The sequence below is a fragment of the Acetobacter estunensis genome, from assembly GCF_019083805.1.
Taxonomy (GTDB): Bacteria; Pseudomonadota; Alphaproteobacteria; order Acetobacterales; family Acetobacteraceae; genus Acetobacter; species Acetobacter estunensis_A.
Genome location: NZ_JAHRDV010000010.1, coordinates 1 through 112,714 on the forward strand (window position 1 = coordinate 1; position 112,714 = coordinate 112,714).

Annotated in this window: 90 protein-coding genes and 2 tRNA genes; 34 read left to right on the top strand and 58 right to left on the bottom strand. The window is 60.2% G+C overall.

All coding sequences use genetic code 11. The features are described from left to right. Positions 1-5: 5 nt before the first annotated feature. The 7 genes from KUA11_RS12120 to rfaD form a co-directional block, all read right to left on the bottom strand. Positions 6-2,384, bottom strand: a complete 2,379-nt coding sequence (locus KUA11_RS12120; RefSeq protein WP_217410548.1) for a TonB-dependent receptor — start codon at positions 2,382-2,384, stop codon at positions 6-8. Positions 2,385-2,411: 27 nt separating this feature from the next. Next, complete coding sequence (locus KUA11_RS12125; protein WP_368041012.1) at positions 2,412-3,470, bottom strand: ABC transporter substrate-binding protein; 1,059 nt, start codon at positions 3,468-3,470, stop codon at positions 2,412-2,414. Positions 3,471-3,647: 177 nt separating this feature from the next. Continuing rightward, positions 3,648-4,616, bottom strand: a complete 969-nt coding sequence (locus tag KUA11_RS12130) for a hypothetical protein (RefSeq protein WP_254454904.1) — start codon at positions 4,614-4,616, stop codon at positions 3,648-3,650. After that, on the bottom strand, positions 4,616-5,416 hold the full coding sequence (gene pgeF / locus KUA11_RS12135) for a peptidoglycan editing factor PgeF (RefSeq protein WP_217410549.1): 801 nt from the start codon (positions 5,414-5,416) through the stop codon (positions 4,616-4,618). Before pgeF ends, KUA11_RS12130 begins: the two co-directional genes overlap by 1 nt. Further along, complete coding sequence (locus KUA11_RS12140) at positions 5,413-6,444, bottom strand: class I SAM-dependent methyltransferase (RefSeq protein ID WP_217410550.1); 1,032 nt, start codon at positions 6,442-6,444, stop codon at positions 5,413-5,415. The genes pgeF and KUA11_RS12140 overlap by 4 nt, the downstream gene beginning before the upstream one ends. Continuing rightward, positions 6,441-7,268, bottom strand: a complete 828-nt coding sequence (gene lgt, locus KUA11_RS12145) for a prolipoprotein diacylglyceryl transferase (RefSeq protein WP_166312646.1) — start codon at positions 7,266-7,268, stop codon at positions 6,441-6,443. Before lgt ends, KUA11_RS12140 begins: the two co-directional genes overlap by 4 nt. Before the next feature lie 29 nt (positions 7,269-7,297). Further along, positions 7,298-8,278, bottom strand: a complete 981-nt coding sequence (rfaD, locus tag KUA11_RS12150) for an ADP-glyceromanno-heptose 6-epimerase (RefSeq protein WP_217410551.1) — start codon at positions 8,276-8,278, stop codon at positions 7,298-7,300. A 128-nt stretch (positions 8,279-8,406) separates the two neighbouring features. Here rfaD and KUA11_RS12155 point away from each other — a divergent pair, with 128 nt between their 5' ends. The 4 genes from KUA11_RS12155 (at position 8,407) to hchA (ending at position 14,648) form a co-directional block, all read left to right on the top strand. Continuing rightward, positions 8,407-9,924, top strand: coding sequence for a replicative DNA helicase (locus KUA11_RS12155; RefSeq protein ID WP_217410670.1), 1,518 nt, complete (start codon positions 8,407-8,409; stop codon positions 9,922-9,924). 488 nt (positions 9,925-10,412) lie between these two features. Beyond that, positions 10,413-12,017 (top strand): B12-binding domain-containing radical SAM protein, encoded by a 1,605-nt coding sequence (locus KUA11_RS12160; RefSeq protein WP_217410552.1) that lies wholly within the window; start codon positions 10,413-10,415, stop codon positions 12,015-12,017. A 613-nt stretch (positions 12,018-12,630) separates the two neighbouring features. Continuing rightward, positions 12,631-13,152, top strand: coding sequence for a DUF4142 domain-containing protein (locus KUA11_RS12165; protein WP_217410553.1), 522 nt, complete (start codon positions 12,631-12,633; stop codon positions 13,150-13,152). A gap of 626 nt (positions 13,153-13,778) precedes the next feature. Beyond that, on the top strand, positions 13,779-14,648 hold the full coding sequence (gene hchA, locus KUA11_RS12170; protein WP_217410554.1) for a glyoxalase III HchA: 870 nt from the start codon (positions 13,779-13,781) through the stop codon (positions 14,646-14,648). A gap of 280 nt (positions 14,649-14,928) precedes the next feature. On the opposite strand, the gene KUA11_RS12175 is transcribed toward hchA, so the two are convergent. After that, a complete protein-coding gene (locus KUA11_RS12175) occupies positions 14,929-16,335 on the bottom strand; it encodes a coniferyl aldehyde dehydrogenase (RefSeq protein ID WP_254454906.1) in 1,407 nt (468 codons plus the stop codon). Positions 16,336-16,434: 99 nt separating this feature from the next. On the opposite strand from KUA11_RS12175, the gene KUA11_RS12180 reads away from it, so the two are divergent. After that, positions 16,435-17,043: a TetR/AcrR family transcriptional regulator gene (locus KUA11_RS12180; RefSeq protein ID WP_217410556.1), complete on the top strand. Its 609-nt coding sequence runs from the start codon at positions 16,435-16,437 to the stop codon at positions 17,041-17,043. 203 nt (positions 17,044-17,246) lie between these two features. Here the strand turns inward: KUA11_RS12180 and KUA11_RS12185 are convergent, their stop codons facing one another. Then, positions 17,247-19,163, bottom strand: a complete 1,917-nt coding sequence (locus KUA11_RS12185; protein WP_408744201.1) for a lysylphosphatidylglycerol synthase domain-containing protein — start codon at positions 19,161-19,163, stop codon at positions 17,247-17,249. A gap of 181 nt (positions 19,164-19,344) precedes the next feature. Further along, positions 19,345-21,000, bottom strand: a complete 1,656-nt coding sequence (locus KUA11_RS12190; RefSeq protein ID WP_217410558.1) for a lysine--tRNA ligase — start codon at positions 20,998-21,000, stop codon at positions 19,345-19,347. Positions 21,001-21,144: 144 nt separating this feature from the next. Between KUA11_RS12190 and KUA11_RS12195 the strand changes: the two genes are divergently transcribed. From KUA11_RS12195 to mdoH, 4 genes are read left to right on the top strand one after another with little or no spacing between them, the layout of a single operon-like run. Continuing rightward, positions 21,145-22,707 (top strand): DegQ family serine endoprotease, encoded by a 1,563-nt coding sequence (locus tag KUA11_RS12195; RefSeq protein ID WP_217410559.1) that lies wholly within the window; start codon positions 21,145-21,147, stop codon positions 22,705-22,707. Between the two features lie 60 nt (positions 22,708-22,767). Next, positions 22,768-23,127 carry a winged helix-turn-helix domain-containing protein gene (locus tag KUA11_RS12200; protein WP_217410677.1) on the top strand — a complete coding sequence of 120 codons (360 nt, stop codon included), beginning with the start codon at positions 22,768-22,770 and terminating at the stop codon, positions 23,125-23,127. A gap of 53 nt (positions 23,128-23,180) precedes the next feature. Next, a complete protein-coding gene (locus KUA11_RS12205) occupies positions 23,181-24,737 on the top strand; it encodes an OpgD/OpgG family glucan biosynthesis protein (protein WP_217410560.1) in 1,557 nt (518 codons plus the stop codon). Then, positions 24,713-26,878: a glucans biosynthesis glucosyltransferase MdoH gene (gene mdoH / locus KUA11_RS12210; RefSeq protein ID WP_217410561.1), complete on the top strand. Its 2,166-nt coding sequence runs from the start codon at positions 24,713-24,715 to the stop codon at positions 26,876-26,878. Before KUA11_RS12205 ends, mdoH begins: the two co-directional genes overlap by 25 nt. A 58-nt stretch (positions 26,879-26,936) precedes the next feature. On the opposite strand, the gene KUA11_RS12215 is transcribed toward mdoH, so the two are convergent. Then, the gene (locus KUA11_RS12215) at positions 26,937-28,388 is read right to left on the bottom strand and encodes a pilus assembly protein (protein ID WP_217410562.1); all 1,452 of its coding nucleotides are present in this window, start codon (positions 28,386-28,388) and stop codon (positions 26,937-26,939) included. Between the two features lie 360 nt (positions 28,389-28,748). Between KUA11_RS12215 and bfr the strand changes: the two genes are divergently transcribed. After that, the gene (gene bfr / locus KUA11_RS12220) at positions 28,749-29,234 is read left to right on the top strand and encodes a bacterioferritin (protein WP_217410563.1); all 486 of its coding nucleotides are present in this window, start codon (positions 28,749-28,751) and stop codon (positions 29,232-29,234) included. A 100-nt stretch (positions 29,235-29,334) separates the two neighbouring features. Here the strand turns inward: bfr and KUA11_RS12225 are convergent, their stop codons facing one another. From KUA11_RS12225 to KUA11_RS12235, 3 genes are all read right to left on the bottom strand, one after another. Next, positions 29,335-29,970, bottom strand: a complete 636-nt coding sequence (locus KUA11_RS12225) for a hypothetical protein (RefSeq protein WP_217410564.1) — start codon at positions 29,968-29,970, stop codon at positions 29,335-29,337. A gap of 132 nt (positions 29,971-30,102) precedes the next feature. Beyond that, positions 30,103-32,265, bottom strand: coding sequence for a ComEC/Rec2 family competence protein (locus KUA11_RS12230; protein WP_217410565.1), 2,163 nt, complete (start codon positions 32,263-32,265; stop codon positions 30,103-30,105). A gap of 93 nt (positions 32,266-32,358) precedes the next feature. Next, entirely contained in the window at positions 32,359-32,775 is a 417-nt protein-coding gene (locus KUA11_RS12235; protein WP_217410566.1) for a hypothetical protein, read from the bottom strand. Positions 32,776-32,934: 159 nt separating this feature from the next. Here KUA11_RS12235 and radA point away from each other — a divergent pair, with 159 nt between their 5' ends. Next, positions 32,935-34,332, top strand: a complete 1,398-nt coding sequence (gene radA / locus KUA11_RS12240) for a DNA repair protein RadA (protein ID WP_217410567.1) — start codon at positions 32,935-32,937, stop codon at positions 34,330-34,332. A gap of 10 nt (positions 34,333-34,342) precedes the next feature. Here the strand turns inward: radA and KUA11_RS12245 are convergent, their stop codons facing one another. From KUA11_RS12245 to KUA11_RS12290, 10 genes are all read right to left on the bottom strand, one after another. Next, complete coding sequence (locus tag KUA11_RS12245; RefSeq protein ID WP_217410568.1) at positions 34,343-35,206, bottom strand: OmpA family protein; 864 nt, start codon at positions 35,204-35,206, stop codon at positions 34,343-34,345. A gap of 12 nt (positions 35,207-35,218) precedes the next feature. After that, positions 35,219-36,046, bottom strand: a complete 828-nt coding sequence (locus tag KUA11_RS12250; RefSeq protein ID WP_217410679.1) for an inositol monophosphatase family protein — start codon at positions 36,044-36,046, stop codon at positions 35,219-35,221. A gap of 86 nt (positions 36,047-36,132) precedes the next feature. Further along, positions 36,133-36,699, bottom strand: a complete 567-nt coding sequence (gene efp, locus KUA11_RS12255; RefSeq protein ID WP_166312627.1) for an elongation factor P — start codon at positions 36,697-36,699, stop codon at positions 36,133-36,135. A 190-nt stretch (positions 36,700-36,889) separates the two neighbouring features. After that, positions 36,890-36,963 (bottom strand) — tRNA-Pro (locus tag KUA11_RS12260). Positions 36,964-37,048: 85 nt separating this feature from the next. Beyond that, on the bottom strand, positions 37,049-37,618 hold the full coding sequence (locus KUA11_RS12265; protein WP_408744203.1) for a MerR family transcriptional regulator: 570 nt from the start codon (positions 37,616-37,618) through the stop codon (positions 37,049-37,051). After that, the gene (locus tag KUA11_RS12270; protein ID WP_217410570.1) at positions 37,618-37,911 is read right to left on the bottom strand and encodes an integration host factor subunit alpha; all 294 of its coding nucleotides are present in this window, start codon (positions 37,909-37,911) and stop codon (positions 37,618-37,620) included. Before KUA11_RS12270 ends, KUA11_RS12265 begins: the two co-directional genes overlap by 1 nt. Positions 37,912-37,978: 67 nt before the next feature. Further along, positions 37,979-38,944 carry a beta-ketoacyl-ACP synthase III gene (locus tag KUA11_RS12275; protein ID WP_217410571.1) on the bottom strand — a complete coding sequence of 322 codons (966 nt, stop codon included), beginning with the start codon at positions 38,942-38,944 and terminating at the stop codon, positions 37,979-37,981. A gap of 93 nt (positions 38,945-39,037) precedes the next feature. Continuing rightward, positions 39,038-40,090: a phosphate acyltransferase PlsX gene (gene plsX / locus KUA11_RS12280; protein ID WP_217410688.1), complete on the bottom strand. Its 1,053-nt coding sequence runs from the start codon at positions 40,088-40,090 to the stop codon at positions 39,038-39,040. A gap of 125 nt (positions 40,091-40,215) precedes the next feature. Next, positions 40,216-40,419 (bottom strand): 50S ribosomal protein L32, encoded by a 204-nt coding sequence (gene rpmF, locus KUA11_RS12285; RefSeq protein ID WP_166312624.1) that lies wholly within the window; start codon positions 40,417-40,419, stop codon positions 40,216-40,218. Between the two features lie 163 nt (positions 40,420-40,582). Next, complete coding sequence (locus KUA11_RS12290; protein ID WP_217410572.1) at positions 40,583-41,158, bottom strand: DUF177 domain-containing protein; 576 nt, start codon at positions 41,156-41,158, stop codon at positions 40,583-40,585. A 129-nt stretch (positions 41,159-41,287) separates the two neighbouring features. On the opposite strand from KUA11_RS12290, the gene KUA11_RS12295 reads away from it, so the two are divergent. Beyond that, positions 41,288-41,887, top strand: coding sequence for an outer membrane protein assembly factor BamE (locus KUA11_RS12295; RefSeq protein ID WP_217410573.1), 600 nt, complete (start codon positions 41,288-41,290; stop codon positions 41,885-41,887). A 37-nt stretch (positions 41,888-41,924) separates the two neighbouring features. Here KUA11_RS12295 and KUA11_RS12300 read toward each other — a convergent pair whose 3' ends face one another. The 5 genes from KUA11_RS12300 to def are packed head-to-tail and all read right to left on the bottom strand — an operon-like array spanning position 41,925 to position 45,808. Then, on the bottom strand, positions 41,925-43,289 hold the full coding sequence (locus tag KUA11_RS12300; RefSeq protein ID WP_368041013.1) for an ATP-binding protein: 1,365 nt from the start codon (positions 43,287-43,289) through the stop codon (positions 41,925-41,927). A gap of 6 nt (positions 43,290-43,295) precedes the next feature. Next, a complete protein-coding gene (locus KUA11_RS12305) occupies positions 43,296-44,018 on the bottom strand; it encodes a response regulator (protein ID WP_217410697.1) in 723 nt (240 codons plus the stop codon). A 13-nt stretch (positions 44,019-44,031) separates the two neighbouring features. Continuing rightward, positions 44,032-44,595 (bottom strand): MarR family winged helix-turn-helix transcriptional regulator, encoded by a 564-nt coding sequence (locus tag KUA11_RS12310; RefSeq protein WP_217410574.1) that lies wholly within the window; start codon positions 44,593-44,595, stop codon positions 44,032-44,034. Beyond that, positions 44,592-45,257: a ubiquinone biosynthesis protein COQ9 gene (locus KUA11_RS12315; RefSeq protein ID WP_217410575.1), complete on the bottom strand. Its 666-nt coding sequence runs from the start codon at positions 45,255-45,257 to the stop codon at positions 44,592-44,594. Before KUA11_RS12315 ends, KUA11_RS12310 begins: the two co-directional genes overlap by 4 nt. Beyond that, complete coding sequence (def, locus tag KUA11_RS12320) at positions 45,254-45,808, bottom strand: peptide deformylase (protein ID WP_217410576.1); 555 nt, start codon at positions 45,806-45,808, stop codon at positions 45,254-45,256. Before def ends, KUA11_RS12315 begins: the two co-directional genes overlap by 4 nt. 214 nt (positions 45,809-46,022) lie before the next feature. Here def and rpsU point away from each other — a divergent pair, with 214 nt between their 5' ends. Beyond that, positions 46,023-46,226, top strand: a complete 204-nt coding sequence (gene rpsU / locus KUA11_RS12325; RefSeq protein ID WP_146887076.1) for a 30S ribosomal protein S21 — start codon at positions 46,023-46,025, stop codon at positions 46,224-46,226. Between the two features lie 81 nt (positions 46,227-46,307). Here the strand turns inward: rpsU and KUA11_RS12330 are convergent, their stop codons facing one another. The 4 genes from KUA11_RS12330 to KUA11_RS12345 form a co-directional block, all read right to left on the bottom strand. Then, a complete protein-coding gene (locus tag KUA11_RS12330) occupies positions 46,308-47,447 on the bottom strand; it encodes an asparaginase (protein ID WP_368041014.1) in 1,140 nt (379 codons plus the stop codon). A gap of 92 nt (positions 47,448-47,539) precedes the next feature. Further along, a tRNA-Gly gene (locus KUA11_RS12335) sits at positions 47,540-47,614 on the bottom strand. A 120-nt stretch (positions 47,615-47,734) separates the two neighbouring features. Then, on the bottom strand, positions 47,735-48,433 hold the full coding sequence (locus tag KUA11_RS12340) for a histidine phosphatase family protein (RefSeq protein WP_254454908.1): 699 nt from the start codon (positions 48,431-48,433) through the stop codon (positions 47,735-47,737). Then, on the bottom strand, positions 48,433-50,580 hold the full coding sequence (locus tag KUA11_RS12345) for a hypothetical protein (protein ID WP_217410577.1): 2,148 nt from the start codon (positions 50,578-50,580) through the stop codon (positions 48,433-48,435). Before KUA11_RS12345 ends, KUA11_RS12340 begins: the two co-directional genes overlap by 1 nt. 187 nt (positions 50,581-50,767) lie before the next feature. On the opposite strand from KUA11_RS12345, the gene rfbB reads away from it, so the two are divergent. From rfbB to rho, 6 genes are all read left to right on the top strand, one after another. After that, positions 50,768-51,844 carry a dTDP-glucose 4,6-dehydratase gene (gene rfbB / locus KUA11_RS12350; protein ID WP_217410578.1) on the top strand — a complete coding sequence of 359 codons (1,077 nt, stop codon included), beginning with the start codon at positions 50,768-50,770 and terminating at the stop codon, positions 51,842-51,844. A 33-nt stretch (positions 51,845-51,877) separates the two neighbouring features. Continuing rightward, complete coding sequence (rfbA, locus tag KUA11_RS12355) at positions 51,878-52,756, top strand: glucose-1-phosphate thymidylyltransferase RfbA (RefSeq protein ID WP_217410702.1); 879 nt, start codon at positions 51,878-51,880, stop codon at positions 52,754-52,756. Between the two features lie 124 nt (positions 52,757-52,880). Continuing rightward, positions 52,881-53,441, top strand: a complete 561-nt coding sequence (gene rfbC, locus KUA11_RS12360; RefSeq protein ID WP_166312613.1) for a dTDP-4-dehydrorhamnose 3,5-epimerase — start codon at positions 52,881-52,883, stop codon at positions 53,439-53,441. Further along, positions 53,438-54,340, top strand: a complete 903-nt coding sequence (gene rfbD / locus KUA11_RS12365; RefSeq protein WP_217410579.1) for a dTDP-4-dehydrorhamnose reductase — start codon at positions 53,438-53,440, stop codon at positions 54,338-54,340. Before rfbC ends, rfbD begins: the two co-directional genes overlap by 4 nt. Positions 54,341-54,706: 366 nt before the next feature. Continuing rightward, on the top strand, positions 54,707-55,681 hold the full coding sequence (gene corA / locus KUA11_RS12370) for a magnesium/cobalt transporter CorA (RefSeq protein WP_217410580.1): 975 nt from the start codon (positions 54,707-54,709) through the stop codon (positions 55,679-55,681). A 234-nt stretch (positions 55,682-55,915) separates the two neighbouring features. Beyond that, entirely contained in the window at positions 55,916-57,211 is a 1,296-nt protein-coding gene (gene rho, locus KUA11_RS12375) for a transcription termination factor Rho (RefSeq protein WP_166312610.1), read from the top strand. An 89-nt stretch (positions 57,212-57,300) separates the two neighbouring features. On the opposite strand, the gene KUA11_RS12380 is transcribed toward rho, so the two are convergent. Next, entirely contained in the window at positions 57,301-58,236 is a 936-nt protein-coding gene (locus KUA11_RS12380; RefSeq protein WP_254454909.1) for an SDR family oxidoreductase, read from the bottom strand. 8 nt (positions 58,237-58,244) lie between these two features. Next, on the bottom strand, positions 58,245-58,847 hold the full coding sequence (locus tag KUA11_RS12385; RefSeq protein ID WP_194303151.1) for a DedA family protein: 603 nt from the start codon (positions 58,845-58,847) through the stop codon (positions 58,245-58,247). A 177-nt stretch (positions 58,848-59,024) separates the two neighbouring features. On the opposite strand from KUA11_RS12385, the gene KUA11_RS12390 reads away from it, so the two are divergent. Further along, positions 59,025-60,995, top strand: a complete 1,971-nt coding sequence (locus KUA11_RS12390; RefSeq protein ID WP_217410583.1) for a S9 family peptidase — start codon at positions 59,025-59,027, stop codon at positions 60,993-60,995. 9 nt (positions 60,996-61,004) lie between these two features. Here KUA11_RS12390 and KUA11_RS12395 read toward each other — a convergent pair whose 3' ends face one another. From KUA11_RS12395 to KUA11_RS12415, 5 genes are all read right to left on the bottom strand, one after another. Then, positions 61,005-62,636, bottom strand: a complete 1,632-nt coding sequence (locus KUA11_RS12395) for a VWA domain-containing protein (RefSeq protein WP_217410584.1) — start codon at positions 62,634-62,636, stop codon at positions 61,005-61,007. A gap of 129 nt (positions 62,637-62,765) precedes the next feature. Further along, positions 62,766-62,894, bottom strand: coding sequence for a DUF2474 domain-containing protein (locus tag KUA11_RS12400; protein ID WP_217410585.1), 129 nt, complete (start codon positions 62,892-62,894; stop codon positions 62,766-62,768). A 10-nt stretch (positions 62,895-62,904) separates the two neighbouring features. Then, positions 62,905-63,927 (bottom strand): cytochrome d ubiquinol oxidase subunit II, encoded by a 1,023-nt coding sequence (gene cydB, locus KUA11_RS12405; protein ID WP_217410586.1) that lies wholly within the window; start codon positions 63,925-63,927, stop codon positions 62,905-62,907. A gap of 1 nt (position 63,928) precedes the next feature. Then, positions 63,929-65,347 carry a cytochrome ubiquinol oxidase subunit I gene (locus tag KUA11_RS12410; RefSeq protein WP_217410587.1) on the bottom strand — a complete coding sequence of 473 codons (1,419 nt, stop codon included), beginning with the start codon at positions 65,345-65,347 and terminating at the stop codon, positions 63,929-63,931. A gap of 262 nt (positions 65,348-65,609) precedes the next feature. Further along, positions 65,610-66,800, bottom strand: coding sequence for a cytochrome-c peroxidase (locus KUA11_RS12415; RefSeq protein WP_217410588.1), 1,191 nt, complete (start codon positions 66,798-66,800; stop codon positions 65,610-65,612). Positions 66,801-66,908: 108 nt separating this feature from the next. Here KUA11_RS12415 and acpA point away from each other — a divergent pair, with 108 nt between their 5' ends. Both acpA and KUA11_RS12425 read left to right on the top strand, forming a co-directional pair. Further along, positions 66,909-68,450 carry an acid phosphatase gene (gene acpA / locus KUA11_RS12420; protein WP_254454910.1) on the top strand — a complete coding sequence of 514 codons (1,542 nt, stop codon included), beginning with the start codon at positions 66,909-66,911 and terminating at the stop codon, positions 68,448-68,450. Between the two features lie 47 nt (positions 68,451-68,497). Next, entirely contained in the window at positions 68,498-69,268 is a 771-nt protein-coding gene (locus tag KUA11_RS12425; RefSeq protein WP_217410590.1) for a DsbA family protein, read from the top strand. A 69-nt stretch (positions 69,269-69,337) separates the two neighbouring features. On the opposite strand, the gene KUA11_RS12430 is transcribed toward KUA11_RS12425, so the two are convergent. Beyond that, a complete protein-coding gene (locus tag KUA11_RS12430; protein WP_254454911.1) occupies positions 69,338-71,518 on the bottom strand; it encodes a multicopper oxidase domain-containing protein in 2,181 nt (726 codons plus the stop codon). Positions 71,519-71,693: 175 nt separating this feature from the next. Continuing rightward, positions 71,694-75,209, bottom strand: a complete 3,516-nt coding sequence (metH, locus tag KUA11_RS12435) for a methionine synthase (RefSeq protein ID WP_217410591.1) — start codon at positions 75,207-75,209, stop codon at positions 71,694-71,696. A 170-nt stretch (positions 75,210-75,379) separates the two neighbouring features. On the opposite strand from metH, the gene KUA11_RS12440 reads away from it, so the two are divergent. The 7 genes from KUA11_RS12440 to KUA11_RS12470 all read left to right on the top strand — a co-directional run bounded on the left by KUA11_RS12440 (position 75,380) and on the right by KUA11_RS12470 (position 87,807). Next, complete coding sequence (locus KUA11_RS12440) at positions 75,380-75,814, top strand: hypothetical protein (RefSeq protein ID WP_217410592.1); 435 nt, start codon at positions 75,380-75,382, stop codon at positions 75,812-75,814. A 295-nt stretch (positions 75,815-76,109) separates the two neighbouring features. Then, complete coding sequence (locus KUA11_RS12445) at positions 76,110-78,296, top strand: peptidase domain-containing ABC transporter (protein WP_217410730.1); 2,187 nt, start codon at positions 76,110-76,112, stop codon at positions 78,294-78,296. 3 nt (positions 78,297-78,299) lie between these two features. Continuing rightward, complete coding sequence (locus KUA11_RS12450) at positions 78,300-79,763, top strand: HlyD family type I secretion periplasmic adaptor subunit (protein ID WP_217410593.1); 1,464 nt, start codon at positions 78,300-78,302, stop codon at positions 79,761-79,763. Positions 79,764-79,958: 195 nt separating this feature from the next. Further along, complete coding sequence (locus KUA11_RS12455; RefSeq protein ID WP_217410595.1) at positions 79,959-81,788, top strand: tetratricopeptide repeat protein; 1,830 nt, start codon at positions 79,959-79,961, stop codon at positions 81,786-81,788. Positions 81,789-81,825: 37 nt separating this feature from the next. After that, on the top strand, positions 81,826-85,035 hold the full coding sequence (locus KUA11_RS12460; RefSeq protein ID WP_217410603.1) for a glycosyltransferase: 3,210 nt from the start codon (positions 81,826-81,828) through the stop codon (positions 85,033-85,035). Positions 85,036-85,154: 119 nt separating this feature from the next. After that, the gene (locus KUA11_RS12465; RefSeq protein WP_217410605.1) at positions 85,155-86,303 is read left to right on the top strand and encodes a hypothetical protein; all 1,149 of its coding nucleotides are present in this window, start codon (positions 85,155-85,157) and stop codon (positions 86,301-86,303) included. Between the two features lie 160 nt (positions 86,304-86,463). Further along, positions 86,464-87,807, top strand: a complete 1,344-nt coding sequence (locus KUA11_RS12470) for a glycosyltransferase family 4 protein (RefSeq protein ID WP_217410606.1) — start codon at positions 86,464-86,466, stop codon at positions 87,805-87,807. A gap of 90 nt (positions 87,808-87,897) precedes the next feature. Here KUA11_RS12470 and KUA11_RS12475 read toward each other — a convergent pair whose 3' ends face one another. The 3 genes from KUA11_RS12475 to KUA11_RS12485 all read right to left on the bottom strand — a co-directional run bounded on the left by KUA11_RS12475 (position 87,898) and on the right by KUA11_RS12485 (position 93,454). After that, the gene (locus KUA11_RS12475) at positions 87,898-88,956 is read right to left on the bottom strand and encodes a WD40 repeat domain-containing protein (RefSeq protein ID WP_217410608.1); all 1,059 of its coding nucleotides are present in this window, start codon (positions 88,954-88,956) and stop codon (positions 87,898-87,900) included. A gap of 38 nt (positions 88,957-88,994) precedes the next feature. Next, positions 88,995-89,978 (bottom strand): CobW family GTP-binding protein, encoded by a 984-nt coding sequence (locus KUA11_RS12480; RefSeq protein WP_166312590.1) that lies wholly within the window; start codon positions 89,976-89,978, stop codon positions 88,995-88,997. A 98-nt stretch (positions 89,979-90,076) separates the two neighbouring features. Beyond that, complete coding sequence (locus tag KUA11_RS12485) at positions 90,077-93,454, bottom strand: AsmA-like C-terminal region-containing protein (RefSeq protein WP_217410610.1); 3,378 nt, start codon at positions 93,452-93,454, stop codon at positions 90,077-90,079. 150 nt (positions 93,455-93,604) lie between these two features. On the opposite strand from KUA11_RS12485, the gene KUA11_RS12490 reads away from it, so the two are divergent. From KUA11_RS12490 to KUA11_RS12510, 5 genes are all read left to right on the top strand, one after another. Continuing rightward, positions 93,605-96,679: a bifunctional [glutamine synthetase] adenylyltransferase/[glutamine synthetase]-adenylyl-L-tyrosine phosphorylase gene (locus tag KUA11_RS12490; RefSeq protein WP_217410614.1), complete on the top strand. Its 3,075-nt coding sequence runs from the start codon at positions 93,605-93,607 to the stop codon at positions 96,677-96,679. 37 nt (positions 96,680-96,716) lie between these two features. Then, entirely contained in the window at positions 96,717-97,190 is a 474-nt protein-coding gene (gene bcp / locus KUA11_RS12495; RefSeq protein ID WP_217410616.1) for a thioredoxin-dependent thiol peroxidase, read from the top strand. Positions 97,191-97,339: 149 nt separating this feature from the next. Next, complete coding sequence (locus KUA11_RS12500) at positions 97,340-97,732, top strand: hypothetical protein (protein WP_217410618.1); 393 nt, start codon at positions 97,340-97,342, stop codon at positions 97,730-97,732. A 536-nt stretch (positions 97,733-98,268) separates the two neighbouring features. Beyond that, positions 98,269-99,729 (top strand): sugar porter family MFS transporter, encoded by a 1,461-nt coding sequence (locus KUA11_RS12505; RefSeq protein ID WP_254454912.1) that lies wholly within the window; start codon positions 98,269-98,271, stop codon positions 99,727-99,729. Between the two features lie 212 nt (positions 99,730-99,941). Beyond that, on the top strand, positions 99,942-102,185 hold the full coding sequence (locus tag KUA11_RS12510) for a TonB-dependent receptor (RefSeq protein WP_217410620.1): 2,244 nt from the start codon (positions 99,942-99,944) through the stop codon (positions 102,183-102,185). Positions 102,186-102,229: 44 nt separating this feature from the next. On the opposite strand, the gene KUA11_RS12515 is transcribed toward KUA11_RS12510, so the two are convergent. The 13 genes from KUA11_RS12515 to KUA11_RS12575 all read right to left on the bottom strand — a co-directional run. Beyond that, positions 102,230-102,436: a hypothetical protein gene (locus KUA11_RS12515; RefSeq protein WP_217410622.1), complete on the bottom strand. Its 207-nt coding sequence runs from the start codon at positions 102,434-102,436 to the stop codon at positions 102,230-102,232. Next, complete coding sequence (locus tag KUA11_RS12520; protein ID WP_217410624.1) at positions 102,433-103,350, bottom strand: hypothetical protein; 918 nt, start codon at positions 103,348-103,350, stop codon at positions 102,433-102,435. Before KUA11_RS12520 ends, KUA11_RS12515 begins: the two co-directional genes overlap by 4 nt. After that, positions 103,350-104,366: a hypothetical protein gene (locus tag KUA11_RS12525; RefSeq protein WP_217410632.1), complete on the bottom strand. Its 1,017-nt coding sequence runs from the start codon at positions 104,364-104,366 to the stop codon at positions 103,350-103,352. The genes KUA11_RS12520 and KUA11_RS12525 overlap by 1 nt, the downstream gene beginning before the upstream one ends. Positions 104,367-104,461: 95 nt before the next feature. After that, positions 104,462-104,599, bottom strand: coding sequence for a hypothetical protein (locus tag KUA11_RS12530; protein WP_217410634.1), 138 nt, complete (start codon positions 104,597-104,599; stop codon positions 104,462-104,464). Positions 104,600-104,625: 26 nt separating this feature from the next. Further along, on the bottom strand, positions 104,626-104,940 hold the full coding sequence (locus KUA11_RS12535; protein ID WP_217410636.1) for a hypothetical protein: 315 nt from the start codon (positions 104,938-104,940) through the stop codon (positions 104,626-104,628). Then, a complete protein-coding gene (locus KUA11_RS12540; protein WP_217410646.1) occupies positions 104,940-105,365 on the bottom strand; it encodes a hypothetical protein in 426 nt (141 codons plus the stop codon). The genes KUA11_RS12535 and KUA11_RS12540 overlap by 1 nt, the downstream gene beginning before the upstream one ends. Continuing rightward, the gene (locus KUA11_RS12545; RefSeq protein WP_217410648.1) at positions 105,362-106,927 is read right to left on the bottom strand and encodes a phage tail protein; all 1,566 of its coding nucleotides are present in this window, start codon (positions 106,925-106,927) and stop codon (positions 105,362-105,364) included. The genes KUA11_RS12540 and KUA11_RS12545 overlap by 4 nt, the downstream gene beginning before the upstream one ends. A gap of 23 nt (positions 106,928-106,950) precedes the next feature. Further along, the gene (locus KUA11_RS12550; RefSeq protein ID WP_217410650.1) at positions 106,951-108,852 is read right to left on the bottom strand and encodes a glycoside hydrolase family 71/99 protein; all 1,902 of its coding nucleotides are present in this window, start codon (positions 108,850-108,852) and stop codon (positions 106,951-106,953) included. Further along, positions 108,852-109,529 (bottom strand): hypothetical protein, encoded by a 678-nt coding sequence (locus tag KUA11_RS12555; protein WP_217410652.1) that lies wholly within the window; start codon positions 109,527-109,529, stop codon positions 108,852-108,854. Before KUA11_RS12555 ends, KUA11_RS12550 begins: the two co-directional genes overlap by 1 nt. Continuing rightward, entirely contained in the window at positions 109,529-109,924 is a 396-nt protein-coding gene (locus tag KUA11_RS12560) for a hypothetical protein (protein WP_217410654.1), read from the bottom strand. The genes KUA11_RS12555 and KUA11_RS12560 overlap by 1 nt, the downstream gene beginning before the upstream one ends. 59 nt (positions 109,925-109,983) lie before the next feature. Further along, on the bottom strand, positions 109,984-111,351 hold the full coding sequence (locus KUA11_RS12565) for a major capsid protein (RefSeq protein WP_217410656.1): 1,368 nt from the start codon (positions 111,349-111,351) through the stop codon (positions 109,984-109,986). 12 nt (positions 111,352-111,363) lie between these two features. Continuing rightward, on the bottom strand, positions 111,364-111,750 hold the full coding sequence (locus KUA11_RS12570) for a phage scaffolding protein (protein WP_217410658.1): 387 nt from the start codon (positions 111,748-111,750) through the stop codon (positions 111,364-111,366). Next, positions 111,751-112,714: hypothetical protein (locus tag KUA11_RS12575; protein ID WP_217410660.1), on the bottom strand; the 964-nt coding region annotated here is incomplete at its 5' end.

Here is a 112,714-nt window from a genome sequence, read left to right on the forward strand (position 1 = left end):
ACGCCTCAGAACTCAGCCGACAAAGTGAAATGGTAGACACGGGGCAGACCTGCATACAGGGTCGAAGCCGCGCCGGATGTGCCACTTGGCGCACCGGTATAAACCGACGCCCAGTAGCGCTCGTTCGTAACATTGCTGACCCCAAAACGCGCGACCCATGGGAAACGAGCAACGTGGAAAGCGTAACGGGTTCCCAGTTCCAGCGTCGTGTACGATCCAGTGTGGAGCGTATTGGTCACGTTGGCCGCACGGTTACCCATGTAATGGATGCCAGCATTAAACGCCCAACCTGATGCGAAGGAGCCCAATGTTGCCGGCAAACGGTAATCCAGCAACAGACTGGCCTGCAACGGCGCGGCGCCGACAATCTCCTTGTTATTATAGGAAGCCGTTTTGCTATGAACCAATTCAGCATCTAACCAGGTCATCCCAGCAAGAACCGAAAGATTGGGCAGCACTTCACCCGAGATCTGGGCTTCTACACCATAATTACGTTGCGTGCCGCCATAGGTATAAGTCTGACAGTTCGTGCCGCCAGCGCAAGAACCACTGGCCGCACTCACATACATCGCATACGGCGAAGTCATGCGGAATCCGGCGACGTTAAACTGCATTTTCTTATAACGCAGCTTATAGCCGACTTCATATTCTTCAGAGTGCGCAATCGGCAAGGCAATATTTGTATTGGTATAATATTGGCTGTTCGGTGTAACCGGTCCCGCCTCAACCGAGCGTCCATAGGTGAAATAAATAGTCTGGTTCTCGGTCGGTTTATACATCAGGCTGGTCGTCGGGCTGAAAGCCGCATTGGCCTGAAAGGTTTTCCTCATGGCGGTATTGGCATTCAACGCGCCGGACTGGTCGATCCAGCTCCAGGCGAGCGTTCCCATAATCGACCAATGCTTATTGATCGTCAGCGTATCGCCAACGATAAAAGACTGGCTGGTAATGCTGCTGGATTTATAACGCCCCTCATAATAAGGCTGCCTGCCATCAGTGGGCGCAGCGCCATACATGTTGTACGTTCCGAGACTTTGCGCAGGCGTAACACCTTTGACCGGATTATAATTCCCCATCATGTAGCCATTGGTGCCAATCACCAGATCATGCCGGATCGGTCCGGTAAAAACACGGCCATTAAAATAAGCCATGTTACTGCCAACGCGAAAATCATCTGCGGTCGTGGTCGCTGTCGCTTTCGAGGAATAGAAACCGTTCGTTCCGCCCGCCGCCGTCAATGTATCACTGATACCAAAGGACTGTCGCATGGCGTCCTGGTAAAGACCACCGAGCGTAAAGCTCCAGTTATCGTTGATCTGATGCTTGATCTTGGCCAGAAACGTGTTGGTTTCCATATTATAGCCGCTCCAGCCGGGCGCCATCCGCCTACCCAGATCCGGCGCCTCAGGCAATTTTCCGCTAATACCGGTGGGGTTGGCAGCAGTGCCGGCCGGAATCCCAAAGCCCGGCGCCAGACCACGTGCAGCATAGGTATAATGGCTGGCATCGATTTCGATAACGGTCTTGTCGTCCAGATGGATATCGAAATCAGCGCTGACCATTTCACGCCGGATCGAACTGCCTGAAGCATAGCCCGTGCCGTCGGCGTGTAGCATGTTCAGGCGGTAACCGAACCAGCGATTATTGCCGATACGCCCCGAAATATCGCCATTCACGATGGGGGTGCCGATGGAATCCGCGCCGACCGAAAGCCGCTCGGTCCGCCGATCGGTCGGGCGCTTGAGCGTATATTCGAAGACGCCCGCCGGGTTTTCCGGTCCGTACATCGCCCCGGCCAAGCCGTTGAGCACCTGAAGATTATCAACCCATTCGGCCGGATAAGGAGTCGTGGAGACCACATTCAGCCCGTCCAGACGGGAATTGGCGATCACATCGGCCTCGAACCCACGGGATTGCGGACGCGAGGTATTGGGGTCTCCTCGAATCTCCAACTGTACCGAAGGAAGATACTGCGCCATATCGTTGACATTGCGGAGCTGCTGATTGACCACGACGTCATGCGGAACACCCATGACGGAATAAGGCGTGTTCAACGTATCCCGATTGCCCAACGGTCCGAGATAGACCGTCTTGTTCATATATCTTGCGCTTGTACCGTCCGCGACATGAATGCCATGAACGATTACGGTCTCACCCTTGGACCCATCCAGAGTCCCGGCAATGGGAGCCGTGGTGGCCGTCGTCTTCGCCGCAGTCTGGGCAGCCGTCTTCTGTTTTGCGCCAACCGCCGCTTTGGCCGTCTTTACCGTGCTGTGTGTCGTGGTTTCAGCAGGAGCCTCCGCTGCGTGCACAGCGCTCCCGGCGACGCACCCACACACGAAAACTGCCCAACCCGAAATCGATTTCACGAAAACATTCCTCATATTCCTGCATGCAGACACACTGTCGACTCAGACAGGTCCGCGCCCCGAGAGCATCCGGTCGAGATCGGCATCCGAAAGATCCCGACTGACATAGTCATGATAAAACCGCTTCATCGCGTCTTTCATATCCGATGAAGCGAACAGGTCCGGATGCAGCACTCCCGCCGTCCAACGAACCTGAAGAAGAAATTCCGTGCCGTAGCGATCCCATGGGAACATACCGACAGGATTCGCAACGACATGTCCGGATTTGACAGCCCGGAAGCTATCCCACCCCGTCGGCACATCTCCATTGGCATCGTGTCCCGGCAGAGCGACACCACCCTGCACGATGATGATGTCCGGATCCCACGCCGCAATCTGTTCCGCTGTCACCGGACGCTTCACGCCCGAAACACCGGCCGCAGCATTCCGTCCACCTGCACTGTGGATCCACTGATCGACAATGGTGTGCCCCCCATCGACCTGAAGTGGCGCAATACTGGCCAGATGGAGGACGCGCGGTTTCCGATCCTCGCTTACGTTTCCAAGAATCTTTCCAATACGTGCAAGTTCCGCATCAAGCTCGCGGTGATACCGTGCCGCTCGCTCCCGGGCGATGGGATCATTCAGCGCATCCGCCGTCAGCGTCAGGGAGCGCAACAGCCCGCCAACGTCCTGAAACGTCATATCCAGTACCGACAAACCAGCCTGCCGCAAGCCGGATGCCTGCGTCAGACCGGACGACACGAACGCCAGATCCACGCGATCCGCCAGCAGAGATTCGGGATCGACACCACCGGGACTGACATGGCGTGCCTTGGCCAATTCCGGCACGAGATAAAACAGCCACGGCTGCTGTTGCGGCCGATCCACCGTTACAACAATGCGATCCGCAGCCCCCAACATCGCGAGAACTTCGTTATGAGCAAACCAGAGATCGGCAATCCGCTTGGGAGCGACAGGCACCGCCACAGCAGCGCCCGTCATGTCGTGGACGGTCCGTCGTTCCGTTTCGGCATGCGCCGACGGCATGGCCATAACCGCCACCGTGGCGACCGACAGCACAAGCCGTAACACTTCCGAAAGGACAGATCTGCGATTCACCGCTCACCCATATATGTATATTTATTCATATATAGACTGCGCGATGGAGGGGTTTGCAACCCGTTCGAAACGGAAAATTACAAGCGTGGCTTCCCGGCAACAGACGATGTCAAGGCGGAATATTTCCCGGCAGCCATGCGGCGTTCATGCCTCAACGGCATAGGCGCCGCACAACCGTCAGCCACCCGTGCCGGGCGCCGCCGTCTGCGGGGTTACGGTCTTTTTCCCATTCCCTTTCGACGTATCGGGAATAGGCTTCGCGTCCCGGCTGGAATAGCGGGTGATCATTTCTTCCACAGCGCCGGCCGCTTCACCGGCGGCCGCCATGGCGACATCGCCCCACATGCCGTCCAACTCATGCGCAGAGATGTCATGCAACTGAGTAGCGATCCCGACCTCATGCCCATCCTTGTCGGTCGCGCGCCAGTCGATACGGATATGCTGCAAGGGATGACCGTGCGTGCCTTCCGGCCCATCCGTCAGTTTGACCGTGGTGGCTACAATGAAATCCGCATCCATCCGCGAACTCTGGATCGAATCCTTCATGCCACGGAAGGCCGCGACAAAAGCCTGCGCCAACGACACATCCCCATCCCCGGGTGCGCCCGTCACACCCTGAAACCAGATACGCGCGCCACGATGCTTGAGGCTGTGCGGGTCATCCTCCATGTCCTGCGCCATGATGCCGGTGAGCGTATTCGCCACCTGCCCCGCCCCGAAAATCGAGGCGGTATGGATGGCGTCCGGATTAGCGGCATTCCAGTCCGCCACCGGCACACCCGGTCCTTCCTGCGTGGCGCGGATCGTGCCCTTGGGGGTCATGACGGAATACAGCGGCACAATCACATCGCCACGGCGCTCCGTGTGCAGCCGCAACCACCAGTCTCCCGGGCGCACAGGCTGGGCAATGGCGGGCACCGACTGCTCCAGAAGCGCCTCCGTCACCTGCTGCGCCCACAGTTTCGACACGGCATCTCCGGATGCCTCATCTTTCGGCACCGGCACATCCAACCGCGAGGTGGCCGTGCGATCGGTCAGATTCTGCGTCTCTTTCCCCGGATGGCTGAATGGGTGCGGAACACTGAGGCATCCTGAAAGCAGGCACATCGTCGAAAGGGAAAGGAGGATAGAGAACGACCGTTTCATCAACGCGCAACAGCTCCGGTTCCAGCCGCGATCACCGAGATCTGGTGACCGATCGGACCACCGCCAGCGAGCGTGCGCCGTCGGTGGCTGAAAAAGCGCCGCTCGTCAGGTAGTGTGTCGATACCCATGGCCGCGGCCTGCCCCACTCCTGCGCGACGCAGCCGGTCCACGCAATACCCGGCCAGATCAAACTGCCAGTGTGACTCCCGCTCGCCGGGCAGAAAAAATGCCGCCGCCTGCGCATCCGAGACGAGTGCCGCCGCTCGCATATCCGCCCCCACCTCATAGCTCGCCTGCGCGATACAGGGACCGACAACCGCGATGATCTCTTCGGGTGCCGCACCACAGGCCGCCATCGCGTCCAATGTGGCTTCCAGCACGCCACCAACCGCACCCCGCCAACCCGCATGGGCCGCGCCAACCACACATCCATCACGAGAGGCAAACAGCACCGGACCGCAATCCGCTGTGATGACGCCAAGCGCTACGTCGTCCCGCGTCGTCACCATGGCGTCCGCGGCAGCACCTTCACCCGGCTTCCACGACTGTGTCACGGTCACAACACCATCGCCATGCACCTGCGTCACACCCAGAAGCGCCTCACCACCCAGTCCGAAAAAACCTGCCACACGCCGCCGGTTTTCAGTGATATGAACTGGATCGTCCCCCGACTTAGTAGAACAGTTCAGGCTGGCGTAAGGACCCTCCGACACACCGCCGATCCGGGTGAAGAACCCGTGCCGCACATGGGACAGATATGGGCTTTGCACGACCGATTCAGGCACCAGGTCAGCACTCATGTATCTTCTCCATGTTCTTGCAGGAAACCCGGCAACGGCGAGCCACGCGGCGAACGCACGCCCAGCACCTTGAACAGTCGCCCCATGCGCTCCGGCCCGATCAACCGGTCCAATCCAGTGCGGACGGAACCCGCTTGCGCAGGTGCTACCTTGCATAACGCATCCGCACGCTGGATCGCGCCCAACGCTATGAGGAACGCGCCCTGCTCCACCGGACCGTCGCATACAGCGCCAGCCTTCGCCGCCGCGCGCGCCATACCCGCGAAATCCACATGCGCCGTCAGATCGGCCGTGCCCGGCTCCACCAGAGCGGAAACCGGCTGCCCCTGACGCAGCGCCTGAAGCGATTCGCCCACGCAGGAACGGGACGTGCCGTAATCGATCAGCAGGGCCGCGCCGGGTGCCTCAGACACACGGCGACCAAGCTCACGCATGAACGCCTGTCCTGCCGGGCATGTCTCGATCACCTCACCGGGTGCTGCGCCCCGCTCCGTCACGTCCAGCGGCACATCTGGACACGCCTGCAAAGCCCACTGTCCATCCTGCACATAGCGTTCCAGCCATCCGGTTTCCGTCCGCACGAACTGACGGATCGGCAGGGCATCAAGAAACTCGTTACCTACGAGCAGTATCGGCCCTTCCGGCACATCGCCCAGCGCATCATGCCACTGCACCTGAACAGCGAATTGCGCCAAGGCCTGTTCTTGTGCCCTCCGCAACCGTGGCGATGTTTCCACAAGATGCACCGACAGCCGGGCCAGACGCGAAGGCGCGATCCGCGTCAGCACACGCAGCATGTCCGCCATCAGCGTGCCGCGTCCCGGCCCGACTTCCACCAGCCGCACGTCCGGGCCAAGAGTGTCCATGACCACCGCGCACCACGCGCCGAGCAGTTCCCCAAAAATCTGTGAAACCTCGGGAGCCGTCACAAAGTCCGCGAACGGATCGCGGGTCGCGTAATAGAGAGCATTGGCCCGCCCCATGAAGACGTCCAGCCGCTCTCCACAGTCCGGTCCCGCGCTGCTCATTCCGCGTTCGCAATGCCAGCGTAGGGCTTGTGCTTCATGGCCCATGTCATCAGACCAATACCCGCCAGAATCATGGGAATACTCAAGATCTGGCCCATCGTCACGCCGAAGGGGAAATACCCGAGGAAAGCATCCGGCTCACGAAAGCATTCGCAGAAAATACGCGCGCAGCCATAACCCGCCAGAAACAGACCCGCGAGAAAACCCGGATGCTCACGCAGCGATTTCCGCCGTGCTGCCGTAAACAGCACAAGGAACAGCAGCAGCCCTTCCGTCAGCGCCTCATAAATTTGCGATGGATGGCGTGGGATCCCGTCCGTGCCGGGAAAGATCATCGCCCAAGGCAGCGACGGGTCAGCATAGCGGCCCCACAATTCTCCGTTGATGAAGTTGGCCAGCCGCCCGAACCCCAACCCGATCGGCACGCATACCGTCACCCGATCCGAGAAGGCCAGAAAATTCAGCCCGAAGCGCTGGGTAAATAGGAACAACGCAAGGATCACTCCCAACGCCCCACCATGGAAGGACATGCCGCCCTGCCAGACCTCGAAAATATGCAAGGGATGGGTGAGGAAAAACTCCGGCTGATAGAACAGAACATAGCCGGTGCGGCCGCCCAGCACGACGCCCAGCGTCACCCAGACGAGGAAATCGTCTGCCATCTCGCGGGTCGCGGCCCGCGGTGCCCATGTCACCAGCGTCTTGAGAAGCTGGATACCGAGCACGATGCCCGCAATATAGGCCAGCGCGTACCAGCGGATCGCAAGCGGTCCGAAATGGATCAGCACCGGATCGAACTGCGGAAACATGAGAACAGGCAGCATAAAGGTCCTTCCTGAAACGGAACCGGCCGTCAGATGTAGGGATCGGCCTTGGAGAGATGGTCGCGCACATATTGCGTGACGCCCCCCTCCAAAGACGTGAATGGCGCGTCATACCCCACGGCCCGCAACCGCGTCATGTCGGCCTGCGTGAAGGACTGATACTGCCCCCGCAGACTCTCGGGCATGTCGATGAACTCCACCACACGGGCCACACCCACCGCGTCGCACACCGCATGGGCAAGGTCGAGATAGCTCCGCGCCACCCCCGTGCCGCAGTTGAACAGCCCACTCACATGCGGATGATCGAACAACCAGAGCATGACATCCACCACGTCTCCCACCCAGATGAAGTCCCGCTTCTGCTGACCGTCTGCAATCGCAGGGCAGTCGGAGCGGAACAGACGTGCGGGGCGGCCTGCGCTTACCTCGTCGTATTTCACCTTCACGACGGAGATCATGCTGCCCTTGTGGTATTCGTTCGGGCCATAAACGTTGAAAAACTTCAGACCGCACCACTGCGGCGGACGGTCCTCGCCGCGCACAAGCCGTGCCTTCACATGCAGGTCGAACACCTGTTTGGACCAACCGTAAAGGTTGAGCGGCTCGAGCGTTTCCAGTCGCGCCGGATCATCAGAGAACAGTTCGGGTCGGTCGGCGGCGCCATAGGTCGCGGCGGACGACGCATAGAAAAAACGCACCTGCCGTTCCGTGCACCACACCCACAGCTTTTCCGAGAGGGCCACGTTGGTGTTCCACACCAGATCCCCATCGCGCGCCGTGGTGGCGCTGATCGCGCCAAGATGAAAGACCGCCTCGACCGCGATATCGCTGTCGAACAGAGCGTCGAGATCCTCCGGCGCCACCAGCCGCGCGGGCGCATGACGGCGCAGGTTGCGCCATTTATCCCCATTGCGCAGACGATCGACCACGATCACCTCATGGCCCCGCGCATGAAGGGCCGCGACGAGACACGACCCGATGAATCCGGCCCCGCCGGTGACGATGATCATGTGTCCTGCCTTACAGGCAAGCGCAGGGGGGCGACAAGGAAGGCGAAAGCGATGCGACAAAGGTTCATGGACGCATCAGCACTGTCCCATGCCCCCGCCTCGGTGATACACAGGCTTCCGTGAACATGATGGACTCCTCCCCCACCTCCGCTCCGGACTCTGGCAAGGACGGTCTCGTCGGCGTCTCCTTGCGTCAGCCACCCGCAAATGTGGACGCCGAACAGGCACTGCTTGGCGCGCTACTAACCAATAACCGCGCCTATGACCGCGTCTCGGACTTCCTGACCGGCGCGCATTTCGCCAACCGGATCAACGGGGCGATCTTCGACGCCATCGGCAAGCGCATCGAAGCGGGGATGCTGGCCGACCCGGTGACGCTGCGCGGCACGCTGGAAAACTCCGGTCTCCTCGATGAAGTCGGCGGCATGGCCTATCTGGCGCGGCTGCTGACCTCCACCGTGGGTATCATCAACGCGGGCGACTATGGCCGCGCCATTCATGACGCCTGGATTCGGCGCCAGTTGATCGACATCGGTGAAAACCTCGTCAACAACGCCTTCGGCGCCACAGACCTCGACGGACAGGACCAGATCGCCTCAGGCGAGGAGCAGTTGTTCAAGCTCGCCACCGACAAAGGGCAGGACGGCGGCTTCACCGGTTTCGATCGCGCGCTCACCTCGGCCATCGAGACCGCCGAGAAGGCGTTCCGCAATGAGGGCGATGTCTCCGGCCTGACCTCGGGCCTGCGCGATTTCGACCGCAAGACCGGCGGCCTGCATCCCTCCGATCTGCTGATCCTCGCCGGACGTCCGGCCATGGGCAAGACGGCACTCGCCACCAAGATCGCCTTCTCCGCCGCACGCGCGCTGCTCAACGCCGCCCGCGAAAAGGGTGAAGGTGTGCAGCCCGAAGGCACGGTTGCCATCTTCTCGCTGGAAATGTCCGCCGAGCAGTTGGCCACACGTATTCTCTCCGAGCAGGCCGAAGTTTCGGGCGAACGTATCCGTCGTGGTGACATCGGACAGAAAGAATTCGACCGTTTCGTGCGTGTCAGCCGCGAATTGACCCAGCTTCCGCTGGTGATTGATGACACGCCCGCCATCTCGCTATCCGCCATGCGGACACGCTGCCGCCGTCTCAAGCGCACCAAAGGGCTGAGCCTTGTGGTCGTGGATTATCTCCAGCTCATGCGGCCTGCTGTAGGCACCCGTCCCGATAGCCGTGTGCTGGAAATCTCGATGATCACGCAGGGCCTGAAGGCCATCGCCAAGGAACTGGAAGTGCCCGTCATGGCGCTGTCGCAGCTCTCCCGTCAGGTGGAAAGCCGCGAGGACAAGCGCCCGATGCTCTCCGATTTACGTGAATCCGGCTCGATCGAGCAGGACGCGGACGCCGTGATGTTTGTTTATCGCGACGAATATTATCTCCAGCAGCGCGAACCCAAAGAAGCAAGCTTCGAGTCCTCGGAGAAGTATCAGGCCGCACTGGAAGACTGGCGGCGTAAGATGGAGCTGGTCCACAACAAGGCCGAACTTATTCTTGAAAAACAGCGACATGGCCCGACCGGAATGGTGCCGCTGTATTTCGAAGGCGAATACACGCGGTTTGCGGATCTGGATACGACCCATGAGGAGTATAGGCGGTAACACCCTGCCTTACGGCCTGACTGTTGAGGCCCACCGGCAAAGCCACCGACTGTACCAATCCCTCTCCATGGGGCAGGCAACAGGACGCACGGCTTTGCTTCTTTTTGTTACATGCGGCGATCCGATATTCTGTTACTGTCACCGCTGTTTTACGTCCCGAAACTTGGCCTGTCGCCATCATGGGATGTTGGGTGTATAAACCCTTACCGATCCGGATGGAGCGTCCCTACGACGGTCGTTCGCTGAAACCTCGCTGTTCCACAAGACATGGAACAGTCCATCCGCATGGTCCCCGCCGTCAGCGAGGACGATCGTAAAGGAGACTTGTGCCGTCCCAAGTCTCCCTGCCGACACCGCCCTGAATGGTGTCGGCCTTCTACTCTTTCCCCATTGAACCCGACTTTCCAAAACCCGGCGCGCTTTCGAAGAGCACGAGAGATCGTCCGCTTGGATCGTGATCAGCTGTTAAATCAAAGGATCTCTCCGCGATGACCGACAGCTGCAAGATCTTGATGATCTTTCCGCTTTTCAACGCACATTCCTTCTGGAACTACAAGGAAGCCTGCGATCTGGCGGGAGCCCGCTACCCGGCGGCCCCGCTCGGTCTGATTACCGTTGCCGCCCTGCTCCCCAAGAACTGGGAGATCAGGCTGGTCAATCGCAACACCGAGATTCTGACAGATGCGGATTTCGCGTGGGCCGACATGGTGATGACCGGCGGAATGCTTCCCCAGCGCAATGATACCCTGCATATCATCGAAAGATGTCGCGCCGACGGCAAGCCAGTGGTGGTTGGCGGCCCCGATGTCACGTCGAGCCCCTCTCTCTACAGCGCCGCCAATTTTCAGGTTCTCGGAGAAGCCGAGGAAATCATGGGCGATTTCATCGCGGCTTGGTGCAGGGGCGAAAGACAAGGCACCTTCGAAGCGCCGATGGGAAAGACCGACGTCACCAAAAGTCCTCTTCCCCGCTTCGATCTGCTCAAGCTGGACCAGTATCTGCATGTCGGGGTTCAGTTCTCGCGCGGCTGCCCGTTCAGTTGCGAGTTTTGCGACATCATCGAACTGTACGGCCGGGTGCCTCGCACTAAGACCAATGCACAGGTCATGGCGGAACTCGATGCCCTGTATGCTCTGGGCTATCGCGGGCATGTTGATTTTGTCGATGACAATCTGATTGGCAACAAGAAGGCGCTGAAGAAATTCCTGCCGGATCTGAAACTCTGGCAGAACGAAAAGAATTTTCCCTTCGAGTTTTCAACCGAAGCGTCAATCAACCTCGCCGACGATGCCGATCTGCTCCGCAGTCTGTCGGAGACGAATTTCTTCGCAGTGTTCGTAGGCATCGAGAGTCCGGATACGGACACTCTGGTCATGACGCAGAAAAAGCAGAACACCCGCCGCAGCCTGCAACAGAGTATCACCACAATCCATGAAGCCGGGATTTTCGTAAATGCCGGGTTCATCGTCGGGTTCGATAGCGAAAAAGGCAGTGTTGCCGCGGGTATGATCGAATGTATCGAGGATACGTCGATCCCGGTCTGCATGGTGGGCCTCCTCTACGCCCTGCCCACCACACAACTCACGCGCCGCCTGTTGGCTGAAGGACGTCTTTTCTCCGGTGATGACCAGACGCAATCAGGAGATCAATGCACCGCCGGGCTGAACTTCGAGACGAAGCGACCGCGTCGTGACGTGTTAAACGATTATCGGACTGTGCTGGCAGCAATCTATGATCCGGTCGCGTATTTCGGTCGCGTGCGCCGCTTGGGGCGGATGCTCAAGCGCGAGCGCACCCACCGGATGATCCGGGGCGATCTCCGCAGTTTCCTGCGTCTTCTCTTTCGGATTCATCGCGCCGGGCCCGGAACGAGCAAGCAGTTCTGGCGTATGCTGCTGGACTGCGCCCTGCACAATCCGAAGGCACTGCCTTATGTGGTTATGACCAGCGCGCTTTATCTGCATCTTGGGCCGTTTTCGCGACAGGTCATCTGTGAAATCGATCGGGAAATCGAGAATGTGGATCAGGGGCGCTGGCAAGCACCGCCGCTCGTGAAACAGGCTGCCACGGCAGTGCTTGAGCCGGTGGCGTAAACAAGGATGTGCCGATCTATAGATACCTGCCGCTATAGCTGTGAGGAGCTTGACCTCATTGAGAGCAGTTTCTGGATTGTGGGGTTTGTCGTCAGGTAGCACACGGCCCAATGACGCTTGTATCCTGTTCGATCTGTGATGTTTTCTTCCTTTTTCTAGGGGAGAAGGGCGGCGTCTGGGGAATGAAAACACAGATGCAGAGCGCCCAACATACGTGCCAGCGTGAACGCTACTTCAGTATCCAAGATAGGGAAGAACGCCTTCAATGTTGAGAAAGCGTGTTCCTAGCGTCATAAAATTTGTATCAGAGTTAATTCGAAGTGGGTTACGAAAACCATAACTCTGATTGGACGTGACTTCTTTAGTTCCTCGAAAAAGGCTGTGTCTTATAAAATATCCCACCAAATAGAAAAACGTTCAGAAGCGATGAGAACCGTGCAACTTTCCTCTGAACGTGTCGTTCGGAATTTATGCTCTTTACAGAGCTATCCTCAGCAATCGACATCTATGCTAAACTTTAGAAAATATCAGCATATATTGGCTTTCTATCGCCAATATTTGTCCTGACGCCTTCCCAAGATCATCCCTTTTCCGTCGCATAAGGAAAGCGAAGATGAAAAAATCCTATCTTCTTGTCGCAGGATTGTGTTTCTCAATACCTGCTCTTGCCCAGTCTCTCCCGGAAAAAACAGGAGTGAATTCCATGATGGGAATTGCACCAAAAACGGATGATTTCATCCGGAGCGTTGCCTGGAGCGATCTGTTTGAGATTCAGTCCAGCCAGATAGCCCTGTCAGATCCCTCACTTAAAACATTTGCCTCCAAGATGATCGCGGACCATCAGAAAACCTCATCAGAACTGAAGCAACTTCTCAGCACGAGCAATATGGCAACTACGCCTCCATCTTCCATTGATGATACACATCAAAAGAAGCTGGAGACACTGCAAGGTCTGCATGGTGACAGCTTCGTCAGCCAATATCGAAAGGACCAGATTTCCGCTCATAAAGATGCTCTGTCACTCTTCCGGCGTTATGCGAGGAGCGGTGAAAATGAAGCACTGAAGAAGTGGGCTGGCGATACCATTCCTATTCTTGAGGAACATCTGAAAATGGCTGAGAATCTGCCAAGATAACACGAACAATATTTATTGAAACTGTTTGCGATAAACAAGATTTGCAACTGAAGACGTTTCGTCCCGAACTGCAAATCCTTCGCTATAATCTACCGAGTTCCAGCCTTTTCTTAACTTAGAAGAGGATCGTTTTTAAGAGGCAGCCCGAAGAAAGAAAAATATAGGCGCAGAGATCACGACGCGTTGCGATAAGGTCGTCAACGCCTAAAACTTTCCACACGAGCCTTGATGCCGCATCATACTCTACGCAATTTCCCCTTCTACGTGCGATAATACCCTTTATCGCAACTAGATAAGTACCTGAAAAAATACGTTTGTGCCGAAGTTCCTCAATTAGGTGAAAAACTTTCGCGTTTCGGCCGGGCCTGTTACATTCCGAAGATCCGCTCCATGTCCGTTTTACGGGGGAGCGGACAGTCGGCTATAGGACTGTACTATTAAGCGACCGGACAGTCATACGAACGTTCTTTCACGACAACCTGGTGTTGAAGAATTTCCCTCATTCATCTTTTCTGTGAAGCACCGTATGGTTCGCTACATACTCTGCAGCACTTTCTGATTGAAGATGCCGGGATATCTAGCCGTAAGCCTGTCGCTTGCGACAGACTAACAACAGGAGAATACCAATGAGCGATGAACAACTGAGCCGCGCGCCGATGCCCGATCGGGCAGAAGACAACGCCTTCTTCCCGTCGGAATATTCCCTGACCCAATACACATCTTCAAAGACCGATTTTGACGGCACCACTTATCCTAAGCCCTACACCGGCGGAAAGTGGAAAATCCTGATGATCGGCACTCAGGAGCGTTACCTGATGATGAAAGGCGGCGAGTTTTTTTCGACAGGCAATCATCCGGTCGAAATGCTTCTACCCATGTATCATCTGGATGCGGCGGGATTTGAGATTGATATCGCGACTATCTCCGGCGATCCGGTCAAGTTTGAATGGTGGGCCTTTCCGCATGGAGACGAAGCCGTCAAGGCGATCTATAAGAAATACGAAAAGCAGCTCAAAATACCCAAAAAGCTTGCTGACGTAATAGGAGAAGGTCTCACCGCTGAAACGCCATATCTCGGCGTCTTCATTCCGGGTGGTCATGGCGTTCTCAATGGTGTGCCATTTAGCAAACAGGTAGGTGACGTCCTGCGCTGGGCACAGACCAACGAGCGCTTCATGATCTCGCTCTGTCATGGACCTGCCAGTCTGCTGGCTACAGCGACCGATGGTGGCAGGTTCGCATACGAAGGCTATGAGATGTGTGTATTTCCAGACAGTCTGGATACCGGAGCCAATATCGAAATCGGCTACATCCCGGGCCCAATGACGTGGCTGGTCGGTGAAACTCTTCGGAAATACAACGTAAAAATCATCAACACGGGGATTACCGGTCAGGTACATCGTGATCGTCACCTACTGACGGGCGATAGCCCGTTGGCGTCGAACAATCTCGGCAAGCTGGCGGCTGAAGTTTTGCTTGAGGCTGCCAACAAATAAAACCGATTACGCGTAGGTCGCAGGCAGGTCACATCGCTTGCGGCCGGCAGACTTTCCAGCGCGTTCCCAATGTATCCGCATACCGTGTATCTGGATCTGTTCACTAAACTTCCAGAGTGCCTCTTCCATTCGCAGATTTATCATTAAGTGGACTTCTCAAGTCATCCAAAATAACGCGAGACGTGTCAGCCAGTGGCGGTAATGCTGGTGACGAAGGTATCGGGGCGCGTATCAAGCTCCGCATCAACAAGGCGCTCCCCGATAAGCAAAACGCGCATTGTCATCGCAGAATAAAATTTGTGATGATATCAGTCAGTTTACTGAACGGTGGCTGAAGAAGCGTTGCGGCATTGAGGCGCCCTTGCTTATAAATGCCGCGAGGATGCGTAAGCGCCATGAAGCCTTCCTTTCCATGATACGCTCCGATGCCACTGTCTCCCACACCACCAAACGGCAGATCGTCCTGCACATAATGCATTAATGTGCCATTGATCGTCACGTTTCCTGAAACCGTGCATTTCAGCAGCCTGTTGCGTTCAATGCGGTTGTCGCCAAAATAATACAGGGCCAGAGGCCGGGGACGCGCATTGATGAAAGCGATTGCTTCATCCAGTGTGCGGTACGTCAGTACGGGCAAGACAGGTCCGAAAATTTCCTCCTGCATCACCGCCATCTGTGGTGTCACATCCAGCAGCAGCACCGGCGCCAGCACATGATCAGCAGTTGAGTCGTTCCCCAACCGGACCACCCGGGCGCCCTGTGCTTCGGCATTGTCGATCAGACTGCTCAACCGCTCGTAATGATGCTGGTTGAGGATGGCCGTATAATCGGGTGACCCGGCATAACCGCCCGGATGCAGCTTTTTCACAGCGTCCTGATAGGCCGTGGCAAAACCGTCCTTGTCGCCTTCATGAATCAACACGTAATCCGGCGCGACACAGGTCTGTCCGGCATTGGTCAGCTTGCCGAACGCTACGCGGTCTGCCACCCATTGCATAGAAAAGCCGGGCTCGATCACCACGGGAGATTTGCCGCCCAGTTCGAGCGTAACCGGGGTCAGATTGCGCGCCGCTGCTTCCGCGACCTTCTTTCCGACCGCCGTGCTGCCGGTGAACAGGATATGATCGAAGGGCAGAGCTGAGAACGCCGCTCCCACTTCGCCATTTCCCGTGACGACAGAAATCTGCTCCGGCGGAAAGACGGCCTGAACAATCCCTCCAATCACAGCCGATGTGGCCGGTGTGAATTCAGAGGGTTTGAGCATGGCCCGGTTGCCGGCGGCAATCGCTGTCGCCAGCGGCACAAAGGCAAGGGAGACCGGATAATTCCACGGAGCGATAATGCCCACAACCCCAACGGGCTGACGGACCACCCACGCACGACCAAACTGAAAATATGCGGAAACATGCCGACGTTCCGGCTTCATCCACTGTCCCACATGCCGGATCATGTAATTGATCGACTGCACCAGCGGAATCAGTTCCACAATGGCGCTTTCCCGCTCCGATCTCTGACCAAAATCCATCTTCAGAGCGCGTACGATCTCGGTGCGCCGCTTCAGGATTTCAGCTTTCAGACGACGCAGATCACTCCGACGTTGTTTCAGATCGGGTGATCCGACACGCAGAAATCCGGTGCGCTGGCGATCGAGAATACGGTGCAGGTCAGCGGGAGTAACATCGAACATTGCGCCCTCCATGTTTACACGAGAAACTTATGCAGGCAGGATATGGAGCCTGACGATCTGGCGTCAATGAAAGTTTCTTGTGTAAACATGACCTCACGAATGAGTGAAACGAAAGACCGTCCCTATCATCATGGCGATCTACGTCGCGCACTGATCGACACGGCGCTTACCATGTTGGTCGCAGATCAGAACTGGACCTTCACCCTGCGGGAAGTGGCGCGGCGCACGGGAGTCAGTCACGCAGCGCCTTACAAGCATTTTCGCGACAGGGAAGAACTACTTCGGGAACTGGCTGGGATCGGTTTTGTCAGGCTTGGGAAGGCCATGACCGAGGCCATGTGCCCGGATCTTCCTTCCATACGCGCGCACTTCATGGCGGCGGCGCAGGCCTGTATCGAGTTTGCGTGTCAAAATCCCGGTCTTTATCGTCTGATGTTCAGTTCCGATGCCGACAAGACGATAGATCCGCGTCTGCATGACACGGCCATGAGCACTTTTGGGATTCTTCTGGAGCTTCTGGAAAGGGGACAACGCGACGGAAGCTTCCGGCCGGTTGCCACCAACGCTTTGGCGGCGGCAAGCTGGGCGCAGGTGCACGGCCTAGCTATGCTGGCCATCAATGGTCAACTTCTTGAGGAAAAGGTCGGGCCAGCGCCGGTCCCTGCCGCGCTAGATATATTGCTGGATGGCATGTGCTGCACCGATTGATTGGGCCACCGCACGACGTCCGCTTTTCGGAACTGGTCGAACGACTCTCCGAATGGCGAAAGGTCTTCGAACCCTATCACCTTTACTATCCAGACCGACAACAACACTCATCGCCGCATTACGGACCTCAATACAGAAGTAGTGCCTGCTTTTGAGATACCCAACATTCGCAAGCATTGTCTGACATGAAGGCGAAGCCAGCCCTACTTCCGCCCTACCAACACCGCCCGCACCAACCCGATCTGCTCCGACGGGCAGCATACATAACTCCCCGGTCCGTCCGCCAACGGCCACGCCACCAGCCCGATATCGGCATAAATCGGCAGGAACGTCGCCCCCGTGCGCCAGAACACGGGCTGCAACCCTTCCTGCATCGCCAGATCGCGCAAGCGCCAGATAGCCGAAGCGCAATCCACATCGTCCCCGGCGGGATCACCCAGTCCGACCAGCAACATGCCCCGGCGACGGAACGGAATCACCGCCGTCCCGGCTTCGCCCGCCACCACGCCATCCACAACTGTGCCCGGCAGGCGCGGCAGTGCGTGATCGTGCGCATGATACCAGTTCGCCGTCTTGTCATTCCAAGACCGCACCACCACACGACCGGGCCGCGCCAGACGGGCGATCACCACCACAGACAACAACACCGCCAGCAACATAACCCAGCGCGCGTGGCTGCCCTCGGGCACCAGCAGATCCCACCATCCGTCCGCGCCTTCGCGGTGCGTGGCGATCACCACAGCGCAACCGATCAGCAGCAGCAAGGAAAGCAGCGTGGAGAACGACAGTGGCTCGCTCAACAAACGCGCGTGACGGTAATAACAGCGACGGAATGGCGCGATCAGAAAAGCCGAGAAGGCCAGTACCGCCGGCACCGGCAGCGCATTGCCACGCAGAAAGCTCAGTGCCGCAGACGCCACCAGAAGTGATAGCGTCGCTCCCCACGCCAGCGTCACGCGCTGCGACAGCCCCACGGCCAGTGCGATCAGCACCGCACCCACCAGCGTCAGCACATAATCGCCCACATAATGCGCGGCCAGAACCGTCACGCGGGACGCGCCGTCCGGCACCACGATCGGATTGATGAGCGGCAGAATCATCAGCAGCACGCCGCACATGGACACCGTGCCGGTGGACACACCCACGGAGAAATCCGCCTCGCTCTCGCGCACCGCCAGACTTGGGCGACGCTCACGCACTTCATCGCTTTCGCACGACTTGCCTTTTTTACGCGCCAGCACTGCGTCCCCACGCAGAAACAGCTCGTGCGCCGCGAACATGCCGCCCGCGAGAAAAAGCGGAACGATGTAGTAAAACAGACGGAAAACAAGGATCACGCCGATGATCTGCGCTTTTGGCATGTACGGCCCGAGAGCCAGCAGCATGGCACTGTCGAACACACCCAGCCCGCCCGGCACACTCGCCACCAACCCCGCTGTGTAGGACGCGATGTAGATGGCAAGGAACGACGGATAATCCACCGTATCTGGCGGCAGCAGCACCCACGCGATGGCGGCCGTCGCTGCCATATCGGCCGCCGACACCACGGTCTGCGCGATGGCCATGGGCGCGGAGGGCAGTTCCACCATCTTGCCCCGGAAGGTAAACTCGCGCCATTTCAGGCCCGCCAGAATATAGGCCAGCACACCCAGCCAGAGCGCGATCCCCACGCCCGCCACGACCGGCGCGGGCACATGACCGCCCAGCCCCGGCACGGCTCCCGGCTCGATCAGCAGCACACTGCCAATCAGAACCGCAGCCCCCAGAAGATAGGTGACGGAACAAAACGCGATGATATGCGCGATGGCGAACGGCGGCAGGCCCCAGTTGCGATAGAGCCGAAACCGCACCGCCGCGCCGGAGACAGCGGAAAAGCCGAGATTGTGCGACAGCACATAGGAGCAGAAGGCGGCGAACGCCGTGCGCAACCACGAAATTTGTGGATGCCCCACCTGAATGACCGCAAGCCGGTCATAGAAGGACAGGATGAAGTAGGACAGGAACGTGCAGCCCACGCCCGCCAGCAACGCCGTGTCGGGAATACTGGCAAGAGCAGTACGGATGTCCGCCATGCTGAGCGAGTGCAGTTCGCGCCGCACCACCACGATGGCCGCGATCATCAGCAGCAGACCAAGGAGATGCGGCGCGTGCCGGAGCCAACGCTTCCATCCTCTGGGGCGCTCCTTGAGAGCCGGATCGCCCGACTGATCCGCCCGGGCGGTCAGTTCCGTGTCATCGGGCGGCAGCGCGAGGCGCTCGTCCTCAGGCAGGCGGATCATCGAGCCGTCTCCGCACCGACGCTCAGGCCTCGGCGCTCCGCACCAGCGCGGCCTCGATCAGCGCAATGGTGCCGCGCACGCCATAAAGCGCAATGAACCCACCGAAGCGCGGCCCTTCGCTTTGCCCCAGAAGCACTTCGTACAGACAGGTGAACCAGCTCCGCAGCGGCTCGAACTGGTGACGTTTGCCAATCTCGAAGACAAGATTCTGGAGCGTCTCCGCGTCTGGAGCCTCGTCCTCGTACATCCGCAGCGAATTGGCCAGATCGACGAGGGCCGCATGTTCCTTCTCGTCCGGCAGACGATAGCTTTTCGCCGGGCGCACGAAGTCCGCGTAGAAGGTGATGGCGCGTTCCACCAACGTGGCGAGCATCGGATGCGTCTCAGGTGAGACGTCCGCATCGTAGCGATGGATGAAGCCCCACAACACGTCCGGCGTCTCGGCATTGGCCACGCTGGCGAGATTGAGCAGCATGGCGAACGACAGCGGACTGCCCGCATGATCGGGAATGTGGCCACCATGGATAAACCACGCCGGATTGGCGCACAGGGCGAGACGATCCGCATCCAGTGTCGCGTCTTCCGCGCCCGTGGACACGCGCGCCTGAAGGGCCGCTGCCTTGTCCGCATGCGCGAGATATTCATCCGCCGCTTTCGGGATCACATCAAAGAACAGACGCTTGGCCCGCTGCGGCTGATTGAACATGAACTGCCCAAGGCTTTCAGGCGGGGCGTAACGCAGCCACTCCTCAACGGACAGACCGTTACCTTTGGACTTGGAAATCTTCTGCCCATGCTCATCGAGGAACAGTTCATAGGTCAGGCCGGCTGGCGGAGCAGAACCGAGAATACGGCAGATCTTGCCCGACAAACGCACGCTGTCGATCAGATCCTTGCCCGACATTTCATAATCCACGCCCAGCGCGTACCAGCGCATGGCCCAGTCGGCTTTCCACTGCATCTTGGCCGCGCCACCCGTCACCGGCGTCTCGAAGCGTTTGCCGTTTTCATCGGTCCACGACACCGTGCCCGCCACCGGGTCCACCTTGTCCATCCGCACCTGCATGACATTGCCGGTCTCGGGATGAATGGGCAGCACGGGGGAATAGGTCTCGCGCCGCTCCGCACCGAGCGTGGGCAGGATCACAGCCACGATCTCGTCATGCACCTCCAGCACGCGCTTGAGCGCCGCATCGAAGCGCCCCGAGGTGTAATATTCGGTGGAAGAGGCAAACTCGTAATCGAAGCCAAAACCATCGAGGAAAGAGCGCAGGCGCGCGTTGTTGTGGGCGGCAAAGGAATCATACTTGCCGAACGGATCGGGCACGCGCGTCAGTGGCTTGCCGATGAACTGCTCCAACATCTCGCGGTTCGGCACGTTGTCCGGCACTTTGCGCAGCGCGTCCATGTCATCCGAAAAGGCCAGCAGGCGCGAGGGACGCCCCGTCAGCGCGGTGTAAGCCTGTCGCACCCAGCTCGTGCGCGCCACTTCTCCGAAAGTGCCGATATGCGGCAGACCGGAGGGGCCATATCCCGTCTCCAGCAGCGCCGGGCGCTCGTCGCCCTTTTTCGCAACATGGTCGGCAAGTTTTCGGGCTTCCTCGAACGGCCACGCCTTGGGCGCACTACCGGCCGGAAGGAGGGAACGGACTGCGGAATTGGCACTGTTCTCGGACATGGTGGCGGAAGCTAGGAAGACGCGCGCGTCCGGTCAATGCAAATCACGCGCTGTTACATACACCGCCGGACTGTAACGGCACGAACGGGTGAGCTATGGGTGAGAGAACGACTCGCCGCTCCAGACTGAAAAGCCCCATTGTTCATGCGCGTTTCCGGCCCTTCCCGTCCGCTCTTTCTCTCCCTCGGCCTTGCCTGCGCATTATGCGCCGGCACCATGCTTTCGCCAGCATGCGCCGAACCACAGCCCTCCCCCGCGACGGCTCCCATGCCATCTGTCACCACCAACGCGCAGGGGGTGCCCGACAGCTTTGCCGACCTTGCGGACCGGCTTCTGCCCGCCGTTGTCAACGTCTCCACCCAGCAGACGCTCAAGGGCGACTCCGATGAAGACGAGGATGAGGACGAAGGCGGACAGACCCCGCAGGTGCCGCAGTTTCCGCCCGGCTCCCCGTTCGAGAAGTTCTTCCATGACTTCATGAACCGCAAAACCGCCCCCAACGCGCCGCCCCGCCGGATGCAGGCGCTGGGTTCGGGCTTCATCATCGACCCCGAGGGCTACGTGGTGACCAATAACCACGTCATCCGCCATGCCGACCGCGTCACCGTCACCCTGCAGGACAACACCACCCTGCCGGCAAAAGTCATCGGTCACGATGACCGCACCGATCTCGCCCTGCTCAAGGTCAGCGCGCCCAAGCCGCTTCCCTTCGTTGCATTCGGCGACAGCGACACGGCCCGCGTGGGCAACTGGGTGCTGGCCATCGGCAACCCGTTCGGTCTTTCCGGCACCGTCACGGCGGGCATCGTGTCCTCGCGCGGGCGCAATATCGACCAGGGGCCGTATGACGATTTCATCCAGACGGACGCCCCCATCAACAAGGGCAACTCCGGCGGCCCGCTGTTCGACATGCACGGCGCGGTCATTGGCGTGAACACCGCCATTTACTCGCCCTCGGGCGGCTCGGTCGGCATCGGCTTTGCCATCCCCTCCAACGAGGCCCGGCGCGTTCTTGAGCAGCTTCGCAAGACCGGCCACGTCTCACGCGGATGGATCGGCGTGCGGATTCAGGCTGTCACGGCGGAAATCGCCGATGGGTTGGGCCTCAAACCCGCCAAGGGCGCGCTGGTCGCGGGCGTGGAACCCAAGGGACCAGCAGCGCAGGCGCAGCTCACAACGGGTGATGTCATCCAGCAACTCGACGGCAAGCCGATCGAAGGCCGTGCGTTGCCCCGCCTGATCGCGGATCTCCCGGTTGGATCGCAGGCGCATCTGAGTGTCTGGCGCAAGGGCAAGACCATCGACGTGCCCATCACCATCGGCGCTCTACCTGAGCCAAAGGATGAAGCGCAGACGAGCAAATCCGCGCACCCGGATGCCGGTTCTGCTGAAAAATCCGTCGATCTCGGGCCGTTCGGATTCCGCGCCAGTTCCATCACGGACGCAACACGCCGCAAGTTCCGCCTGTCGGAAGATCAGAAAGGCGTGGTCATCACGGACGTGGCCGAAGGCGGTCCCGCCATGGATCGTGGCCTTAAGCCCGGCGATGTCATCACTGAAGTGCAGCAGACGCCCGTGAGCACGCCCGCTCAATTGCGACAGGGCATTGAGGCCGCACGCAAGGACAAACGCCACTCCGTGCTGCTGCTGGTCCACGACATGGACGGTCTTCGCTGGGTGCCCTTTCCGCTGGATAGCGACCATTGACCTCCCACCTCACGATGTTATGCGCAGAAGGACAGGGCAGCAAAACAATGGGGGATCATGATGTCGGCTGAGATACGTCTCACCCTGCGTATGGATGTGGACGGCCATCCGGCATTGGGGCACGGCAAGATCCGCCTGCTCGAACAGTTGGCGGAAAGCGGCTCCATTTCCGCCGCCGGCCGTGCCATGGGCATGTCCTATCGTCGGGCGTGGCTGCTGATCGATGCGCTGAACAGCCAGTTCCGCACGCCTGTCGTGGAAACCAGGCCCGGCGGCGGCGGCGGCGCGCGTCTGACCGAAATGGGTAAGACCGTGATCCGCTGTTACCGACAGGCGGAGTATGACGCCCGCGCAGGCGCCCGCGCGCCACTGGACGAACTGGCGACCCTGCTCCGCCCTGAAAATGACGCAGCATCCTGACCACGATGCCGCATGACCCTTTTTCCAAGAACAGAGTCGGGAGAACACGAAGCGTGACACCCCCAGTCTTCCGCCGCGACCTCCTGCGTGCGGGCAGTGGCGCCGCCTTTGCCGCTCTTGCAACGGACTTCCTTGCTTCCCCCGCTCGTGCCGCCGAAGGGGCACCTGCAGCACCCGCCTCCGTGCCGTTCGATCACGAAACCGTTACCCGCATGGCGCGCGAACTGGCTGCAAAGCCTTACAGTGCACCCGAGCAGTCGCTGCCCAAGGCGCTCGACAATCTGACATTCGATCAGTTCCGCTCCATCGAATACCGTCCGGATCAGGCCCTGTGGCACGGACAAAATCTCGCCTTTGACGTGGAGTTCTTCCATCGTGGCTTCCTCTACCGTCCACGCATCGCGATTCATGAAGTCGTGGACGGCAAATCGACCGCCGTGCCCTACACTCCCGATCTCTTCAATTTCGGCGATCCGATGCTCCGCGTGACCGATGATCTCGGTTTTGCCGGTTTGCGGCTGCGCTATGCCATCAACACGCCGGGGGTGATGGAGGAATGCGCAGTCTTCCTCGGCGCCTCCTATTTCCGCGCCGTCGCCAAAGGGCAGAATTACGGCCTGTCCGCACGCGGCTTCGCCGATGGCACGGGCGATCCCAAGGGCGAGGAGTTTGCGCTGTTCCGCGCCTTCTGGCTGGAAAAACCGCAGCCGGGCGTGGACTCGATCGTCATTCACGCGCTGCTCGACAGCCCCTCCCTTGCGGGTGCATTCCGCTTCACCATCCGCCCGGGCGACACCACCATCTTCGATGTGCAGTCAGCACTCTTTCCGCGCGTGAAGATCGAGCAGTCCGGCATCGCTCCCCTGACGGGCATGTTCTATTTCGATGCCAACGACCGCAACCACATCGACGACTGGCGACCGGCGGCCCATGACAGCGAGGCGCTCCAGATCTGGACCGGCTCGGACCTCCAGCTTTACCGCCCGTTACGCAATCCGCTGGATCTTCAGTTCTCGGCCTTCACCGACATCTCCCCGCGCGGCTTCGGCCTGATGCAGCGTCGTCGGTCCTTCCACGATTTCGAAGATCTGGCCCTCGACTACGAAAAGCGTCCGTCCCTGTGGATCGAACCGATCGGGGACTGGGGCGCGGGCGCGGTCGATCTGGTGGAAATCCCTACCCCCAACGAGGTGAACGACAACATCGTCTCGTTTTGGCGCCCCAAGGCGCCGCTTCAGGCCGGGCACGAATACACCTACACCTACCGCATGTATTGGGGCTGGGACGTACCGTTCCCGACCGATCTCGCCCGTATCGGCGCAACCCGTGTGGGCGCCGTGACGGACCACAAGGACGGCCGGTTCTTTGCCATCGACTTCACCGGCGGCCCGGTGGCCGACAAGGGACAGGACGCGAAGTTCCACCTCATCCCCAATACGTCTGCAGGAACCATCCGAAATGTGGTGGTGGAACCCAACCCCAATATCAACGGCTGGCGCACGACGTTCGAGTTCTATCCCGGTGACGCCAAGTTGGCCGAAATGAGCGTCGTGCTCGCCGATGAACAGGGACCCGTTTCGGAACAATGGATGTATCGTTGGACACCGTGACCTCCGTTCCCCAGCAGGCGGCCACTGACGTTTTCCGCGCTCTGCCACCGGATGCTCCCCTGCGCATGGACGTGCAGGATCTGCACGCGGCACCCGATCGACATGGGCGTGACGCCACGCCGTCCACCGAGCCGAAGCTGATCGCACTCCGTCGCTTTGCCGTCATCGGCTCGGCTCTGGCGCTCACAGCCTATGGCGCGTGGCAGACGCATCTCGTGCTCGACGCTAACGGCGCATCCGTGCTGGGCGTCATCATGGAAGTGCTGTTCGTCCTGCTCTTCTTCTGGATCGCGCTGTCTTTCACATCCGCGCTGGGCGGATTCTGGTCGCTTCTCACCGGGGGTGGCCTCGGCCTTGGCATCACAAAGGCTGGCCCCCTGCCGTCCCTGAACACCCGCACCGCCCTCCTGATGCCCACCTACAACGAAGACCCGCATCGGGTCATGGCGGGATTACGGGCCATCCACGACAGCCTGCGCGAGACGGGACAGGCGGATCGGTTCGATATCTTCATTCTTTCCGACACCACCAACCCCGATGTCTGGGTGGCGGAAGAAGCCGCGTTCCTCAAACTGCGCCACGACACGAACGATGCGGCGCACATCTTCTATCGCCGCCGTCCCAAGAACACGGAACGCAAGGCCGGCAACATCGGCGAATGGGTCCGTCGCTTCGGCGCGGCCTATCCGCTGATGGTCACGCTGGACGCGGACTCCGTAATGGATGGCCGCACGCTGGTGCGCATTACTGCCGCCATGGAACGCAATCCCGGCGTGGGTCTGATTCAGACATTGCCTGTCATCACGGGCGGCACGACGCTGTTTGCCCGCATGCAGCAGTTCGCAGGACGTGTGTATGGGCCGCTGATCGCCCACGGCATCGCATGGTGGCATGGGGCCAGCAGCAATTACTGGGGTCACAACGCCGTCATACGGACCGCTGCCTTCGCCGAACAAGCGGGACTCCCGGCGCTTCCGGGCCGCAAGCCTTTCGGCGGCCATATCCTCAGCCACGACTTCGTGGAGGCCGCATTGATGCGACGCGGCGGCTGGGCCATTCACATGGTTCCCGCCCTATCGGGTTCATACGAGGAAAGTCCGCCCTCCCTCACCGATGTTGCGATCCGTGACCGCCGCTGGTGTCAGGGCAATCTCCAGCACTACAAGGTGCTGCCCACCAAAGGACTGAGCTGGGTCAGTCGGATGCACATGATCGTGGGCATCTCGGCCTATCTCACATCGCCCCTGTGGCTGATCTTTCTGCTGGTGGGCATCCTGATCTCGCTTCAGGCGCATTTCGTGCGGCCAGAATATTTCGGGGACACCAAGACGCTTTATCCGCACTGGCCGCAGGTCGATCCAGTGCGAGCAAAGTTCGTGTTCATCGCCACGATGGCGATCCTGCTTGCCCCCAAACTGTTCGCCTATATCGCCCTGCTGTTCGATCGCGCCTCCCTCAAGGGTTGCGGCGGCATGATCCGCACTGCGGCCTCCGTGCTGGTGGAAACCCTCATCGGCGGTCTGATCGCGCCGATTGCAATGCTGATTCAGACAAGTGGCGTCATCTCGATCCTCAGCGGACAGGATTCGGGCTGGAATGCCCAGCGACGCGATGACGGCGGCATCCCGCTAAGCACCATCGTGCGCGGATACTGGCGCTACACCCTCTTCGGCGTGATCCTCGGCGCCTGTGCATGGGCCGTGTCGTTTTCGCTGTTTCTGTGGATGACGCCGGTGCTGATCGGGCTGGTGCTGGCCATTCCACTGGCGGCCATTACCGGAAGTCGCGACGTGGGACAGGCTTTCCGTCGCGCAGGGCTGCTGCTGGTGCCCGAAGAAACGCATCCTCCCGAGGTTCTGGTGGAAGCGGCTCAGGCTATCGCCGCACCCGGGTCGGATTTACCGGAAGAAGCCATGGCAGCACTGCGCTCCGATCCCGCGCTGCTGGCCGCCCACCGCGCCATGCTGCCACCGCCTCGCAAACCGGGGGACCCGATTGACCCGGACCAGCTTGTCGGCGTGCTGAAAGTGGACGAAGCGCGCTCGCTCACCGAGGCGGAACGCAAACTGACGCCCAAGGAAAAAGCAGCCGCGTTGGGGACCGTCTCAGCACTTGAGCGTCTGGAAACGCTGCCGCTTTAGCGAGACAGTCCCCAGTCCACGGAGCGTTCGCGCTCCTTCACCTGACCTGTCTGTGCCCTCAATGCGTCAGGTGAAGGGCGCTGTCCGCAATGATCGTGTCGAACACGGACGAGAGGGCCTGCTTGATAGCGGGACCATCATCGGCCTGAATGAAATCGGTGCTGGCAGAAGCACAGGTCTGCATGGTGTACTGCATGCTGCCTTCGCCCGTTCCATCGAATGGTGCCACCAGCGCGTCATAAAGCGTGTTACCGGGAATGGGATAATAGGGAACCAGAACAGAAAAGAGACGCACGCCCTTGTTCTTCAGCGCCGTGCAGGCTGCGCCATAATTCACGTCCACAGCCGTATGCCACTTACCACTGGCCGAATAGAGTTCCTCGGCCCCGTCTGAAATAAAAATGATATAGGTTTTCATGCTGGAGGATGAGGATCCATCCCCAACATTCTGAAGATCGGTGGCTACCTGTTGCAAAGCCGCCTGTGTTTTCGTGTAACCGCCATTGTAATCCGCCCAGTCCGAAGGAGACCGGTTGGGATTGTTATACTGATTGGCAAAAGGCGTAGCATCTTCGATATCCACATTGGCGGCAGCGCTCGTAGCCTGGGAAAGGTCCGTAGTCGGGAGCACCACACGGGAGAATACGGTGCCAAACGTGTCGATCCCAACCGTGATGTGATTACGGTCATCCTGAGCATATTGAACGAGCTGAGAAACGAACGCCTGCAGAGACTGACTGACATAATCGATTTTCAGGCTGATCCCCGATGCCTTTGCGACAGTCCGCATGTCGCAGGGAGGGCGCCAGACACTATACCAGCCGGATCCCTGCCATTGGCCAGCACTCGCCAGAACACAGTTATTACTGATGGCGTCGTATCCATGCGGATCGTGACAGGCAAAGGCGCATTGACCCGGACCGTTCTCCAATTGCTGGATGTCCGAAGGTGTGCCGCCAATTCCCATCGAATTGGAAATATCCACAAGAAACAACACCTGAATATAGGAATTGCCCTGCGCCATGGTGGCCGTTGACTGAACGGATACGGTCTTATTGCCTGCAGGCAACAGTCCAGAAAAGAACAACTTTGGCGTCTGGCTTAGAGCGACGGTAACGCTGCCCGAATAACTTGTCTGGGGTGTGTAGCTGACAGACACCGATGGAACGGAAGAAAGGCCACTGATCTGTGCATTGGCCGTAACCATTGACTGAGCTGTCGTACGAGCGACGGCCAACGCGGCGTCTGTGGTCGTGCTGCTGCCTGATGCCAGACTGTTGTTGGCCTGCTTCGCTGCCTGCAGAGAGGCGGCATCCGCCAGCGACTGCAATTTGCTGCGGGTATTGACCACCGTGCCCAGATCCACCGCCGCCGCGACCCCGAGCATGACGGGAAGCGCAGACAGTGCGGCGACCACCATCACGCTCCCACGACGGCACATCCACCATTTCGTCAGGGCGCGAACAAGAAAACGGGAGAGATACAGAGAAGAAAAGTCAGGGGGGCGCAAACGCACCTCTCTTGAAGAGCCTATAAAAAAAGAAGCGTTTTCCGGCGCATCTGCCCCTTCACAGTGGCAACGCGATCAGCCGGCAGTGGGATTTCCTCTTTCATCAGCAAAAGATTAATTTCCTCTCTACAGCCGGCATTCGATATCTTTTTTCGATAAAACCTCCTGCAATGTCAGCATTCCCAAATATTGCTCCGAACATGTCTCAACACAGCCTCACCAAAGATTTACTGCGACTTGAGAATGCAAGTCATTTCTGCTATTACATTGAGAAATAAAGGATTTTCTTCTTGCGTGCCTCACAGAATCTGACGTAGAGACAGGGCAGGAAACATTCCCCACACGAAGGAAGATGCCCTCATGGCCGTCAAAGATCCCAAGGTGATCGAGCACCTCAACATTCAGCTCACCAACGAACTGACCGCGATCAACCAGTACTTCCTGCACGCGCGCACGCTGAACCACTGGGGCGTGACCCTGCTGGGCAAAAAGGAATATGAGGAATCCATCGAAGAGATGCGTCACGCCGACTGGCTGATCGAGCGCATTCTCTATCTCGGTGGCCTGCCGAACGTGCAGCGCTACAACACCGTTCTGATCGGTCAGAACGTCAAGGAAATCCTTGAATGCGACCTCAAGCTCGAAGAAAAGGCGCTGGCCGATCTTCGTGAAGGCATCGCCTACTGCGAGAGCGTGCGCGACTACGTCTCACGTGACCTGCTGCTCAAGATCCTCGACAACGAGGAAGAGCATGAGGACTACCTCGACCGTCAGTTCGACCTCATCAAGCAGATCGGCATCGAGCGCTACATTCAGCTCAATTCTGCACCCGCCAACGAGGAATAAGCCGTCCACGCCAGCAAGTTTGGCCTGAGACGTCTGCAAAACGCCGGTTTCCATCGTCTGTCATGGCGGAAGGAAACCGGCGTTTTATCGTTTAGAACCTTCATCCAACGGCGCAGGTCTGTGTCGCCCCATGGGGCCAGAGAACCTGAGCCAGCCTCATGTCCTGAGAGCGCCAGCGCGACAGCGTGGCCAGCGATGCAGCCGCTACAAGAACGTCACTTTCCAGCGCCATATCACGCGGCCTTCGGGTGATGGTCACAGATCGCTCAGGAATCGCCTGCGTTTCACCCAGCATATCCGTCCTCGTGCAGGCCCGGCTCAGCAGCCAATAGCCCGCCGAAGCCAGACAGGCGCCGAGCTGCATCATCGCCTCGGCAAAGGATGTGATCACATGCCGCTGGGGAAACAGGCGCCGCAAGGTAGCCCGCAACCCCTTCTCGTCACCTTTCTGAGCGAGCGCCGTCGCGTCCAGGAGCGCCATTTCCGTGGAACTGACAGCCCCACAACCTCTCATCCTGACATCGGGCGGCATCACCCCGGCGCCGGAGCAGCGATCCAACGCATGGCGGAAAGCCGTTCCCAGTGCGTCGATATCCTCGCGGAAGAACATGCCCCCCAAAGAGCCGAATCCCATCCGGCAGAAAGGCCGTCCGGGCCCGACCAGATAGCGCAGCATCCAGACCGCCACGCGCTCATCGGCAGAAAGTTCGTGCAGAATATCGGAAGTCGCGATCATGGCATTCCTCGGACCTGATGGCCCGTCCCTCCTCGTGATGTCTCACCTTAATTGCAAACCATTCTCATTTGCAATTAAAAATCACTCTCATCCGATCACGATCTCAACTGTTTCCGTGAAGAGAGCAGCTCCTCATTCCGCCTGCGCCAATGGAAGATTCGGAACGCCGTGTCGTCCCGGGCGCATCACCCACGGACGCGCACCCGTCCACGCCCGATCCGACACGATCTTGATCTTCCCCGCTTCAAGCCAGATCGCTTCCGCGCCCTCACGCCAGACCGTGAACCGGTCGATCCGCGGAACATCGCGACATGACGCCCGCGCGGGTGAGACGCTCACGAACAGATCCATGCCATCGCACAAGCCGGGCGGCACCAGATGCGTTCCATCCGAATCGTCCATCAGACGCAAGAGAAGGGACTGACCATGCCGGGACAACACGCACAGACCGGGTGCGCCGTCCTCTCCACAGATCAGATCGCCACTGGCGCTTTCACTCGTGGGCAGCAGCATCTCCGTCACAGGTCGTCCGAAAGCCTGCCCCAACTCCCGCCGCTCGAACCATGCATCCCGCGACCGGCCAGCCACCAGAAGCTGCCCGCCGTCCCGCACCACTACGACACCTCCATCGGGCGCCACCACCACATCCGGCAATGTGTGACAGAAGGGTGAAAGAAAACCGACCAGCATGGGCAGCAGCCCCAGTAACCGCCAGCGCCGCGTCCACAGACACAACCAGCACAACCCCAGCAGGAACAGCGTCAGCCCCCAGCCCGGCGTCATTGGAACAGCCAGACGGGCCGCAGGCCAACCGGCCACAGTGCGAGCCAGCCAGATGATGCCCTCGATCCCCCAGCCCATCGGTACAAGCGCCAGCGTTTCCAGATGCAGCGGCATCAGCAGTAACGCGATCAGCCCCGCTGGCATCACCCACAGCGCCGTCATCGGCACTGCCACAAGGTTCGCCACCACGAAAAAAGGCTGGATTTCTCCAAAATGCGCCATGGAAACCGGCAGCGTCGCCCCGCCCGCCAGAAGGCTGGTCAGCGCGAGCGTCGTGACATGCACCCCGAAGCGGCGACTCACCCCGCCCTCGCCATGCAGGCGGCGTAATGGCTGGCGCAACACCTCGTAACCCGCGATCAACGCCATGACAGCGGCAAACGACATCTGAAACGGCACATCCAACAAAACGGACGGTCCCATCAGCAGCAGAACAAGCGCCGCCACCGCCAGCCCACGCATCGACGCAGCATTTCGTCCGGTCAGCAGGGCCAGAACCACCAGACACGCCATCACCAGACTGCGCAGGGCGGGAAGATGCAGCCCCGTCATCGCCACATACAGCACACCGCCCGCCAGCCCGCAGAGAGCGGCTATTTCCTTGCAGGGCCACCGCAACGCCACCCACTCGATAGCCGCCAAACCGTAGCGCGCCACCGTCACCACGAACCCCATCACGATACCCAGATGCAGCCCGGCCACGGCCAGAAGGTGCGCAAGGCCGGATGCGGCGAACGCCTCCCGATCCATCTGAGGAATGGCGCTGGAAAGGCCGACAAGCAACGTCGCAGCAATGGCACCGTTGGTGCCCGGCAACACGGCGTGAATGCGTGCTCCAATCCCTTCGCGCAGGCGCTCCCACAAGGAAGACGCGCGTTTTTCCACACCCGTATCGCCCGTCACCACGGTCGCGGCATTGAGGGCACGTCCGGTTCCAGCCTCCCCTTTGAACCAAGCCTCCCGTTGCAGATCGCGGGCACCGGGCATTACCAGAAAAGGCGGCGCCGTCAGCAAAGCCCGCACCCGCAGATCGTCACCCGCCGCCAGCACCAGCGGGTCGTCGTTGCGCAGACGGATGCGCAGCGTGCGGGCCAACGGCGCCATGCCGTCATCCACCCATGTCTCGAAGCGCACATTCGCAAGCGTCACGCGCCGCCCACCGCTTTCCACGCCTTCACGTGGGGCAAGCTGGTCCACCGCCCGAACGTGCCCGGTCAGCATGACGGCGCGACGTGGCAGTTCCGGCATGGGCGGCAGGCGGTGACACTCCGTCCACGCCGCCAGAAAACCGAGCGACAGGCACAGCACCACACATCCCGCCACACGGGCGCCAATCCGATACCAACCGTATATGAGAATAAAAACGGAAAAACCCGCGCTCAGCAGCGCGGGCCAAAACACCGGCTCATGACGTGGCCGAAAATAAAGCAGCACACCGAAGGCCACGCACACCGGCAACCGATGTCGTTCAGAGAGAAGGCGCTCTTCCAGCCACCCAACGATCTCGGTCATCAAGCGCATGAAACGGTACAGAGCACCATCAGCAAAGATTTACTCTTCGCACAAACGACAGTTCCCTAAGGAACTGCCGCTCAACCGTGAAACTCACGGCGTCAGGGCGCGTCCTTCGGCAGCACCGAAAAACACGTAATGAAGAAACAGATCACCGTCATATCCCTCCAGATCCGGATTGACGGCGAGATAAGCCTTGCTATCGAAGAGCTTGTTGGGCTGACGTCCCTCTCGAAAACCGACCGTCTGATAATGCGTCGCGGCATCGACGCCAGCTTCCGCCACATCCGGATAGGCTGAAAGATACCACTGCGCGTCGAAATAAAGGGCGTCGCGCACGGGCGGTACGCGCACAGGCACCACCTCTTCCACGATTTCCTCGATCACTTCAGCCGGTTTCTTTCGTGCGGAACGGGCTTTTGCGCGAGGAGCGGCTGTCCGTTCTGCCGTTTTTCCGCGGCCCGTAGCGCCCCGTGCCGCCGATGTCGTGCCCCTCGCTGCTCGTGCCACGCCTGCCTCTCCTCATCTCTGACTCTCGATCACGCGATCGTTGGCGCAATGATTAGCAACACATTTCAGAAAGACAATGCGTCAGGATCGTCGATTTGCGTTAAAAAACGCTACACAACACACATCGTTCCTTAAAATCCGACAGGAGAACCATTCTTCTTGGCCAAGCGTCCCACAACCCGTTTCGTCTGCCAGTCCTGTGGCGCCGTCTATCCAAAGTGGTCCGGCAAATGCGAGGCCTGCGGAGAATGGAACACCATCGTTGAGGAAAGCGTGGAACCCACGGTTTCACGTGCCAGCCGTACCAAGAGTCGCCTCACGCTGACGGGGCTGGAGGGAAACGTCGCGCCACCGCCACGTATTCTCACGCGCATTCCCGAACTCGATCGCGTGCTGGGTGGTGGGTTTGTACCCGCATCCGTTGTGCTCGTAGGTGGCGATCCGGGCATCGGCAAATCCACGCTGCTGCTTCAGACCGCGTGTCATCTCGCCACCACCGGTCAGCGCGTCGTCTACATCTCAGGTGAAGAAGCCGTGGATCAGATCCGCATGCGGGCGCGTCGCCTCGAACTGGTCGCACCTACGCTGGAGCTTGCCGCTTCAATCAACGTGTCGGACATCGTGGCCACGCTTGAAACAGACGAGCCACCGGGCCTTGTCATCATCGATTCCATCCAGACCATGTGGCTCGACAGCATCGAGAGCGCACCGGGGTCCGTGGCACAGGTCCGGGCCTGCGCGTTCGAGCTGATCCGTCTTGCCAAGAAGCGCGGCTTCTCGCTCGTGCTGGTGGGACACGTCACCAAAGAGGGAGGCTTGGCCGGTCCGCGCGTCATGGAGCACATGGTCGATGCGGTGATGTATTTCGAAGGAGATCGCGGCCATCAGTTCCGCATCCTGCGCGCGGCCAAGAACCGTTTCGGCGCGACCGATGAGATCGGTGTGTTCGCCATGACCGATCACGGCCTGATCGAAGTGCCCAACCCCTCCGCCCTGTTTCTGGCCGAACGGCAGGGCAATATCGCCGGCTCCGCCGTCTTTGCCGGACTTGAAGGCACGCGTCCCGTGCTGCTGGAAGTGCAGGCCCTGCTCTCCCCAAAAGCCGGGGATGGCAGCCCCCGCCGCGCTGTGGTGGGATGGGATTCAGGCCGCCTGTCCATGCTGCTGGCGGTGCTGGAATCACGCTGCGGCCTCAAACTGTCCGGAATGGATGTCTATCTCAATTTCGCGGGCGGCTTGCGGGTGACAGAACCGGCGGCCGATCTTGCCGCCGCCGCCGCCATCGTCTCTGCCGCGACAGGTCACCCGACGGATGCAGGGTCTGTTTTTTTCGGGGAAATCGGTCTGTCAGGGGAAATCCGTCAGGTCCCGCAGGCCGATCTGCGCCTGCGCGAAGCCAACAAACTCGGGTTCGCGTCCGCCATTCTGCCGCGCCGCATTGCACGCGGGAACGCCAAGCTCGCTGCCCCTCCCGGTCTCGACCTGCACGAGTTGGGGCATCTCTCCAGCCTGGTCAGAACGATGACCGAAAGTTCTGCCGCTGCAAAGGACGACTAAGGAGCAGCGCCTACTGGTCCACGGCGTCGGAACGGCGAATGTCGGCCCGATCCGCCGGAGTCTCGATGCCGGTCTTGTCTGGTAGGCCGATCACCCGGACATAGATCCGGGTGGACGGGATGCCCGCATTCATCAGCACAGCCCGCACGACAAGCCCGCGACTGAGCGCCATTCGGCGCGGCCGTGAAGGATCGTTGGGCACACCACTCGCGGTCGTATCCACCAGCGCACGGGTGTCAGGCCGCTCCTTCAGCGCCTTGGCGAAGGCGAGAATGGCGTTGCGCGTCTCCGTGTTCAGGTGGTCGGAATCCGCCGCAAACGTCACACGCACGCCCCCATCGATCGGACGGCTGTCACCCTTGGCATCGGCCACAGGTTGCGGATCGGGCGGCAGAGGGAACGGATGCAGTTGCACCGGAATTTGCGGCGCCGTGAAGACCGGCGGCGGAGGTGGCGCGGGTGGAATGGTCGCCGCTACGGGTGCGTGGGAAGGCGATGCCGGTTTGGTGCCGCTAGCAGTCGCCGGTGCAGCAGGCGCCTTTTCCGAGACAGGTGCGACTTTCGCAGGTGCGGCATGCTCCACATGTTTCGTGCCGGTCCGGGCGACAGACGAGGCTTTCGGTCTTGTGGGAGAGGCCGTTTGCCGTGCGCCGCTTTTCTTTGCTGGGACGGGACCAAGTGCATCCAGCGCGGACGTGTCGGTGGACACCTGCGCGTGCGCAAGCGGCACCGCGAGAACAAAACACCAGATACAGGCGAGAGGAAAAGCAGAAAGACGGAACGCATGCCGTTCACGCAGCAACATCAGCAACCTCATCTGGGAAACCGGCCCAAGCACAAGAGGGAAGATCGATCTGAAATGATCGTCCTTCACCTCTCCGTCGGTTCAGGCGTCTGTCAGGCTCTCCGCCACAATCTCACGCAGCTTGGCGTGCAGATGACCGTTGCCCGCCACGATCAGCACGTCATCGGGAAGTTCGTTCAAATCCACACCTGCGGGATCGGTGCAGTAGCCCCCGGCTTCGCGCACAAGAAGCGCACCGGCCGCGCAATCCCACGGCTTGATGCCGAACTCCCAGTAGCCCTCATAACGGCCTGCCGCGACCCACGCGAGATCGAGCGCTGCCGCGCCGAAACGACGGATCCCCGCGACCTGCGGCATCAACGCGCCCATGACCCGCGCAAACGGAAGGCGGCGCTTGGGCGACACCTTGGCGAAAGGAATACCTGTGGCGAACAGAGCCGTCAGCATCTCGCGACGCGCCGAGACACGGATGCGCCGGTCGTTGAGATACGCCCCCACACCTTTCTCGGCCCAGAACATCTCACCGGCTGCCGGATTGTACACCACAGCCGCCGTCAGTTCGACGGAACCATCGGGCAGACGCCGCTGCAAACCAATGGAAATGGCCCAATGCGGAATACCGTGCAGGAAGTTGGTCGTTCCATCCAAGGGATCGACCACCCAACGCCACGTCCAGTTCTCACCGCCCGACTCGCCACTTTCCTCCATGAGGAAGGCGTAGCCGGGACGGGCCCGCTCCAGTTCTTCCCGCAGGGTCTGCTCGGCGCGCAGGTCGGCCTGCGACACGAAATCGCCCGGTCCCTTGATGCTCACCTGAAGCTGCTCGACTTCATTGAAGTCACGCAGAAGACGCCGGGCCGCCTTTTCGGCAGCACTCTGCATCACGGTCATTACGGGTGAAAGACGCATCGCCAAGGCGGTCATCCCTGTGGAAAATTCAAGAAACGGAAAGGCCGGACAGACTGCCCGGCCGCGATCAGTCGGCTAGAGGTCCGTCAGGACTTCGCACGCTCGACGTAGCTGGCGTCATCCGTGCGGACCACAATGCGCTCACCCGCCTCGATGAAGGGCGGCACCATCGTCTTCACGCCGTTGGACAGCATGGCCGGCTTGTAGGAGGAACTGGCCGTCTGGCCCTTCACCACAGGATCGGCTTCCACCACTTCCAGCGTGACATGCGGCGGCAGCGTCACGGCCACCGGATCGCCTTCCACCAGATTGAGGTTCAGCACCATATTGTCCTGCAGGAACGGAGCCTGATCGCCCAGAAGGTCCACGGGAATCATGAACTGCTCGAACGTCTCCGGGTCCATCAGAACCAGCGTCTCACCGTCGGTGTAGGAGTAGTTATACTCCTTGTCCTCGGTAATCAGGCGCTCGACCGTATCGGCCGTACGCCAGCGCTCATTGGTCTTGTTGCCGGTCTTGAGATCGCGCATCTCCACCTGGATGAACGCGCCGCCCTTGCCGGGTGTGATGATCTGCTGCTTGAGGACGGTCCAACGACGTCCGTCGTGCTCAATGACCTGGCCCGCACGGATCAGGTTGGCCTGCTGTTTCATGGTCTGTCCCTGGAGAAAAAAGCTTTGGGCTCGAAGGCGGGCTTCTACTCCCCACAGCCGTCAAGAGCAAGATCACACGGCCTCGACACGTGCCTTTCCGACACGCGGAAGCACTCATCGTGCCCACCAGTTTTCCTGAATTTGGAAAGAAAAAACTGTTCTCAAGCGAGAACGGTCCAGTTCCACGATATCGGGCAGGCGGGATTCGAACCCACGACCCCCAGTCCCCCAGACTGATGCGCTACCAGGCTGCGCTACTGCCCGTCATCGTGAACGGGTGGTCTCTAGCAGTCCGACGAAGCCCCTGCAAGAGCCTTTCCACCGATTGCCCTTTCTTGCGACGGGATGATCAGACGCTCGCCTGTTTGAGTTTCGCCCGGATCACCTCAAGCTGACCCAGCACACGCTCAAGACTGCGTCGCAACCGTTCGTTTTCCGCCACCACATGCGGGTCAGGCACCTCGCGCACCTCGACCACTACCTTTGGCTCAGGCGGCTTTTCCTCCGGGGAGGCGACAAGCGGTGGAAGCTCGTCCTCTACGCTGACAGACACCACCTCCTGTCCATCGAGCGCAGGAGTATTTTCGCTTTCCGAATCGCTTTCGCCCCGCAAAACACGCTGCACCCCCTTGATGGTGTAGCCTTTTACGTAAAGCAAATCGGAAATCTGACGCAGAAGCGCAATGTCCTCGGGGCGGTAATAACGCCGCCCGCCTCCACGCTTCAGAGGACGCACCTGCTCGAAGCGGGTCTCCCAGAAACGCAGGACGTGCTGGGGCACCTTCAGTTCATCGGCGACTTCACTGATGGTGCGAAACGCAAGTGGCCCTTTCTGGAGCCGCTCGCCCACCTCTTCTCCCAGAGCAGCATCAACTGGAGACACAATCCCACCCGGATTCGCAACAGACCGCTCTTCCATCATTCAGGCGCGCCATTAGCCCGTGCACGAAGAATCTGGCTGGCGCGAAACGTGATGACCGAACGGGGAAGAATGGGAATCTCCACCCCTGTCTTGGGGTTTCGCCCGCTGCGTTGTCCTTTACGGCGCACCATGAAGGTACCGAACCCGCTGATTTTCACGGATTCTCCACTCTCCAGCTTCGCTGCCATGGTTTCGAGCACCGCCTCCAGCAAGTCGATGGACTCGCTGCGGGACAACCCGACCTGCGTATGGATTTTTTCCGCCAGACTGGCGCGTGTCACAGTGCTCATGCGCGCAGAGTAACATGCTGATACCCGGCGTCAATTTGAATGAAGAGCCCCGCTTGGGGGAGCTCCGTCACACCCGCGCCAGCGCCGATCCCCATGTCAGACCACCGCCCAGTGCTTCCATCAGCACCAGATCGCCACGACGGATGCGTCCGTCCCGCACGGCTTCGTCCAGCGCCAGAGGGATGGAGGCCGCCGAGGTGTTGGCGTGCCGGTCCACCGTCACCACCACCTGCTCCATCGGCAGGTGCAGTTTGCGGGCTACACCCTCGATGATGCGAATATTGGCCTGATGCGGCACCAACCACGCCACATCGGCGTGTGTCAGCCCTTCTGCCTCCAGTGCCTCATCCACGGCAGAGGAAAGACGCCCGACAGCATGACGGAACACCTCACGGCCGTTCATCTTCAGATGTCCGCTGTGACCGGACCGACCGACCGCACCATCGACGTAGAGGATGTCCCCCAGCGCACCATCGGCGTGAAGATGGGTGGAGAGAAGCCCGCGATTCCCCGGATCATCACTGGCTGTCAGGACAACCGCGCCTGCGCCATCCCCGAACAGCACGGCCGTCGTCCGGTCGTCCCAGTCAAGAATGCGTGAGTACACCTCACTGCCGATGACCACCACGCATTTGGCCTTGCCCGACAGGATGAACGCATCCGCCGTCGCCATGCCATAGATGAACCCTGAACACGCCGCCGCGATATCGAATCCGAATCCACCCGTGGCACCCAGTTCGTGCAGCACACGCACAGCCGTCGCGGGAAAGACCTGATCGGGCGTGGAGGTCGCCACGATAACAGCGTCCACAGTCTGCGGATCGATACTACCGAATGCGAGCGCCCGACGCGCGGCCTCTGCGGCCATGGAAACGGCCGTCTCGTCTTCGCCCACAATGTGACGCTGGCGAATGCCGGTACGACCCCGAATCCATTCATCGGATGTGTCGAGACGCTGCGAGAGTTCGTCATTGGTGACGATGCGCTCGGGCAGATAGCTTCCGAAACCGGAGAGGAGCGAACGTGTCACCATTGAGAATACCCCAAGAAGACGCGGTTCCGGCTGCACTCCCGCGTCCCGGCCGCATAAAATACCTGATCCGCCATCAGCCTGCGCCGACGGGGTTTAAAGGGCGGCCTGACGTTCCGCTTCCATCTTCGGGCGGCTGGTCGTCAGCGTCGTCATATGCGCCAGACGTTCGCGGATACTGTCATTGAACTGGTGCGTGACCATATCCATCGCCACATCCACAGCCGACGCAAACCCCTGCGCGTCCGTGCCGCCATGCGATTTCACCACCACACCGTTCAACCCCACGAACACAGCACCGTTATAGCGGCGGGGATCCAGCCAGTCCTTCATGCGCATCAATGCGGGGCGCACGAGAAGATAGGCCAGCCGGCCGGCCATGCTGCTCGTGAACACCTGCCGGAACAGCCCGGACGCCATCTTCATGGCCCCCTCGCCGGTCTTGAGCGCGACATTGCCGGTGAAACCGTCCGTCACCACCACGTCCGTCGTGCCAGCCGTGATGTCATGCCCTTCCACGAAACCGTGGAACTGGGAAGCCAGCGGGCTGTCACGGAGCACTTCAGCGGCCTGACGCAGCCGTTCATCGCCCTTGACCTCTTCCGCACCGACATTGAGCAGACCGATGCTGGGCGCGGGAAGACCAAGAACCGCCTTGGCGAACGCCTCGCCCATCACGGCGAACTCGACCAGATTGCGGGTGTCGCATGCGACATTCGCTCCCAGGTCCAGCATCACGACATCGCCCTTCATGCTCGGGCTGATGGCGGCCATGGCGGGCCGAGCAATGCCCGGCAGCGTTTTCACGACAATCTTGGCCAATGCCAGCATGGCGCCGCTGTTGCCAGCCGACACCACACCCGCCGCCTCACCAGCCGCGACCGCATCCATCACCATCCGAAGGGACGAATCCCGAACCCGAAGGGCTGCGGTGGGTTTCATGTCCATGCTGATGGCTGTCGGCGCGTGACGCACCGTGCATATGGCGGCCGCCTTCGGGTGCCGTGCCAGAATCGGACGCAGACGTTTTTCATCGCCGATGAGCAGCACGCGCGCTCCCCGGTGACGATCTGCCGCAAGCGCCAGTCCGGCCACCACAACATCAGGCCCGCCATCTCCCCCCATGGCGTCAACCGCCAAGGAGAACATGCCGCAGCTTCCGTCTTCCGCCCTCTCAGATGCAAGCGCTTCGCTCACGAAACCGCTCCCACCCGCTCGACCGAAAGACGGGCTGTCATGTCAGTGTCACGCCGTTTCAAGCCACAAACACCCAATCAGGCGCGGACGGCGACCTTCAGGGCCTTGCCGGCCGCAATGACCTCACGGCCATCGTAGTGACCGCAGTGGCTGCACACATGGTGCGGACGCTTCAGTTCACCACAGTTTCCGCACTCGGCATGAGCCTCCGGGCGCAGAGCCTGATGGCTGCGACGCATGCCGCGACGGGACGGTGAAGTTTTTCTCTTGGGTACTGCCATGGGTCCAAGCCCCTCCGAAATGACGACATCCCGGAACCACCCCCTGGCGGAACCTGGACACAACTGCAATTGAGGGCGGCCCTCTATCAGACGCGCCCCACTTCCGCAAGAAGCGCCGCACGACAAACAGCCGCGCCGCGCAGGCAAATAGACGTTTTTCGTATCAGGAATCGCCGCGCCTGAGCTTGGCCAGCGCACCGAAAGGATTACGGCGCGCCTGCGGATCCTCCGCATCGCGTTCCGCCAGCGCCTCAGCCTCTTCCTCGGTAATCACATAATCCGGTCGCGTTGCATCCGGCTTGCGTGGCCACGGATCGAGAGCAAGAGCCAGTTGCTCCACCGTCGCCTCCCCAAGATCTATGGCATCGCCTTCAAACGGAATTTCGTCCGATGCCTCCAGATCGTCAGCGGCCTCAGGGTCGAAACGATGCTCGGGCACGAATCGGAGCGTGAAGCGCTCCCCCACCACATCCTCGAACACATCGAGCGTGAGCACACAGGACTGACTGACGCGTGCGGACAACGCGCCCTCCGCCACAATCGCCCCGCCGACTCCTGCGCACAGCGCATAACGGCATGACAGGCTGGCCACCTGCGGCAGCCCCAGCCGATGGGCGATACGGACACATTCATCGGGCGTGGCCGTCACGACGATCTCACGTGGTGCCTCGGGCCTTGCGTCCCGCAGCGACCGCACGAGGACGGGACGGGAAAACTCCAGCGATTGCTTGGCGGTCACGACATGATCCCTTTCCTGCACCACAGCCACCCGCGAGACGGTGCGAAACACACTATCGGGGGGCTGTTTCCTGTGCTTTAACAGAACCCGCTACATCAGGCCCATATCCGAAAGCACCAGAACAGCGTCATGTTGACACGACCGCTTCCAGCCCCGACCGCATCTTTCGCCCATAATGGGCACGGTGGACGGCGCCTGAGGAAAGCCGCCGGTCTCATTGGTTGCGTGCTGGCGCTGTCGGGCTGCGCGGTGTTCGAAAACCCGCCCATGCCGCGCGGCTCGCTGATCGAGGCCGATGATTACAACCAGCTCCAGCCGGGAAAAAGCAACCGCGCGGATGCCATCGACCTCCTTGGTTCTCCCACGGCCAAGGCGACGTTCGACGACAACACATGGATTTATATTTCCATGATGACGGCGCCGACGCCGGCCAACTTTCCGCATGTAACGAAACAGCAGGTGGTGGTGCTCAATTTCGATGAGGGCGGTACGCTGCGCGCCCTGCGCACGCTCAACCTCAAGGACGCCAAGCATCCCGGCATGGTGGGCGACAGGACACCCGCCCCCGGCACCAAGATCAACATCCTGCAGGAAATCCTCGGCAATGTGGGTCGCTACAACCCGATGCAGGGCATGATGAACAACAACAGCAATTCCTTCAGCGGTGCTGGCGGAATGATGGGCAACAACGGCCCCGGTCATGGTGGCGCGGGCAACAGCCTTCCGTAATCACAGCCTCTGCCTGACCTGATGTCCTTTCGGGGCGTCAGCGCGGCAGCGTGATCCGTACGTTCAGCCCACCGCGCTCGCTCTTGGCCAGCCGCACTTCTCCGCCGTGAGCGCGCACGATATCGCGCACAATGGTCAGGCCCAGCCCGGTCCCACCCTGCGCCCCACTGGCAAAAGCACGGAAAACCTCCTCGCGCTGAATGGCCGGAATACCGGGACCGTCATCGTCAACCTCGATGACCACGTTCCGGCCTTCCGCCCGGCCGCTGATCCAGATGCCCGCACCAAGCCTGCGTGCATTCTCGACCACATTCATCAGCATCCGTCGCATGGCATCGGGACGCGCTTCCAGCATCAGATCGGCATCATGACTGACGCCTCTTATCCGGGCACCGCCCCGACGCGCCGCCATCGCCACGTCATCCAGCAGGGCGCCGATATCGAGTTCCACCGGCGTCTCCGCTCCTTCGCCACGCGCAAACGACAGATACCCCTCGATCATCCGCTCCATTTCCGCCACGTCCGCCACCATATCGACGACGTCCTCACGGAGTGTCGCGGCATCCACGACGCCTGACTGCGGCAGCATGGCCAGCGAGAGACGCAGGCGGGTAAGCGGTGTGCGCAGATCGTGCGACACGCCAGCCAGAACCGCCGTGCGCTGCATGACGAAACGCGAGATCCGGTCACGCATACGGTTGAAGGCCACCGCCGCCCGTCGCACCTCGCGTGCGCCTTCCGGACGGATCGGCTCCACATCCCGTCCTAGTCCAAACTGCTCCGCTGCCTTGCCCAGCCTGCGGATGGCACGAACCTGATTGCGCATGAACAGGGCGGCAATGGCGAACAGCAGCAGCGAACTGCCGATGGCCCACAGCACGAACAACCACAACTGCCCCACGTCCAGCCGTTTGCGGGGCGTGTCTACGCTGAGCACACCATCGGGAAGCTGGATGCGGATGTACACGCGATGTTCGTCCGTCAGCCAGTCCACAAAGAACGGACGGGCAATGGCTGCCTGAAGCGCATGGACCAGATCTTCGTCCATCGGCCCGATCACATGGGTGGAGCCGGTACGTAGCAAGCGTGAGCCCTGCCGCCACTGCATGTCGAGCTGGGTGCGCGCCAGCATCTGCCGCGCCAGCCATGCCCGGTCGCCACCGCCACGATAGCGTTCCATCAGATCGAGCGAGAGAGCGATATCCGCCACGACACTGTCGGACATGCGGCGCGACATCACGCGCAGATAGGTGCCGTAGAACAGTTCGAGCGCAATGCCCTCCGTCACCAGCATCGGGATCAGGACGATCAGCAGCGCGCGCGCAAGAAACGAACGCGGCAGGACGCGCCGGACAGAGCGTTCGAACTGTTCGTCGCTCCAGAACGTGCGGAAACCGCGCACGCTGCCTTACACGCCCGGCTTGAGGACGTAGCCCTTACCACGAATCGTATGCAGATAGCGCGGCTCCTTGGGATCGGTCTCGATCCGGCGGCGCAGGCGCGTCACTTGCACATCCACCGCCCGCTCTCCGATCTCGGTCATATCCAACGCCGCCGCAATATCTTCGCGTGAGAGTACCTCGTTGGGGTGACGCGACAGCACGCTCAGAAGCGCCGATTCGCCGCCCGTCAAGTGCACCGTTCCGTTCTCGCCCGTCAGCATCCCGCGCGCGGGATCGAACTCCAGACTTCCGAGCCTGACGATCCGCAACTCGCCCGTGGGGGCTGGAGGCGCGAAACGCCGCAGATGCGCCTTGAGTCGCAAAAGCAGTTCACGTGGCTCGAATGGCTTGCCCAGATAATCATCGGCTCCTGCCTCCAGCCCCGTGATCCGGTCCTCAGGCTCGCCGCGAGCCGTCAGCAGCAGGATGGGAATATCCAGCCCTTCTGCACGTAGAGAGCGTGTCAGCGTCAGACCGTCCTCGCCGGGCATGGTCACATCCAGCACCACGGCATCGGGCAGCATGAAGCTCAGCGCCTGCCGGGCGTCCGCCGCAGAAGCGGCCACCGTCACGCGGAAGCCGTGCTCCAGCAGATAACGCTGCAAGAGTCTGCGCAAACGGGGATCGTCGTCCACCACCAGCACATGCGCGCTTCCCATGCCCTCATCGGCCGTCGCGGGACGGCCCATACCTTCCACCGTATCACCGGCCATCACGCATTCTCCTTCCCACCTGCTTCTGGCCCACCTGCGCCCGCATCTCCACATTCCGGGCCAGAAGATCACGACTGTGCTCCGACAGCATACCCCGCAAGACCTGACGGAATCCGCGCACAGCCCCACTTCCGGCCTCACGATACGCTCCGACCATCAGTTCACGTTGAGCCGCGAACAGCCGCGCCTCCATGGCCTGTCCTGTCTCGGTCAGACTGAGAAAGCGCTGCCGCCGATCCTGCCGCCCCGGCTCGGACGCCACCAGCCCACGGACATGCAGTTCGTTCAGGGTGCGGGCCAGACTCTGCTTCGCCACGCCCAGCACGGACTGTAATTCCCCCACCGTCAGACCGGGCAAAAGCGCCAGCATCTGCAAGGCGCGGTATTGGGCCGCTCCCAGTTCCATTTCCTCAAGAAGCGGAGCAATGGTGCGACCAAGATCGAGCCACGCCAGCACCATGAGCTGCTGGGCGCCACGAATCTCCTGTTCACGCAGGAAGAGGACATCTGCCCCCGCCCCGATGTCGCTCTGTCCCCTTCCGAAGCCGTTCATGCCGCACGATGAAAGGGTGAAAATTTCTCCACACGCTTGCGCAACATGCCCACGGTCCGCGCCCGCGCCAGACCGGCATCGAGCACCTGTTCCACTACCCGTCGGTCGCTGCCACCGAGCCAGGCGAGAAAAGTCGGCACATACACCGTCGCCAGACTGACACGCTTGGTCACCCATGTGACGCCGCCCGATGTGTCTTCCGCCGCCCGCCATATGGAATCGACCGTCCGCGCCAGCATCCGCCCCGACGCCGTGCCGGAACAGGGTGACAGAGCGATCCCGCAAGCCCGACGTTCCGCCGCCCGAAAAGGCTCCAGAATGTCCAGACGTTCCAGAACGCAATGCCGCACGCGCTCCGACAGCCGCGGATAGGCTCCCATATCGAATGCCTGCTGAGCACGCCGGACCATCTCCCGATCCACCAGATCGGCCCATGCCTCGACCATTTCGGCCGGTCCACCGGGGAAGAGCAGATCCGCATCGCAGCCCGCCACCTCCTTCAGCGCGGCGAGCGTCCACCCTTTCTCACCCGCCTGCGCTGCCAGTTTCCACAAAGCCTCCTCGCGCTCTGGATCATGGTCCAGCACAGGAGGCGTCATCGTCTGCATGAGCGAATACCCCGCCCCCATTGCGAAATGGAGCGCCTTTTCCTTGAGACTCATCGCGCCAGCTTCTCCGTCACGGCTTCGGCTGTCAGGAAACGCCCGGCTTCCTCCTCGAATCCAAACAGGCTTAGATCGGGCATGCGCATCGGGTAGAGGATGCCATCGAGATGATCGGCCTCGTGCTGCATCACGTTTGCGTGGAATCCACCGGCCACCCCACTTACGCGCTGACCTATGCGGTCCATGCCTTCATAGCTGATCTGCACGTAACGAGGCACCCAGCCCCGCAAACCCGGAATGGACAGGCACCCTTCAGGGCGCATGGCGATCGCCTCTCCCACAGGACGAAGGACAGGATTGACCAGAACCTGCACGCCCTCCAACGGTTCCTCCCCTTCATGACGACGGGATTCCGGCACGCGACAGACGAAAACTCTTTTCAAAACGTGAACTTGCGGTGCAGCGAGTCCGACGCCCCCAGCATCCCACATGGTCTCGATCATGTCGTCGATCAGCGTCTGAATGGAGGGATCCGTCACATCCTCCACGTCTTCCGCACGCTGTGTCAGGACCGGCTGGCCCATCCGCGCAATTCCCAGCACCGTCATGCCGCCCTCACTTCCACCATTTGCGAGTAGGATACCCCCCTTCGGACGTCGCCGAAACGGGCACCGATTCGAATTGTCTTTTGCCTCGAGCCTGTGGTAAGCAGCCGACCAGTTCATTCAGACGAGTCCTCACGGGGCTTCGTCCATTCACATCAGCTCACGAACCTGTCACGGCTTACCGAGCCAGTGGGTTCGCTCAGGAGAAGACTAGCCAGTGCAGGTTCTCGTTCGCGACAACAATGTCGATCAGGCTCTCAAAGCACTCAAGAAGAAGATGCAGCGCGAAGGTCTCTTTCGCGAGATGAAGCTGCGCCGCCACTACGAGAAGCCGTCCGAGCGTCGCGCCCGTGAGGCCGCCGAGGCTGTCCGTCGCGCCCGCAAGATGGAACGCAAGCGTCTGGAGCGCGAAGGCTTCTAAGCCCGCCTTCTGCTCGCGCAGAACGAAGAACCGGTCCTCCGCAGGGAAGACCGGTTTTTTTATGCGATCTTGCTGGGGTCTTCAGTCGTTGTCCGAGAATGCGCCTCCAGTGGAGGCGAGGAACATCCGCTGCACATCCCCCGGTGCCGTCACATCATTGGCCAGCAGAAGTTGAAGCAGAATCCGCGCTTTCTGCGGATTCATGTCCAGAGACGCCACCAACCCGTGCCGATCATCCGCGACCTCGACATTGCGGTTGACGAACCCCTCGGCCACCCGACTGGCCCGCACAACCACAACACCGGCCGCTACAGCACGGTCCAGACCGCCCAGTGCCGCCTCAGACACGTTTCCGTCACCCATGCCCGCCACAACGAGACCCCGCACGCCATCCGCCACGACTCTGTCGATCGGACGTGCCTCCATACCCGCATGAGCGAAGACGATCTCGACAGAGGGTAGCACCGGATGGACAGGAAGCGTCAGAAAGGCCGGCTTTCCTTGTTGCGTCACCTGCGACACGAAGCGAACCGTCTCCGCGTCCACAAACCCCACCGGACCACCGTTGAGGGAACGGAATGTCTGCAAAGCCGTCGTATGCGTCTTGCTCACACGGCGTGCGGCATGGATGTCCCCATTCAATACCGCCAGCACACCGCGATTATGCGCTAGCGGACTGGCCGCCACTTTCACTGCTTCATACAGATTGGCGGGCCCATCGGCTCCAAGGGCGGTCGCGGGCCGCATCGCCCCCGTCAGTACGACTGGGCGACCATAGGGCAGAATGGTGTCGAGAAAGAACGCCGTCTCTTCGAGAGTGTCCGTGCCATGGATGATGACCACGGCATCAGCTTCATCCTCTGACCATGCCTGACGGATACGCTCCGCCAGTTGGAACCAGACAGATGCGTTCATATTCTGGGAGGCGATATTGGCGATCTGCTCCACCTGCAGCCGCGCCAGATCATCGAGACCCCGCACCCCCGCCACAAGTTCGACCCCCATGACGCCACCAGCATCGTATCCGATGGCGGAGCGTTCATCCGATGTGCCGGAAATGGTGCCGCCCGTTGCGAGAACGAGCACACGCGGCAGGAGAGTTTCCGCTATCGCCACACTGTTGTCTTTCGCCATTGTTCGCTCCCATCCCCGCACATAGGCCAGACGCCCCATGCGAACAACGCGATGTTTGTGGGAAGCGAATTGGGAAAAGGCGCTCACGGCGCCCGCCACGGTTGGAACACCAGCATGCAGACACAAAAAAAACGGCCCATAGGCCGTTTCCAGTTTCGCTCCATCTTCCTTGAGAAAGATGGAGCGGGCGAAGGGATTCGAACCCTCGACCCCAACCTTGGCAAGGTTGTGCTCTACCCCTGAGCTACGCCCGCATCGTCTGCGACGAGGGGTTATCTAGATCAGGCTCTCGGTGGACACAACCCACAAAATGCCATTTGGAAAAGAAAAATTTCACTCACGCCAAGACAGCCCGCTCATTTGGGAAAAATCGTTCAGATTCCGGGCAACTCGTTCACCGTCACCACACGCCACGAACCATTGAGGCGCTCCAGAATCGTCAGAGACAGGTTCTGGATGGAAAAATGCAGCGCCTTATCCGCATCGATTTTCAGGGCATGGGCAATGGCGGCCCGGATTGCGCCTCCGTGGCTGACGACAATCATGTCCTCCTTGGCATGTGTCTGGGCCAGATGGTCGAGCGTGCGCCCCACGCGACTACAGACAGTCTCCATGCTTTCCCCACCCGGTGGCGTCTCGCTGGCGGAAATTGGCCAGAAACAATGCGGCGCTTCTTCCAGACGATCAGGAAATTCGTCATGGGAAAGCCCCTGCCATTCTCCCAGATCCTGCTCGACAAGTCCGGGTTCCACCGTCAGACCACGCGCGCCATAGCCGGCGTTCTGGATGGTCTGGGCGGTACGCCGCGTGCGTGACAGCGGCGAGATGAACCACCGCGCCTCACGCGGCAGACGACGAGCCAGCGCCTCATACATCGGCTGCTGCGCGACGAGACTGTCGGGACATAACGGAACATCCATGGTGCCGTACATCATCGTGCGGGCGTTCTGCTCCACCAGCGCGTGACGAATCAGCCAGAAACGGGTGATGCCGGGCTCCAGTATGGGCGCATCGAGAAAATGCCCGTGATTACGCTGATCCACTGCCGTCGCGTTCATCGTCCCGTCTGCCATTATCGTTTTCCAGTCCAGCCTGTCATATCGTCTTCATCGCACATCACCGGCGCATAAGTCGGCTGAGGATCGTGACGGGCGATCCGCGCCCAATGCCGACGGATCAGCGCCACCTTGGCGAGAATCCTTCGCGCGTCCGCAATCTCGCGAGCCAGCCGGACATCCGTGTCCATCCCCTCATGCGACGGCTCACCCGAGACGAGCCGTGCACCCGCCGAAATCCGCAGAGCACCCGCCATATCGCCCGCGAGTTCCGCGCTTGGAACCGCGACCGGCTGCCCGACATGGCACAGAAGACCGGCATTCGGGTCATGATAGACCGTCTCATCGGGAGAAAAAGCAGGGCGCAGATCCGCATTCAGCCAGCGATACAGGCGCCGCGCATCTTCCAGATGCATTGGACGGAACGTCGCGCCATCCTCTACGCCATCGACCGCGCGCACGAGAAAACACAGGATGGTGCTTCTGTCGTCCCATTCCTGCGCAAGATGCGGACGAATCGGCGAGGGCGTTGCCAGCAGCCGGATGTCATCCGCCTGTTCCATGGCATCACGCACGGCACCAAGGAAGACATCGAGCCTGCGCCCGATTTCAGGGGTTGGCACCGCTTCAAGCGCTTTCATCTCGGCAATGGCCGCTTGCCAGCGCAGAATCAGCCCGTGATTGGAGACCGCCGACAACTCACGCGTCGCAGCGCAGGCGGGCCACTCCCCTTGCCCTGCATAATCCTTCAGGCCAGCTGGCAGGTCATCGGCGGCCTCCAGCCGCGCCCGCCACGTTTCGGGCAGCAGCAACGCGCCGCAGAACGGTGGACCGGTAACGAATTTCGAGCCCGTCACCATGACCGCACGTCCGGCGCGGACCCATCCCCCCACACGTTCGGGCATGAGACGCGCCTGACAAGCATCGACCACGACATCCAATGTAGCGCCGGATTCTTCGGCCAGTGCCGAAAGTTCTCTCTCATCAGGTGCAAGGAGGCCGGTCTTGGACAGGTCAAGCTGATGCAGCAGCACATGACGACCGTGTCGTGCGGCCGTTTGCACGAGATTTCGACATTGCCGCGCCAATTCGTCGGCAGGCACTTCCTCGCCGTTGGGACATCGGAGAGGCACCACCTCGACCTCAACCGCCCCGGCCTTGCAAAAGCCCGGAATGATCGCCCCCCGCTCCACATGCGGAACACGCGCCGTGTCACTGGCGAAGTGCCGCCCTGCTGCCGCCAGCGGCACACCGCTTCCGGTTTCTTCGGGCGCAATCAGGATATTGGTGACAGGACGATGCGCCGGATTCCGCTCCGAGAGCACCAGCGCCGCCAATTCGCAATCCGTGCCGGACGGTGCGAGGATGACGTGCTCGCCATTCGGCAAACCGAAATGCCGGGCAAGAAACGACCGTATCTCCCGCGCCATCGCGGCCAGTGTTTTCTGCCCCTCATCATGCAGCAGCGCCCTCTGAAGGCGCAGCCGCGCCTGCTCCGCGCCCGCAAAGCCTCTCTCCGAGACGGACGACGCGGTCGAGGACGAAAAGGTGACAGCCCAAGGCCGAGGTCTGTGAGAACAGCCGTAATGATTGAGGCCGGTGTGCGGATCGAGTTCAAGGCGGGCGTCGCCCCCCGCCGCCATCAGGGTTTCGGCTGGACCGATCAGATTCCACGTCCGCGCGAGCCACTCCGAAACAGCCCGAGCGGCCTCCCGATCCAGCGAAACGGACAGAACGCCAGCAGGGAAAGAGAGAAACGGTCTCAGAACCGGCCAGAGAGCAGCCACACGCGAAGCGGAGAGCGGCGTCCGGCCTCCCATTTCCCGCGACCAGTCCGGGATGTCGTCCGTCTCGCCATCCAGCGCCCGGAACAGTGCGGCCGTTCGCGCGGCGGCGAAGCTTGCACGCAGACAGGGCGCAAGGAGCCCGCCGCTTCCCTCCACAAGGGCGGCAAGCTCCAGAGCGTGACGCAGGATGCCCACCTGATTAGTTGTAAGGCGCTTGGCGGTGAAGTTTCCCGACAGGCCTAGCGTGCCGTCCATCATGACTCGAAAAGGCGCTTCTCCGTCAGGGAGAAGGCGGAGCCTGCGCCCTTCGGCCACGACCTGCAGATCGGGGCGTGCGGGAATACACGACCGTGCCATCACGGGAGGGTCTGCCAGCATTTGCGCTTCCGTTTGCCGTCAAAAGGACATCATGTGTGCCACAAGCATCGTCAAAGTGACATGAACATGTCCATGTTACAGTCAAATGACAGGTGATAATCCGTGCACACGCGCTGGTGATGAGACGTTGTGTTGGTTATTAGACAACAGGTAAGCCTTTGCCGGGCACTCGAAACGGGATGTTCTGATGCGTATTCTTTTAACAGGCGGTTGCGGCTTCATTGGCTCCGCCGTGGTGCGCCACATTATCGGCGCAACCGATCATTCGGTCCTCAATGTGGACTGTATGACCTATGCCGCCTCGCCCGAAACCGTGGCAAGCGTCGCGTCTTCGGACCGCTACCAGTTCGCGCAGGTGAACATCACCGACGGTCCCGCGCTGGCGAAACTGTTCGAGAGCTTCCGTCCCGACGCCGTGATGCATCTGGCCGCCGAGAGCCATGTGGACCGTTCCATCGACGGTCCGGGCGTGTTCATCCAGACCAACGTGGTCGGCACCTACACCTTGCTCGAAGCCGCGCGTGGCTATTGGCAGACGCTCGATGAGACCGCCCGCAAGGCGTTCCGTTTCCATCACATTTCCACCGACGAAGTGTTCGGCGCGCTTGGTCTGGACGATCCGCCGTTCACCGAAACCACGCCGTATGACCCACGCAGCCCGTATTCTGCGTCCAAGGCGTCGTCCGACCATCTAGTTCGCGCGTGGTTCCACACCTACGGCCTGCCGACCTTCGTCACCAACACCACCAACAATTACGGCATCTGGCACTTCCCCGAAAAGCTGATCCCGCTGGTCACGATCAATGCGATCGAGGCCAAGGAACTGCCTGTGTATGGAAAGGGCGAGAACATCCGCGACTGGCTGTTCGTAGAAGACCATGCCGAAGCTCTGGTACGCGCCGTTGAGGTGGGTGAGCCGGACGAGACCTACGCCATCGGCGCCCGTCAGCCGCGCACCAATCTTGAAGTCGTCAAGACAATCTGCGCCGTACTCGATGAACTGCGCCCCGATCCCGCCGGTCCGCGCGAGCGCCTGATCCGTTTCGTGACCGACCGTCCCGGGCACGATTTCAAATACGAGATCGATCCTTCGCACGCCGAGAAGGCCCTCGGCTGGAAAGCGAAGCACGATTTCGAATCCGGCATCCGTCGGACCGTCCAGTGGTATCTCGACAACCGCGCGTGGTGGGAGTCCATCCGGGCCCGCCGCTACACGGGGGAGCGTCTGGGACAGGCCACGCAGCAGAACTCGGGAAAACACTGACTCATGACCCAGACTCCCAAAGTCGAAACGAACATGAAGGGCATCCTGCTCGCCGGCGGATCGGGCACGCGCCTGTATCCGATGACGCTGGCCGCGAGCAAGCAGCTCCTGCCCGTCTATGACAAGCCGATGGTCTATTACCCGCTCACCACGCTCATGCTGGCGGGTATCAAGGACATCATGATCATCTCCACCCCTGCCGATCTGCCGCAGTTCAAGCGGCTGCTGGGCGATGGCTCGCAATTCGGCGTGCGTTTCGAATACCGCGAACAGCCCACCCCCGACGGCATCGCGCAGGCCTTCATCATCGCGGGCGACTGGCTCAAGGGCTGCCCCTGCGCACTGGCGCTGGGCGACAACCTGATCTTTGCCGATCATCTGTCGAAATCGCTCCAGAAGGCCGCGATACTCAAGAAGGGCGCGACCGTCTTCGCCTATCAGGTGCGCGACCCCGAGCGTTACGGCGTGGTCAGCTTCGATGAGAACGGCACCGCCCTGACCGTCGAGGAAAAGCCCAACAAGCCGCAGTCCAACTGGGCGATCACCGGGCTCTATTTCTACGATGAGCGCGTCTATGACTTCGCCCGTCAGGTGAAGCCCTCTCCGCGCGGCGAACTGGAGATCACCGATCTCAACCGTTTCTATCTGGAAGAAGGCTCGCTTCAGGTCGATCGTCTGGGCCGCGGCTGCGCGTGGCTGGACGCCGGACTGCCGGAAAGCCTGATGCAGGCGGGCCAGTTCGTCCACACCATTCAGGCGCGTCAGGGCATGCTCGTCGGCTCCCCCGCCGAGGTCGCCTTCCGCATGGGCTATATCGACGCTCAGCAGTTGCGCACTCACGCCGCCAAAATGGGCAAGACCGAACTTGGCCGCATGTTGCGGGAAGTGGCCGATCACGCCGATCAGGTGTGAGGAACAGGGGCGCGGACGATTTTTCGCGCCCCTTCTCATATTTACCCTTAGCCTCGAAAACCGAGGCGCACCGACATCGCCCCACTTCCATCCCGGCGATGTCCTCATTTCGTGGAGCTGAATCATGAAGGTCGAACGTCTGGCGATTCCTGACGTCATCCTCGTCACCCCCCCGAAATTCGCGGATAATCGCGGGTTCTTCTCCGAAACCTACAATATCCAGCGCATGAAGGATGCGGGCATCACGCAGCCTTTCGTGCAGGACAACCAGAGCCTGTCGCGCCAGAAAGGCGTGGTGCGTGGCCTGCACTGCCAGCTCGATCCGCACGCGCAGGGCAAGCTCGTGCGCTGCACCAAGGGCGCGATCTGGGACGTGGCCATCGACGCCCGCACCGGCTCGCCCACCTATGGCAAGTGGGTGGCCGCTGAACTGTCCGAGGACAACTGGTCGCAGCTGTGGATTCCGCCCGGCTTCCTGCATGGCTTCTGCACCCTGACCGAGAATGCCGAAGTGCAGTACAAATGCACGGGCCTTTACGACAAGGCCTCCGAGCGCGCAGTGATCTGGAACAGCAAGGAACTCGCCATCGACTGGCCCATCAAGCCGGAAGAAGCAGTGCTGTCCGAGAAAGATCTGGAAGCCCCTGAGTTCTCCGCCGCCAAGGGATGGTTTCATTACTCATGAGCAGCACAGCCACAGGCCCCATCCTCGTCACCGGCGGTAACGGGCAGCTCGCCACATCACTCGCCAATCTTGGGGGAACGCGCGTCGTGCGCGTCGGTCGTCCCGAGTTCGATTTCGAGCACCCCGAGACCATCGAAGCCACGCTGGCGAAATACAATCCCTCCGCCGTGGTGAACGCCGCCGCGTGGACCGCCGTCGATCTGGCCGAGACCGAAGTCGCCGGTGCTGAAGCCGCCAACTGCACAGGTCCCGCCCTGCTGGCCGCAGCTTGCGCCAAACGGAACATTCCGTTCGTGCATGTTTCCACGGACTATGTGTTCTCGGGCGACAAGGGCGCGCCGTATGTGGAAACGGACCCCGTCTCTCCCGAGACGGTCTATGGCCGCACCAAGGCCGAGGGTGAACAGAAAGTGCTGACGGCCGATCCCAAGGCCATCATTCTGCGCACGTCATGGGTCTATTCCGCCCACGGCAAGAACTTCGTGCGCACCATGATCAACGCGGGTGCGAAGAATCCGGCCCTCAAGGTCGTGGGTGATCAGCGCGGCAACCCGACCTGCTCGGACGATCTGGCGCAGGCCATTCTGGACATCCTTGGCCTCATTGAGCGCAATGGATGGAAAGACGAGTTCGCGGGCATTTACCACGCCTGCGGCACGGGTGAGGCCACATGGCATGAACTGGCCGTTGCGGCGCTGGAAGAAGCGGCTAAGCACGGACAGAAGATGCCCGAGGTCGCGGCCATCCGCACCGAAGACTGGCCGACACCCGCCAAGCGTCCGGCCGATTCGCGCATGGACAACGGCAAGCTGGCACAGGTGTTCGGCGTGAAGATGCCGCAATGGCGCGAGAGCGTGGTCCGCACGGTGACCACGGTGTTCGAGAACAAGACCGCCTGAGCGGCTTAGGACCGGGGCTTCGTGGCTCCGGTCCTTCTTCCCTACTCTAACACCTGTCGCGCATCTGACGTCGCAGGTCTCTGACCAAATCCGCACATACAGACAAAGTGGCCTTATTGCATCAAGGTCGATTGCTTCGGACAAAAGACCCTTATGCCCGCGCGAGCCGTGCACATCATGTTGCACTCGCTCCGCTCCAATCGCATCGAATGCAGCATAAACTCCATTTACAGCACCCCCTAGACCGGGATGCCACCTCTTTGCCCGTCATCCAGCCATCATTTGATACATTTGGCGTATTCTGCGACAACACACCTTCATTAAACACTGGCGCCCCGCGTCTGGCAGCCCTGCAGGAGTGACCGCATGTTTCTGGCTCATCGGACCGGACAGCCCGCCCGCGCCGTGGAGACGGAAACAGACGCGACAGGCGCGGTCTGGCTCGATCTGGTGGATCCGACCGACAATGAGCGGGCGCTGGCGGCACGAATCTGCGGTGAAAGCATCCCGCAGCGCAACGATCTCGAGGAAATCGAAAGTTCGTCCCGTCTTCATACGGAAGAAAACGCGGTCTATGTCTCCACACCTCTTGTGCGGCGCACGGACACGGAACTCGATTCCACCCCGATCGGGTTTGTGCTCACCCGAAACCATCTCGTGACCGTCCGTTTTTCGGACTACACCTCCTTCAATACTGCGGCGCGTCAGGTCTCCGACACCCCCCATGCCATCAGCAGCGATGAAGCTCTGGTGGTCATCCTCGAATGCATCGTGGACCGACTGGCCGATGTGCTGGAACAGGTGGGGCTAAGCCTGAACCAGCTCTCCCGCGATGTCTTTTCGGGCTACAATCCCAAGCGGGACCAGCGCGTCGCATCGTGGCAGCGCACCATCATGCGGCGGGTCGGTCACGCCGAGGATTTCGCCTCCCTCGTGCGCGACAGTCTTCTGGGACTGGACCGCATCGCCATCTACATCAGCGAGAACCGCAAGCGCGAACTGGCCAAGGGGCTGGAAGCACGTCTCGCCACAGTCAATCGTGACGTTTCCTCCCTGACCGATTTTGTCTCCCAGTTGTCCGGAAAAGTCGAATTCTTGCTCGATGCGGCGCTTGGCTTCATCAGCATCGAGCAGAACGACAGCATGAAGGTTCTCACGGTTGTCAGCTTCATTGGCGTGGCGCCCACGCTGATCGCCGGTATTTACGGCATGAACTTTAAGAACATTCCCGAGCTGAACTGGGCATGGGGCTACTGGTATTCGCTGGTGCTGATGGCGCTGTCCGTCATTCTGCCGCTGATCTGGTTCTGGAAGCGTGGCTGGCTGAAATGGGGCGAATGATCGCTTCATCGCCGGAGACGTCTCCACTCGCTTGACAAGACCCTCTCACGGACAGTAATGCGAGACTCACCGCCAGCCGGCCGGGCTTTGTCCGGCGGGTGCGTTCCTCAGATCCAGTCTTTTGCCACGACCCTCGGTCGTTCCCTGCCGGCCTTCCGGCTGGCACGCTCCGGATATGGACCCGCAAGAGACCTGGCCCTCCCCGATAGCCTGAAATCAGGGCATTTCCTCACGATGCATCTTGCAGAACTCAAGGCCAAGTCTCCGGCCGATCTCCTGACCTATGCCGAAAGCCTCGGCATCGAGAACGCCTCCTCCCTGCGCAAGCAGGAGCTGATGTTCACCATCCTCAAGACACTGGCCGACAACGACCAGGCGATCTACGGCGATGGCACCCTTGAGATCCTTCCCGACGGCTTCGGTTACCTCCGCTCTCCAGAAGCCAACTATCTCCCCGGCCCCGACGACATCTACATCTCTCCCGTGCAGGTGCGCCGCTTCGGCCTGCGCACCGGCGACACGGTCGAGGGCCAGATCCGCGCTCCGCGCGACGGCGAGCGTTACTTCTCGCTGCTCAAGATCAACACGATCAATTTCGAGCCACCCGAAGCCGTCCGTCACCGCATCAATTTCGATAATCTGACGCCGCTCTACCCCGAGCGCCGGCTCCAGATGGAAGTCGAGAATCAGGCGGTCGACCTTGAGCCACCCGCCAAAGGTAAGAAGGGGCAAACACGCGATCTGACGTCCCGCGTCATCGATCTCGTCTCTCCCATCGGCATGGGCCAGCGCGCGCTGATCGTCGCCCCGCCACGCACCGGCAAGACCGTGATGCTCCAGAGCATCGCAAGTTCGATCTCGGCCAATCACCCCGAGGTGTTCCTGATCGTTCTGCTAATCGACGAACGCCCCGAGGAGGTGACCGACATGGCCCGCTCCGTGCGCGGTGAAGTCGTGGCCTCCACCTTCGATGAGCCGGCGCAGCGTCACGTGCAGGTCACGGAGATGGTGCTGGAGAAAGCCAAACGTCTGGTCGAGCACAAGCGTGACGTAGTGATCCTGCTCGACTCCATCACCCGTCTGGCCCGCGCCTACAACACCGTCGTCCCTTCATCGGGCAAGGTGCTGACCGGCGGTGTGGACGCCAACGCACTTCAGCGCCCCAAGCGCTTCTTCGGTGCGGCTCGTAACATCGAGGAAGGCGGCTCGCTGACCATCATCGCCACCGCGCTGATCGACACCGGATCGCGCATGGACGAGGTGATCTTCGAAGAGTTCAAGGGCACCGGCAACTCCGAGCTGATCCTTGATCGCAAGCTGGCAGACAAGCGTGTGTTCCCGGCCATCGACATCACCAAGAGCGGCACCCGTAAGGAAGAGCTGCTGGTCGATCGTGCCACCCTGTCGAAGATGTGGGTGCTGCGCCGCATCCTCGCCCCCATGGGCACGATGGACGCGATGGAGTTCCTGTTGGACAAGCTGAAATACAGCAAGACCAACCACGACTTCTTCGAAGCGATGAACAACTGATCGCCCAAAGAAAAAGCCCCGGATTTTCCGGGGCTTTTTTATGTCATCTGACTTTTACGACGTGCCGACACATGGCCAGTCCCGAAAGGTCAAAACGCCACACCCGTCAGACGCTCCGATACTTCCCACAACCGCCGCGCCACGGACGGATCGTGTGCGGATGGCGGAATGATCGCGCAGCCCGGCGGCCCCTTGCGCTCACCCGCGCCATCTGGTCCGTAATAAACGCCGTCCCGTGCCCGACGGGACGCGACCGCATACAGAATCGGCTCAGCGCCCGCCTGCGCCGACTGACCGAACCAGCGGAACGCCTGCGCCGAGCCATGATCGATGATCCATGCCCGCAAGGCACTCACGCCCTTCGCCATACCGTTGCTGACGAGGCTGGTTCGCGCCCAACCCGGATGTGCGATACGTGCGTGCAGGTTCCATCCCTCTTTCTTGGCCCGCCGCGCCAGTTCCAGCCCGAACAGAAGATTGGCCAGCTTGCTCTGCCTGTAGGCTCCGAACGGGCTGTAACGCGCGCGCCACTGGAGATCGTCGAACTGGATATGTGCATGCACGGCGGCAAGACTTGCCACCGGGATGACAATGCCGCGTCCCGCTTCCAGCAGCGGTTTCAACCGTCCGGTCAGGGCGAAATGACCCAGATGATTGACCCCGAACTGCACCTCGAAGCCGTCCACCGTCTCCTGCCGCAGGGGAGGCGCCATCACGCCCGCGTTGTTGACCAGAATGTCGAGGGCTGGAAGACGCGCATGCAGGCCCTCGGCAAAGGCCGCGACCGATTCAAGAGACGCCAGATCCAATCGCGCTGTTTCCGCTTTTGCTCCGGGCACGCGCTTCAGCAGCGCTTTCAGCGCGCTCGCGTTGCGCTCCTCGTTCCGGGCGGCAAGGATCACGTGCGCGCCGAGAGCGGCCAATCCACACGCCGTCTCGAACCCAAGGCCGCTGTTCGCGCCGGTGACAACCGCCACGCGCCCCTCCTGCCGTTCAAGGGATGCAAGAAAATCCGTCGCCGCCATTGCTGCTGTCATCCGTTCGTTACCTCCGATTCGATCCCGCTGATCAGATCCTTGTCGTGCTTCGCCGCTTCCATGGCTTGCGCGATGAGACGACTTTCATTGCTGCGGAGAAAAATCAGCACCCATATGCCGATGATGACCGCCACCGCGCCCACGCCCCATGCGATGGGACCGGAGAGCTTGGTCGCGGCTTGTCCAAGAAAATAGGCTCCCATGCTGTAGCCACCGGCCCAGCAGAGTCCGCCCAGCGCATTGTGCAGGAGAAACGTGTGCCAGGGCATGCGGTTCGCCCCTGCCAGAAGTGCTACGAACACCCGCAGCACCGCAATGAACCGACCGAAAAACACCACCACACCACCATGGCGACGAAAAATGTAGCGCCCCAGAAGAATGCGATCCGCCGTCAGCCCCACATATTTTCCATAGCGATGCAGGAACTTGAATCCGAAAATATGGCCGATCAGATAGCCGAAATTATCGCCCATGATCGCGCCCGTCACACCGGCCACCACCACACCATAGATGCTCAGGTGATGGGTAGTGGCACAGAGAATGGACGCTCCGATCAGCAGGCTTTCCGCTGGCAACGGAAAACCCATGCTCTCGAGCATCACCACGACCCCGATGATGCCGTAACCGTAATGCGAGAGCAGTGTTTCAAGATAATGTAGCAGAAGGATACATCCTGAGAGCGGAGCGGAACTCGTCAGGAACCGTCTGGACACCTCCCTGTCAAGCCTGCACATCCTGTAGACTTCCGCCCGTTTCCCTGTTTTCGCGGAGGTTTCATGACCCGACAGCCCGCCCCATGCGGCACCTGGCATTCGCCCGTCACAGCCAAACTCGCTGCAGGGAAAACCGTCACGCTTTCGGCCGTCGCCACCATGGGAGACGCCGTGCTGTGGCTGGAACGTCGTCCTGCCGAGAAAGGTCGCACAGCCTTTGTGCTGTGGCGCAAAGGGGATGCTCCGCGCGATCTGACGCCGTCCGATATGGATGTCGCCACGAAAGTCCATGAATATGGCGGGGGCGCTTTCACCGCCCGCGACGGGCTGGTGGTGTTCGCGAATCGCCGTGACGAGGACGTGTATGCGCTGGATGTCGCCACAGGCGCGCTGCGTTGCCTGATCCGCGAGCCGGGACTGCGGCACGCGGATTTTGCCCTCTCACCAGACGGCAAACATGTCTTTGCCGTGCGCGAGGATCATCGCGGCAAAGGCGAACCGCTCAACATGCTCGTGGCCCTGCCGCTGCATGGCGACACTCAACACGACAACAGCCGCATCCTCGCATGCGGAGCGGATTTCTACTCCTCCCCCACTCCTTCGCCCGATGGCGCTCATCTGGCGTGGATCGAGTGGGACCATCCCGCCATGCCATGGACGGCCACACGCCTGTGCGTGGCGCCCCTGAGCGGCTCCACGCCCCTCACCCCTGTCCGCGTGCTGGCGGGCGAAAGTAGCACGCCCGAATCCGTGACCGAACCTCGCTGGGCGGACGCACGCACTCTTCTTGCCCTTTCGGACCGTAGTGGCTGGTGGAACCTCTACCGTTTCTCGCTGGACGGCGCGGCCGCCACCGCGCTTTGCCCCATGAAGGCCGAAATCGGCCAACCGCACTGGGTCTTCGGCCAGCGCAGCTACACGCTTCTTGCTGACGGCTCCCTTCTCGCTCTGGTCGTGGAAGATGGACAGACGCGCACAGTACGCCTGACGCGCGGGGAAGAAGGCACCTTCCTCCCCATACCGGTCGATCTGGGACAACCCGATCAATGCCCCGTGCCCCTTGCAGGAAAAGACTCCGCCTTCGCATGGCTCGATGCCCCGGCAGACGCCGCGTCCGCCGTCGTGACAGGGCACCCCGATCAACCACCACACGTGCTGCGTCGCGCCACGGAACTGCCCTTCGGGCGCGAGGACATCGCCATGCCGGAGAGCGTGCATTTCTCACTCGACGATGGCGCGACCGGCCACGCCTTTTTTTACTCCCCCACAAGCCATCGCTACCGTGTGCCCGAGGGTGAACGCCCGCCCCTGATCGTCATGGCCCATGGCGGTCCGACGGCCCGCGCCAATGAGTCGTTCTCATTCAAGGTGCAATGGTGGACCAGCCGGGGATTCGCCGTGCTGGATGTGAATTACAGCGGCTCGACCGGTTTTGGCCGCGCGTGGCGGGAGCGATTGGACGGCCAATGGGGTGTGCGTGACGTGGCAGATTGCATCGCCGCCACGCGCCACATCGCCGCATCGGGCCGTGTCGATGCTCGGCGCATCGCCATCCGTGGCTCGAGTGCGGGCGGCATGACAGTGCTGGCAGCCCTTGCCACATCCGATGTGTTTGCCGCCGGTGTCAGCCTGTACGGCGTGGTGGATCTGCGAGCGTTGGCGCAGGAGACTCACAAGTTCGAGTCCCGCTATCTCGATGGTCTGATCGGTCCGTGGCCTGAGGCGGAAGCCATCTACCGCGCCCGCTCACCGCTTTTCATGGCGGAACATATCCACGCGCCGGTTCTGTTCCTGCAAGGACTGGACGACACCGTGGTGCCGCCCGCGCAGGCCCGCTCGATGGTTGAGGCGCTGCGACGCAATCATGTGCGCTGCCCGCTGATCGAGTTTCCCGGTGAAGGCCATGGTTTTCGCAGCGAAGACACGCTGACACGTGCTTTCCAGCTCGAACTCGCGTTTTATGGCGAGATTTTCGGTTTCACACCTGCGGATCTCGATCTGTCGCCACAGGATCTGGCTGCGCTTGCAGGCTGATTGATGCGGCTATTTCGTAATCATCACATTGGCGATCTGACTGCCGATCTGGCTGAAAGTCGCCTGCAACGATTCTGCATCGGGTGAAACGAAATAGGTGTCGCCGGAGGTGGCGCATCCTTCCATGAGATTCTGCGTCGTCGTATCGACGGACGATGAATGGTTGAAGAGCAGCACATAGATCGTGATGCCCTGTGCCTTGATATTGGTACACAATTCGCTGGTGATGGCGTTCAACTGCACGTAAGCGCTGCCAGAGCCGGACGCACCGAGAGTATTGTCTGACAAACGCCCATAAGCCGTCATGTCGCCGTCTCCGTTGGCATCGGGATAAAGCCCCTGCCCCGAAACGGAGGTCCAGCCATTGGTGCCGTCCGTCATCAGAACAATCACCTTCTGGGTCTTGCCAGTAGCCTGCGGGAGATCTGCGTCCCCCCACCACCCTTGCCAGTTGGAACTAATGGTCAACCAACCCGCCTGCAAGCCGGTGTTGATCATGGTGCCACCGCGCCAGACCATCCGCATGTTGTCGATCGCCGCCAGCAGCGTCGCCTGATCGGAGGTTTCCGGCACGATGGGCTGATAAGGGCAACCCAGATTGGGACCGGTGGCAAACCAGCCGATCGGGTTGCTTGCGTTCGACGTGTAGATCGAACTGCCGGGATAGGACGGGCTTTCTGGATAATTATAGGTTTCGCTAATACTCGCCGGATTGGAGCGATCCCAACTGTTATCGCCGGGCTGCTGTCCCTTCGACGGAGACGCGAGAACAACGCTGTTGCCTCCCGACGTATAAGTCCAGCCAAAACGCCCCCACTGGGGATAGGTGGAGGGATAAATAAAGGCATCGAAAGGGGCTTCGGAGGGCGTCGCATCATCACGATCATGGCCGCCATCGGTGCGTGCCATCATGCAGCCTTCCCAACTTGTCGGACTGTAAGCTTCTTCATTGAAACTGGAAGACAGCCAGTTTGTGTGGGTGGGACCGAAATTCACAACTGCACCAAAAGGCACGATGGAAATCCACGTATCCTTCACGCTGTCATCGGGTAACACGGCCTCGATCAGTGCTTTCGCGCCGTCGCGGGTGGCCTGCATGCCGCTGTGACCGAGTGAGCCGGTGTTGTCGATCACCAGCGCCATCTCCACGCCCGTGGTGGACGCCTGCGCGCTCGCAGACGCTCTGACCGGCAGATCGAACGCATGAGTGTAGGGTATGATGCTGACCGTAGCACTCGCCGTCATGCTGACCGTCTTGTCCGACGCTTCCAGCGACGTGATGGTCGCCGCGCTTCCCCCCGGCCCTGTCCCACCGGAGGTGCCATTACGGGCGAAGTTGAGCCAGAAGACGGCCTGCATATGAGTCGTTTTCGCAGTGGTATCGTTGGAGCGCGCCCCCGCCAGCACAGCCGCATCGACCGCGCTCTGGAGGTCGCTCTTGACGACATTCGCCTCTCCCAGCGTCGTGGCGCAGGCGAATGCCATCAGAAGCACGCCCAGACTCAAACCAACGATAGCCGTGATGCCGCCGCTGCAATCCTGCACCAGAGACCGCACGACACCGCAGGAAAACCGTGCACGGACAGCGCCCCAGATACTCCGCAACAGATGCTGGAAATACTGCCGGCTACGTCCGTTCATCTGCCTTCATATCCGGGCAAAACACGTCTGTGTCCGCCTCAAAGAATAAATAAGGAACAGCAGAAACACGAAGATCATTAAGAAATAAAAAAAGCGGCGCTGGATTCCATGTTCCAGCGCCGCCGCATTTCAACGCGGGATCATCATATGGATGAGTTCCGCGCCTCCCATGACAACCGTCGTGCTGGCCGCCCAGATCAGGGCGAACCAGCCGAAACGCCGGAGAAATCCCGGCTGTGGGCCGTCGGGTGTCGTCATGGGACCGGTTTCAGTGATGGCTGCCCGCAGCCGTCACCTTGCCGCGGAAGATCCGGTAGGACCAGATCGTGTAGCCGAGAATAACCGGAACAATGATGACCGTTCCCACAAGCTGAAAGAGCTGACTCGATGGCGGTGAGGACACGTCCCACAGAGTCAGTTTCGGCGGCACGGCGTACGGCCAGATGGAAATACCGAAACCCGACAGACACAGCAGGAACCAGCCCAGCACACACGCAAACGGTGTCTTGTGCGCCTCCGGCTGCGATAGACTGCGCCAGAACACGATGGCGAGGATCAGCACCAGAACCGGCACGGGAGCGACGAACAGAATGTCGGGCATGTCCGTCCAGCGATGCAGATAGGAGACGTGGATCAGCAGCATGAAAGAGCTGATGAGACCGATGGAGATCAGAAACAGCGGTGCCAGTCTCTTTGCCCAGCGACGGCACTGCTGCTGGAGATCTCCTACCGTGCGCCAGATCAGCCAGCAGGCCCCCAGCAGGGTATAGCCGCACGCAACCGCCAACCCGCAAAAGATGCTGAACGGCGTGAGCCAGTCGAACGGTCCACCAGAGAACGCATCCTCCGTCACGCTCACACCCTGAATAACGCCTCCAAGGATTGCCCCCTGACAGAAGGCCGCGATGAAGGAGCCGGCCATGAAGCCGAAATCCCAGAACGCGCCATAGCCATAAGAACGGCCGATCACGCGGAACTCGAACGCCACACCACGGAAGATGAGCGCGATGAGCATCAGCAGGATCGGCAGATAGAGCGCGGGTAGCAACACGGAATAGGCGCCGGGGAAGACGCCGTAGAGCACGGCACCCCCAAGAACCATCCACGTTTCGTTGCCGTCCCAGGTCGGTGCGATGGTGTTGATCATCACGTCACGACGGTCCCGGTCCTGCTCAAGACCGAAGAGGATGCCGATGCCGAGATCGAAACCGTCCAGCACCACATAGATCGTGATGGCGACGGCGAGAATCACGCCCCAGACAACGGGGAGCCAGTAAGCGGCCGTATCCATGTCAGTATCCTCCCTTGATCGCCTCGGCCTCATGGCCGTGGGATCTCTGCCCGATGAGATCACCGGTCTCGTCGGGCGCAGGCTCACCCAGAACCGGACTCTGACGCAGGGTGCGCACCAACAGGATCAAACCCGTGCCGAAGACAAAGAAGTAACAGACCACGAACGCGGTCATGCTAATGGCCATACTGGGCAGCATGATGGGCGAGACGCTGTGTTCGGTCCGAAGCTGACCGTAGACCGTCCACGGCTGACGCCCAACCTCGGTAGTGACCCAACCGCACAGCAGGGCAAGGAAGCCGGCCGGTGCCATCAGCACCGCCGCGCGCAGCAAAAGCGGGCTATCATACAACCTGCCGCGCAAACGGGCGAAGAGCGACCACAGACCGACGCCGATCATCAGCAGGCCAAGCGCCACCATGATGCGGAAGCTGAAGAAAACGACATAGGAGGGCGGACGGTCTTCTTTCGGAAAATCCTTCAGCCCCGGCACTTTGCCATCGAGGCTGTGGGTCAGGATGAGCGAACCAAGCAGCGGCACTTTCACCGCATAATTCGTGCGCTCCTCTTCCATGCTGGGAATGCCGAACAGCAACTCGGGAGCGTGATCCTCCGTCTCCCAGTCGCCCTCCATCGCGGCGATCTTGGCGGGCTGATATTTCAGCGTGTTCAGGCCGTGCATGTCACCCGCGACAAGCTGGGCGGGAGCCACGATGGTGGCCATCCACATCGCCATCGAGAACATGACGCGGACCGGCTCGCTGGCTTTCTCACCACGCCTGCGCGCGGCCAGCATGTGCCATGCCGCCGTCGCGCCCACCACAAAGGCCACCGACAGGAATGCCGCCAGTCCCATGTGCAGCAGACGATAGGGAAAGGACGGGTTGAAGATGATCGCAGTCCAGTTCTCGGGCAGAAAACGTCCCGTGCCCGGCTCGATGCTGAAGCCCTGCGGAGTCTGCATCCATGAGTTGGAGGCAAGAATCCACGTCATGGAAACAAGCGTGCCGAACGAGACCATGCAGGTGGCGGCAAAGTGCAGCCCTTTGCCCACGCGGTTCATGCCGAACAGCATGACACCGAGGAAACCGGCCTCAAGGAAGAAGGCCGTCATCACCTCGTAGGACAGCAGCACACCCGTGATCGGTCCGGCTTTTCGCGAAAAGACCGACCAGTTAGTGCCGAACTCGTAGGACATGACGAGACCGGAGACGACGCCCATACCAAAGACGAGAGAGAAGACCTTCAGCCAGTAGCGGTAGAGGGAGAGGTACACTTCCCTGCCGGTTCTGAGCCAGTTTCCCTCCAGCACGACCAGAAAGGCCGCAAGCCCGATGGAGAAGGCGGGGAAAACGATATGAAACCCGACCGTGAAAGCGAATTGCCACCGGGCGAGCAACAGAGCGGTCGCAGACGACATCAGCTCGGTTCCTTAGAAAAAACAGCTGTTTATGCACTCCATGTATCAGCCATTCACAGGCTGTCCATGACATGGAACAATTTTTTGTGATCGCACGTCGGATTGTAGGTACCCGCCGCAGACCCTCGACATTTTATAATATTCATAATTTCATTTATTATGTAAATAATAAAAGCCGAAGCGCCACATTTTCCCGTCGGGCACACGAGCACAAACAGACAGGTGGGAAAGAAGTTCCCACTCCCCCTCAGCCTTCCCGTCCCTATCGATCCGTGAGCGTGCGGAGAAAGGCTACAACGGCGTCAATCTCATCGTCAGAGAGTGCCGGTGTCTTGCGACCGAAAGGCGGGTCCATGTTGATGTTGGGCCAGTAACAGCGGGGAAGATCGTCATACAGCGTCACACCGTGGGGGCCGCGCGCATACCATCGCCCCGGATCGCTGTCGCGCGTGACATAGAACGCCACCGCCTCACGCAGATCGTGCACAACGCCGTTATGGAAAAACACTTTCCGCTGCGCGACATTACGCAATGAAGGCGTGCGGAACAGACCGCAATACTCCGCCCGGTCGCGGAAATCGGTCCTGAGTGGGCCGCACAGCCCGAGGTCATGAAAGGCAGAATCGTGGTTGGCGGCGATCTGCCTGTTGCGCGGCACGGCAAGCGCGATCAGTCCATAATCGGTGAACCGCGGTGGCGAACCATCGCGTCCCGGCGCACTGACATGGCAGGACGAGCAGTTCCCTTTCGCGGGATCTTCGAACAGGGCCAGCCCGTGAAGCTCCTGCGGCGTAAGTTTTTCCTTTCCCGCCAACCAGCCATCGTAACGACTGGTGAACGGATAGAAAGTCTTCGCCTCCTGCTGATAGGCTTCCAGCGCCTCCAGCGCGACAGCGAATCGTGACTCCCCTTTCAGCGCCAGACGGTCCAGCGTCGGGCCGTGGCCAAATGCGGCCAAAGCCTTCTCCACCGCCGTCTCATTAGGATTCGCCATCTCATCGGGCGAGAGCAGCGGAATACGCGCCTGCACCGCCGTGCGGTCCACACGCCCGTCCCATGTCAAACCACCTGTCGGACCGTTGTCCACGCTTTCATCCAGTTCGTCTTCGGACTCGAACTCGTGCTCGGAAAACGCAGGCACGTCCTGAAGGTAAGTGAGCGAGGGTGGAGCACGGAAACTGGTGCGGGCCATGTCCACACCACCCGGTTGCACCGGGCGCGCATCGGGCGGACCAAAGCCATGCACCGGATCGTGACAGGATGCGCAGGACACGCGTCCGGAGGCGGACAGGTGGGGATCGCGGAACAGGGCGGCGCCAAGCGCCGTCAACTCCGCCGTTCGCGCCCGCACCTCGGCGCGCGACATCACGGATTGGGCGGCAAGCGGAGAGATGCCAAAGACCGTCAGGAGAACGACCAGTCCAGACATAGGCCACGACGCACAGAACTTCATGGCCCCTCCGTCCGGTTGCACGAAAACGGCTTTTCCTTACAACAGACCTGCGCACTCCACGACGCATCGCGTCCGCCTCCCCTCGTCATGGCATGGAAGACTCGCCGCATGCGCCGTTCACTCCCGGCTCTCTCGTTTCTGCTGTTTGCGGCTCTGTCGAACACGACTTCCGCCGCTCGGGCCACACCTGCTGACAAACGCCTCTCGCAGATCGATACGGTCGTGGTGATCTACGCCGAGAACCGTTCCTTCGACAGTCTGTACGGACGCTTTCCCGGTGCGGACGGATTGGATCATGCGCCCGCTTCCGCCCTGCGCCAACGGGACCGCGACGGCAGCCTGCTGCCCGAACTGCCACCCATCTGGGGCGGCCTGACGGGGCGCGGCGTCACACCGGCCGTCACGCAGGCCATGACCGAGCATCTTCCCAACGCGCCTTTTCAGGTGGACGCCGCCAAGGGCTTCAATGTGCCCGACAGCCTACGTACCCGGGATCTGTGGCACCGTTTCTACCAGAACCGCATGCAGATCGACGGCGGCCACAACGATGGCTTCGTCGCATGGGGCAACGCGGGCGCGATGCCAATGGGTAACTGGGCTGGCGCAGGGATGAAGATGTGGTCCATCGCCCGGCGCTACACGTTGGCGGATCATTTCTTCATGGGCGCATTCGGCGGCTCTTTCCTCAACCATCAGTGGCTGATCTGTGCCTGCGCTCCGGTCTATCCCGATGCCGCCAACAGTCCTGCGAAAGACCTGATCGCGCACACCACGCCCGATGGCAAGGCGCTTGCGCTGGCCGCCAATTCCCCACGCTCGGCCCTCGAAGGGCCACCGAAATTCGCCCATGACGGCGACCTCACACCCGATGGGTACGCCGTGAACACCATGCAGCCGCCCTATCGGCCAAGCTGGAATCCGGCTCCCGAAGGCATGGACGCGGCCCTCTCCGATCCGTCTGTGCCCACAACCCTTCCACCCCAGAAAGACACCACCATCGGTGAGCGACTGACGCAGGCCGGTATAAGCTGGGCATGGTATGCGGGGGCGTGGAACGATGCGCTCAAACGCGGCCTCAAACCTTCACCGCCCGCCTTTCAACCACACCATCAACCCTTCAATTATTACGCCGCCTATGCTCCCGGCACGGCAGCGCGAAACGAGCATCTGCGCGATGGTGGCATGGACGGCGTGAAGTTCCTTGCCGATATCGATGCCGGACGTCTGCCGCAGGTCAGCTTCTACAAACCCCAAGGCAATCTCGATCAGCACCCGGGATATGCCAACATCACCTCAGGCGACGCGCATCTGGCCACGCTGATCGAGCATCTCGAACACTCCCCGCAATGGCCGCATATGTTTGTCATCGTCACCTATGACGAGAACGGCGGCCTGTGGGATCATGTGGCGCCCCCGAAAGGGGACCGCTGGGGACCGGGTTCGCGCATTCCCGCAATCCTGATCTCGCCCTTCGTGAAAAAGGACCATGTCGAACACACGTCCTACGACACCACCTCGATCCAGCGTTTTCTTAACCGACGCTTCAGCCTGCTCCCTCTGCGGGGTCTGGTGGATCGTGACGCCGCCATCGCAGCACACGGCCAGCGGCCTCTTGGCGACCTGACGGAAACGCTGCTCCCCGCTCCATAACGAAGCGCGCGTTCACAACCCCTGCGCTGTGGGATAGAGCTTGGGGCATGACACGTCTTTCCTTCCCGGTGCTGCGTGCCGCAGCCCTTCTCTCCGCGCTGGCAGCCACGCCGCTGCTCGGCTCACTTCCCGCTCATGCCGATGGGTCGTTCACACCCGCGCAGCGACAGGAAATCGTTTCCATCGTGCGCGAGGCGCTCAAGCAGGATCCGACGATTCTGGCCGATGCCGTGGCCGCCATGCGTGCCAAAGGCGAGGCCGTGCAGCAAGCCGCCAGCCTTCAGGCCGTGCAGCAGAACAACGACAAGCTGGGCCGCAGCAACACCGATGTCGTGCTGGGCAATCCGAACGGCTCGGTCACACTGGTCGAGTTCTACGATCCGCGCTGCCCTTACTGCCGCAAGGTGCTGCCGATCATCGATCAGCTTGTCCGTGACGAGCCGGACGTGCGCATCGTGGAAAAGGTCATTCCCGTGCTCGGCCCCAACAGCCAGCTTGAAGCGGCGGCCCTCCTCGCCAGCGCGCGCCAGAATGCCTATCTGAAGTTCCAGAAGGCGCTGATGACCGACAGCGAGACTCCCTCGCTCGAACGCGTGCGCGCGATTGCCACCAGCATAGGCCTCGATGCTGACCGGCTGGAGCGTGACATGAAGAGCACCGACGTCATGACGGTGCTCAGCGCCAACATGGACCTCGCCCGCAAAGTGGGCGTGGACGGCACACCGACCTTCATCATCGGTGAGAAGACCATCATTCCGGGCGCTGTCTCCGAGAGCGACCTGAAAAAAGCGATCGCGGCGGCCCGTCAGGCGAAATAACGCCCACTACGACAGACTGAACCGCGCGGACGGAAAGCAACGCTTTCCTGTCCGCGCGGGAGCCATCGGCTACATCGCGTGGCTCATCTCTCCTTTGCCAATCGTCACATACGTCATCATGCCCTGATCTTCGTGATCGAGAATATGGCAGTGAAGCATGGCCGCGCCCTCGAAATCGTCATAACGGGTGCGGACGACGGTTTGGAAACCGGGTTTGACGAACAGGGAATCCCGGAAGACGTGGCGTTGATCACAGAACTCCGGACTGTAGAAGGTGGACGACGCATCGTCGGAATCCGCCAGACGATATTTCATCTTGCAGCGTCCATCGGATGTGAAGATCGAATCTCCGGTACTTTCGTCGATGATGTCCATGATCTCCACCGGATTGACGTGCACATGAAACACGTGCTGCCCCGCAGCCGTGCCGACCGGCCCCATCAGATGGGTGCCGATACGCCACTCATCCACATCTCCCAATTGCACATGATAGGAATGGGTGGGGTCCATGCTGAACGGCAGCGCCGTGACGCCATCCACCGAGACCAGTTCGTTCTGGACCAGACCGATCATGCCATTGATGCTGGCATCAGGCATAGGCTGACCCGGCGGCAGGGCAACGCCCGACGCCAGCGGCATGGTCAGGGATCCGAAAAAGGCCGTGGGGTAATGGGTCACGCTCAATCCCGACAGGTCACTGCCCGGTGTGCCGCCGGCGGGGAAATAAGCAAAATCGCTGAGGTCGAACCGTTCCAGACGGGCCCGAACGAACGCTGGCAAACCCTCCGAGCCTTCCCGAAAAAGACGCTGGATCCGCGCATCCGTGTCCTGTGTTCCACTACGCTCTTCATGATCGTCCTCCACCGTCACGACAGCAATGATGGAAGGCGATTTGCCCTGCGGGCGTGAGCGATAGGGAATAACCGTGTTGAGCGTGTCACCACCCTGATCGATGACGCAATAAAGACCCGGTTTGCGGAACGTGATCAGCGTGTCGCTCCGCTGGCCCGGATAGAGATAGTTGATGGCCTTGCGCGAAATGTCGTGGCGCGTGAGGCCATCGGCCGCGATTTCATACTGTGCAACGGTTTCGCCCTCACAGGTCATGCCGACATTCGATGATGTCGCATAGTCCGGTAGATGCAGACGACGGCTTCCGTTTCCCGAACGGGCACGAACGATTTGCACATTGAGCGTGTCATGCACACCCGCCGCGATCATGCGCCACCGCTCCACGGCGCCCACCCGCGCACGCATGACAGGCTGCGTCTCGCCATTGACCAGTGTGTAGCGTTGCGACAACGCCCACGCATCCCGCGAAACACCGGACGCATCCGTGCGACTGCTGATGAACTGGCTGCGGAAATTCTCGACAACGCCTTCCTGACCTTTCGGGCATGTCCACACACCCGTCGCGCTGTCCTGAAGAAGCGTCTTGTGATCGGCATCCGCGAAACATCCATACGGGATCTGCTCGAACAGCATGACGCGATCGGCAATCGGCGTGCCGAAATGATCGTGTAGAACAGTGTCGATGTCCGTCACGCCACCGTTGCGCCAGCGGTCAGCGTAGCGCCGCAGTCCTCGCACGATAAGCGCGCCTTCCTCACCACTCGCCACCCCAATGGAGGTCGCGCCGTGCTGATGGGCGTGGTACCAGAACGTGCCGGCGGGATGATCGGCCGGAATGGCGTAACGGTAGTTCCATGTGCCGCCCTGTGGCATCACGGTGTTCATCACGTTGTCCGCATGGCCTTCGGGCGAGACGTGCATGCCATGAAGATGCAGGTTCTGCCTGTTGAAACATGCCGGGGTGTTCAGGGGTTTCGGGCAATCCGTGTCTGGCTCCGCTGGCAGGTCGTTGCGGAAATTGATCCGCAAATCATCGCCGGGGGACACGACAATGGTGGGGGCGGCCAGACAGCTGTCATATGAACGCAGGCGCACCGGATCATAGCGGTTTTCCTGCGGATTCCAGATCTGGTTGTGAGAATAGGCCAGCCGCAGAGCAGCCGTGACTGTGCGACCGGACCGACGAACAGCGTTCGCGCCACAGGATGACTGCGACTCTTCCAGATGCGATGACCAGTAATCCGGCCGCACAGGCTCGCGGAACCGATGGTTGAGAGCCGGAAAGTCCCTATTCTTTTCTTCAAATAAAGACGACTGCGCCTGAGTGGGCGCAGAAAAAAAGACCGTCAGGGCCGGTGCCAGCAGCACCCCCGTCAGGCAGAACATGCGAAACGACATCGGAAATCCGAAAAGAATTCATGATCATCCCGACAAGAACGGATGATTTCCGACGTCGTGTTGTATTCAGCAGGTTTCCATTACGGCGTGACAGTTCGGTGATATTCTCATGACCCTGTCTTGCTCCGCAAGCGGAAGAAAAGCCTGATCGCTTTTCTTCCTGACCACCGAACATTCAGACCGTAAAGTATTTCGCCTTCAGGTTGAGAATAACCAGCGCCGATGTCGATTGCTCCGGATGAAGCTGATACCCATCCGAGAGCGACACACCGATCTTCTCCGCGTCCAGAAGCTTGAGGATTGGTTCCTGATCTTCAAGACGCGGACAGGCGGGATACCCAAATGAGTAGCGGGAGCCGCGATAGCCCTGCGACAGCAGCTTCTCCATGTCGCGGGCGTCTTCTCCCGCAAAACCCAATTCGGCACGGATGCGCTTGTGGGTGTATTCCGCCATCGCTTCTGCGACTTCCACCGACAGGCCATGCAGATACAGATAGTCCTGATAACGGTTCTGCTCGAACCAGTCGCGCGCCATGTCGGACGCCTTCTGACCGACCGTCACCACCTGAAGACCGATCACGTCGCGTTCGGCGTCATCCACATCGCGCACAAAATCCGCAATGCACTCGCCATCCTCGCGCGGCTGACGCGGCATGGTGAAGCGGGCCACTTCGGTCGTGCCGTCCTCGGCAAACAGAATCAGATCGTTCCCCTGCCCTGCGGCCTTCCAGTAACCATAGGACGCGCGCGGCTTGAGAATGTCGTCCGCCTCGCACAGCGTCAGCATCCGACGCAGCACGGGGCGCAATTCCTGGCGTGCCCAGCTCAGGAAATCCTCAAGCGAGCGCCCCTGTTTCCGAAAGCCCCACTGGAACTGATAGAGCGAGCGTTCGTTGAGGAACGGCAGCACGGCGTTCGTCTCGGCCTCGAGCGTGCGCGGTCCCCAGAACGGCGGCGTGATAACCGGCTCGTCTTTCGTCATGCGGCGACGGCGGATCTGCGCGGCTCCGACATCTACCGGCCCAAAGCCACGCTCTTCCGCGGCCTCCGGCGTGCGCGGAGCACTGCGTTTCGCTTTTCCCTCGCGACGCTTGGCAATAGCGGCGGCGTAATCATCGAAGCCGCCTTTCGCCACCACATCCATCAGCGCAAGACCATCGAACGCATCGCGAGCATAAGCCACGCGCCCATGCGTGCCGTAAGCAGCGGCGCAGTCTTCTTCCACATAGTTGCGGGTCAGCGCCGCACCACCGAGAATGACCGGAAGATCGAGACCCTGCCGATCGATCTCTTCGAGATTTTCCCGCATGATGACGGTGGATTTCACCAAAAGACCAGACATACCAATAACATCGGCCTTCTCGGCGCGGGCGGATTCGATCATGTCCGCCACCGGCACCTTGATGCCCAGATTGACAACGCGGTAGCCGTTGTTGGTCAGGATGATGTCCACAAGATTCTTGCCGATATCGTGCACGTCACCCTTCACGGTGGCGAGCACGATCGTCCCGCGCGCCTGCCCCTCGACACGCTCCATATGCGGTTCGAGATAGGCCACGGCGGCCTTCATCGTCTCGGCGGACTGAAGAACGAAAGGAAGCTGCATCTTGCCCGCGCCGAACAGCTCGCCCACCACCTTCATGCCATCAAGCAGCACGTTGTTGATGATGTCGAGCGCGGGCATCTCCTGCATCGCCTCTTCAAGATCGGCTTCCAGCCCCTTGCGGTCACCGTCCACGATGCGATCCTTCAGGCGCTCGGGCGCGGTCTCGGCTTTTGCCTTCTTGGCAACGTCAGCAGCCTTCCGACCTTCGAAGAGAGACAGGAATTTCTGGAGAGGATCGTAGTTTTCTGCACGCCGATCGAAGATCAGATCTTCTGCGACCTTCACTTCCTCGGCGGGAATCAGATGCAGCGGTCGGATCTTGGAGACATGCACGATCGCCCCCGTCATCCCGGCTTTTACGGCATGATCGAGGAAGACCGAGTTTAGCACGGCGCGCGCCGCCGGATTCAGGCCGAAAGAGATGTTGGACAAGCCGAGAATGATCTGGATGTCGGGAAACTTCTCCCGGATCATGCGGATGCCTTCGAGCGTCCACTGACCCAGCTTGCGGTCATCCTCCACGCCCGTCGCGATGGTGAAGGTCAGCGGGTCGATCAGCAGATCGGACTGCGGCAGACCGTATTGATCGCACGCGAACTCGACCAGACGCGACGCAATGCGCAGCTTGTCTTCCGGCGTCTTGGCCATACCGACTTCGTCGATGGTCAGCGCCACGACCGCCGCGCCGAACTTGCGGGCGAGCTTCATGCGATCATGCGCGATCTGCTCGCCATCCTCGAAATTGATCGAGTTGATGATGGGCTTGCCACCGTGCAGCTTCAGCGCCGATTCAATCACGGGCGTTTCCGTGGAATCGATCACCAGCGGCGCATTCACTGAGGACGTGAAGCGACGGATGACCTCATCCATTTCCGCTTTCTCGTCGCGTCCGACGAACGCCGTGCAGACATCGAGCGAGTTGGAGCCTTCCGCCACCTGTTCGCGTCCGATGGCTACGCAGCCATCCCAGTCATGCGCTTCCTGAAGCTCACGCCATTTCTTGGACCCGTTGGCGTTGCACCGCTCGCCAATGGAGAAATAGGCATTCTCCTGCCGCAAGGGCATCTGGCTATAGAGACTGGCGACCGATGGCTCCCAGTTCGGAGTACGGGGCGTGGGCGCCGGACGATGCCGGCCCGATGGCGCGCGGCTGCGCAGCATGGCGTCGAGGGCAGCGATATGCGGCGTGGATGTACCGCAGCAGCCGCCGATGATGTTCAGCCCGTCCTCAATAACGAACCGTTCCATCCACAGCGCCATTTCCTCGGGGCTGAGCGGATAATGTGTCTGGCCATTGACCAGTTCCGGCAGGCCGGCGTTGGGCAGCATGGAGAGCAGGCCGGGCCAGTGCTCGGCCAGCCACTTGATATGCTCAGCCATTTCCTGAGGACCGGTGGCGCAGTTCAGCCCCATCAGATCGACGTCGAGGCTCTGCACCACCGTCGCGGCAGCAGCGATATCGGGGCCGACCAGCAGCGTGCCGGTGGTCTCGACCGTTACCTGCACAAAGATAGGTGTGTTGGTGCCCAGCTCGGCGCGGGCGATCTTCATGCCGTTGACGGCGGCCTTGATCTGGAGCGTGTCCTGACAGGTCTCGATCAGGATGGCGTCCACACCGCCCTCGATCAGCCCGCGCCCCTGCTCGGCCAGACCGGCTTCAAGCGTGTCGTAATCGATGTTTCCAAGGGAGGGCAGCTTGGTGCCCGGTCCGACGGAGCCAAGCACATAGCGGTGCCGGTCGTCATCGAAGCCGTCCGCCGCCTCTCGCGCCAGTGTCGCGGCAATGCGGTTGATCTCGCGCGCACGGTCCTGAAGGTCGAACTCGCTCAACGTGATGGGAGAACCACCGAAGCTGTTGGTCTCCACCATGTCCGCACCAACTTCGAAATATCCACGATGGATTTCGCGAACCAGTTCAGGGCGGGAAAGGTTGAGGATCTCGGTGCAGTTCTCCTGTCCCCAGTAGTCGCGCTCCGTATCGAGATCGAGCGCCTGCACGCGCGATCCCATGCCGCCGTCACACAGCAGAACCTGTTCACGCAGGGCTTCGAGAAGCGGGGGGCGGGTGCTTTTGGGCGAGGTCATCGGGTGGCCCCATCGACTGTTGCTGGGAGAACTGCGCATGACTGCGACAGAAGAAAGGCGCTTATTTCAGAGGCCGCCCAGCCTGTCCAGAACGCCGAACATGCCGCCACCTTGGTCATGATAATGGCGGCACGGACTAAGTCTCTGATATAGAGAGGGAACATTCGACCTTGCGTTCTGGAGAGTCCGCCCTGCCCTGCCTGCCTCTTTTCGTCACAGCCCCCGATGATCTGGATAATCAGGAAATGCGGCTGCGGGCCATATCTCTGCTGATCGAAACCTGCCCACTCTCCGACATCCAGAAGGGAACAGGATGGCAGCAGACTTTGTCCTTTCCGGAACGGGCCGAGAGGGCGGAACGCCCGCGCTCCACCGCGTTTTCCATCGAGAATGGTCGCCATGCGCCAGCTTGTGTGTGCTGCGTGGCGCGACCGGCCCTCGCCATGACGCTGCTGGAGCGGTTTCAGGCGCGCGCGCGCGGCACCTGCCCGTTTTTTCAGCGCGTGGTCCTTGTCGTGCCACGCGATCAGGTTGCTCAAACGGGCGAGGCACTAAAAGCCGATCCCCTGTTGCAGGATCTCCTCACGGTGGAGACGACAGCGTAACCAAAAATCATTCTTCTTGCGGTAAAGGAATGTGAACATAGCGTATTTCTGGCGCGTTTCCGGCAAAAAGATTGTCTCGCTTCATGAGAAAGATCGTCCGGAAGGTCGCGACCGCGTGCAATTTGTGTGGTAGAGGCCGGACAGCGTTCCCATTCGACGGGGGACGCAGGCAGTTTTTTGTAGAGGACGATCTGTGGCTCCAGTCGATAACGCGCGTGGCCTTCCCGGCCCGGATGGGCACTCCCGCGATTCGCAGGGCGGATCTTCCGGCGCTTCAGAGCGTGTCGCTCCCGCCATGATCCGCCTGAAGGCGGTCATCGCGGCCGCCCATTTTCATGGTCTCGAACTCGACGTGCGCGATTTTGCGGCGGACCCCGACGAGACAAGCCCTTCCCCCGCCACATTGGCACGCTGGCTCAACGAGCAGGGTGCGGTGGCCAAGGGCATGCGGATCAAGTGGCGCTATCTCGTCAAGATGAGCAACTCGCCACCGATCGTGCTGATGCTCAAGGATGGCTCAGCCGCCATCATGGTCAACGCCGACGCCGGTCACAACATCGTCTGGCTGCGCGACCCGCTGGGCGATGAGGCGCAGCCGCCGGTCCCGGTGGATGAAATGCGCCTGATGCAAGTGTGGACGGGTGACATCCTGCTGATCAAGCGCCGCCGCGACCAGTCGGAAGCCGATGCGCCGATCAACATCTCCTGGCTCGCCAAGATGGTGCTGCGCGAGAAACGCTCGCTCCGCGACATCGCCATCGCCTCGATGACGCTCAGTATTCTGCAGATTTTCCCGCCGCTGATCGTCATGCAGGTCATTGACCGCGTGGTGAACAATCACTCGATGGCCACCCTGATCTCGATCACGGCCATTGTTCTGGTGCTGTCTTTCTACGAAGTGCTGCTGTCCTACGGGCGCCGTGAACTGACGCTGGTGCTCACCACCCGAATCGACACCCGGATATCGCTGCATCTGTTCAGCCGCCTTCTGGCTCTGCCATTGGAATATTTCGAGCGCCAGCAGGCCGGTAATGTCATCGGTCGCGTCATGGCCATCTACAAGGTCCGCGACTTCATGACGGGCCGCCTGATGTCCACCTTCCTCGACCTGTTCACGCTCGTCGTCATCCTGCCTTTTCTATTCTATCTCAGTTCTACGATGGCGTGGATGACAGTTGCGACATCGGGCTTGATCGGCCTGTTGATCGTCGTCTTCATGGGGCCGGTCGGGCGTCAGTACGGCGCCCTGATCCGCGCGGACATGCAGCGCTCCTCCGTAATGTATGAAACAGTGGCGGGCATCCGCACCATCAAGACGCTGGCGCTGGAACCCACCCGCAAGCAGGAATGGGACGTGCGGACGGCGGACGTCATCCGGGCCAAGCTGGCCGTGGGCCGCATGTCCAACTGGCCTTCCACACTGAGCATGCCGCTGGAAATGTTCATCAACCGCGGCATCATCCTTGTCGGTGCCTATCTGGTGCTGACGGGCGCTTCCTCGGTGGGCGCGGGTGCGCTCGTGGCGTTCATGATGCTCGGTGGCCGGGTGGCCTCCCCTCTGACGAATCTCGCCCGCCTTCTAGATGACCTCAACGAAGTCACGGCATCGTTGGGTGAAGCGGCTTCGGTGCTCAACCAGCCGACCGAAACAAAGGCGCTGACCACCGGCATGCGCCCGCGCATCAAAGGTGCGCTGTCATTCATCGATGTGAACTTCTCCTACCCCGGCTCGACCACCAAGGCGCTCAACGATGTCAGCTTTGAAGTCCCGGCGGGCACCATGCTGGGACTGGTCGGGCGTTCCGGTTCCGGTAAATCCACCATCACCCGCCTGCTTCAGGGCGTGAGCCGTTCCTACACCGGCTACCTCAAGCTCGACGGTGTGGATCTTCGTGAAATCAACCTGACCCATCTGCGCCGTTCCTTCGGCGTGGTGCTTCAGGACAACTTCCTCTTCCGCGGCACCATCCGTGATAACATCACTGCGGGACGGCCAGGCCTGACCATTGACGATGTGGTGCGCGCCGCGCGTCTGGCCGGCGCGGAAGAGTTCATCGAGCGCATGCCCGCTGGGTACGAGACCTTCATCGAAGAAGGCTCCACCAACATTTCCGGTGGCCAGCGCCAGCGCCTGGCCATTGCGCGCGCCGTGATCTCGGACCCCAAGCTGATGATCCTCGATGAGGCGACCTCCGCTCTCGATCCTGAAAGTGAGGCGCTGGTGAACGCCAACCTCGAACGGATCGGCAAAGGGCGCACGATGGTCATCGTGTCCCACCGCCTGTCCTCGCTGGTGAACTGCGATCAGATCCTCGTCATGGAACAGGGCAAGGTGGCCGATATCGGGCCGCATGAAGTCCTGCTAGAGCGCTGCACGATCTACCGGACGCTGTGGATGCAGCAGAACCGGCATACCGAAAGCCGCAAGAATGCCGACGCCGACCGCAATGACGCAGCGCCTCTGATCGCGGAAGGAGACTGACCCATGAGCAATCAGGACATCGTTCCGGCTTCCGAAAACGAGGGTGAAGAGACCCAAAAGCCTCGGGATTTTCTTCCGCAAGCCGATGACCCGTTCGCGCCTGGAGACCTGCCGCCCGAATTGCTGGAGTTCCATTCTCCGAGTGCGGCACTGGTCAACATGCCACCGACGCCTTCGGCCGAGTACATCACCTGGCTGATAGGTTCGCTCACGCTTGCCACAGTTATCGTCATGACGGTCTTTCCGCTCAACCGTGTCGTCTCGACGCCGGGCCGAATCGTCTCGACACAGCAGACGCTTGTGGTGCAGCCGCTGGAAACCTCGATCATCCGCAGCATCGATGTGCATGAGGGCGATTTCGTCCACAAGGGACAGGTTCTCGCGCATCTCGATCCGACGATCAGCGATGCGGACATCGCCAACATGAAAGAACTGAACGACAGCTATTCTGCGGAAGTGGATCGCCTGACAGCCGAGGCGGAAGGGCACGACTACGTTCCCGATCCGCAGAACCCGTCCTCGACGCAGCAGGCCGCGAATTTCCTGCGCCGCAAGGCCGAATTCGACGCCAAGGTGAACAATTATCAGGAGCAGATCGCCTCTCTGACAAGCGATCTGCAGGGCTATCAGGCCAACGCCGCCATGTATGCCGCCAAGGCCAAGGTCGCGCGTGATGTTCACAGCATGCGCATGCGTCTTCAGCAGGATCAGGTGGGCAGCCGCCTCTCCACACTGGGCGCACAGAGCGAACTGATGGAAACCGAGCGCTCCCAGATTTCCGCCCAGCAGCAGGCCGCCAGTTCGCGCAGCAAACTGCGTGCTCTCGCTGCCGAGCGGCAGAACTACGTGGAGACGTGGAAAGCCCAGATCTACCATGATCTCAGCGATGCCGAGCGCCACCTCTCCGAATCCCGCAGCAGCTACCAGAAAGCCAAGCTGCGCAAGAACATGACCACCCTTCGCACGGGTGAGGACGCCATCGTCCTCAACATCGCCAAGCTGTCAGTGGGTTCGGTCATCTCGACCGGTAGCGAACTGATGACGCTTGTCCCTGTGGGCAGCGGACTTGAAGTCGAGGCGCATCTCAGCGGTGCGGATGCCGGTTTCGTGCAACTCGGCAACAAGGCGACACTGAAATTCGCGACCTTCCCCTTCGCTCAATATGGCGGTGCAGAAGCCACAGTACGTGAGATCAGCGCGGACGCCTTCGCTGGCCAGGGCGGCAAACCGGCGTCCGGAGCAGGTGGAGAAGCATCACAGAGCAGCGATCCGGCTGGCGCGTCCCAGTCTTATTACCGGGTGCGTCTGCGCATCGATCGCTACACGCTGCATGGTGTCCCATCCTTCTTCCATCCGCATCCGGGCATGCCGGTCACGGCCGACATTCAGGTGGGCAAGCGTACGGTCATGCAGTTCATGCTCAACAGCATCATTCCGCTCGTCACGGACGGCATGCGCGAACCCTGAGGTCTGCCTTCCTTCCAGTGCGCTTCTTTCCGCCATGGTTTCATGTTTAAGAAATGAAACTGTGGCGGTCGGGGGCGGTCTACCGTAGCTCCGTAACAACGATCCTCATCGTTCCACAGCGCGACGGGACTCCTTATTCGGCACAGGAGTGGTCGCGGTCGTCTGCTCATGTGCCGTGTCCGAGGAGAACGCTCCATGGGTCTGCTTTCGCGCCTCATCGCCCGCCGGTCTCCCGCCGCGCGACTGGAACACGGCCTCAAGCTTCTCGAACAGGAAGACTACAGCGGCGCGCTGAGCGAAATCAGCGCCGTCGCCAAGACCGGCATGCCGGAAGCGCAGTTCCGGCTCGGGCGTCTCTATCTGGATGGCGAAGCCCTGCCGCGCGACCTCGTGGAAGGTGGACGATGGATACGTCGGGCCGCCGAGTCCGGTCATGTGGAAGCCCAGTTCGTTCTCGCGACGCTCTATCTGGTGGGACTGCCCGAAGCCGTCGAGAACGACTCCTTCGATCTCTCCGACGTCAATAAGGCCGCAACGGGCGAACCGAATTATCCGCGCGCCGCGCACTGGGCGCTCATGGCCGCCGAAGCCGGCTCCGCCGACGCGCAGGCGCTCTACGGCTATATCCTCACCGCAGCGCCCGAAGGTCTGCGCAACACCGAGGAAGCGCTGGTCTGGTATCAGCGCGCCGCTGACGCGAACTGCGCGCAGGGTCATCTCGGCCTTGGGCTGGCGGGGCTTCACTCCGCCCAGACGGATGAGGCGCTGGCAGAGGCCATCGGGCACCTGAAGATCGCAGCCGACGCCAATATCGGCTCAGCTCTCTATCTTATGGGCATCGCCTATGAGCGCGGCGCGGGCGTACCGGCCGATCTGGAAGCCGCCGTCGCCTCCTATGGCAAGGCGGCCGAACAGAACATCCGCTCCGCACAGGCCCGCTACGGACTCGCCTACATCGAAGGGCGCGGCATCAAGCAGGACATGGTCCGTGGCGAGACCTGGCTGCGCAAGGCCGCTTTGGCGGGAGACCGTGAAGCGGCGGCCATGCTGGGAGACATCCATGCGCGCGGGGGCGATCTTCCCCCCAACTACATGGAAGCCGCCACATGGTATCGCTTCGCTGCCGAGCGGGGCCACGCCACCGCCGCGCGCGCGCTCGGCCTGCTGTATCTGACCGGCTCCGGCGTCATGCCGGATGAGGAAGAAGCGGCGAAATGGTTCCGCTTTGCCTCCGAGCATGGGGACTCGGGCGGCACAGCCGATCTGGGCAATCTTCTGCTGATGGGTGGCGGAAGCGTCGAGGACCGTCTCGCGACCCGCACCCTCTATGAAAAAGCCGCTCATTCCGGCGATCTGATCGCGGCCTTCAATTTTGGCGTCTGTCTGGCCGAAGGCGTGGGAGCGGATCGCGACGAGCAGGAAGCCGTAAAATGGATGCGCAAGGCCGCCGAGGGCGTCGTCAACGCGCAGTACTGGTATGGCCGCATGCTTCTGGAAGGGCGGGGCGTTCCTACCGACAAGCCAGAAGGCCGCGCATGGGTCCAAAAAGCCGCGGACGAAGGCATGTCCGAAGCGCGCTATCATCTTGCCCAGTTGTTCGTCTCGGGCGAAGGCGGTCCTGTCGATCACACGGAGGCGCTGCGCCTGTTCGAACTGTCGGCCGAGCAGGGCAATGTCGGCAGCATGTTCGCGCTGGGCGCCATGTACGGCGGTGGTCACAACATTCCCGAAGACCGCACAAAAGCGCAGCACTGGTTCGGACAGGCTGCTGAGCGGGGCCATGCGACCGGCCAGCTCATGATCGGACGTTATCTGACCCGCGGCCTTGCCGGACATACCGACATCGAACAGGGCCTCGACTGGTATCGCAAGGCCGAGGCACAGGGTGTCACGCAGGCCGTCATCGAACGCGCCCAACTGGAACAGACGCTCAAAGAAGCAGCAGAGAAGAAGCTGTCCGAAGAAGCCGACGCCCCCGAAGAGGCGTCAGAGGCCACCACCGCGCCACCACCGCCCGTTGGCTAGGGTCGCCCGAAGCAGGGCCTCTCCACGCGCACGAAAAGTGGCCGCCGACGCCCTCTCCGCAGAAGTCCGATTCACCGCCCCACGTCCCGCAGGCCTGATCACACCCGAGGATCGGGAGGCGTGGCAGAAATGGGCGAGCGAACAGGCTCAGGACTCATTCCGGCAGGGGGAAGCCTGCTGGAAAAACGGCGATACGGCTGGCGCGCTGGGATGGTTCGAGCGCGCGGGACGCATGGCGCCCGAAAGCCCGACCGTGGCGCTGTTCCGTGCCATGGCACGGCAGGCTTGCGGTCATGTGGCGGGAGCTATCACGCTTCTGGAAGATCTGAGCCGACAGCATGACATCCGGCAGGTCTGGACCCTTCTGGCAGGGGCGCGGCTTGTTGCCGGACGCACCCATGAAGCCGTCACTGCCCTCACCCATGCGTTGTCCCATCACGCCTGCGATTCCGATACGGCGAATCTAGCCGACCGGATCACCGCCGCCGCCGGGCTGTCCGGATGGTGCGGGGTGGACGACAGCGGCGCTGTGCGGATCGGGGGGATCGCTCTTGCCTCTACCAGCGAAGCACGCCGCAGCCTTGCCTTTTCCACGGCCGATGGGACGGTACTCCCGCTGCGCAGGATGGATAGCGCACTGGCGCGATTATCGAAAGACGGCGAGGCCTTCTGGAGCGAACACACTCTACAGGTCCAACTGGACGGAGCGTCGCTGACAGGCTCCCCGCTGCATCCCAAAACCATCATGAGGGTGGAAGGCGCCGTCGCGCCGGATGAGAATGGCCTGACGGGCTGGATCTGGCATCCGAACAATCCTGACCATGCACCACTGGTCCGGTTACTGGACGCCACAACGGACACGGAGTTTCTACGGTTTTTGGCTACAGAGCCTGCATCGGTCGTGCGATCCGACATCCCGCTGGCCCTGTTCCGCGCCATTGCCGTGCCCTGGAGCGCATTACCGGACGGCCCGGTGCGAGTCGTGGACGCCGCCGACCGCGACCTGACCGGCAGCCCGATCGACCCCGGACTGGAAGATCGCGCCGCACGCTGGGCTTTGTATCAAGCACGGGAGACATCACTCGGCAGGCGGGGCGTTACGGACGCGCCGCCCCCCTTCCTGCCTGTACCCGTGACCGCCCCCATGCGGCACAATCCCCGCACGCCATCAAAACCACAAACCGACACGCTGATTGTCGTGCCGGTCTATGGCAACGTCGCGCGCACCCGGGCCTGTCTCGACAGCCTGCTCGACAGCCTGCCCGCGTTTTCGCGCGGCAGCCCGCGTGTGCTGATCGTCAACGATGCCTCGCCGGAAATCGGCATGAAGGCCCTTCTGGCCGATATCGCGCAGGATCGGCGCGTCACGTTGCTTACGAACCCGATCAACAGGGGCTTCGTGGCGTCCGCCAATATCGGCCTGCGCCTCGCGCTGGATGGCACACTCCCGGAGCGCACGAACAAGCGCCCCACCGCACCACGCGATGTCGTGCTTCTCAACAGCGACACGCTGGTGACGGGCGAATGGTTGGAAGAACTCCGCACAGTGGCGTATTCCGCGCCCAATATCGGCACGGTGACGCCTCTCTCCAACGACGCCACCATCCTGTCTTTCCCGGAAGTTGCCGGAAACGCCATACCGACATTGGCACAAACGCAGCGCCTGATGACACTGGCGCGCGCGGCGAATGGTGGAATGGCGGTCGATCTACCAACGGGACATGGCTTCTGCCTGTTCATCCGCCATGACTGCTTGAACGAGACAGGCCTGTTCCGCGCCGATCTCTTTGCCCAAGGCTATGGTGAGGAAAACGATTTCTGCCTGCGCGCCCGGCAGTCCGGCTGGCGCAACGTCGCAGCACCGGGCGCCTATGTCGCGCATGTCGGGTCCGCATCCTTTGGAGCCACGCGCGACTCGCTGCTGGCCCGCAATCTTGCACTGCTCAATCGTCTTCACCCCGGCTATGACGGGCTGGTGCAAGATCATCTCCACCGTGATCCGCTGTTTGCGGCCCGGAGACGGCTCGACCTGCTGCGTTGGCGCAAGGAATCTTCCAGCGGAAAATCGCGCGCGAAGGCGACGGTTCGCAAATCCGTCATCCTCGTTACGCACGATCATGGCGGCGGGGTCGAGCGAGTGGTGCGTGAGCGCTGCCGCACACTGGAAGCGGAAGGTCTGCGGCCGATCATCGTGCGGCCCGTGGAAGGGGGCTGCCGGATCGAAGGGCTGCGCCCCGATACGCACGACGCAAAAAATTCACAGAAAACGACAACCGATCCGGCACCGGGTGCCTATCCCAATCTGCGTTTCCGTCTGCCCGATGAGGGACCGACGCTTCTGCGACTGCTCATGGCCGATCCCACCAGTCACGTGGAATGGCACCATGCCAGCGGTCATCACATGGCCATGCGTGAACTCGCCGCCGAACTTGGCGTGCCCTACGATGTGTATGTTCATGATTATATCTGGTTCTGTCCGCGCATCGCCCTGATGGGCGTCGAAGGGCGCTATTGCGGGGAACCGCCTGTTGCGGAATGCGAACGCTGCGTGACGGCTCTCGGTCGTAATGTGGACGACGATCTTCCCGTGGCCGATTACGTCGCGCGGTCCAGACGGGAACTGGCGGACGCCCGCCGCATCATCGTTCCGTCCAATGACGCGGCCCAACGCATGAAACGGCATTTTCCACGCCTGTCGTTTCGCGTGGCAGAACTGGAAGATGACCGTCCCGATCTGGATCTCTCGCAGTTCGCGGCTCTTACGCCACGCTCCGCTCCGCTGATCGGCCTGCCACGCACGCCGGGACGCGCGCGCATCTGCGTGGTGGGCGCGATCGGGCGTGAGAAGGGTTACGATGTGCTTCTGGCTGCCGCGCGCGATGCGCAGGCCCGTAACCTGCCGTTGGAATATGTGATTGTCGGTCATACGCCTGATGACGCGGCGCTGATGGCGACCGGCCATGTGCATGTCACAGGCGCTTACCGGGAACATGAAGCGGTGGCCCTGATCCGCGCCCAGCAGGCCGATTACAGCTTCATTCCCTCCGTCTGGCCTGAAACATGGTGTCTCGCCCTCGGGGTTGCGTGGCGCGCGGGGCTGCCTGTGGCGGCGTTCGATCTGGGGGCTGTTGCCGAACGGATACGCCGCACGGGAAGAGGACACATCCTGCCCCTCGGTGTATCGTTACAACGACTTAACGTGATATTGACCACACTATGTCAGCGTCCGGGTCCGAAATCCGCATGACAGGCGACCTGTCAGCAACTGGAGATTTAAGCGTCTTTCTTTTTCGGTTTCCCGGCATTTCATGAAACGCAAAACGGGCACTCCGTGCCCCGATGCGCGCAACTTACGGAACGAACTTCATGTCCCAGAGTGGCCAGACTCCCAATCAGAACCGCATCACCGATCTCAAGGTGTCAGGTCACCTGATGACATTGGACCAAGGATTATTCTGCGTCTTTCACGTCCCCGCGCAGGAACCTCCCAGCCCCCGCGGCCTGCCGGGCGTGCGCCTTACGCAGCCACCGCTGTCCAACAGCAGCCTCACCATTTCCACCTTCGATGACACCGGCTGGCTGGGTGGCAGCAACAACGCCGCCCTCATCCGCGTAACGCAGGGGCCCGCACAGGTTCTGGTCACGGTGTACCAGGAGCCGGGCAGCCCGCATGACGCCCCGCGCCTTCAGGTGGTGCGCCTGAGCGACGCCACCGCGCAGTCGGCCACCGCAGCCGATGCAACGATGCAGGCCGCGCGTCTTGCCGCAGCCCAGCCGGGCCAGCAGGCGGCGCAGGCTTCCACGCAGTTCGATCCGAACAATCTTCCCGAAGTGGCGGCCCATATCCAGCGGCGCGGCGATGTCGGCGCGCGTCTGGGAGAATGGATGGGCACGCCGGGCAGCCGCGCATGGATCGAGGGTTTCGGCATCGCGCCCACGGGTCCGATTTCCGCAGCCGACATCGAATATCAGGCCGTTCTGGGCAAAGGCTGGCTCTCCCCGTGGACCGAAGGCGGCCAGTATTGCGGCAGCCGTGGCATGGCGTTGCCCATCCTCGGCCTCCGCGTGCGCCTGAAGGGTAAAGCCGCGGAGGATTATCTGTGTGAGGTGGAAGCCACCTTTACGGATGGTACCACGATCGGCCCGATCGGTGAGGACGAAACCGCTGAGGCCGAGAGCCTTGCGCCACTCGAAGCCTTCCGCGTGACAATCGTTTCGCGGGACGGAGCCGCCGCGCTGGAAGCCGCCGAAGAGTTCGAAGAGGAACTCGAGGACGATCTCGCGCTGCTCGACGAAGTGACCGATCTTGTGGAAGCAGCGGAACGCCGCGCCCCCCGCAGCGCTGCAAAGCGTCCACGCGGCGTCATCAAGGCCGCTGCTGCGACAAAACCCGCAACCAAAAAAGCCGCTGTGGCTCCGACACCGAAGAAGGCCGCTCCCAAGACGACGGCACCACGCGGCAAGGCCCAGCGTTCCACCACCACAGCACGCGGCGGCCGCAAGACCCGTCGCTAAAACGCATGGTAGCGGAACTGGTCCCAACCTCTTCCGCCACAAATGTTTCTTCTGATGAGGCGACCGCGCGGGATCGCGGCCGCCAGACGGGGAACTGCCCCGCCCGGCCCGCGCGTTCTTCCGCCCCGAGCCGGACCTCCTTCGGAAACGGACATTCCTCGTGAAGTTCCTCTTCGTTCACCAGAATTTTCCCGGCCAGTACCTGCACCTGATCCGTCACCTTGCACGGTCCGGACAGCACGAGATCGTTTTCATTAGCGAGAACAACGAAAACGTCATTCCGGGTGTGCGGCGCGTCATTTACCGCGCGCCCCATACACCGCCACCGAACAGTCACCCCGGCATCCGGGATTTCGCCATTGGTCTCGGTCGTGCGGATGGTGTGGCGCAGGCCGCCATGACGCTGAAAAATCTGGGATTCGTGCCCGACATCATCCTTGGGCATCACGGCTGGGGCGAACTGCTGAACATGCAGGACGTGTTTCCGGGTGTGCCTGTTCTCGGCTATTTCGAATTTTTCTATCACACTGACAATTACGACGTGGGCTTCGACCCCGAATTTCCCCTGCTGCCCGAAATGCTGCCGCGCATCCGGGCGAAGAACGCCATCAATCTGCAGGCGCTCAACAATCCCGGCTGGGGACAGACGCCAACGCTCTTCCAGCGCAGCACCTATCCCGACTGGGCGCAGACGCGGATCTCGGTCCTCCGCGAGGGCGTTGACCTCGACCTGTGTCGTCCCGATCCAAAAGCGGCCCGCACGACCTGTACCTTCGGGGATGTGACGATTTCGCCCAAGGACCGTCTCATCACCTATGTGGCGCGGGATCTGGAGCCCTATCGTGGTTTCCATGTCTTCATGCGCGCGCTGCCGACCATTCTTGAAAAATGCCCGCAGGCACAGGTCGCGCTGGTGGGCGGCGATGGCGTGAGTTATGGTGCGCGTCTGCCGCACGGCACATGGAAGCAACGGATGCTCTCCGAAGTGGGAGACCGGCTAGATCTCGATCGCGTCCATTTCCTCGGCAAGGTGCCCTATGATGGCTTCCGCGCCCTGCTCCAACGCTCGGACGCGCATGTCTATCTGACATACCCGTTCGTGGCGTCATGGTCGTTGCGGGAAGCCATGGCCATGGGCTGCGCCATTGTCGGTAGCGACACCGCACCGGTGCGCGAATTCATCGAAGACGGACGGACGGGCCTGCTGGCGCCCTTCATCGAGCCGAAGCGGATTGCCGAGAGCGTGCTCACGCTGTTGGAAAACCGCAAGCAGGCCAAGGCGCTGCGAGAAGCCGCCCGGTCCGAGGCCGAAGCCACGCTGTGCATGAACGACTACCTCAACCGCTACGAAGATCTGATTGAGCAGGTTTCTGGCATTTCGCCATCGCACGAAAGCGCGCCCGCGCCGTCCGGCGCTCCGAAGAAAAAACGCACGGCTCGCAAGGAAGCGGGCACGGCAAAGCCCTCAAAAGCAAAAGCCGGTCGGACACGGGTAGAAGCGTAAGCCAGAACCACGCTCCCCCCGCTCTTTTTTTATTGACGAATAAAGGACTGTGAGCAGGCGGCACGGATGGCCCCTGCTCCTTCCTCCCCGTCAGGCCGACGCGGCCAGATCCACAAGCCCGATACGACCTTCCTCTGTGCCATACCCCAGCGTGCAGCCATCCGCGCTCAGGGCCAGCGCGGTGACCGCTCCTCCGCCCGGAGCGCACACAGGCAGCACCCGCTCGGAATTGTGGTCGATCATCAGCACGCGACCGTCCGCGAAACCCGCCACAACGACATCCTGTGTGGGATGGGTCGCCACGCGCGTGCACAGCACCCCCGGAATGCCCGGCAACTCCTGAGGAGGCTTGCCCATCGGGCCACCGCCAAAGAAGGGCCACATCACTACACAATCCGCGCCGCTGGTGGCCAGCCATTTTCCGGTGCGCGTGAACGCGAGCGAGGCCACCTTTGTGGGATAGCCGCTCATGCGCATGTTGTGGCCGTCCGGCAGACGCCATCCGTGCAGATCGTTCTCCTGCATGGCCGTCACCAGCGCCTCTCCGCCCGGATGCAGGGCGATGCCGATATGGCTGCCCTTCCACTCCAGCGTGCGAGCCGAACCGTCCTTTGAATGAACGAACCACAAGGACGCGCCATTGTAGTGTGAGGCTGCGAGCCGCTTGCCCTTGGCATCGAAGACGATGCCCGAAACGGTGGACGGGTGCTCAAGCGTGCGGATCAACGTGGTGCCGTCCGCCTCACGCAGTTGCACTTCCTTGCCTACGACACAGGCAATCTGACCTTTCCGACCATCGCTCCAGCTCGCGACATGCTCGACCCAGCGCCGCGCCTTCGCCAGTTCTTCCACCTTCCCGTCCGGAGTGGAACGAACCAAGCGGCCGTCCTCCCCACCGGTGAGAAAAGTCGCTTCTGCCACATCGGGCGCAAGGCAGAGGACCGGACCGTCATGCGCGGGGACGCTCTTCCACGTGGTCGTGTCACGCAGGGTTTCGCGCGGCACGATCAGCAAATCGCCCTCACCGGTCGCGAAAGCGAAGCTGCGATTGTCGCGGGCCGCGCAACAGGCCGTCACATGCCCTTCGATCGTGCGCTCCGCGCCGCGACTCTCCACCACAGAAGGGAAGCCCGCTCCCGTCTCGCTCATGTCCACTCTCCTTGCGGCGTGTTTTCAAAAACCGTCATTCAGGCCCGGCAGCTTTCAAGACCACGACGCAGACGCGGACGGTTGAGGTTGCGCCCGATCAGCACCAGGCGCGACTCACGCGGCTCCCCTGCCTTCCACGGACCGATGAAATCTCCATCCGCCATCATGTGCACGGCCTGAAAGGCAAACCGTTCGTCACGTCCCTTGAAATCGAGGATACCCTTGGTGCGCAGGATGTCGCCGCCCTGCTCCTGAAGCAGCGCGCTGATCCACGCATGAAAACGCCCCTCGTCCAGAGGCTCCTTCACGGAGAGGGAAATGCTGGTGACGCCTTCCTCATGCGAATGCTCAGTGTTTTCAAGAAAGTCCGGCTCATAGGCCAGCGCGCGCTGAAGGTCGAAGCCGCCCTGATCGAGCACATCCGTCAAGGGAACATCGCCGCGCACGGCCCGATGAATACGCACATGGGCGTTAATCTGACGCAGACGTTTCTCGATCTCCTCAAGCTTCGCCTCGTCCACGAGATCGGTCTTGTTGAGGATGATGACATCCGCGAACGCGACCTGATGCACGGCCTCGGGGCTTTCATCGAGCGTGGCCAGCACGTTGTAGGCGTCTACCACCGTGACGACGGCGTCCAGCCGTGTCTTGCCACGCACATCCTCGTCCACGAAGAAAGTCTGCGCCACGGGGGCCGGATCGGCCAGTCCCGTGGTTTCGACGATGATGCCATCGAACTTCGTGCGCCGCTTCATCAGGCTGCCGAGAATGCGGATCAGATCGCCGCGCACGGTGCAGCAGATGCAGCCGTTGTTCATCTCGAACACTTCCTCGTCGGCATCGACCACGAGGTCGTTGTCCACGCCGAGTTCACCGAATTCGTTGATGACGACAGCGTATTTCCGGCCGTGTTCAGCCGTGAGGATGTGGTTGAGAAGCGTGGTCTTGCCCGCGCCGAGAAAACCCGTCAGCACCGTTACCGGCACAAGCTGCTTTGCGGTCGCGTCCTGCGTTCCCGACATGGCGTTCTCCTTTTCCTCTGGCAAGTGGCCCGGGCAGGCCACATTCATTGTGACGGACATATAGGCACGCCCTCCCCACCCGGCAAAGGGAGGCCGCGTCAGAACATGTTGCGCAGGATGCCGGGGAGAAAGATCGTCAGCGGTTCGACGGAAAAAGCGGGTTTGTCGATGCGTCCGTCGAGCGCGAACTTCACCGCCAGCAACCCGCCCCCTTTCTCAGGTGCGAGAAGATGTCCGACGCCGGGAATCTCGCCGGGAATCTCGTTGATCGCAAAGGCCGGCACGATGGTGCCCGAGAGCTGCATCGTGCCTTTGTCCAGATCGACCGGCCCTTCCAGCGTGGCACCCAGGGCGCCGTTGCCCGCGCGACCATCGCGGATATGCAGGACGCCATCGGCGAATTTCACCGGCATTTCAAACCGCTGGACCTCGAACTCCGAGTGATCGCGGGAATTGAGCCAACCATAAATCGACAGGCTACGCGCCACCAGAAGCGCACCGGGCGCATGACGGATGGTGAAGGGCGAGAGTTTGAGCGCTCCCTTGAAGGGCGCGGTGGGCTGCTGGTCATCGAAATGGCCGTGAAAGACCGCATGACCGCCGACCATCATGTCGGTCACGCCCATGCGGTCGAGCAGTTGGCCGAAATCGGGAATGTCCGCCACCAGCTTGCGACGGTTGCCATCGGGGACAATGTCCACCTGCGCGACCGAAGGTTCGGTCATGGCAAAACGCATGCGCTCGATGCGCACACCGTTATGGTCGAAATAGGCGTCCACGCCACCGATACGCTTGTCGCGCCCATAATAAATGTGGTTCGCCTTCAGATCGATCACCCACGGACGCTGCGGTGGCCCGCTCACCTTGCCGCTGGCCGCTTGGGGAACATGCAGGGTAGTGGCTTTCTCGGCAGGCTCAGCGGCTGTGTTGGTTTCTACCAGCGGGCTGAGGTCGAGATCATTGGCGCGAATCCGCACCGTGATCGGCTCCCATGTTCGCTTCGGCAGGAACAGCGTGGCCGAGCCAGTTGAACGACCAACCCGGAAAGCCGGCACATCGAGTTCCGGCACGCGCCCCGGACGCAGATGCGCCTCTCCGTTGACATCGAGATCCGGTCCCTGCGCGCGGATGCCGGAAGCGGACACGATGTTGCCGCCTTCAAGCTGGAGGTCGGCATGCACGGTGGTGGGTTGTCCGGGCGCCTTGCTCCACAGGGGAATATGGATGCCGGCCTGTTTGAGATTCAGGTCGAGAGCGAGCCGGTCATGAGCCTGTTTTATGACGGAATAGTCCACCTGAAGGTCGGCCCGGCCCGAAACATGATCCTGCACCGGAATACCCGCCGCCGCGACCGTCTCGGGCGTGAGGTGAAGATGCGTCACGATATGATCGACCGCCTGTCCGGGCGCCACACGGTCGAAGTCGATCATGCCTTTCACATCCGCGGGAATGTGGCTGAACACGCCGCCGCCGGTAAAGGTCATGCCGTGCATCGTGACATCGGAATCGAGCGTTCCGCCATCAACGTTGCGCTGCAGGGCCACATTGCCGAGATGCACATGCGTGAGATGGGCATGGCCGTTCAGCGTCATCTGATCGGTCGTCACGCTTGCGATCAGCGGTAGGCTGAGCGTGAAGTGGACAGCGCCATAGCCACGGGGATGATCGAAAGGCAGTGGATGCTTCGAGAGAATGTGCAGCCGCTGCTCGGACAGAAGCGCGAAATGATCGCGCAGGTCTCCGCTCAGTCCGATCTCGATAGTTCCGATCTGATCCTTCTTGTCCAGATCGCTGATGATCATGCTGCCCGGCTGCACCTCCAGACGTCCGCTGCCCGTCGTACCCACACTGGCCAGCGTGCGTGTGGTGGGCTGATAGCCATGGGCGAAATCGATGCGGATGGTCTTGAGATCCACAAATTCCAGATGCGCGTCCAAGCCTTTTATCGGCGCGATGGGACGCAACCAGTGAACGTCCATTCCCTTGCCGTCCAGCCCGCCAGAGACACTGACGACATCGGGAGATTTTCCTGTGCGGTCAGGGCCGATGCCCAATCGGACATGCACGTTCTCGATCGTGCCCGCCGTGATGTTGCGCGACACCCAGCGTCGCGCACCTTTCGCGGCCTTGGCTGGCCAGTAATCCGCCACCCGGTCGAACGGGACGTCCGAAAGGCCGGTGTCGAGCGTGCCGGTCATGGCGCCCGGCATGGCGAGATTGCGCCAGTCAACAGCGCCTGTGGCCGTCAGCACCGGGGGCGGAAGAGGCGTTTCGTTTGATGATGGCGTGGAAGCCTGTGCGGCAGAAGACGTTGTGGCCGACTGCACGCTTCCTTCCTGCGTCACCGGCATGACGACGGGCTGTGGGGGCGGCCGCAGTTGCACCGCAAAGGAATCGAGCGACAGGTGGGCGGGCCATCCCGCCTTCGTCTGCTCATCCAGCGTCATATGCAGAGTGGCCTGCCCATTCTGCGGATAGAGCGTGGAACCGGCCGCCCGGATTTCACCCGTGCCGAGCGCGATATGCGCCACGGCTTCACGCGGCATCATGTACCACGCGCGCTTTCCCGCCTGCAGGACCACATCCGCGTCCAGACCGATGGGTGCCTGCACTTTCTTCAGTTCGGGCGCGAGGCTGACAAAGCCTGCGGGTGTCACCGGATCGAGCGTGACATGCCAGTGCAGCGCCTGATCGGCGGACAGTTCGCCCCTTGCACTTAGATGCAGCGATACGGGTGAAGCGGCGGTCGCAGAGTCAGCAGGCGCTCCCGTCACGCCCAGAGTGAGAGCGCCCGAAAGCCCGTGACGGCGCTTCACCACTACAGGCGTAAGGTCCGCATCCATCGGGTCCACGGTCCAGACCTGTCCCGTCACATCGTCCCTGAGCACCACATGCGTCTGCGCCAGCACCAGCCGCCGGAGATGTTTGATGCCGATGGGAGGAAAACCACCGCCCTTGCCGGAAGACTCTCCTGGAAGATCGAGATCGACATTGCCCTGCGCATCACGTCGCAGCGCGATCTGCGCGCCCGTTACCCGCAGGTCGGTCAGCGACAGACCGCCACGGAAAAGCGGCAGAGCGTCCAACGCGATGGCACCCGAGGCAATACTGTCCGCAACCCGGTTCTGCGCGTCCAGTATCCGCACATCCGTCAATTCCAGCAGGACGGGAGAGGTCAGCCCGTCCCGCAGGCTGTTCCAGCGCAGTTGCGCGTGTCCCACATCCAGCCGTCCGCGTGGGGGCTGGCCGTGGCCACCCCCTTCCACCGTGACGGGCAGGAACAGATGCGCAAGCGGCGTGACATCCACCGGCCCTGCCAACATGGCGAGCAGCACGCCACCGCCAGCCAGCAGCGGCACGCCAACCATCGCCCCGGCCGCAAGCAGAACCCGGCGGCCCCATCGTCGGCGGGGACGGGGAGGCACCACGATTCCGGACGCGGGATGTTCGTCCCTGTCTTGACCGGAACCGCTCATCGACCCCACCCTGCTGGCACGTTCTCTCCTTCAGACCTCACTCGCTGGCTTCCCTGTACAAGACCTCCACCGATCAGGCCCATGTCGCGACGCACCTCTTTTTTCTCCCCCACCGACCGCATCCGTGGCGCTTCTACAGGAAAAGGCACAATGCGCCCAAAGGATGGCGAAACCTCTGCACACACAGCGCGGCTGCGTCGCCATCAGCCGCACTGGCCTCAGGCCCGCTGGCCCTCGCCGACAGACGCGACAGCGGTGCGCAACTTCCTCGACGATTTTCTGCCTCGCTGGCAGGAGGCCGGTCTCGATCCTGCCCTGCCCGATCACCCCGATGTCGCAGCACTTCTTGCCTGTGTGGGCGGCAACAGCCCCTATCTGGCGGACCTGATTCTCCGTGCGCCCACCGATTTCGCCACCCTGCTGAGAGAAGGGCCCGACGCCTTTGCCGAGGCGACGCTGGCTGCAGTCGAGGCGTTGCCGCCCATCGTGGACCGCGATTCGCTGTGCGCCGCCATGCGCCATGCCAAGAGCCGTGTCGCCCTGACCTGCGCGCTGGCCGATATCGGTCGGTTCTGGCCGCTGGAAACCGTAACGCAAACGCTCAGCCGTCTGGCCGAAGTGACGCTGGACGCCGCCGTGCGCCACCTTCTGCGAGCCGCCCATGACGCGGGCCGCCTGTCATTGCGGGACCCGGGACGCCCGACATGGAAGAGCGGATATGTCGTGCTGGCGATGGGAAAGCTGGGTGCGCGGGAGCTGAACTTCTCCTCCGACATCGACCTTGTGGTGCTGTTCGACGCCGAACTGCACGATGATCCCGACACGGCCCGGCAGATGTTCATTCGCCTGACCGGCGATCTCGTGCGTTTGATGGAAACGCATGACGCCAACGGCTATGTTTTTCGCACCGACCTGCGCCTGCGCCCCGATCCCTCCGCCACGCCGCTCGCCGTCTCCCTGCCTGCCGCCATCGCCTATTACGAAAGCCTTGGCCAGACATGGGAACGCGCCGCCATGACCAAGGCGCGGCCTGTTGCGGGCAACCTCACGCTCGGGCGTGAGTTCCTGCGTGCGATCCATCCCTTCATCTGGCGGCGGCATCTGGATTTTGCGCTGATCGACGACATCCACGCGATGAAAGCCAAGATCGACCGCCACCGCAAACCCGGCCGCACTGGGCTGGCCGCCATGCCCGACACAACGCTGCTGGACCCGGACACCGGAGTGGCATGGCTGCTTGGCCATAACATGAAGCTGGGAGAAGGAGGCATTCGCGAGATCGAGTTCGTGGCGCAGGCCATGCAACTCGTCTGGGGCGGTCGCACGCCCAGCCTGCGCGACCGCACCACTCTGGGGGCGCTGCGCACCCTCACCCGCTCGGGCCATATGCCGCGCGAGGATGCACAGGTGCTGGCGCGGGCTTACCGCCTTCTGCGCGAGGTGGAACATCGCGTGCAGATGCGCGCCGATCAGCAAACGCACGATCTTCCCACAACGGTGGAGCGGTTCGACGCGTTGGCCATCTTCCTCGGCTATGCCAGCGGTGGAGATTTCGCACTCGACCTGCTCCCGCAGATGCGCGCGGCGCGGCGTATTTTCGAGCATCATTTCAGCAGCCCTACCCGTGCGACCGCCGCCGAGGAGGCCGATCTCGATCTGGGCGCGGACGATCTTCCCGCGCGGCTGGGCGAACTTGGCTTTCCCGAAACTGATTGCGTGGCAGCGGCGTCCATCATGGAGCATTGGGCCGGCAACAGCCGCCGCGCCCTGCGTTCGGAACGTGCCCACGCTCTCCTGCGCGGCCTGTTGCCGGCTCTGCTGAAAAGCTTCATGGCCCGACGCGATCCGCTCGCCTGCCTGCGCCATTTCGATACGTTGCTCTCCCGGCAACGCGCGGGCGTGCAGCTTCTCTCGCTTCTGGAGCGCAATCCGTCCCTTCTTGAGCGGATCGCCGCCATCTTCGACGCCTCGCCGTTTCTTGCCAGTCATCTGGCTGATACGCCTTCGGCCCTCGAAGGGTTGCTGGAAGTTCAGGAAGAAGAGGACGAGGACATCTCCTCCGCTCCCGCGCTTGCGCCCCGGCAGGTGCAGCTTCTGGCGGACGAAAAGCCGGATCTGGAAACATTGGTCATGCGTCTGCGTCCTGTGGTGCGGGCGGAAGAATTCCGTCTCTCGGTCGCGCGTCTGGAAGGGCGAGTGGACGAAGACGCCGCCGCCCACGACCGGACCGCGATGGCCGATGCTGTCATGAGCGTTCTTCTGGACTGCGTGTTCGAGACACATCGCACCCGCTATGGCCATGTAAAGGGCGGCGGCATGGCGGTAGTGGCGCTGGGCAAGGCCGGCTCGCGGGAAATGATGGCCGGCTCGGACCTCGATCTTATGCTGGTCTTCGACCATCCCGAAGAGGTGATGCAGAGCACGCCAGCGCAAGGAGGCGGAAAATCCCTGAGCGTTTCGCAATATTACCTTCGTCTCTCACATGCTTTCATCGCCGCCCTTACCGCGCCCGATGCGGAGGGACCGCTCTATCCCGTGGACATGCGGCTGCGTCCCTCCGGGGCCGCCGGACCTGTGGCGGTCCCGCTGTCCGCCTTCCGCCGTTATCACGCAGAGGAATCGTGGACATGGGAGCGCATGGCGCTGACACGGGCACGGTTCATCACGCAGGTGGGCGAACGTGGCACACGAACACGGCTGAAAAAGACGTGGCAGACCGATCTCGATGCGGCTCTCGCCCCCCGCTCCGACAGCCCGCCAGAGAGACTGCGCGCTGACGCCGCCGCCATGCGTCACCGTCTTGCCCGGGATCTGCCGCCTTCCAGTCCATGGGACATCAAGCGTCGGGAAGGCGGTCTGATGGAAGTCGAGTTCATCGCCCAGACGCTTCAGCTTGTGGCGGGAACGGCGAAAGCCCGCTCGCCCGTCACGGCGCAGGCGTTTCATTTGCTGGCGCGCGAGAAAGTCATTTCCAGAGACGATGCGCAGGTGCTGATCGCCGCCGATGAATACTGGCGCAGTCTGCAAAGTGTGCTGCGTCTATTGTGCGGTCCCACGCCGCCCATCGACCCTGCCCAAGACCTGCCGCCCGCAACACTCGATCTCCTGTGTCGGAGCATGAACGTGTCGGGCATCGACGTGCTGGCAACGGATGTGGCGCAACTGGCCGAGACGGTGCGCGCCCTGTTCGTGCGGCTGATCGGACCCGTGGAGCCTGACTCTTGATATTGCGCGCGTGCGGCGGCTCGGGCAGGCTGACGGCATGAGCACCGAACCCCTGAAAGTGGGCGACAAGGCCCCGAGCTTTTCCCTTCTCGCAAGCCGTGGCCGCACGGTCTCGAGCGCGGACCTCGCAGGTCATCCCTACCTGCTCTATTTCTATCCCAAGGCGGATACGCCGGGCTGCACCACGCAGGCCTGCGGCATTCAGGAGACGTTGCCTTCACTGGCAAAGCTCGATCTGACGGTCATTGGCGTCAGTCCCGATCCGGTGACGAAGATCGACCGCTTCGCTGACAAATACGATCTTACCTTTCCTCTGGCGAGCGACGCGGACCATGCACTGGCCGAGCGCTATGGCACATGGGTGGAGAAATCCATGTATGGCCGCACATATTGGGGCATGGAGCGCAGTTCATTCCTGATCGGCGCGGACGGCCTCATCAAGGCGATCTGGCGCAAGGTCAAACCCGCCGAACATGCGGCGCTCGTGGAAAAAGCGGCATCCGAGCTGTAAGCGCGCTGTCCCGCTCTTTCGGGAGCGGGCTGTATGGCCGGAAGATGACGACGTTTTCACCGAAAGCGCCCGGAATTCGCCACGAATCAGGCCTTTCATGTCGACATGAATAGGACACGGTCCTTTGACCTGATCCGAGGCAAACAGACATGAACAGACATCTTCGCACCCTTCTCATCCTTCCCGCCCTTCTGGGCGCTCTGGCCGGCACCGCCGCCCTTCCCGCCACGGCTCATGCCCAGCCATGGCGCGGTGGGCCGGGCAGTCCCGGCTGGGGCGGCGGACCCCGCTGGGGTGGCCCGGGACCGGGCGAATGGCGGCATCACCATTCACGCGGTGAAGGCGGCCTCGTTGCAGGCGGTATTATTGGAGGGCTCGCTGTAGGCACGCTCGCGGGCATGGCCATCGCCAACTCGCCGCCGCCCGCGATGGTGTATGCCCCGCCCCCACCACCGCCACCCCCGGCTTATGTCGTCCCGGCTTATCCCGTAGCGCCTGTCGCCCCCGTCTATGGCGGCTACGGAGGCTATGGCGTCTGGTAATCCTTCTTCTTTCTTCCTGAGTTTCAGAAACCCGCGCTCTTCGGAACGCGGGTTTTTTTGTGCTCTGGGTGAACGCAAAAATGTGGGAGAGGCAACTTCGCGAAATGTGTGTCGTTACGTGTCTGGAATCATAGACCATGGCACACACTATTTTATTCTCGGATCAACAATAACAATGGCTCACGACACGAGAACAGTCAGACAAAACAGACATACACCACCTGAACACACGAAGGATTCAGGTGATAAAAACCGCACCGAACGACCCGGAACGTCTCAACATCCGACCGTCTTTTCAGGGAGTCCCTCGGCACGTATTTCTACATGGAACTTTCATGTTCACGAAAATATGAACATGTGATAGAAGAGAGCGTGTTCAGGCATCATCCGGTGGCGTTTCCTAACCCTCTGTCGACCCCGTGGGCTGACAACAGGGCATGGCTTCGTCACCCCGGAAACTCACGGCCTGAAGACGCGCATCTCCGGACCATCCGGCACAACGACCGCCCCGCCAACAGAATGGAGGATCAGCCAACTTGAAGACAAAGCCCCCCCTGCCACGCATTGTCGCAGCCGCCGTGGACGCTGCGGAAATATCTCCTACTGCCAGCAGAACCTTGTGGATCGCAGCCGTCGTGGCCGCCATTTGTGGCGGCCTCTACGGTTACGATACAGGCATCATCTCCGGTGCTCTTCTGCTCATCACCCGTGATTTCCATCTCACGATCACTCAACAGGAATGGGTGGCATCCTCCATTCTCGCCGGGGCGGCCGTAGGTTCGATAGGCTTTGGCTGGTCGTCCGAAAAGTTTGGCCGTCGCGCGACCGTCATCTTCGTGACGGCTGTTTTCGTCGTTGGCGCCATTGCCTGCGCTCTTGCACCGGATGTGACCACCCTGATCATCGCCCGCCTCTTCCTCGGGCTTGCCGTCGGCGGCTCGACACAGGTGGTGCCGACCTACATTTCCGAACTGGCCCCACCCGCACGTCGCGGCAATCTGGTGACGATGTTCAACGTGGCGATCGGCATCGGCATTCTGCTTGCCAACATTGCCGGCCTTGCGATGAAGGATTCGCTGGGATGGCGCCCGATGGTGGCTGCTGCCGCCCTGCCGGCGGCCTTCGTCTTTATTGTCATGTTCTTCCTGCCCAAGAGTCCGCGCTGGACGGCCCGCAACGAAGGACTGCATGAAGCGGTCGAACAGCTCAGCCGTATCCGCACCAGCCGCAAAAGCCTCCAGAAAGAAGCCCACGAGATTCACCGCAATCTCAACAAGGGGAATGATCCCTCCGAAAAGGGCTGGAAAGGGCTGCGGCATGCGTGGGTGCGCCCGGCTGTTGTGGCAGCGCTTGGTGTGGCGTTCTTCACACAGGCCGGCGGGCTTGAGATGATGATCTACTACACCCCTACCTTCCTCACGGATGCAGGCTTCGGTCCGGAGTGGTCGCTTATGGCCAGCCTGGGCGTGGCGGTCGTGTACTGCATCATGACGTTCATCGGTTGCATGGTTGTGGACCGCATCGGGCGCCGCCGACTGATGCTCATCATGGGACCGGGTGCCGTGCTGAGTCTGGTGGGGCTGGGTCTGTGCTTTTCCATGCACCCGGCCGCAGGCACCATCGGAAGCTACGGTGTCGTCGCTTTCCTCCTGCTGTTCATGCTGTTCAACTCAGGCGGCATTCAGGTTGTGGGCTGGCTGACGGGCGCCGAGATGTTCCCGCTGCCCATGCGTGGCGCTGCCACCAGCGCGCACGCGGCAATGCTCTGGGGCAGCAACCTGCTGGTCACGGCCACGACGCTTCAGCTTGTGCAGTTTCTCACACTGGGCGGCACGATGTGGTTCTATGCGGGCGTCAATCTGGCGAGCGTCATTTTCGTCTGGCTGCTGGTGCCCGAGACGGCGGGAGCCTCCCTTGAGGACATCGAAACCACACTTCGAAAGGGCACATTCCGCCCTCGCCTCGGTCACAGTCCCCGGATTATCGACAACGTCTAACTGGCACATATCCTTCGGATTTAATTAAGAAAATCCGGAAAAATGACGGCACATAAGGAAGGCTCGCAGACAGGTTCTGCGGGCTTTCCTGCGTATTGGCCGTGCAGAATTGCCACAGTTCAGCGTCGCGTTTCGATTGCGCATCATCTTATTCTGTTATGTTATAACATACTTGTGTAGGAGGTATTCGATCAGGACAACACGGACCCATAATGAACACATCACTCCGCACCTCCGCCCTGCTTCTGCTTGCCAGTCCGTTCCTTTTTCTGAGTGAAACGACACCTGCCGAGGCCGCCTCCGTTGCCAGCACGGATGTCACGGATCAGAGCACGGGCGAAGACACATCAAAGACCAGGAAGGATGCCTCGGCGCGCGATCACCACATCATCGTCACCGCACATCTCGACCGTCAGCGCGCAAGCCTTCAGCCTTCCACAGGTGCGACCGTGTATCGGTTTTCGCGGCAGGACATCGAACGGATTCCGGGTGGTGACAATGCGCCCCTCACCACCATCCTGTTGCAGGCCCCCGGAGTGGCGCAGGACAGTTACGGACAGATCCACATCCGCGGTGACCACAATGAAGTGCAATTTCGGCTCGATGGCGTGATGTTGCCGGAAGGACTGAGCGTATTCGGGCAGGCGTTGATGACACGCTTCGCGCACTCCATGTCGCTGACGACAGGCGCGCTCCCCAGCGAATACGGCTTTCTCCAAGCGGGTGTGATCGACATTACCACGAAGAACGGCACGTCGGATGAAGGTGGCAATGCGTCGGTTTATGGCGGCGCGCGCGACTATATGCTGCCCTCGCTCCAATACGGCGGTCATACGGGCCAATGGGATTATTTCGCGACGGCGGATTTCGTTCATAATCGGGTCGGCATCGAAAACCCGACACCCAGTTTCAATGCCCTGCACGACTTGAGCAATCAGTACCATTTTCTGGGACATCTGCGTTACACGGCGGACGCCGACACCCGCATCAGCTTTACTGCCGGTGTGTCCAACGCTGAATATCAGCTTCCCAACAATCCCGGCCAGCAGAGACAGTTTGCCAACCCGACCTATATGGGAAGCGATTTGGCCCAACGGCTCTATGGCAGCGTGGACAGCGCTTCGCTGGATGAGCACCAGAAGGAAATCACGGATTTCGGCATTCTCTCACTCCAGAAGGAGATGGGGAAACTCAGCCTGCAATCCTCGGCCATCGTGCGCTACAGTTCGCTGGGCTATTCCCCCGATCCCTTGGGTGATCTCGTCTATAACGGGATTGCCCAGCGTGCGCAGCGCTCCGTGTTTTCTTCCGGGTCACAGAGCGATCTCACATGGCGTGTCGCACCGCGTCACACGCTGCGCTTTGGATATCAGGCCTATGTCGAACGCACGATCGCCAAGATGGACTCCACTGTCTACACGCAGACCGGCACGGATCAGGACGGCAACGCGGTCTTCGATGGGGCCACCGCATCCATTCATGACGGCACGGGCCGCACCGGTTGGGTGTATGGACTGTACGCACAGGACGAATGGCGACCTCTCCATAATCTGACAGTGAATTACGGCCTGCGCTTTGACGGAGTGGATGAATACACCCACTCCAAACAGGTGAGTCCACGCATCAACGTCGTCTGGCGTCCATGGACGGGTGGCACGTTCCATGCGGGCTATTCCCGCTACTTCACACCACCACCCTTCGAACTCGTGGCCACGAACCAGCTTGGCAAATACGCGGCGACGTCGGGGGAGCCTGCCAATTTCGGGAACTCGATGGTCAAAGCTGAGCGCGATCATTACTTCGATGCCGGGTTCGCACAGGATCTTCTTCCCGGCTGGCACGCCTCATTCGATGCGTATGTCAAACTTGCCCACAACATGATCGATGAAGGCCAGTTTGGCTCGCCTATCATTTTGTCCGCGTTCAACTATCGACGGGGGCAGGTGCATGGCTTCGAATTCGCCACCGACTATTCGCGCGGTCCATTCAGCGTCTATGGCAATTTTTCGTGGTCCCGCGCGATCGGCAAGGACATCGTCTCGGCGCAGTGGAATCTCGATCCGGCCGATCTGGCCTATATCAGTCGTCACTGGGTGCATCTGGACCATGACCAGAGATGGACAGCGTCCGCAGGTGCCAGTTACACCATCTTTCACAAGACGGATCACCCTCTGCGACTGTCCGCCACGATGGTCTATGGCAGCGGCCTGAGAATGGACGGAGCCACACCCAACGGCGCCTCCGTCCCTCAATACGCCACGTTCAATCTTGGTATTGTGCAGTCGTTCGAGAATCTCTTCCACACGCCTTGGCTCAAACGCACGGAACTCCGTCTGGATGTCACGAATCTGTTCGACAAACGCTACATGCTACGCAGTGGCGATGGCATCGGTGTCGGCGCGCCACAATATGGACTTCGCCGCACGATCCTGACAGGGATCTCGCAACGTTTCTGATACAATATGGGTCTTTCCTTTATTTCGAGGAAAGACCCATATTCTCAGGTACTGAGACCACCCGTCTGACTGCTGTCATAAGGGGGTAATTGCAGGATGATTGTCCCCGTCACCCATGTCTCGGACAGGCCGTTCACATCCATGATGCGATTGGCCTGCGTCGCGTCACCAAGATATTTCGCGGCCACGTGCCACAGGGAAATATCCGCTGGGCCCACCGTAATGGTCTGGCTTTCATATACATTTGTCATGGTTGTGCACTCTGAATGGAATTTCCCGTAATGGTTTCGATCGTGCCATTAGCCTGATTCAGATAAGATCCTGCCAGAGACGAAGAGGATGATGTGGCGGAATGACAGATGGCGGCAATCAAAGAAGAACCGTCTGAAACGATGTTGCCGTTCGCATTCGCCGCAATCGATGCCAGTTCGGTTTCCGAGGCTGCCGACAGGGACGAAACGGACGTCCCCGCGTCCGTCATGCTGCTTCCCAGTGTCGTAAGAGTCGCGTTACTGCTCAATGACGAAAGCGCGTTCGCCTGTGTCGAGATCCCAGAGAGAGTGGCAGACAGGCTGGACACGCTCCCGCCACTCCCAAAGAGGTTCGCCAGCGGCGTAATCTCACCCGCATAGGACGAAAGTGACGATGACGCTGCCGACACATACGACGAGAGGCTTGTAAATGTACCCGATATGGCCCCCAGCGCATTCGTCGCCTGTGTCCCGATCAGACTGGTGAGAACCGAACGCGTGGACGAAAGCGTGCTTGCCGCCTGCGGTATCACCTCACAGGCAATCCGATAAGGAATGACCGTTCCGTTTTCCGTATAGGCCGCTTCGAAAGCGGTTATGACCACCTGCCGGGCGACTCCTCCTCCCGAAAAGACCCATTCGGAGCCACTGCGCGCCATAGCATCGAGCGTGCGGGCACGCGCGAGCGCCGTGCTGCCCCGGAATATGCCGTTCCAGACGAGGGGTTCATCAAAATACCCCCCAAGAACGACAACTTTTCCACCACCCGGTTGAAAAAACGTCGAGGTTGCCTGATAGCCACCCCAACTGAGTGCGGACGGCACTTCGGTATCAAGAAATACGACATTTCCCAGACGAAAAGCCTGACTTCCCAGAGCCGCCCCGATCGCCCCAACAACACCCAGAAGACTCATCAGATATGAAACCCCGGATAGCTGGGAGTCGCCTGCACCCACGACAGCGGCGACATTGTGGGAGGTGCCGAGAGAATAGCCTGAAGTTCAGTCATCATCATGCGGCGTAGATCAGTATGAGGTTGATGGTCTTTCATGGTTTGTCCGTGTTCCGAACTTCGAAAAGACGATAGATCACTGATCTTTTTCGGCATGAAAGGTGAAGGCGAACGCACCGCTGCAACAAGACCGTTCTGGCGTGGAGAACTTGACGGAAACGGGGAAGAGTGAGACGGCGCATCAGGACGAGACGTTCTGCCAAAATGAGGCATCGTGCTCTCATGCGAGTTCATGCGTTCTCCAAAACTCGGCAAAAGTGCATCCTTCTGTTTCCGACTCTGTCCCATAACGCTGTCCACGCCTCCATTCGGTATGGATTTGCGAATAAATCGTGCTTCTATCGAGGCTCTTCGAGACGAATTCTGAGGATGAGGAAGAATATAGCTCTGCTTGTTTTTCTCAGAGGGAATCATATTCGAAGATGTTCTGATCGCGCGTGAAATCGATGCCTTCGGAGTGATGACGGCTTCACTGCGTTCTTTAATTCCTCCTTTTGTCTCTGACATATGTGGAATGTGAGCATGCAACATGCGATCGGTTGAAAACGTCGCTGGTCTCAAATTACCAATTGCACGAACAGGAAAATGTTCCATGCGCTGCGCGTGCGTCTTTCTGTGAACAAAAGACGTAAGAGAGAAACTCTGCCGCGCTCGCTTTTCAGATACTAAAGAAACTCTTCCTAATTCATGAAATCCTACCTTCTTTGGCCTTTCGGAAGTCGATGATATCCGACGAACACCAGTGCGCAGGATCAGTGAAGACGCATGTCTATCCATTGAAGGAGCAGGTGAGACAAAAGCGCCTCGACGCAGGGCAGATACTTTGCCTCCCGTTCCATCATGAAGGTTCTGCCCCCGCCGCAAAAAACGGGGCATAAGGCGAGCCGCGCCTGGACCAATCTCAGAAGCGCGAGCCACACTTCCTTTTCGTGCGGTCACACGCCGCTGTGTGTGGCTGTCGCTCCTTCTCCGAAACATTTCCGATCGCTCCACATACCTTCCTGCAGGAAGACTCACTCCCTCCAGCAGAGACTTTCCCATGAGAACTCCGCTCCATCCATCGTGCCGGCAACCACGAGAGCAGCAGCACGTGTTTTCCAGTCCCATTTCATGATGATTTCATAAGGAACATTCGCCTTGAGAAGCATCATGATGGTCCACATGGATGGAGAGGTTGCTAGTTTTTTATGTCGTGGACCTGATCTTCATCATCGGCCTGCAAATGCCGCTCAATGGCTTCGATACCATCAGCCCCAATCTGATTGACCAGATCACGGATGCCATTTCGGCTGGAAGGAAAAGGAACAGGAATGCCATCGATGGCCCGCACCGAGCACCATGCCTGAGCCGCATTCAGATAGGCTTCGTTGCGAGCTCCCTCACTTCCACAAGCCAGAAGAAAATCAAGGATCTCTCCCGGATTCATTTCACGATAGGACAGCTTCCGTCCTTCCGCTGTGACAATTTCCATATCATTTCCAGCCTGGCTCATCAGATGGCACGCCTCTGACTGGCGAAGAAGGTCACCGACTGCGAAACAATGCTGTTGGCATCGAATTTCCCCGCGTTTGTGAACGCCAGCGTGACACCGCTATACTCAAACTTTGAGGCTGAACCATCATTTTCTTCAATATAGCAATAGAGCACACCAGAAGAGATGGTGTTTGTGTTCCAAAATGCCAGTTCGTCCTCATTGAACAACGTATCAAGTGCGGCATTCGCTCGATCAAGAGTGAAGCCGCCTCTCCAACCCGCAGGCGTATTGAATTCGATAGGTGGTTTGTTCAGTGGATTGGCGCGCTGAACGTGGATTTCCTGTTGCGCGTGAAAATCCACCACATCCTGCAAATCCACACGCGTACCATTCCAGACAAGGATGATCGAGCCCTGACGGCCAAGGGTATAAGGTGTTGTCACGATGCGCTGGCCACGGTCACGTCGGCCCCTCCATCAATATTCACGATGAATTTCCTGTTCACGCCGAAATAGGTCACACTCACATCGGCCTGTAAAAATCCAAGAGCGACACGGGATTGCGGATTGTTCGACGATGAACACGTCACCGAATAGGCAACGCTGCCATCCTCCGTACCAATCACCCCCTGCGACTGCAGATCGGATAGGAACCCTGTCAGTGTTGCCTCAATGTTTCGGAACAGGGTGGTAGAAATCGCTTCACCGATGTAGATGCCCATACCATCCGAAATCGTGCGGGCAATGAAATTGGTCACACGGGTGTATTCATCACCGTCAATTTCAGAATTGCTCGAAAAGTTGAATCCACCTCTTACCGTCCAGTAACTCCCTCCAGGGGCCGGATTGCTGATGACATCGAAACCGTTCTCAAAAAGCGAAGACAATTCAGAGGACGAATACGTCAGGGTTTGACCCGTACTCGTCAATCCACTTTTCTGACTCCCGACAATGCCATAAAGCTGCTTGTTCAGACTAGGCAGTTGCGGTGACAGAGACGCAAGACGACCTGCGACAAAACCTGCTGGTGACACCAGTCTCGTCAATGAATTTTCTGAATCATACCAATAGATCCAGTCGCCAAACATGACCTTGAGTGCGTAACTGTCCACCCCCGCACTAGTGCGGCTGGCGAGTGCATCGGAAATCGCCTGCCCAGCCGGACCGCCGGAAATCATGTAAAGGCCTTCAGCCACACCAAAAGCCACCTGCGTGGACCATGTGGAACTGTCCGTTACGCCGCTCAACACGCCAATGCTGCAATCCTGTCCTCGCAGGGCATACATGCCCGTACGGGTGACACCATCTGTGCCCACAAGATTTTCCGCGACAACCCCTGTATTGCCATCCTTGCCATTGGCGAGGGTGATGTTCGCTATTGCCGTTGGTGCCACGCTCGTTTCGGAACCCAAAGCCGCCACAACGATATTGCTCGGTCCACGGGCGTTTGACACATCATTATTGACAGCCGACACAAGGGCCGCCCAGAAATCGGCAGGGGTGCTTCCAACCGCTATGTTATCGAACGTCTCAGGAATACTGTTTGGCATGGAAACCGTCAGTTTCCACGTATTCAGCGCCGAGCCAGCCGAAAGTGCGGCCGTAATGGTATTGCCTGATGTCCCCGTATAACGTGCAGAGAGCAACACGGGATAAGTCGTTCCGTTTTCATCGGCCAGTAGAGCCGCGGATGCAGCAGCGTCTGTACCATCAGTTACGCGAACACCAACGAAACTGGAAGCCCCCTGCAAAATCGCTGTGGACACGACTGTGGCCAGGTCGAACTGGCTCGTCTGCATGGGGCCGAACGCCACAATACGTTCAGCAGACGTACCAAAAACCAGAGGTGTATTTACCGGTCCCCACGACGCTGTTCCCACAACGCCAATGACATTTGTCTGCGCTCCAGAAAGTGACGTACTACCATTTGTCTGGATCTGCACATAGAGATCCGGAACCACGAGGGAAGCTGTATTCAGCGTTCCAGATTGAGTAATGATACCCATTTTATGCCCTTTATGTTATGAAATCATACGTCAGGAAAAATATCCGCAGCTTTGATTTCTTCGATCTTGTGCGCAACGCACATCACGCGCGTTTCATCCATATCCGTGTCCCCACGGGTAGGCGCTAGCCATGTACCTTCGATAAAATCATTCCATGCATTAATAAGACCTACTTTTGCCGAAACGCTTCCAGAATTTCTGGAAAAATTCAGGAGATCCCGAACAAGTTCCGCACAAGCCTCTATATCTTCCTCATAAAACGAATCTCTATTTTCATTCTCTCTGAGTGGAAATAATGCTTGCGGAACATCCACCAATGGTCGCCTGTCCCATCCCATCATCGCCACAGGGATTATAGGAGAACCGTTTTTTTCTTTTTCTTGCCAATCGTTTTTTACACTTGTGGCCAAATCTGAATAAGGAGTGGGCTCTATGATCGGTCGGACAATATTTCCTGCTACAATCGCGTCCGCACCAACTTTTTTCCGCATGTGTTCTATTTCACTTTGAGCACAGACAGGTGATGGCACGAGAAGAACATAAGGATTGGAAAGATTTTCAGACAGTTTTTCTTTTCGAATTTTTCTTATGTAGTCGACTACAATATTCACTTCCGATAAAGAAAAATCCACCGATCCCATACCAAGACATAAAAGCGGACGTCCATCCCCAAACAAGAAACAACTTGGATCATTTAAATATATTTCGTATTCAGGCTGATGACCCGCAACAATCTGCTCAAAATGCACAAGAAGACTAAATTTCAATGCATTCTTCTGTACACTGGATAGATAAAGGGAAAAATCATCTCCCTTCCCATCCAACCAGAACTTTGTATCAAAAATCCAGAATGACAAGCCGCATTGCACTGCCGACCTAATTTCTACATCCATAACCGCCTGATCCGCCACAGGCCATGACACACTCCCTGAAGGAGACGTCAGTGTATTAATAGGAAGTCGATCAGACCACCGAACATCAGAAAGAGCGGTTGCGCATTGCTGGTCCACAGAACGTGTCATATTATACCAGAAGTCCTGTCGGAATGCTCCTAAAGGAGGTAGATCCGAGATATTCAAGCCTTCCTTGGTACCTAATGTCAGGATGTCATTGACCACCCCAGTCGTCCACATAACCGGCACAGTAAGTAACGTCTCGCTGAAAGCAATTTCTGCCCTCCATTCGAGGTCAAGCCCATATACATTGGCATTCAGGTTGCCATTATTGAGTTTTCTCCCACAAAATCTAAAATTTCCCGTATCAACCTGAGCCAATGAAAAATCATTACATTCCAAAACAGCATCCATCACCGCTTTCTCCATGGAATCACGATGAAAAATGGAGGGTGCGTATAAGGAGATGATAAAACTTACATCTGAGCGGCCAGTTTCCCGTTGCAAGAGAAGACGCCCAGACGCTTTTCCAATGAGAACAGTTCCTGTCGTGCTCGTCAGCGTCGATTCAATACATGTACAGGTCGAACGCCCAATGGATGCCACAAGCGCAGAAATCTTCTGCGCTACCAGAGTGGCTCCCTGCCCTTTTTTCACCTCAACGGGATAGGAGATACCCTCAATCTCGATACCAGCCACACCGTCAGTTTGTGCCGTTCCCACAAACGTGGTGGAAAATCCATCGCGTGCATTAACGGCTTCCAGGCCAAAACAAAACTGCTTCTTGGCTTTCCGCCAGTCACGCCGATAGCGTGTCTTGTCTGTCACTTGGCCTTCCGCCTGATTGACGACAATCCATCCTACCGGAGTGAGGGACATCAGATCCTTTTGCAGTTCCGTCTGCTGAGGTTCCCCACGCGCCACCTTGACATCCAAACCGATACTGGAACGCATGCGTCCAATATCGGTCTGAGGATAAATCTGTTCCGCGATAGCTTGCGCCAGATGCTGTTCAACCTGAGCAATTGTCATCACGTCTGATCCGCTGTCACTTCGATACGCAGGCCAAAAGGCGTTTGTTCAACGGAACAGACATGGAAAAAGTTGTTGTGTTCGTCCTGCATACGCAGTCCTTCATGGATCCTCACTCCTGGAATCACAGGCATAAGGATCTCCCAGCCCGCCACCCTGACGTCCGTTCCCAGATCAGTCGTTGACTTTCCTCCGCCACCGGATCGCAACATTGATGCAGGCCAACCTGTAGCCACTGAAATGTCATCTTTCCTGACAGGGACTTGAGGTACACGCAAACCGAAATCACCGTCATCCAATGATGAATCTGATTGCAAAAAAGAAATGACGGCATTTGTCATGATCACAAGAGACGGCCGAGCTGGCTCTGTACGAGCCACGAAATACGTATCGGCTAGAAGAGTAGGAAGATCAGAATCCGGGATGACCTGAAGATAATCTCCGACCAGAATATCACTATTCACTGAGGCAAAGAGGGAGACATGCCCCCATGTATCAGGTGAAGTTCCTGGAAAAGAAGCTGACATGTCAAACAGACTTTTCAGTGCAATTGAATCACCTGTTCCAAGAGGAACAAATGCTTCCTGTGGCCGCTTCCGCACTACAGGAACGCCCGCGATCGAAGCGGCCTTAGTCAGACCGGATGAAATTTTTTGCTGTAATAAAGAAAGATCCATCAGACCACGAGCCTGATATCCGTTGATTGCCAGGCAGGACCGGGACGCACCCCGAGAAAACGAACAAGTTCAAATCTCTGCTGGTTGAACAGACCAATTCTCTGTGCAACCTCGTCCTTATTATGTGTCCACACCGATGCCTTGTCGGTGTCCAGATTGGACGCCGAAGCTGCAGGCCCCGTTTCCAGTGACATAAGGGTCGTTAACATACGACGCACGACGTTAATTTCTTCAAAAGATAATGTATTCATTCGATACTCAATCGAGCATCGGTTTGAATAATCGCAAAAAAAACCGAAACCATGGCCATTTCCCAAAAGTGGATACCAGCAATAACGCCGAATATCCACTTTCTCGCCTGCTGTCAGTTCGGTTTGTGGCGCAACGTCGCTCACGTCCCTATCCCTTCAATGACCGGCAATTCCATAACTAGGGAACCACCGGTCATGCCACGTTACAGACTCTCGATGACCACACCGCGTTTGAGATAACTGTTGGTCGAAGTCGGAATAATCGTCGGGTTGACAGTTGCGTCGGTTGGCAGTGCAAAACCGCCGATCCAGTACCACGACTGAGCGATCATCTGTTTCAGGCGATCCAGAGGCTCACGTGTGACCATCATGATGCCATCTACATTCTCGACCAGCGATCGCTCGCTGTCAGGCAGTTCAAGAGCACCACTGTAATCGCCCTCGATCAACGCGCCCTGACCACAAACGATTGCACGATGAATGACCCCCGCCCCAAGAGAGGCCTGCAAGGGCGCTTCCGTTGTCGGGATGAAACGAACACCAAGAAGCTCCACAACGGAACCAGCCCGATAGGTATCGCTTCCGTAGGCACCACGATAGAGATATTTAAAATCTCCATCACGGAAAAGACCAAGCATCTGCTGATCGTCCAGATAACAGTGATAAGCACCATCGATTGTCGGAACGTTGTTCATACGCAAAGCCGCAACCGCTGCCAGAACCGTCTGGATGCCCAGCGTGTCACCTGTGACATAATTGCTGGATCCATAATTGCCCGTAGGCGCCACAAGCTGGGCCGTTGTAAGACGGTTGTTGGGGCGCAGAACCAGCGGCGCCGTGGAGCTGACCACCGGACTGCCCACCGCACCATCACTGACTGATACTGAAGTCGACAGCGTCAATGTTCCCGACTGTCCCAAAGGTGCAGTAGAGGTATTCACGCTATCCGCCGTCACCGACACAAGCGTGTAAGCATTGCTTCCGATGGTCACCGTCATGCCGGCGGACTGCGCCACCGACACAACCTGTCCGGTCGAATTTACAAGCCTTTCGAAACCGCGAATATCATCCACAGCCACCTGCGTGCTGCTCGAACCGAGAGCTGTGGTGACACGGGTATTACCTCCCATGTAGCCACCCACACCACCGACACCCCCGCCAAACAGCGCATTACGCGCAATCCGGTCCAGTGACTGAAGAGCCTGAATACCATTGGTATTGGCATTGGCGAGGAACTGATCGGCAATCCCAACGCCTTCGCTGACAACGTTCAGATCAATGGTGTCGCCATACTGATTGATAGTCAGTGTGTACTGTTCGACACTCCACATCGAAGGCGTAAGGCCATTGTCGAAATTTACATTCTGCGACGGATTCATTGGCGTCGTCACAGGAGATTTCAGCCCTTTACGCGTCTTGGTGATCGTCTCACCGACACGGTTTGGAAAGACTTCCCGATCAGCAATAGCGCGAAAGGCAATACGGGATTGAAGGCCAGCGGAAAATTCACGGGCCAGATAACCCTGCTGAATGATAGGCTGAAGCTGTGATGGAAAATTATCAATCGTCACGTAGGAATATCCTTAATTGTAGCGACGCGCGTAAGATGGCGCGAGCTTCTTCAATGACTGGCGATATTCACCTTCGGAAAGGTCACGAATAGAGCCCGAGGACACGCTTTTCGCACGCGGAGCCGAGGCAAGCTTTGCTGTCCCGCTGACACGTGTCGAGTTTTCCATGGCACCAGAAAAAAGAAATGGCTTTTTTTCTTTCAGTTCTTCAAATGCCTCTTCAACACCACAGACATTTCCGTTTTCATCGACAGAAATAGATGTGATATCGAGAAGCGGAAGACATTCCATGTCCACGAGTCCCGAAGTAACAGCCGCCGTGCGAATAGCAGCGTCCTTACGAACTCCGGCAATCTCCATCGCCCGGGCCTCGGCAGTTGTCTGGGCTTCATTGCGCACCTACGTCAGTTCCGGAACAGTCTGGCTGATACGGGCAATAAGTCTGATGACCGACAACAGACCGAACTCTCCATAAGATCGTCGTAGCCGTCCGGTAAGCCAGGTCAGACCGAGGCACATCAACTCCATTGCACGTCCCGACTGACCTGCCGAAACCTTGTCACCATGCGCACGATTTCCATGCATGGCCTCAAGCGCAAGCGATCGCAAAGACTCCCACATGTTGAGTGCCGCCGCCGCACCTGTTCCATTGATCTCAAGAAGTTTGGCTTCCCCGCCTTGTGGGAGAGCGATAGCGTTCGACGCATCTTTGGTAATGGGAGGAATGCCTCCGCCCGGCATCATGTATTCATCAACCGACAACACCATCGTCGGATCGGCGGAATATCTCAGCCCCCGTACCGTCTGCGACAAAAGATAATCAGCATCGATCATAGCATCGATGCCCGCAGAAAACGTACATTTCCCTTCTGGATATACAGGATCTGTTCCAGGAAGATTCCGAATCCATACAACCGGCACCACCCCCAACCCATGCACCAGAGACCGCTCGTCATCACGCACAAGGTCATCCGGCATACCGACACAGGCATCGACGCGGATCGGTTGGTACCAAATTGTCTCTTGTTCCGTGAAATCACGAGTAAACCAGTAATTCCCAGCCTCAAACTGGCCAAAACCAGCCCGCCTCAATCCTTCCGCGTCAACAATATACTGCTCACGAACACGGATCAGTCTGGTGGCATCAAACAAAGAAAATATCGTTTCCAGAAAACAGGTTCTTTTAATCTCGATGACAAGCTCGTTCTCAATCACCTGCACGAGAATCGCCACAGAACCAACCGATCCCATGACGGCTGCCTGCTCCATAAGAGAAGACAAATTCATGGCTTTCACAATCTGACGGATCGTGTTTTTGGCCTGTTCGTCTGCTCCATGGACCGTGACCGATGGCCAATGCGAC

Bases quoted from the DNA above. Each gene is read 5' to 3' on its own strand.
- bfr (WP_217410563.1), top strand. From the start codon at position 28,749: ATGGCCGTCAAAGATCCCAAGGTGATCGAGCACCTCAACATTCAGCTC.
- efp (WP_166312627.1), bottom strand. From the start codon at position 36,699: ATGAAACAGCAGGCCAACCTGATCCGTGCGGGCCAGGTCATTGAGCAC.
- KUA11_RS12535 (WP_217410636.1), bottom strand. From the start codon at position 104,940: ATGAGCCAGGCTGGAAATGATATGGAAATTGTCACAGCGGAAGGACGG.
- KUA11_RS12345 (WP_217410577.1), bottom strand. From the start codon at position 50,580: ATGCTGGCAGACCCTCCCGTGATGGCACGGTCGTGTATTCCCGCACGC.
- KUA11_RS12500 (WP_217410618.1), top strand. From the start codon at position 97,340: ATGAACAGACATCTTCGCACCCTTCTCATCCTTCCCGCCCTTCTGGGC.
- rfbA (WP_217410702.1), top strand. From the start codon at position 51,878: ATGAAGGGCATCCTGCTCGCCGGCGGATCGGGCACGCGCCTGTATCCG.
- KUA11_RS12160 (WP_217410552.1), top strand. From the start codon at position 10,413: ATGACCGACAGCTGCAAGATCTTGATGATCTTTCCGCTTTTCAACGCA.
- KUA11_RS12400 (WP_217410585.1), bottom strand. From the start codon at position 62,894: ATGACGACACCCGACGGCCCACAGCCGGGATTTCTCCGGCGTTTCGGC.
- KUA11_RS12265 (WP_408744203.1), bottom strand. From the start codon at position 37,618: ATGGAAGAGCGGTCTGTTGCGAATCCGGGTGGGATTGTGTCTCCAGTT.
- rfbD (WP_217410579.1), top strand. From the start codon at position 53,438: ATGAGCAGCACAGCCACAGGCCCCATCCTCGTCACCGGCGGTAACGGG.
- hchA (WP_217410554.1), top strand. From the start codon at position 13,779: ATGAGCGATGAACAACTGAGCCGCGCGCCGATGCCCGATCGGGCAGAA.
- def (WP_217410576.1), bottom strand. From the start codon at position 45,808: ATGACGGTGCTGGGAATTGCGCGGATGGGCCAGCCGGTCCTGACACAG.
- KUA11_RS12225 (WP_217410564.1), bottom strand. From the start codon at position 29,970: ATGATCGCGACTTCCGATATTCTGCACGAACTTTCTGCCGATGAGCGC.
- KUA11_RS12480 (WP_166312590.1), bottom strand. From the start codon at position 89,978: ATGTCGGGAACGCAGGACGCGACCGCAAAGCAGCTTGTGCCGGTAACG.
- KUA11_RS12230 (WP_217410565.1), bottom strand. From the start codon at position 32,265: ATGACCGAGATCGTTGGGTGGCTGGAAGAGCGCCTTCTCTCTGAACGA.
- rpmF (WP_166312624.1), bottom strand. From the start codon at position 40,419: ATGGCAGTACCCAAGAGAAAAACTTCACCGTCCCGTCGCGGCATGCGT.
- KUA11_RS12395 (WP_217410584.1), bottom strand. From the start codon at position 62,636: ATGAACGGACGTAGCCGGCAGTATTTCCAGCATCTGTTGCGGAGTATC.
- rfaD (WP_217410551.1), bottom strand. From the start codon at position 8,278: ATGATCATCGTCACCGGCGGGGCCGGATTCATCGGGTCGTGTCTCGTC.
- KUA11_RS12295 (WP_217410573.1), top strand. From the start codon at position 41,288: ATGTTGACACGACCGCTTCCAGCCCCGACCGCATCTTTCGCCCATAAT.
- pgeF (WP_217410549.1), bottom strand. From the start codon at position 5,416: ATGAGTGCTGACCTGGTGCCTGAATCGGTCGTGCAAAGCCCATATCTG.
- KUA11_RS12390 (WP_217410583.1), top strand. From the start codon at position 59,025: ATGACCCGACAGCCCGCCCCATGCGGCACCTGGCATTCGCCCGTCACA.
- KUA11_RS12275 (WP_217410571.1), bottom strand. From the start codon at position 38,944: ATGGTGACACGTTCGCTCCTCTCCGGTTTCGGAAGCTATCTGCCCGAG.
- KUA11_RS12380 (WP_254454909.1), bottom strand. From the start codon at position 58,236: ATGGCGGCGACGGATTTTCTTGCATCCCTTGAACGGCAGGAGGGGCGC.
- plsX (WP_217410688.1), bottom strand. From the start codon at position 40,090: ATGTTCTCCTTGGCGGTTGACGCCATGGGGGGAGATGGCGGGCCTGAT.
- KUA11_RS12315 (WP_217410575.1), bottom strand. From the start codon at position 45,257: ATGAGTCTCAAGGAAAAGGCGCTCCATTTCGCAATGGGGGCGGGGTAT.
- KUA11_RS12310 (WP_217410574.1), bottom strand. From the start codon at position 44,595: ATGAACGGCTTCGGAAGGGGACAGAGCGACATCGGGGCGGGGGCAGAT.
- KUA11_RS12465 (WP_217410605.1), top strand. From the start codon at position 85,155: ATGTCCCAGAGTGGCCAGACTCCCAATCAGAACCGCATCACCGATCTC.
- KUA11_RS12120 (WP_217410548.1), bottom strand. From the start codon at position 2,384: ATGAGGAATGTTTTCGTGAAATCGATTTCGGGTTGGGCAGTTTTCGTG.
- KUA11_RS12165 (WP_217410553.1), top strand. From the start codon at position 12,631: ATGAAAAAATCCTATCTTCTTGTCGCAGGATTGTGTTTCTCAATACCT.
- KUA11_RS12425 (WP_217410590.1), top strand. From the start codon at position 68,498: ATGACACGTCTTTCCTTCCCGGTGCTGCGTGCCGCAGCCCTTCTCTCC.
- KUA11_RS12550 (WP_217410650.1), bottom strand. From the start codon at position 108,852: ATGACAATTGCTCAGGTTGAACAGCATCTGGCGCAAGCTATCGCGGAA.
- KUA11_RS12180 (WP_217410556.1), top strand. From the start codon at position 16,435: ATGAGTGAAACGAAAGACCGTCCCTATCATCATGGCGATCTACGTCGC.
- KUA11_RS12155 (WP_217410670.1), top strand. From the start codon at position 8,407: ATGGACTCCTCCCCCACCTCCGCTCCGGACTCTGGCAAGGACGGTCTC.
- lgt (WP_166312646.1), bottom strand. From the start codon at position 7,268: ATGCTGCCTGTTCTCATGTTTCCGCAGTTCGATCCGGTGCTGATCCAT.
- KUA11_RS12195 (WP_217410559.1), top strand. From the start codon at position 21,145: ATGCGCGTTTCCGGCCCTTCCCGTCCGCTCTTTCTCTCCCTCGGCCTT.
- KUA11_RS12490 (WP_217410614.1), top strand. From the start codon at position 93,605: ATGCGCCCAAAGGATGGCGAAACCTCTGCACACACAGCGCGGCTGCGT.
- KUA11_RS12250 (WP_217410679.1), bottom strand. From the start codon at position 36,046: ATGCGTCTTTCACCCGTAATGACCGTGATGCAGAGTGCTGCCGAAAAG.
- KUA11_RS12430 (WP_254454911.1), bottom strand. From the start codon at position 71,518: ATGTCGTTTCGCATGTTCTGCCTGACGGGGGTGCTGCTGGCACCGGCC.
- KUA11_RS12455 (WP_217410595.1), top strand. From the start codon at position 79,959: ATGGGTCTGCTTTCGCGCCTCATCGCCCGCCGGTCTCCCGCCGCGCGA.
- rfbB (WP_217410578.1), top strand. From the start codon at position 50,768: ATGCGTATTCTTTTAACAGGCGGTTGCGGCTTCATTGGCTCCGCCGTG.
- KUA11_RS12545 (WP_217410648.1), bottom strand. From the start codon at position 106,927: ATGGGTATCATTACTCAATCTGGAACGCTGAATACAGCTTCCCTCGTG.
- KUA11_RS12510 (WP_217410620.1), top strand. From the start codon at position 99,942: ATGAACACATCACTCCGCACCTCCGCCCTGCTTCTGCTTGCCAGTCCG.
- rfbC (WP_166312613.1), top strand. From the start codon at position 52,881: ATGAAGGTCGAACGTCTGGCGATTCCTGACGTCATCCTCGTCACCCCC.
- KUA11_RS12415 (WP_217410588.1), bottom strand. From the start codon at position 66,800: ATGAAGTTCTGTGCGTCGTGGCCTATGTCTGGACTGGTCGTTCTCCTG.
- KUA11_RS12450 (WP_217410593.1), top strand. From the start codon at position 78,300: ATGAGCAATCAGGACATCGTTCCGGCTTCCGAAAACGAGGGTGAAGAG.
- metH (WP_217410591.1), bottom strand. From the start codon at position 75,209: ATGACCTCGCCCAAAAGCACCCGCCCCCCGCTTCTCGAAGCCCTGCGT.
- KUA11_RS12140 (WP_217410550.1), bottom strand. From the start codon at position 6,444: ATGAGCAGCGCGGGACCGGACTGTGGAGAGCGGCTGGACGTCTTCATG.
- KUA11_RS12410 (WP_217410587.1), bottom strand. From the start codon at position 65,347: ATGTCGTCTGCGACCGCTCTGTTGCTCGCCCGGTGGCAATTCGCTTTC.
- KUA11_RS12485 (WP_217410610.1), bottom strand. From the start codon at position 93,454: ATGAGCGGTTCCGGTCAAGACAGGGACGAACATCCCGCGTCCGGAATC.
- mdoH (WP_217410561.1), top strand. From the start codon at position 24,713: ATGGATGTATCGTTGGACACCGTGACCTCCGTTCCCCAGCAGGCGGCC.
- corA (WP_217410580.1), top strand. From the start codon at position 54,707: ATGTTTCTGGCTCATCGGACCGGACAGCCCGCCCGCGCCGTGGAGACG.
- KUA11_RS12515 (WP_217410622.1), bottom strand. From the start codon at position 102,436: ATGACAAATGTATATGAAAGCCAGACCATTACGGTGGGCCCAGCGGAT.
- KUA11_RS12270 (WP_217410570.1), bottom strand. From the start codon at position 37,911: ATGAGCACTGTGACACGCGCCAGTCTGGCGGAAAAAATCCATACGCAG.
- bcp (WP_217410616.1), top strand. From the start codon at position 96,717: ATGAGCACCGAACCCCTGAAAGTGGGCGACAAGGCCCCGAGCTTTTCC.
- KUA11_RS12445 (WP_217410730.1), top strand. From the start codon at position 76,110: ATGATCCGCCTGAAGGCGGTCATCGCGGCCGCCCATTTTCATGGTCTC.
- KUA11_RS12475 (WP_217410608.1), bottom strand. From the start codon at position 88,956: ATGAGCGAGACGGGAGCGGGCTTCCCTTCTGTGGTGGAGAGTCGCGGC.
- KUA11_RS12175 (WP_254454906.1), bottom strand. From the start codon at position 16,335: ATGTTCGATGTTACTCCCGCTGACCTGCACCGTATTCTCGATCGCCAG.
- KUA11_RS12130 (WP_254454904.1), bottom strand. From the start codon at position 4,616: ATGAAACGGTCGTTCTCTATCCTCCTTTCCCTTTCGACGATGTGCCTG.
- KUA11_RS12305 (WP_217410697.1), bottom strand. From the start codon at position 44,018: ATGGGCCGTCCCGCGACGGCCGATGAGGGCATGGGAAGCGCGCATGTG.
- KUA11_RS12190 (WP_217410558.1), bottom strand. From the start codon at position 21,000: ATGTCCGAGAACAGTGCCAATTCCGCAGTCCGTTCCCTCCTTCCGGCC.
- KUA11_RS12555 (WP_217410652.1), bottom strand. From the start codon at position 109,529: ATGGATCTTTCTTTATTACAGCAAAAAATTTCATCCGGTCTGACTAAG.
- cydB (WP_217410586.1), bottom strand. From the start codon at position 63,927: ATGGATACGGCCGCTTACTGGCTCCCCGTTGTCTGGGGCGTGATTCTC.
- KUA11_RS12385 (WP_194303151.1), bottom strand. From the start codon at position 58,847: ATGCTCGAGAGCATGGGTTTTCCGTTGCCAGCGGAAAGCCTGCTGATC.
- KUA11_RS12185 (WP_408744201.1), bottom strand. From the start codon at position 19,163: ATGATCGCGGCCATCGTGGTGGTGCGGCGCGAACTGCACTCGCTCAGC.
- rho (WP_166312610.1), top strand. From the start codon at position 55,916: ATGCATCTTGCAGAACTCAAGGCCAAGTCTCCGGCCGATCTCCTGACC.
- KUA11_RS12340 (WP_254454908.1), bottom strand. From the start codon at position 48,433: ATGGCAGACGGGACGATGAACGCGACGGCAGTGGATCAGCGTAATCAC.
- KUA11_RS12200 (WP_217410677.1), top strand. From the start codon at position 22,768: ATGTCGGCTGAGATACGTCTCACCCTGCGTATGGATGTGGACGGCCAT.
- KUA11_RS12520 (WP_217410624.1), bottom strand. From the start codon at position 103,350: ATGAGTCTTCTGGGTGTTGTTGGGGCGATCGGGGCGGCTCTGGGAAGT.
- KUA11_RS12530 (WP_217410634.1), bottom strand. From the start codon at position 104,599: ATGATGCTTCTCAAGGCGAATGTTCCTTATGAAATCATCATGAAATGG.
- acpA (WP_254454910.1), top strand. From the start codon at position 66,909: ATGCGCCGTTCACTCCCGGCTCTCTCGTTTCTGCTGTTTGCGGCTCTG.